The sequence below is a fragment of the Methylocella silvestris BL2 genome, assembly GCF_000021745.1.
In the GTDB taxonomy this organism is placed as follows: Bacteria; Pseudomonadota; Alphaproteobacteria; order Rhizobiales; family Beijerinckiaceae; genus Methylocapsa; species Methylocapsa silvestris.
Genome location: NC_011666.1, coordinates 2,674,274 through 2,788,462, shown reverse-complemented (window position 1 = coordinate 2,788,462; position 114,189 = coordinate 2,674,274). Strand labels below are relative to the sequence as shown.

Here is a 114,189-nt window from a genome sequence, read left to right as displayed (position 1 = left end):
TAGCAAGGAACACTGCCTATGGCCGTCTATTCGGTGCATCTGCCGGTTGGAGGCGCGAGCGCGGCCGCGGACGCGGCTTTCGTGCGGGAGGGATTTTCCGGCTCGGCCTTTCTGTTCGGCCCGCTGTTCCTGGTCTGGCGCGGTTTTTTCCTCGCGGCCGCCCTCTGGCTTGTCGCCGCGCTGGTTGTGATCGGCCTCTTTGCGGCCGCAACGCTCTCGGCCGGCGCTGTGCTGTTTATCTTCTTCCTGATGCATTTCTGGCTCGGGCTCGAAGCCAACCGCCTCATCGAGCGGCGCCTCTGGCGGCAAGGCTATGATCTTGCCGAGATCGTCGCAGCGCCGCGGCTCGAAGAAGCGGAGATGGCGTTTTATCGCGAGATCGGCCCGAGCGCTGAAGCCGCGACGGCCGCCGCCGCCGCGCCGGGGCCGGCAAGATCCGCCGCCGGGGTGATCGGCAGCATGCCGGAGCCCGACCGGCGAGGCGCCGGACGTTGAAAATCGCCATCGTCGATTACGGCTCGGGCAATCTCCATTCCGCCCATAAGGCGTTCGAGCGCGCCGCGCGCGAGGCGGGGATTACGGCGTCGATCCGCGTCACGCCGGATCCCGGCGAGATTTCGCGCGCCGACCAGATCGTGCTGCCGGGCGTCGGCGCCTTCGCCGATTGCCGGCGCGGCCTCGATGAGATCTCCGGCATGGTCGAGGCGCTGAACGAAGCCGTGCTGAAAAAAGGCCGGCCCTTCTTCGGCATCTGCGTCGGCATGCAGCTCCTGGCGACGCGCGGCCTCGAACATGGCGAAACGGCGGGCCTTGGCTGGATCGAGGGCGAGGTCGACGCGATGGCGCCGGGCGACGCGTCCTTGCGCATTCCGCACATGGGCTGGAACACGCTGCTTCCCGCCCGCGAGCATCCGGCGCTGCGGGACATCCCGACCGGAGAGAACGGGCTGCACGCCTATTTCGTGCATTCCTATGAATTCCGGCCGGCGCAGGCGGCAAGCGTCATCGCCTCGACCGACTATGGCGGAAAAGTCGCGGCGCTGATCGGGCGCGACAATATTTTGGGCTCGCAATTCCATCCGGAAAAAAGCCAGAGCCTCGGCCTTGCGCTGATCGCCAATTTCCTGAGGTGGCGGCCATGATCCTGTTTCCGGCGATCGACCTCAAGGGCGGCCGCTGCGTTCGTCTTGTGCAGGGCGACATGGCGCAGGCGACTGTTTTTGGCGACGACCCGGCGGCGCAGGCCGAGCGATTCGAGCGGCAGGGCTTTTCCTATCTGCATATGGTCGATCTCGACGGCGCCTTCGCCGGCAAGCCGCAGAACGCCGCCGCCGTCGAGGCCGTGCTCGCGCGCGTCAAAATTCCCGTGCAGCTCGGCGGCGGCGTGCGCAACCTTGCGACCGTCGAGGCCTGGCTCGAAAAGGGCGTTTCGCGCATCATCATCGGCACGGCGGCCCTGCGCGACCCCGAATTTACGCGCAAGGCTGCAAGGCTGCATCCGGGCAAGATTGCGGTCGGGATCGACGCGCGCGACGGGCGCGTCGCCGTCGAAGGCTGGGCGGAAACCTCCGACATTACCGCGGAAGAGCTCGGCCGGCGGTTCGAGGACGCCGGCGTCGCCGCCATCATCTATACCGATATTTCGCGCGACGGCCTTCTGACCGGCCTCAATATCGAGGGAACGCTGGCGCTTGCCGGGGCGCTGAAAATCCCCGTGATCGCCTCGGGCGGCCTCGCCTCGCTCGCGGATGTCGAGCGGCTGTTGCAGCCGGACTGCGCAAAACTCGAAGGCGCGATCACCGGCCGCGCGCTCTATGACGGTCGGCTTGATCCAGCCGCAGCGCTGGAGCTGATCGCGCGGGCCAAAACCGCGGCCTAAGCACGTGTCTTGCGGCCGATTCGCCGCGGCGCCGTCCCTTGCAAGCCTTTGATCTTTAGCTTGTCAGTCGCGCTAAGCGCAGCAATATTGCTCACAATCCTTTAGAAAAAAGCGATCAGGGGGGACATATGGATTTTGCCGCTTTTCAACGGCCAAAGCCGCGTGGCTGGGGAACGCGCATTTTTTTTACGGTGATGCTGACCCCGTTCCTGTGTTTATGTTGGTGGGCCATCGTATCGCCGCGCTTCGGCGGCGCGGCAATCGCCGCCGAGGTCCAGTCACCGCAGGCGCGGTCTGCCGTTGATCGCTGCCTCGCGCAGCTTCCATCGCCGACGCCGTTTGCGCCCTCGCATCGTGTGGTGCAACTCGTCAACTGCTCCAATCAGACCCTCCTCGGCGCGGCCAACGCGGCAGGCAAGCCGGGCGCTCCGCTCACGTCCGTGTTTCCCCGCGAAAAAACCTGGGTCATGAAGCCGTTCGGCGCCGCCAATAACCTCAACGTCCTGACAATCGACATTCCGCTTGAATGGGAGGCGACGATCGGAGCGGGCGCAACCGGCCCAAGGCTCTGGACGCGCACCGGGTGCCGCTACGATATCTCAAGCGACAGAGCCCAATGCGAAACCGGCGGCTGCGCCGGCGTCTACGATTGCAGCAAGGCCAAGCTCGGAGCCTCAGTCGGCACGACCGTGTCGGAATGGACCTTCTATCAACACGTCACAAGCCCGGACGGGACGATCAGCTATTTCAAGGATTCGCCCGACATCAGCGCGGTCGACGGCGTCAATCTGACCATGGACATTCAGCCGGTCGGCGGAACGAGCGTCGATCCCTTTGACGCGCAGGGCGGCCACGATATTCAGTGGCTCGCTGAAAACTATCCCCTGACCCAGCACGGCATGGATTTAAGGGCGGACAACCTTTGCATCCCGGCTTTCCGCCTGCTGCGGTCAGACCTGACGAGCGGAATTTATGGCTTTGTCATCATCAACAACAAGGGCAAGCCGGTCGGCGGCGACGCCACGGTCGCCTGTTTTTCGAACTGCGGACGCTACGCCTTCCCGACGACGCCGGACCAGTCTTGCGACGATTCTAACCATAATTCGACATGTTACCGCTGGAAGTCATTCTGCCTCGCCGACTCCACGAAATATGGCATGGCCTGCCAGAAGGATCAGGACTGTCCGGAAGGCGGCGGGTGCTGGAACAATCCGGGCTCGGCGCTTGATCACACCTGCCAGGGCCGCGCCTTCATCAAGCAACAGACCTGTCCGTCGAACATTTGCACCTTCCCCTATGGCTACGTCGATCCCAAGAACAATCAGAAATATTACTCGACGCAACCGCCATTCGGCCATTGCACCGACGTCGCGGCCGATCCCGCCGCCTGTATCGGCGACGACACGATCCACGGCGTGTTGAACAAGGCCTACACCTGGCCGAACGATCCGCAGACCTATGCCGGCAACGCATCTCTTTATCGCGTCGTCTTCGCGCCGGGCGGCACGAGCGTGCCGATCACGCCCGCCGGGCCAATTCCGGTCTGCAACACGCTTCCCGCGATTTATGGCTACTCGGCGCAATATGGCGGCCCGAACAGCGGCACGAAGCCCTGCGACATCTCGGTGAACAAAAATAAGGCGGTTTTCGCAGTCGCGCACCCGCAATCGCCGCCCCCGGCGCCGCCGGTTCCATGGGCCTGCAACCTTGCGCCGACTGGCGCGGGGAACGAAGGCGTCATATGTCGGTGGAGGCCGGGCGGCGTGACGCGCGTTCCCCGCTGAATCGCGGAACTGGCGGCAGGAGATCCAATCAAGACGTGACCCATGCTTAAATCCCGCATCATCCCCTGCCTCGACGTCAAGGACGGCCGCGTCGTCAAGGGCGTCAATTTCGTCGATCTCACCGACGCCGGCGATCCGGTCGAAGCCGCTATTCGCTATGACGCCGCCGGCGCCGACGAGCTCTGCTTCCTCGACATTACCGCGAGTTCGGACGATCGCCCGATCCTGCTCGACGTCGTGCGCCGCACGGCGGAGGCCTGCTTCATGCCGCTGACCGTCGGCGGCGGCGTTCGCACGCTGGACGACATCCGCGCGCTGCTGCTCGCCGGCGCGGACAAAGCCTCGATCATGACGGCGGCGGTGGCGAACCGCGATTTTGTCCGCGAGGCGGCGGAAAAATTCGGCAGCCAATGCGTCGTCGTGGCGATCGACGCCAAACAGGTCAGGCCGGGCCGCTGGGAGATTTTTACCCATGGCGGACGCAAGCCGACAGGCCTTGACGCCGTGGACTATGCGCGGGAAGTCGTCGCGCTCGGCGCCGGCGAGATCCTGCTGACTTCGATGGACCGCGACGGCGCCAAAACCGGTTTCGACATCCCCTTGACCAAGGCGGTGACGGACGCCGTCAACGTGCCGGTCATCGCCTCGGGCGGCGTCGGGACCTTGGATCATCTTGTCGAGGGCGTGCGCGACGGCGGCGCGAGCGCGGTGCTGGCGGCGTCGATCTTCCATTTCGGTGAATTCACCATCGCCGAAGCCAAGCTCCATATGGCCAATTGCGGATTGCGGATGCGGCTGGATGGAATAGTGTAACGCTTTCCGGCGCCGGAACAGATGGATGCATTCGTTCAGCCTTGATGACCTTGCCGCGATCATCTCCGCCCGGGCGCAATCCACGGCGTCTTCGTCCTACACCAAATCGCTGCTTGAGGCCGGCCCCGGCCGCGCCGCGAAGAAATTCGGCGAGGAGGCGGTCGAGCTCGTCATCGCCGCGGTCGAAGGCAAGCGCCCGGAGATCGTCTCCGAGGCGGCCGACGTGCTCTATCATCTGCTTGTCCTGCTCGCCTCACGCGGCGTGACCCTCGACGAGGCGCTGGCCGAGCTCGAGCGCCGGACCAGCCAGTCGGGGCATGAGGAGAAGGCGGCGCGCCCCGGCGCAAAGAGCGCGGCGCGATGACGGCGCCCGCCGGATTGACCAGCCGGCCCGCCGCGGCCTTGTCGGGCAAACCGCTGGATTTGCTCGACGATGCGCCGCCGCTTTCCTTGAATCGACCGGAGGGCCACGCCATGGACCAGCGCGCCACGGACTCCGCCGGCGTTCTTTCCCCCTATCATCGCTTCAGCCGCGAGGAATGGGCGGCTCTGCGCGCCGATACGCCGCTGACTCTGACGCGCGAGGATCTGTCGCGGCTGAAAAGCCTCAACGATCCGATTTCGCTCGACGAGGTCGTCGCCATCTATCTCCCGCTGTCCCGCCTGCTCGCCCTCTACGTCGCCGCGACGCAGGGGCTTTATAAGGCGACGCAGCGCTTTCTCGGCGCAGAAGGCGGCAAGACGCCCTATATCATCGGCGTCGCGGGCTCCGTTTCCGCGGGAAAATCGACGCTCTCGCGCGTCATGCAGGCCCTGCTGTCGCGCTGGCCGAACACGCCAAAGGTCGATCTCGTCACGACGGACGGCTTCCTGCATCCAAACGCCGTTTTGGTCAGCGAAGGGCTGATGACGAAGAAGGGCTTTCCGGAAAGCTACGACGGAACCGCTCTGTTGCGCTTCCTCTCCGACGTCAAGGCGGGGCGGCGGCACGTCAGCGCGCCGGTCTATTCGCATCTGACCTATGACGTCTTGCCGGGCGAAAGCATTGTCGTCGACCGGCCGGACATTCTGATCGTCGAGGGGCTGAACGTGCTGTTGCCCAATCGCGCCGCCAAGGATGGGCGCGGACTGCCTTTCGTCTCGGATTTCTTCGATTTCTCGATCTATCTCCATGCCGAGGAAACCGATCTCGAACTCTGGTTCGTCGAGCGCTTCATGCGGCTGCGGCAGACCTCGTTCCGCGATCCGCAGTCCTACTTTCGCAAATACGCCGATCTTTCCAATGAAGACGCGGAGGCGACGGCGCGAACCATCTGGCGCGAGATCAATCTGCGCAACCTGCGCGAAAATCTGCTGCCGACCCGCGCCCGCGCCAATCTGGTGCTGACCAAGGGGCCGAACCACAGCATCGAGGAAGTCGAGCTGCGGAAGCTTTAGAGAATAGCCTCAATTCCCTTTTTAGCGGCAAGGGCAAGCAGCTTGAGCGAAGGCCCGCTCGGCCGCACCTCGCCGCGTTCCCACTTACTGATGAGAATCGTACTCACATTGAGCGCCAAAGCGAAGGTCGCCTGACTCATATGCGAATTCTCACGAATTTTCTTGATCGCTTCAGGAGCGAGAGGCTCCGCCGGCGTCAGGCAGCTCAGATCGAAGCTCCGCATCGTCGCTTTATCGATCACGCCAACGTCGTGAAGATCTTCTGCCGCTTCATGAAGCGACCGGAACGCATCGCTGCGATAGCGCTTCGTTTGGGTCATATTTGTAACTCTCTCCATCCTTTTTTGGCGACAAGCTCCTCGAATTTTTCGGCGGTCAGCTTTTCCAACTCCTGAGCGAACGCCCGATAGGCTTCCAACTCCGATCTCGTCAGATTGGCTTTGCCGCTTTTGGGAAAGATATGCAGGTACACCGCGATCTCTTCCCGTTTATAAAAGATTATTGCGCTAGAGCCCTTCGCCGCGCCACGATTCCCCCTTGGAATTCTTTGCTTGATCAAACAGCCGCCGAGATCGGCATCGATGAGGCCTCTTTCGGCTCTGCGTAACGCCTCAGCACAATCCTCGTCCGATACTCCGTCATTTTTTGCTTCGCGCTGAAATGATCTCGTTCTGTAAGCTTTCATTTTCGTCTCTGCCGCGTCGCGCTCGAAGCCGATTGTATAGCTGAACCACGACTTCTCGCCCTTTTCGGCAGAAACAAGCGCGCCCGATTGCGACGGGCCCACCTATTCAATATATAATAGCCACTATTATAGTTCAAGAGATTTCGTCGGCCACGCCTTCGCATCGGCTTCGTGGTGTTGGACGGGCCGCCGCCCCGATATGAGCGCTCTCCCTTTTATGACTTGACCGCGGTCGAGCTCTGGTCACATTTCCGCTCGGGTTCAACCGGCCCGCAACGTGGCCGGAACCGGAGGAAACGCAAAATGGTCAAGACGCTCATTCTCGCCGCCGCGCTCACGGCGGCTGGCGCTATTCCCGCGCTCGCCGTCGACGTGTCGCGGTCCGCCGAAATCAACGTGCCCGCCGCGACAGTCTGGTCGGCGATCGGTGATTTCTGCGGCATCGCGGATTGGCATCCCGCAATCGAGAAATGCGAGATTTCGACGAAGGACGGCGCTCAATTCCGCACCCTCACCCTCAAGGGCGGCGGAACGATTTTTGAGCAGCTGCAAGATCGCGACGACGACGATCTGAACTATCGCTACATCATCATCGAGAGCCCGCTTCCCGTCGAGGACTATGTCTCGACGATCGAAGTCGAGCCGACAGAGTCCGGCTCCAAGGTGACCTGGGCGGGCACGTTCAAAGCCAAGGGCGTCGACGACGACAAGGCGGCAGAGGTGATTGGCGGCATTTATGAAGCCGGGCTGAAAGGGATTGCGGACAAAACAAAATAGCGCCGCTCGCCCGCGCGAACCCTTGATCTTTTAAGCGGCAGCGTCACAGTCGCTTCGGTTCAAGCGGCTCGCTGCGAGGCCGCGTCCCGAGGAGCCCCTATGCCGAAAGCCCTGCTTTACGCCGCCGGTTTCGCGACGGCCGCCGCCGCGCCTGCTCTGGCGCTCACGGTCACGAAATCGACGGAGATCCCCGCCGCCCCGGCAAAAGTGTGGGCGGCGGTCGGCGATTTCTGCGGCATCGCCGACTGGCATCCGGCGATCGCGAAATGCGAGCTTTCGAGCAAGAATGGGCGGCCGATCCGGACGCTGACCCTGAAGGACGGCGGCGTCCTCGTCGAGGAGTTGATCAAGCGCGACGATAAGGCGATGGCCTACAGCTATGCGATCCTCGAAAGCCCGTTGCCGGTCGCGGCCTATCGGTCGACGATCGAAGTCAAACCGAAGGGCTCCGGCTCTCTGTTGACCTGGACGGGAACTTTTAAGAAAGCCAGGGGCTCGGACAACGCCAAAGCGCAAGATTCGATCGCCGGAATCTATGACGCGGGGCTGAAGGGCGTCGCCGACAAGGCGAAATAGAGAACGGCGAAGGGCGCCGCTGGTTGGAGGAGCGTTTACCTTCCTGCTTCAGGGCGACAAGCGCATCCGAGGCTTCTCCCGGATGCGCTTTTTTACGTTACTTCTTCAGAAGGCCCTTCTTCAACGCGCCATAGCTTTGGTGCGTGCTGCCGTTCTTCAACAAGATCTGAGCCTGATCCGGCAAAGCGGCGAAGTCCGTCGGATCGACCGTGAAGACGACGGTCTTGAGATCGCCATGCGGGCCATAGCCGCCTTCGACAAAGGTCTTGCCGCCGATGTCGAGGGTCAGAAGCGAGTCCTTGACTTCGACGGGCACAGGGCTCGTCAGCGTCAGCTGGACTTTCTTCGCGGGCGGCGGCGTCTGAGTCTTGGGCGCGAACGCGCTCGTGACCGTCGGCGTATAGCTTACCGAGGATACCGAGCCGGCGGGCAGGATGACGGCCGGCGGCTCTGTGATCACAGCGCCATTGTTCATGACGGGCGTTAGCGGAGCTGGTTCCTCCATCGATTCGCTCTCCATGGCGACCAGCGCGGATCCCCTCGCCTTCGTCGCAACGAGGTCGGTCAGGGTAATGCCGGTCAGATAAATCGCCCCCGTACGCGCGGTGGGCGCGTTGAAAGTGAGTCTTATCGCCTTCAGAAGCGGCCCGGTCGAGTCCTTCTTGACCGTGGCGTCCGCCGGCAGGCCGAGATCGGCCAGCGGCACCCGCACCGTCTGCAGGATCGGATGGAACAGATTGGTCCTCGGGCCGCCAACCGGTCCGCGAACGCTGACATATTTCGAAAGGGGCACGGATTGCGAAAGCGTTCCGTCGCTCAGAACGGCGGCGATGTTGAAGTCTGTCGTCCCGTTCGCATTCGCGGCGTTGGGGCCTATCGAACAGCCGCTGGCGGTGATCACCGTTCCGTCGGCGCATTGCAGCGAGACGCGCATTTCCACCGTCTTGTACTGCTTCGTGATGAACTGTCCGGTCGGGCTCCAGGAAGCCTGGAAATAGCTCGTCGCCGGGTTCGCCGGGTCAGCCGGCCAGTTCACGAGGCCGGCCACCACGGTCGGGTCATGGTTCGGCAACAACTGCGAGATGAGGGAGGTATAAGTCGCCGTGGCGTTGCTCAACGTGCCGGTGCTCGAAAGCGGATAGGCCTGTTGTGCGACAGCGTAGTTGCTGAAGCCGCGCGTGATGGTGGTGATGCGCGAAAGCTGGAAAGGCAGCGTGTAGTCCGGATTGAAAAGCTGGGCGAAGCTCGCGTCCGGCTTCTTGCCGAGATGGCCGCGGAACATCGCCATCATGGCGTAAAGGCCGGCGGTCCGCTGATTGGCCGATCCCGCCTGGGCGGGGTCGAATAGCGCTACGTTGCCGTCGCCGTTGCAGCCTGTTGAATCCGATGTCTGCCATTCCGTGTTGTAGTAATTATGGTTGGTGCCCCACACCGTGTAGCTCGCCTTCGGATAGGGCACGGTCTCGCCGAGGCTTCGCAGCGTGCGGTCGAATACCTTGACGCCGGCGAGATTGGAGACGTCCCCGTCGCACATCGGCAGCAGCACGCTCCAGGGGACATTATAGGCGTAGAAACTGCGATTGGTCTGCCCGTCGACCGGAGCGAGCTCGAACATGGCGTCGAAATGCGCCTTCGGACCGATCAGCTTCGGCCACGGGCTGTCCGGATCGTTGTAGAGATTATAGGCGGCGAGCACGCCTTCGCCGCCGCGCGAGTGGCCCATGAGGCCAATATGGGCGAAGTCGAGCTTGCCCATCATGTTGAAGCCGAGGGTCTTGGGCGCTCCACCTCTGTTGTTCCATTTCGCCAGCTGCTGGAGATGGCGCAGCACCATTCGGCCGCGACGCATGTTGAGGCCAGAATCCGCGGATGTGCCCGAGGCGGCGTTGATGCCGCGATTGACGTTCAGGCTGATGACGATATAGCCCCAGGAGGCGAGCCGTTCGGCGACATAGGCGTAGCCAAGATGGCTTGGGGCCACAACATAGCCTGCGGGGCACGTGCCGTCGATGGTGTATTGCGAGCTGTCGTCGACGCGACCCGCTCTGCCGTCAACCATGTGGCCGCACGTGGAGTGATTGCCGTGCAGCATGATGATGAAATTATGCTTTCCGCTGATTTTCACCGGGCGGTAGACACGCGCCCACAGTTCGGTCGCCACGGTGTCGTCGACCAGCGGGTCGACTACTGCTGGAAGTTTATAATCGCCATAGGTGACGGCGAGCGGGCCGATGGCGGTCGGGTCGACCGCCTCGGCCGCGAAGGCCGGCGCGGTGACAGCGAGCGGGACTGTCGCACAAAGAAGCGCAAGCCCCGCTGTTGTCGTCAAAAGCGAACGCGATAGAAACGAACGCAACACTGTTGGCGCCGCGCCTGTGCTGGCGCGTCGTTTGGGAGTAGAGGAAATCATCAAGGATTCCTTGCGAGAATTAGTCGAGAAAGTGCGCTTTCTCCCCGGCCTGATCGTCTACTGATCAGCTACAAGTTTCAGCGCAACTTGCATGGTGCAAGCGTTATGCCAATGGTCGTAGGGGGCCCCTGGCGCACGATAATTTGTTCAAATCCGCTCTATCAATGCGGCCCTGGCGCGAGTTTTAGAATTTCTAAAAACAACGATCCGTCCCATCTAATCTGATTAAATAACGGGCGGGCGCCCAGCGCCCAGATTAAACTTTGCCCAGCTCAGCTTGGGCCAGTCGAAAGATTGTTTTGCGCAAGCGGGGCGCACGACGCGCCGCGAGGGCGCTTCCCTAGACAGCGATCGCGCTCTAAAACGGGACGTCCCGCAGCGCTCGCTTATCGGCGCGGCGAAGGACTCGGGTCAAAGAGAACAGGAAACGCCGCCTCGATGAGCATCCTCACGCCGACAACGCCCGAGGAAGCCGCCGCGAGCGTGCGCGAAGCGGCCGAGGCGCGCGCGCCGCTGTCCATTGTCGGCCTCGGCTCGAAATCGGCGCTTGGCGCGCCCTGGAACGCTGCGCGGCGGCTCGACCTTTCAAAGCTCGCCGGCATCACATTCTATGAGCCCGAAGAACTCGTTCTCTGCGCGCAGGCCGCGACCCCGATCGAGACGATCGAGACGCTGCTCGCCGCCAACGGCCAGGAGCTCGCCTTCGAGCCAATATCCTTTTCCGCGCTGTTCGGCGCGGGGGCCGGCTCGATCGGCGGCTGCCTGATGGCCAATCTCTCCGGGCCGCGCCGCGTCAAGGCGGGCGCCGCGCGCGACCATGTGCTGGGCGTCAAGGCGATCAACGGCCGCGGCGAGGCTTTCAAGGCGGGCGGCACGGTCGTCAAGAATGTGACCGGTTATGACCTCTCGCGCGGGCTTGCCGGCTCCTTCGGCACGCTCGCCGTCGTCACCGAAGTGAATTTCAAAGTCCTGCCGCGCGCCGAAACAGCGGCGACGCTGGTCCTCAACGGACTTGCTCCGAAGCCTGCCGTCGCCGCGCTCTGCGCCGCCATGGGTTCGCCCGCGGATGTCTCCGGCGCGGCGCATTTGCCGCCTTTCGCCGCGCAAAGCCTCGGTTTTGCCGCTTCCGCGACGCTGCTGCGGCTCGAAGGCTTCGCCCCCTCGGTCAACGAGCGGTTCGACCGGCTCAAGGCGACCCTCAGCGAATTTGGCGCGGCCGAGCGGCTCGGCGCAGAGGCGACGCAGACGATCTGGCGGGCGATCCGCGACGTCGTCCCGCTCGCCGCGCCGCGCGAGAAAATCATCTGGAAGATTTCGGTCGCCCCTACCGCCGGACCCGGCGTCGCCGCGACCATCAGCCGGGCGTTCCCCTGCGAGGCGATGTTCGACTGGTCCGGCGGCCTCGTCTGGGTCGCGCTCGACCCCGACGTCGCGCCCGACGCCGGCGCCGAACTGATCCGCGGCGCGGTCATGGTACATGGCGGCGGACATGCGACCCTCATCCGGGCGCCCAGCGAGCTGCGCGCTGCGACCCCTGTATTCCAGCCGCAGCCGCCCGCGCTGAAAGCCCTCTCCGAGCGGCTGAAGGCGCAATTTGACCCTTACGGCATTCTGGAGCGCGGCCGGATGCAGGCGCAGGTTTGACATGCAGACGCATTTTTCACTGGAACAGCTCGCCGACCCTCGCCTTGCCGTCTCGGAAGCGATCCTGCGCAAATGCGTGCATTGCGGATTTTGCACGGCGACCTGTCCGACCTTCACCTTGCTCGGCGACGAGCTCGATAGTCCGCGCGGCCGCATCTATCTCATCAAGGAAATGCTTGAGAATGGCCGCCCTGCCGACAGCGAGACGGTCAAGCATATCGACCGCTGCCTGTCGTGCCTCTCCTGCATGACGACCTGCCCGTCGGGCGTGAATTACATGCATCTCGTCGACGAGGCGCGCGTGCGCATCGAAGAAACCTATAAAAGGCCGCTCGCCGACCGCGCGTTGCGCGCGCTGCTCGGCTTTGTCCTGCCCTATCCCGAGCGTTTTCGCCTGGCGCTGCGCGGAGCCGCGCTCGCCGCTCCGTTAGCGCCGCTGCTGGCGAAATTCGGGCAGACGGGGGATCGGCTCAACGCCATGCTCCGGCTCGCGCCGCGATTCCTGCCAAAGCGTACGGATTTCCCGCAAGCCAGCGTCAGCCCCGCGCAAAAACCCATCGCCCGCGTCGCCATCCTGGCAGGCTGCGCGCAAAAAGTGCTGCGGCCAGCGATCAATGACGCCGCGATCCGGCTCCTGACGCGGCTCGGCGTCGAAATCGTGCAGCCGCCCGAGGAAGGCTGCTGCGGCGCGCTGGTGCATCATCTCGGCCAGGAGCATGAGGCGCTGGCGCAGGCCAGGCACAATATCGACGTCTGGACTGCCGAGATCGACAAAGGCGGCCTCGACGCCATTTTGATCACGGCGTCAGGCTGCGGCACGGTCATCAAGGATTACGGCTTCATGCTGCGCCTTGATGAAGCCTACGCCGCCAAGGCCGCCAAAATCTCCGCCCTCGCCAAGGACGTCACCGAATTTCTCGGCGGCCTCAAATTGCCGGCGCCCCTCGCCGCGCAAAAACCCGCGCTCGCCTATCATTCGGCCTGCTCGATGCAGCATGGGCAAAAAATCACGAGCCTGCCCAAAGAGCTTTTGAAGGCCGCCGGCTTCGAGGTGCGCGACGTTCCCGAAGGGCATTTGTGCTGCGGCTCGGCCGGCACCTACAACATCCTGCAGCCCAAAATCGCCGAGCAATTGCGCGCGCGAAAAATCGAAAACATCCTGAAAACGGCGCCGGACGGCATAGCCACCGGAAATATCGGCTGCATGACGCAGATCGGCGCCGGCGCGGGCGTGCCCGTGCTGCACACGGTCGAATGGCTCGACTACGCCTATGGCGGCCCCAAGCCGGCGGAGATTTAGGCGATCCGGCGAAACGCCATTCTCATCCTGAGCAGCGCCCGAGAGGCGTCTCGAACGATGGGCGCCCGGACCCGTTGTTGCCACCCTCGCGGTCGGAAAAAGCCTATTCCGCCGCAGCGGCGGGAGGCGACAGATAGGCCTGCCAGATCGCCTTCTCGCCGAGGGTGGCGACAAAGGCGGCATGGGCGGCGACTTCTTGCGGGCTGAGCTGCGGCGCCAAAGGCTCGGGGCGCTCGCGCATCAGCGCGGCCTCTGTGGCGGCGTCGGAGCCGAGGCCGCCGCCGAAGACAAGCGCCGCCTGCCGGCCGCCGCACAATTCGGCATAGACCTCGGCCAGAATCTCGGCGTCGAGCAAAGCGCCATGTTTGACGCGGCGCGAGGTATCGACGCCAAAGCGCGCGCAAAGCGCGTCGAGGCTGTTCGAGGCCCCCGGAAACCTGCGCCGCGCCAAAGCCAGCGTGTCGACCACCCGCTCCCAGGCCAGCGGCTCGGCCTCCGCGCGCAAAAACTCGGCGTTGAGAAAGCGGAAATCGAATTCGGCGTTATGGGCGATGATCTTCGCCTCGCCCAAAAAATCGATGAGCGCGGGGACGATCTCGGCGAACAGCGGCTTGCCGGTCAGAAATTCGAGCGAGATGCCGTGCACCCGGAACGCCTCGTCGGGCATGTCCCGCTCGGGGTGGATATAGACGTGGAAGGACTGCCCCGTCGGAATGGAGTTCAAAAGCTCGACGGCGCCGATCTCGACGATCCTGTGGCCCTGCTTTGGATCGAGGCCGGTCGTTTCCGTATCGAGGACGATTTCGCGCAAGATGGGCCTTTAACGATTTAATTTCGGCCAGCGCCCGCCGCCGTGGCGGCGACGGCGCGCAGCACGCCGCGCACCTGATTTTCAGCCTCGACGAGGCCGCGGCCGGTATCGATGATGAATTGCGCCCGCCGGCGCTTTTCGGCGTCCGGCATTTGACGCTCCATTATGACCTGAAGCCATTCCGCCGTCATGCCCGGCCGGCCGATCACGCGCGCCTTTTGCACAGCTTCAGGCGCCGACACGACCACAGCGGCGTCGACCTCCTTGTCTGCGCCCGTTTCGAACAGAAGCGGCACGTCGAGCACGGCGACCTTATGGCCGGCGGACGCCGCCTCACGCAAGAACGCCTCGCGCTTGCGCCGCACCATCGGATGCACCAGCGCCTCGAGGCGCCTCATCGCGACCGGATCGTCGCGCACCCTGGCCCCAAGCAAAGTCCGGTCGATGCGCCCCTCGCGCGTCACGCCGGGAAATTCGGCCTCGACGGCGGCGACCGCTTCGCCCTCATAAAGCGCATGGACGGCGGCATCCGAATCATGCACGGGAACGCCGAGCTTGCGGAAAATGCCCGCCGTCGTCGTCTTGCCCATGCCGATCGAGCCTGTCAGGCCAAGCACATACATCAAAGCGCTTTTTCAATATCGGCCTCGACGAGGCGACGCAGCTCCGGCGTCACTTTTGGGCGCGTCGCGAACCAGCGCGCGAAGGCCGGAGCCGCCTGATGCAGCAGCATGCCGAGCCCTGGCGCCACTCTGAGGCCCCGGGCGCGCGCCGCGCGCAAAAGCGCCGTCTCCAGCGGAAAATAGACGATGTCATGGACGACGGCGTCTTGCGGCAGCAGCGCGACGTCAAGATCGAGCGGCGGCTGGCCTTTCATCCCGAGCGACGTCGTATTGACCAGAAGCCCCGCCGTTTTGAGCGCGGCCGGCAGATCGCGCCAGTCGATCACCTTCGGCGCATCGCCAAAATGGGCGGCGATCGCCTCCGCTCTTGCGCGCGTTCGATTGGCGAGGACGACGCTGCGCCCGCGGTCGATCAGCGCCGCGACGATCGCGCGCGCCGCGCCGCCGGCGCCGAGCACCACGGCCTCGCCGGGGATCGCCTCCCAGCCCGGGGCAGCTTCATCGAGAGCGCAGAGGAATCCTTCCGAGTCGGTGTTGTCGCCGTAGAGCCTGCCATCCTCGATCCACAGCGTGTTGACGGCCTCGAGCCGTCGCGCCGAATGGGTCGCCTCGGCGACGAGCCCGAACGCATTCTGCTTGTGCGGCAGCGTGACATTGCCCCCGACAAAGCCGCGCGCGGCGAGATTTTGCGCAAAATCGGCGAAATCGGGGGGCGCCACGGCCACCGCCTCATAACGCCCGGCAAGACCGAGCTGATGCAGCCAGTAATTATGAATGATCGGCGAACGCGAATGCGCGATCGGCCAGCCGACGACGAAAGCGCGAGGCGCGGCCGCATTCATGACGCGGCAAGGCCCGCTTCGCGCAAGAAGGCCAGAAGCGGCAGCAGCGGCAGGCCCATAATGACCGAGAAATCCCCCTCGATCCGTTCGAACAAATGCATCCCCAGCCCCTCGACCTGATAGGCGCCGACGCTGCCCAGCGCGCCCTCGCCTGTCGCGTCAAGATAGGCCGCGATGAAGCCGGGCGATAGCGCCCGCATCGTCATCCGCGCGATGCGCGACGCCTCGAACAGGATTTTTTGATCGCGGGCGAGGCATAGCGCCGAATGCAGCTCGTGGGTTTGTCCGGACAGCGCGTTGAGCGCCGCAGCCGCGCCCGCGAGGTCTTCCGCTTTCGTGAACAGCCGGCCGTTGCAGGCGAGGGTCTGGTCGGCGCCGAGCGTCAGCCGTCCAGGCTCGCGCGCTGCGACAGCGAGGGCTTTTTCACGCGCGAGCGTCTGCGCGATCTCGCCGGCCCCGGCCCCGCCTTGAAGCAGCGGGGTCTCGACAGCGCGCTCGTCGAGCGCGGAGTCCCTCGCCTCAAATGGAATCCCGACGGCCCGCAGCAACGCGGCGCGCGAAGCGCTTTTCGAGGCGAGCAGCAGCGGCGCGTCGCCAAGCCAGAGTCCGCTCATGCAGCCGAGATGAATTTCATCTTGTGCAGCTTGTGCAGACTGATGATCGCCGCCGCGGTCTCCTCGATCGAGCGCCGCGTTACGTCAATGGTCGGCCAGCCGCGTGCATCGAACAGTTTTTTCGACTGCGCCACTTCTTCCGCAACGAGCCTGCGGTCGACATAGGGCGATTCGGGGTCGGCGTTCATGGTGAGAAGGCGATTCGCCCGGATCTGCACGATCCGCTCCGGCGAGGCCAGCAGGCCGACGATGAGCGGATTGCGCAAGTTCTCGACCGATTTCGGCAGGGGCAAATCCGGCACGAACGGCAGATTGGCGGTTTTGACGCCGCGATTGGCGAGATAGATGCTCGTCGGCGTTTTCGAGGTGCGGCTGACTCCCATCAGCACGACGTCGGCCGCCTCATAGCTGTCCGATTGCAGTCCGTCATCATGCGTTAGCGTGTAATTCAGCGCGTCCATGCGGCGGAAATAATCGGCGTTGAGGGAATGTTGGGCGCCCGGACGCGGCGTCACGGCCGTCCCGATATAGGATTCGAACAGGCTCATGATCGGCGCGAGGATGGAAAGGCTCGGCGCGCCAATGGCAGCGCAAGCCTCCATCAGCCGGCGCGCGAGATCCTGCTCGACCAAAGTGAAAAGGACGATCCCCGGCTCGGCTTCGATTTCGACGATGGCCTTTTCGAGCTCGGCATGGCTGCGCACCATCGGATAGACATGTTCGATGGCGCAGACGCCATGATATTGGGCCGCAACGGCGCGGCTCGCCGCGATCAGGGTCTCGCCCGTCGCATCGGAAATGAGATGCAGATTGACGTGATGGCGCCCCATGGCCTGCCTCCCGACGACATTTTCGCCCTCTTATCGGCGGGGCTCATAAGTGAGGATAAGAGTGGATAACCATATCGCAAGCCCGAATATCAGCCAAACGCCGTAAGGCTCCGGCCAAGAGATCACAGAAAGACGCACAGGCCCGGGGCTGGTGACGCCATCGTCACAAGCCTGTGAACAACGCCGCGCGCTGTTCGCATCCTTGGTGGCCGCAAAGTGTTAAAGAAGCGTTAATCCGGCCCAATCGTTAATGAAATCTTAACGGCAGGGCAGCGTATCCAGTCAGGTGATTTCAGGGGATAAGTTTGCCGCCGCAAAAGCGATTGTGGAAAGCGCTGCGGCAGACTAATCGACCCCCCAATATGAATAAGAATAAGCCAGTCTCTAAGATTCTCTCTTTTATGAAAGACCGCCTCTTGTCAGCTCCGCCCGCGGCAAAGAAATTCCTGCGCGTCCTCGACGGAGAGGCGCTATTTCCGCCGCCGATCTGGCTGATGCGGCAGGCTGGACGCTATTTGCCCGAATACCGTGAGCTGCGCGCGAAGACGCCGAGCTTTCTCGATTTCTGCTATTCCCCGAAAATCGCCGCCGAGGCGACCTTGCAGCCGATCCGGCGCTTTGGTTTCGACGCGGCGATTCTGTTCAGCGATATTCTCGTCGTGCCGGACGCCCTCGGCCAGAAAGTGAGTTTTGAGACCAATGAAGGGCCAAGGCTGGAGCCAATTCAATCGGAGGAGGCTTTCGAAAAACTGAACAGCGAGATCGATTTAGGCCGTCTCGAACCCGTGTTCGAGACGATTATCCGCATCCGCGAGGCGTTGCCGCCCGAGACAGCGCTGATCGGCTTTTGCGGCGCGCCCTGGACCGTCGCGAGCTATATGGTCGCCGGGCGCGGCACGCCGGATCAGGGGCCTGCCCGTCTTCTCGCCTATCGCCAGCCGGAGCTGTTCCAGCAATTGACCGATCGTCTGGTCGAAGCTTCGATTCGCTATCTCTGTCGGCAGATCGACGCGGGCGTCGAAGCGGTCCAAATCTTCGACACCTGGGCCGGCGTTCTTCCCGCCGGCGAATTCGAGTGCTGGTGCCTTGCGCCGACCAAAGCAATCGTCGCCGGCGTCAAGAGCCGGCATCCCGACGTCAAAATCATTGGCTTTCCGAAGGGCGTCGGGTCGCGGCTCGTCAATTTCGCTGATCTGACTGGCGTCGACGCCGTCGGATTGGACAGCGCCGTCGATCCGGCCTGGGCGGCGAGCGCTCTGTCCCCCGGGCGCGCCGCCCAGGGCAACCTCGATCCGCTGGCGCTGATCGCCGGCGGCGCGGCGCTGCAGACGGCGACCCGGCGCATTCTCGAGGCGTTCCGGGGCCGCCCGCATGTTTTCAACCTCGGCCATGGCGTAACGCCGCAGACCCCGGTCGAAAATGTCGCAGCCTTGGTCGATCTGGTGCGCCGAGGAGGGCGCGCGTGACGTTTTACCTCGCGATCAAGGCCGTCCACATCCTCGCGGTGATCTCCTGGATGGCCGGAATGCTCTATCTGCCGCGGCTTTTCGTCTATCACGCCGGAGCGGCGCAGGGCTCCGAACTCGCCAAGACCTTTGAAATCATGGAGCGGCGTCTCATTCGCGCGATCATGACGCCGGCGATGATCGTCGTCTGGGCGACCGGGCTGACGCTGGCCGTCAAAGGCGAATTCCTGGCCGCGGGGTGGTTGCATGGAAAGCTTGCGCTGGTTATCTTGATGAGCGCGCTGCATTTCTATTTCGACGCCGCGCGCCGGTCCTTCGTCGCCGGAACGAACCGGCGCACGGCTCGTTTTTATCGCGTAATCAACGAAGTCCCCACGCTGTTGATGATCGGCGTCGTGATCTTCGTCGTCCTGAAGCCCTGACGAAGGGCGCAATCGGCGGCGGGCTTGCTTGTCAAAGCGGGCAAAGTGTTTTATCGAATGGGTTCCCCCCTGCAGGTCAAATGGCTGTCGGTAGCGACGCTGACGCGTCCCGCCTGATCGGGTCCTCAAGCCCCAGTTGGCTCCAGAATTTCAGGGACCGGCCGGTTTGGGGATCAGGCTCCAGTCACTAGCCTTCCTGCCTTTGCGCGAGATCGATCGCGCTTTCTTCCAAGGACGTCATCCCGATGCGGGAAATTAAGCTGCAAGACTTGAAGCTCAAGTCGCCTACCGAATTGCTTGGGTTCGCTGAAGAGCACGAAGTCGAAAACGCCTCCATCATGCGCAAGCAGGAGTTGATGTTTGCGATTTTGAAGCAATTGGCCAGCCGCGAGATCGAGATCATCGGCGAGGGCGTCATCGAGGTCTTGCAGGATGGCTTCGGATTTTTGCGCTCGCCGGAAGCCAATTACCTTGCCGGTCCCGACGACATCTATGTGTCGCCCTCGCAGATTCGCCGTTTTGGTCTTCGCACCGGCGACACCGTCGAGGGGCTGATCCGCAGTCCGAAAGAGGGCGAGCGCTATTTCGCGCTGCTCAAGGTCAACACGATCAATTTCGAGGATCCGGAAAAGGTCCGGCACAAGGTCCATTTCGACAATCTGACGCCGCTTTATCCCGATCAGCGCCTGAAGCTCGAGGTGGAGGATCCGACCCGTAAGGATCTTTCCGCTCGCGTCATCGATATCGTCGCGCCGATCGGCAAGGGCCAGCGCGCGCTGATTGTTGCGCCTCCCCGCACCGGCAAGACCGTGCTGCTGCAGAATATCGCCCAGTCGGTCACCGCCAATCATCCCGAATGCTATCTGATCGTGCTGCTGATCGACGAGCGGCCGGAGGAAGTCACCGACATGCAGCGCTCGGTGCATGGCGAGGTGGTCTCCTCGACCTTCGACGAGCCGGCGGTGCGCCATGTTCAGGTCGCCGAAATGGTGATCGAAAAGGCCAAGCGCCTGGTCGAGCACGGCCGCGACGTGGTGATTTTGCTCGATTCGATCACGCGGCTCGGGCGCGCCTACAACACTGTCGTGCCGTCCTCGGGCAAGGTGCTGACCGGCGGCGTCGACGCCAATGCGCTGCAGCGGCCGAAGCGCTTTTTCGGCGCCGCGCGCAATATCGAGGAAGGCGGCTCGCTGACGATCATCGCCACTGCTTTGATCGACACCGGCTCGCGCATGGACGAAGTGATTTTCGAAGAGTTCAAGGGCACCGGCAATTCGGAAATCATTCTCGACCGCAAGGTGGCCGACAAGCGCGTCTTCCCCTCGATCGACATCACCCGGTCCGGCACCCGCAAGGAAGAGTTGCTTGTGCCGCCCGACATCCTCAAGAAGATGTATGTGCTGCGCCGCATCCTCAATCCGATGGGCACCATCGACGCCATCGAATTCTTGCTCGGAAAACTACGCGAAACGCCGAAGGGCAATTCGACCTTCTTCGAGGCGATGAACACCTAAAACTCGCGCGAACGCCTAGATATCCTTGAATGGGAACGGCGACACGTTGCGCGTCGATTCATCGACGACAAGCTGGCGGCGCGCTGGCGGCGCGGCGCGTTGCGGGCAGTTCTGGCGCTCGCACTGGCGGCAGCCGAGGCCGATCGGCGTCGGCTCGGGAGCGTCGAGGTCGAGGCTCTTGGCATAGATGAGCTGGCGCGCATATTTCAGCTCGCAGCCAAGCACGATGGCAAAGCGCGGCTGTGTGGCTCCCCAGGCCGCGACAGGGCGTTGCGTCGCGCGGGCAATCGAGAACCATTGCGAGCCGTCGGTGAGTTCGACAACCTGCGTCAGAATGCGGTTTGGCTCGATGAAACTCGCGTGAATATTCCACAGCGGGCAGGCGCCGCCCGACTGGGCCAAGGGAAAGCGCCGCGGCGACAGACGCTTCGACACATTGCCGGCAATGTCGATGCGCAGCATGAAGAAGGGAACGCCGCGGGCGGTCTCGCGCGACAACGTCGTCAACCGGTGGGCGATCTGCTCGAAGCTCGCGCCAAAGCGCGCGGCCAGCACCTCGACGTCATAGCCGGTAAGCTCCGCCGCCTCATAAAATCGGTCGTAGGGCATCATCACCGCGGCGGCGAAATAATTGGCCAGCGTCACCCGCAGCAATTTGCGCGTCGCCGCTTCATCCCCGGGCGCGAGCCGCGCCGCGGCCGTGTCCAGAAGCTCGCTGTATTCGGTTAGCGCGAGCTGATAGGCCGCCTGAAAGGTGCGGCCCGGCTGGTCCAGGATCTCGGAAATCATCAGCTGCTTGCGGTGGTGATCGTACCAGCGCAGCCTGTCGCCCATGGCTTCGAGCGGAAGCGGGCGCACCCGGACGCCGTGGCGGGCGCGCAAATAATCGGCGAGCGAAGCATAGAGGCCGCGCGCCTCAACCGGGAGGCTGGCCGCGAGCGATTCCGCCGCGGCGTCGATTTCAAAGAAATGGTTGCGCGCCTCCTGCAGGATCGCGCCGACCCTTGCGATCGTGTCTTCGCCTGGCGGCGGCTCTCCGCGGTTGACGTCGAGGCTGACCGCCGTTTCGCTCGCCTCGCGCGCGGTGGCGTAAGCGCGGTAAAGCTTGAGCATAGCGGCGACTAGCGCGGCCGCATTTTCGGCCGCCTCGCGCATTTGCGTCCGCGGCACGGTGGCGTCGCGGAACAGAGGATCGGCGAGGATTTGCTCGATGTCGTCGGCGGAATGCTCGCCATCGATTTCCGCGAAATCGCGCGGGTCGAGGCCATAGACCTCCGTCAGGCGCGTCAGCACCGGGGCGGTGATCGGCCGCTGATTGCTCTCCATCAGATTCAGATAGCTCGGCGAGACGTCGAGCTCGTCGGCCATGCGGGCCTGCGTGAGGCGCCGCTCGCGACGCAGGCGTTTCAATCGGGGTCCGGCGAAAATCTTTCTCGGTGCTGATTCGGCGCCCATTTTGTAAATCTCTTTACATCTGACGATTAAAAAAATGCATTTAAGTCGCCGTTAGGACGGAGGTTTCGCCGCTCGGGCAACAACAACGCCTAGCTGCGCAATTCGATCCTCGGCGGCAGGCGGATCGTGTCAATTAATGTGAATGTCGGAACTATATATATAACTGAGCGAATTCGTCAGTTCTTATAATATGCCAAAATCGGCGATTTGGTGTTCGCGCGCCGGGCTGAAAGAATCGGTTTACACTGGCGCCCGCGCTGCCGCCGCTCAAGTCGAGCGCAGACTATAAATTGGTAAGCTTCCGCCCATACACTCGCCGCGCCGCGCGCCGGCCGCGCGACCTTGAACGACACAGGCTCTTATGACGCAAATCGCACTCGATCCTCTCGATCTCGCCGCGCTTCTTTGTTCCCGCGTCTGCCATGACGTCATCAGCCCCGTCGGGGCGATCGTCAACGGCCTCGAGATCCTGGAAGATGAAAAAGACGCCGACATGCGCGCCGAGGCTTTGCAGCTCATTCGCGCCAGCGCTGAAAACGCCTCGGCGCGGCTGCAATTCTGCCGGCTCGCTTTCGGCGCGGCCGGCTCCGCGGGCGCCTCGATCGATACGGGCGACGCCGAAAAAGTCGCGCGGGGCCTGTTTTCCGATGCAAAGATCAAGCTCGACTGGCGCGCGCCCCGCGTTCTCCTCCCGAAAAACAAGGTCAAGCTGATTCTCAATCTCTGCCTGATCGCCTCGGCCGCCATTCCGCGCGGCGGCGTGATCACGGTCGAAACAATTACGGCGGACGCCAAAGAGGGTGCGCTTGAGCCGACGATCGCGCTGCGGGTCATAGCGCAAGGCACAAATGCAAAGCTGGCCCCTTTGACCGCGGCGATCCTTGCCGGCGCGCCAGCCGAGGCGATCGACGCCCATGCAATCCAGCCCTATTACGCCGCCCTCGTCGCACAAGCCGCGGGTATGAGCCTCAAGGCGGAAACGGGAGCGGATTTCGTCGCGATCGAAGCGACGCCCGCGGCTCCGGCGCAGAGCGAAGCCGCGTGAGCGAAGCCGGCGAAAACGCAGGCGCCCTATCGCTCCGGTTTCGCCGTCTCACTACGATGATTTTTGTTGATCCAACTTGAACGTGGGTGATCCCAAGCGATTGAAGGATGCTCGCCCGCATCCTCGAAGCATCAAGCGGGCGTTCGGGAAACAGGCGCCTTGGCATTTGTTCGCCAGCGATCCGTCGCAAAGCCTGCGCCGCAGCCAGACGGCTCATACGGCGTAAGCGCGTCGCCTCTTCAGGCCGTGATTCGCTCTTCGTCGTCGAGCGGCTCGCGCAGCACATAGCCGCGGCCCCACACCGTTTCGATGTAATTGCGGCCCCGGCTGGCGTTGGCGAGCTTTTTGCGCAATTTGCAGATGAACACGTCGATGATCTTCAGCTCGGGCTCGTCCATGCCGCCATAAAGATGATTGAGGAACATCTCCTTGGTCAGCGTCGTCCCCTTGCGCAGGGAGAGGAGCTCAAGCATCTGATATTCCTTGCCGGTCAGATGCACGCGGGCGCCGTCGACCTCGACGGTCTTCTGGTCGAGATTGACGATGAGATCGCTCGTCGCGATGACCGATTGCGCGTGGCCTTTCGAGCGCCGTACGATGGCGTGAATGCGGGCGACGAGCTCGTCCTTGTGGAAGGGCTTCGTGAGATAATCGTCGGCGCCGAAGCCGAGGCCCTTCACCTTGTCTTCGATGGCGGCAAAACCCGACAGAATCAGAATCGGCGTTTTGACCTTGCCGACCCGCAGCCGCCGCAGGACTTCATAGCCGGACATGTCGGGAAGGTTCAGATCAAGCAAAATGATATCATAATCATAAAGCTTGCCGAGGTCGGCTCCCTCTTCGCCGAGGTCCGTCGCGTAGACGTTGAAATTCTCGGATTTCAACATCAACTCAATGCTCTGCGCGGTGGCGCTATCGTCTTCAATCAATAAAACGCGCATCTGAGGTCCCCACTTGCCCTGTCGGTCGCCTGCCGGCGCGAGATCGTTCAGAGGCCGCCCGCCGGACCTGCCTGCCCGGACCTGCCAGCCGCTGGCGTTAATCCTTCGGTACGAGTTTCGTAACCTTAACGGGCATTCGTTAATAAAAACATTCCTTCACCATTCGGATTTGGCGGCAGTGTGATTTCGCTGCATCGACGGCAAATTGTCCGGCCAGGAATCCGAATCGAAAACGAATCGCGCCGTGCGAATTCTTCATTTTACCCTACAGCGCGCCTCGGCAAGCTTGCGCCAGGACGAACGCTGTCCCCCGCGAAATTTCGCAGCTTCAACCCCGTGCGCTTCTTTGGCGGCGAGTAACGAATGGGCAACTTTGCTGCTGCACACTCCGGGCAATGGACAGCCGTCCACCGGGCCCGTGCGGGATCGGCGCCGTCGGCCAATTGCCGACTGCCAGTCAGCTGCGCAGCGGGCGCGCCAGGGCGTAGAGCGCATTCAGGGGTTGGGACCAAACATGAAGCTGCAAGACTCACTCCTTCGCCTCAAGACATTTCAGGTCGAGGAAAAGCGCCGCCGCGTCGCCCAGATCGACTCGATGGTCGCTGAATTCTCGAAGATCGCGCGTGAGCTCGAACAGGAAATCGACATCGAGGAGCAGCGGGCCGGCATTTTCGACACCGCGCATTTCGCCTATCCGACCTATGCGCGCGCCGCCCGTGCGCGCCGCGACAATCTGAACCGCTCGGCGCAGGAGCTGGTGACCCAGCTTGAGGATGCGCGCGCCCGGCTCGAGGAGGCCGTCGCCGAGCTCGAAAAGGCGCAAGGGTTCGACGCCCGCGACCGGGCCGTCGCCGCTGTCGCGGAGCTAATCGCCGCGCCCGAGGAAAATTCTCTCGGCTTGCGCGCGGCGCACGCCTGACGCCGAAGCGAGCTAAGCGCGCTTGCGGCCTTAGCCCTACGCCCAAAGGCAATTAACAAGGGTTGCGGACGAAGCGAGGTTTCCACTTTTCGCCGTCATGCTCTAAGACTGACCGGGAGCCGCGGTCGCGTCGGGAGCGTCATGAAGCGAATCCTGGATTTCGTCTGGCCCGCGATCGGGCTGATCGCGGTCGCCGTCTCGATATGGCTGCTCTATCGGGAATTTCGCGGCCAGCACATCGGGCCGGAAGTCTGGCGCACCCTCAAGGCCATCCCGCCCTCGCATTATTTGCTGGCGATCGGCTCGACCCTTCTCGCCTATGCCGCGCTCGCCTGGTACGACCGCATCGCGCTGCGCCATCTGGGCGTCACGCATATTTCGTGGCTGTTCATCGCGCTCTGCTCCTTCACCACCTATGCGCTGGCGCATAATATTGGCGCGACAGTGTTTTCCGGCGCGATGGTGCGCTATCGGGCCTATCATTCCAAGGGGCTCAGCGGCGCGCAGGTGGCGGTTCTCGTCGCGCTCTGCTCCTTCACCTTCGCGCTCGGAACGATGCTGATGGGCGGGCTCGTCCTCGTGCTCGACCCGCATCTTTTGGCGCGCTTCAGCGGTTTCCTGCCTGGCGTGCTGACCAATCCCAGTACGGCCTTTGTCGTCGGACTCATTCTTCTCGGCTGCGTCGCAACCTATCTCGCCGGCTCGATTTTCGGGCTGAAGCCCCTCGTCATTCGGGGTTTTCGGATTGAATATCCGCGGCCCGACATCGCCGTCCGTCAGATGATCGCGGCGCCGCTCGAACTGATCGGCGCGGCGGGCATCATTTATTTCGCGCTTCCCGAGCAAGGTAACCCCGGTTTCCTCGTGGTGCTCGCCGTGTTCCTGGCCTCTTTCTCGGTCGCCCTCGCCTCGAATGCGCCGGGCGGCCTTGGCGTGTTCGAGATTCTCTTCATCAAGGCGATGCCGGCGACGCCGCAAATCGAGGTTTTGGCCGCGCTTCTCATCTTCCGGCTGTTTTATCTCATCATTCCCCTGCTGTTTTCGCTGGTGATCGTCGTCCTGTTCGAGCGCTCCAAACTGAAAGAGGTTTTGCACGCCGAGCCCAATGCGGCGGCGCCGGCGGCGGCCGGCCGGCGTCTCGACCGCCAGGCCGACGTGTCCTGAACGAAGCGCAAAACAAAACCCCGGAAGCGGCGCTCCGGGGCTTAAGGCCCGCTTTGGCGGGCAAATGATGCAATCAAATCTTTAGTCGCAAATGCGAACGCGGCGGTAGCCGACGATATTGCCATAGGCGTTGACCACGGGCTGGCGCTCGAAGTAGCAGGCCGGAGCGTAGCCATAGGGCGACGAAGAGGCGGCGGCCGCAGCGGCGACGCCGATGGCGAGGCCCGCGGCGGCGGCTCCAACGCCCCAGCCCCAGGGATGATAATAGCCCCAGGCGGCGGCGGGCGTCGCGGACGCGGCGAGGCCGAGGCTCAAGGTAGCGGCGGCGAGGCCGGCGGCGAGTGTTTTGCGGGCTACGGTCATGTTCGTCTCTCCTTTGGGGCGGCGCGCTTCCTGCCGCCGATGAGGAGAGACTATTTTCGCCCTGCCCTGCTCGCTGTGCGTCGGCGCACGCGATCGTTACCGGTTGGTAACCTTGTGCGCCGCGACGGCGCCGGCCGTCAGGTCAAGGCGCCATGGCAGTGCTTGTATTTCTTGCCGGAGCCGCAGGGGCAGGGCTGGTTGCGCCCGACCTTGGCGTAGCCGCCGGCCGGCTCGTCGCGACTGGCCGATTGCGCCGGACGCGCCAGCGTCGCCGTCGAGCCCGACTCATCGGAAAATTCGAGCGGCGCGAGCGGCGGCGGGGCGAAGGCTGCGGCCGACAAAGCCTCCTGAAAGATAGGTCCGCCGGACGATCCGCCCTGAGGCCCGCTGATCTCCTGCATCCCGCCGGAGAAGCCGTTCTCGCCCGGCGGCGGCTCGAAGGCGACCTCGACGCGCGACAGCTGCGCGGTGGTCGCTTCCCGCAGCTGCGCGATCAGCTCGTCGAACAGCTGGAAGGCTTCCGACTTATATTCGTTCAGCGGGTCGCGCTGCGCCATGCCGCGCCAGCCGACCACCTGCCGCAGATGATCGAGCGTCAGCAGATGCTCGCGCCACAGATGGTCGAGCGCCTGCAGCACGATCTGCTTTTCGACATATCGGGTCACGTCGACGCCATTGCGTTCGACGCGGGCGGCATAGGCCTCGTCCGCCGCCTTCTGCAGCCGCTCGCGCATGTCGTCTTCGGTGATCCCTTCCTCCTTCGCCCATTCGACGATCGGAAGGTCGATATTCAGCGACGTCTTGACGCCCTCCCGCAGCCCTTCGGAATCCCAGGCCTCGGGATAAGCGTCGCGCGGGATGTGCCGCGCGATCAGATCGTCGACGACGCCCTGGCGCATGTCGTCGATCATCTCTTCGAGCGACGGCTTGGCCATCATCTCGCGACGCTGCTCGAACACGACCTTGCGCTGGTCGTTCATGACGTTGTCGTATTTGAGGATATTCTTGCGCATGTCGAAGTTGCGCGCTTCGACCTTCTGCTGCGCCTTTTCGAGCGCCTTGTTGATCCAGGAATGGACGATCGCCTCGTCCTCCTTGAGGCCGAGCTTCACTAGCATCGACTCCATGCGATCGGAGCCGAAAATGCGCATCAGATCGTCCTTCAGCGACAGGAAGAATTTCGAGCGACCCGGATCGCCCTGGCGGCCGGCGCGGCCGCGCAGCTGATTGTCGATGCGGCGGCTTTCGTGCCGCTCGGTGCCGATAATATAGAGACCGCCGGCGGCGATCGCCTTGGCCTTGAAGTCATCGACCTCGGCGCGGATCTGCGCATCCTTGGCGTCGCGCGCCTCGCCCGGTTCGAGATCGGCGCATTCCTGCGCGACGCGCATGTCGACGTTGCCGCCAAGTTTGATGTCGGTGCCGCGGCCCGCCATGTTGGTGGCGATCGTGATCGCGCCGGGAACGCCAGCCTCGGCGACGATATAGGCTTCCTGCTCGTGGAAGCGCGCGTTCAGCACCGCAAACAGCTTTGACGGCTTTTCGGCGCGGGCGGCCGCATAGAGCTTGTCCAGCGCGCGCGGCTCGGCGAAGTCGATCTGCTTGTAGCCATGGCTTTTCATCGCCTCGGCGAGCTGCTCGGATTTTTCGATCGAGGTGGTGCCGACCAGCATCGGCTGCATCTTGGCGTTGGCCGCCTCGATCTCGCGGACGATGGCGCGCAGCTTTTCTTCCGCCGAGCGATAGACCTCGTCATCCTCGTCGAGCCGGCAGACCGGCAGATTGGTCGGAATATCGACGACGTCGAGCTTGTAGATTTCGGCGAATTCATCGGCCTCGGTCGAAGCCGTGCCGGTCATGCCGGCGAGCTTTGAATAAAGCCGGAAGTAATTCTGGAAGGTGATGGAGGCGAGCGTCACATTTTCCGGCTGAACCTGGACATGCTCTTTCGCTTCGAGCGCCTGATGCAGCCCTTCCGAATAGCGCCGTCCCGGCATCATGCGGCCGGTGAATTCATCGATGATGACGACTTCGCCGTTGCGGACGATATAGTCCTTGTCGCGCTGGAACAGCTTGTGCGCGCGCAGCGCCTGGTTGACGTGATGGACGATCGTGACATTGGCCGCCTCATAGAGGGAGCCTTCGATCTCGACGCCCGCCGCGCGCAGAAGATCCTCGATATGTTCGTTGCCGCGCTCGGTCAGATTGGTCGAGCGCTGCTTCTCGTCGACCTCGAAATCCTCCGGCTGGAGCCGGGGCATGACCTTGTCGATCGTATTATAGAGTTCGGATTTGTCGTCGGAGGGGCCGGAAATGATCAAGGGCGTGCGCGCCTCGTCAATCAAAATCGAATCCACCTCATCGACAATCGCGAAGGAATGGCCGCGCTGAACCATCTGCGACAGCTCATACTTCATGTTGTCGCGGAGATAGTCGAAGCCGAATTCATTGTTGGTGCCGTAAGTGATGTCGGCGGCGTAGGAGCGCGCGCGCTCGCCATCATCGACGCCATGCACGATGATGCCCGTGGTCAGCCCCAGGAATTGATAGACGCGCCCCATCCATTCCGCGTCGCGGCGGGCGAGATAGTCGTTCACCGTGATGACATGGACGCCCTTGCCGGCGAGCGCATTGAGATAGGTCGCGAGCGTCGCGACAAGGGTCTTGCCCTCGCCGGTGCGCATCTCGGCGATGGCCCCTTCATGCAGCACCATGCCGCCGATCAGCTGCACGTCGAAATGGCGCTGGCCGAGCACGCGACGGGCCGCCTCGCGCACGGTGGCGAAGGCCGGAACCAGCAGGTCGTCGAGGCTTTTGCCTTGGGCGAGCTCCTCGCGGAAGGCGACGGTCTTGGCGGCGAGCTCCTCATTGCTGAGCTTCAACCATTCGGGCTCGAGCGCGTTGATCGCCGCGACTTTTGGCCGGTAGCTCTTCAGCCGGCGTTCATTCGCCGATCCGAAAATCTTCTTTGCGAAGGAGCCCAGCATATTCAAACAACCTTTCCTGGCGGACGGGAGAAGCGGCCTTCAGCCTGATTCTCGCTCCGCCGCGCGTTCAATTCGATTTCGACCGCGGCGAATGCAGTCGCCTCGCGCCGCGCTTTTACCATGTCTCGCCTCGACGGGGCGCCTCGGGCAGCGAGCCTTGCGGGAAATTCGCTTGCGCGGCCCCTCCGGCGGGCCCCGGGAGGCGCTTGATCGCCATGACGGCCCGCGGCGGCGACGGATTCGCAGACCGGCCGCGCCGGCGACGGGCAAGCCGCAGCGCATCCTTCGGGCCGCTCCGGAGAGATAAGATTACGGTTGGACCTTGTCAAACCCGCGCCGCCATGCATCTTTCCCCTCCGCGCGCACTCAAGGCCCTCCGCGCGACGCGACGCCAACCCTTCGCCTGCAACCCGAAAGTTCCGGCCGCAAAGTCGAACTCGATTTCAAATCAACAAGATAGAGCAGCCATGCTGTCCGTGAGACGCATCCTGCTCGACCCTCCGGGAGCTATCTCAATGTTTGCCAAAACACATTTGCGCGCCACAGCCGCGGGCCTTGCATGCGCGCTGGCTCTTGCGACGCCCGCGCTTGTTTCCGCCGAGACCGCCAAGTCTGAAGCCGGGAAGTCCGAAGCCGCCAAGACCGCCGCTTCCGCTGCGGCGAGCAGCGCGAAGCCAAAGGTTCTCGCCACCGTCAACGGGCAGGAGATCACCGAAAATGATCTTGCGATCGCCAAGGACGATCTGGCCGGCAGCCTGCCGCAGCAGCTCCAGGGCAAGGCGCGCGACACCTATGTCGTCGATTTTCTGATCGACGGCGCCCTGGTGTCGCAGAAGGCGAAGGCCGACAAGCTCGACGCAACGCCGGAGTTCGCCAAGAAACTCGCCTATTATCACGAAAAGCTGCTGATGGAGACGCTGCTCGGCCAGGTCGCCAAGGCGGCGCTGACCGACGAGGCGATCAAGAAGACCTATGACGACGCGCTGAAGGCGCAAAAGCCCGAGACCGAGGTTCACGCCCGCCATATTCTGGTTGCAACCGACGCCGATGCGGAGGCGGTGCTGAAGCGCCTCAAGGCGGGCGAGGAATTCGCCAAGGTCGCCAAGGAGGTCTCGAAGGACACCAGCGCCGACGGCGGCGATCTCGGCTGGTTCACCAAGGACAAGATGGTGCCGGAATTCGCCGAGGCCGCGTTCAAGCTTGAGCCCGGCCAATTGTCCGCGCCGGTCAAGAGCCCGTTTGGCTGGCACATCATCCTTGTTGAAGGCAAGCGCGAAAAGCCCTTCCCGGCGCTGGATGAGGTCAAGGATCAGGTCAGCCGCTATGTCGTGCAGAAGGCGCAGGGCGAGCTCGTCGCGGGCCTCCGCAAGGACGCCAAGATCGAGCGCGCCGAGCCCGAAGTCGATCCCGACGCCAAGGGCGCCGAGTCGCCGGCCGATGCGGCGGCTCCCGCCCCGGCCCCGGCGGAAGGGAAGAAGAAATAAGGCTTAGGACCAAAGGACTTGCCGGAGCGATGCTCGCTCCGGCAAGACGGATAAAAGACTAAAGGGAGCGTCGCGATGGCGGACGCATCGTCGCGCCGCGACAATCCGATAGATTGATCGCGACCCCGCTATTTCGCCTCGCAGCCGAGCGATCGTCGCGCGCATCGTCGATTTTGGCCTGTCGCCGCAAGTGGCGATCAACGCCCCGCACTGGCCGCAGGGCCTCTCCTAGGGGCGCCCTCCAACGATCTGAAACCTGAAGGCCGCATCCGGTCGAGGCAACCGACGCGTTGAGCGGCGCGGCCATCCGGTCGCGCGCGTCGCCGACTATACCGATACGATGGGACATGCCCGGCGCCGTTCTGATCGATCTGGCATGCGCACAGGCGCAAGCAACCCATCGGCGCGGCTGGAAAGGCGCGCGACGCCAAGCTTAAGATTGAAAATTAAGGCAACTTTCAGTTGACAATCACTTTGGCGTGAATGAAACTTCAGCCGCCCTCATCTGACAATAAAAATGCCCATTCGATTGGGTTGCAAACATTGAGGAGACGCCATGTCCAAGCTTAGCAAGCTCGGAACGCTGCGCCCCTAGGGGCTATCCAAGTAAAACCTTCAAGATAACGAACGCTGATGCAGCGGTAACTGTGAATCACGGGCGCGTTCTTACGCGAATGGAGATTTGCACTTGCCTTGCGTCGATCTGATCGACGGACCCGTTGCGGCGTCCGGCGCGCGATGACGCGACTCTTCGCGTCTTCGCGCCGGCGAACTCGCGCCCGGCACGTCGTCAAAGAAAAAAAACCAGGAGGGATATATGCGACATCATCGTGTGATCGCGACATCAAGCTTTGTTCTGTCGGCAGCTGTGCTGGCGGCCTCGGTCACGGGCGCGGCGGCCTGGCAAAATCCGCTGAAAAACCCCTATGTGAAGGGCAAGCTGAACATCTGTGATCAGGGGAGCTTCTTTGTCGGCGGCGTGCCCAAGGTCACGAATTTCGCGACGTCTTCGACGCCCAGCGCGCCGCAGCAGATCACGATCGGCCAGATGTATGTGCAGTTCCAGATCCCCGACAAGCGCCGGCAATGGCCGCTTATCATCATGCATGGATCATCGCATACGGGGGCGTGCCTCGAGGCGACTCCGGACGGGCGCGAGGGCTGGCTGCCCTACGCCCTGCGCAAATACAATCTTTCCATGTTCATCGTCGACCAGCCCGGACGCGGACGCTCCGGCTTTGACCAGAGCGTCATCCAGGAAGGACTCGGCACAAACAATCTGTCGTTGATCCCGACCAATTGGGGCCGCATCACCGACAATGGCGCCTGGACCTCCTGGTTCGGCCACCTTCTTCCGGCCGGCTCGGATATCGTCACGGGCAAGTTGATCCGGCATGGCGATCCGGGAGACCCGGACCCGCCAGAGGATTTCTCCAATCCGTCGGAAGCGCATGGCAAATATCCGCCAGCGTTCCCGATCCCGCCGCGTCCGAACTCCGTCGACCTGAAAGTGGTGTCGCGCGTCGGAGCGATCGGACCCGCCCCCAACCCGGCGAACAATACTTATCTTGGTCTTGAATATTACAAGCAGCTGGTTCCCAACGCGGAAGTGACGCTGCCGACCTCGCAATGCGCGGCCTGCACGCCGACCACAGTATCGGGGCTCAATACGTTCGGGCCGCGCGCTCTGGCCGATCTGATCGAAGGTCTGGGGGGAGCCGTCCTCTCGGGGCATTCACAAGCGGCGAACCCGCTTCTGCATACGATCCGCTATCTCAAAGAAGATGACGCGTGGGGGAAATGCGGGCCTAAGGGCGCGTGTCTCGCCATGCTGAAGGGCATGATCATTCCCGAAGGCGCGGGCTTCAATCCGGACGGACTCACACAGGCTGGGCTCGTCGGCAAGGATTTCGACAAGATTCCCTTCCTGCTCGTCAATGGCGACTATCGTCCTCTGGCGACCCGGATCGGCAACCGCCAGGCGCGCGACATCATCAATGCGAGCAAGACCCGCTCGGTCGGCCCGGCGCTGGTGCTGGACACCGAACTCATCAGCCCGAAGTTCAACGGCCAGACCCATATGAATATGATCGGCTTCACCAATCTCGAGCTGTTCGACTTCATCATGAGTTGGGCGGACAAGAACATTAAGAATCCGATCGTTCGCAACCACTGCGATAATGACGACGACGATGATCACGATCATGGTCACGACCACGGTCATCACTGATCGTTAAAGCGCGATCCCGTCGCCAGACGGGATCGCCCCCCACGGAACTCGCTTAACGCTGCTTGAGGCTCTGAACAGGCTTTCGCTTGACTGCGCGGCTTCGCGTCTGCAAACCGGGCGCGATTCTGCTCGTTCGAGGAAACCGCATCAGATGGCAGCCCTTTCGCCGCTCGCCCCGCAAACCTATCCGGACCTGCCCTCGATCGAGGGCGTCCGCTTCGCGGCGGGCGCCGCCGGCATCCGCTACAAGGGCCGCACCGACGTCATGCTCGTCCTGATGGACAAGGGCACCGAGGTCGCCGGTGTCTTCACCAAGTCGAAATGCCCTTCGGCGCCGGTCGACTGGTGCCGCGCCCGTCTGCCGGGCGGCAAGGCGCGCGCGCTTATCGTCAATTCGGGCAACGCCAACGCCTTTACCGGCAAGGCCGGGGCCGACGCGGTCAAACTGACCGCGACGATCGCCGCCAAGGCGCTGGGCGCGCCGAAATCGGAGATCTTCTTGGCCTCGACCGGCGTCATCGGCGAGCCGCTCGACGCCTCGAAGTTCGATCCCGCGCTGGAAAAGCTCGCCGCCAAGGCGAAGCCCGATCTCATGTTCGAGGCGGCGAAGGCGATCATGACCACCGACACCTATCCGAAGGTCTCGACCGCCACGGCCGATCTCGGCGGCGTCGAGGTGACGATCTGCGGCATGGCCAAAGGCGCGGGCATGATCGCGCCGGACATGGCGACGATGCTGAGCTTCATCTTCACCGACGCGCCAATCGCGGCGGCGGCGCTGCAGTCCATGCTGTCGAAAGGCGTCGAGGGCTCGTTCAACGCCATTACGGTCGACAGCGACACCTCGACCTCCGACACTTTGATGCTGTTCGCCACGGGCGCGGCGGCAAAAAGAGGCGCGCCGCGCATTGAGCTGGCGGCCGACCGGCGTCTCGCCTCCTTCAAGGCGGCGCTCGACAAGGTTCTGCTGGATCTCGCTCATCAGGTCGTCAGGGACGGCGAGGGCGCCCGCCATTTCGTCGAGATCACGGTGACCGGCGCGGCCTCGACGGCCGCCGCCAAACGCATCGCTCTTTCGATCGCCAATTCGCCGCTGGTCAAGACGGCGATCGCCGGCGAGGACGCCAATTGGGGCCGGATCGTCGCCGCCGTCGGCAAGGCCGGCGAGAAAGCCGAACGCGACCTGCTCGCCATCTGGTTTGGCGAGATCAGGGTCGCCCATCGCGGCCGCCGCGACCCGTCCTATGACGAGGCCGAGGTCTCCAAGCTCATGAAGGAGAAGGAGATCAAGATCTATGTCGAGATCGGCATCGGCACGGGGCAGGCGACGGTCTGGACCTGCGATCTCACCAAGGAATATGTCGAGATCAACGGCGATTATCGCTCGTGAGGCTTTTGCTCGTCGTCGCCTGCGCCCTGATCGACGCCGACGGGCGGGTGCTGATCGCGCAGCGCCCCGAGGGCAAGGAACTGGCGGGGCTATGGGAGTTTCCCGGCGGCAAGCTCGACGCGAACGAGCGGCCGGAGCAGGCGCTGATCCGCGAGCTTTTCGAAGAGCTCGGCATAACGGTCAAGGAGCCCTGCCTCGCGCCGCTGACCTTCGCCAGCCACGCCTATGAGGCGTTTCATCTGCTGATGCCGCTTTTCGTTTGCCGGCGCTGGGAGGGCTTTGTCGCCGCTCAAGAGGGGCAGGCGCTGAAATGGGTGTTTCCCAAGACTCTACGCGACTATCCGATGCCGCCGGCCGACGCCCCGCTGATTCCGGCGCTGATCGATCTGTTGGGGTAGGGCTGCGGCGAAGCCGGCGCGCCGAAATCCGACGCCGGTACATTATTCGTTAATGTTTCGCCTATGATGTGTAGGCGGCGTAACCCGTCTGGGCCAATGGACGCGCGCAGCCGCCCTTGCGGGAAGCCGTCCGCCTGGCTGGCGTCGATCGCAAGAGCCGCCTCGCCGCGAGGGGCCGGGCGCCTGGAAGAGGCGGCTAAACCGAAGGGCTCTGCGCTTGGTGCGTTTCGAGAATGTCGGCCTGCGCTACGGCATGGGCGCCGAAATTTTGAAGGACATCAGCTTCACGATCGAGCGGCAGTCCTTCCAGTTCCTGACCGGCCCTTCGGGCGCCGGCAAGACGACGCTGCTGCGCCTGATCCTGCTCTCGCTGCGCCCGACGCGCGGCCTTATCAGCCTGTTCGGCCATGACGCGCTCACCATCGACAAGGCCGGCGTCACCGATCTGCGCCGGCGCATCGGCGTCGTGTTTCAGGATTTCCGCCTGCTGGACCATCTCACCACTTACGAGAATGTGGCGCTGCCGCTGCGCGTGCGCGGCATGGACGAGGCGAGCTATCGCGGCGAGGTGACCGAGCTCTTGCACTGGGTCGGCCTCGGCGACCGCATGAATGTCCCGCCGGCTGTGCTCTCCGGCGGCGAGAAGCAGCGCGCCGTCATCGCGCGGGCGCTGATCGTGCGCCCGGAGCTCCTGCTTGCCGACGAGCCGACCGGCAATGTCGATCCGAGCCTTGCCCGCCGGCTGCTGCGCCTCTTCACCGAATTGCATAAATCCGGAACATCCGTGGTGATCGCAACCCATGACCTTGCGCTGATGGATCAGTTCGACGGCGCGCGCCGGCTCGTCTTGGGCGACGGCCGGCTGCATATTTTTGACTAGAAGAGATTTGGAGCGTCGCATGATTAGACTTGAACGTCCGATGCTCTTCTGCCGGAACGGGCGCTGGCATGGATCAGCTTGACGAAGAGCGGCATGATCTCGACGGCCGCGACGCCGCGGATCGTCGCAGACCGGCCGGGACCGTTTCGGCCGGGCTCTTGCGCCGCGCCCGGCTCGCCGCGATCAGCCTCAATGCGCGGCGCGCGCGCGCCCGCGATTCGCGGCGCGAGAAGGCGCTGGTGCCGGCCTCCTCGATCGCCGGCCGCGCGCTCGTCACCGTCATCGCCATCATGACCTTTCTGGCCGCTTTGACGGCGGGCGCGGCGATCCTGATCGCCGACGCCTCATCGTCCTGGCAGAACGAGGTCGCCCGCGAAATGACGATCCAGATTCGCCCCGCAGTCGGCCGCGACGTCGAAGCGGATCTGCGCAAGGCGGCTGACATGGCGCGCAAGGCGCCGGGCGTCGCCTCCGTGCGCCCTTTTTCCAAGGATGAATCCGAAGCCCTGCTCGAACCCTGGCTCGGCTCCAATCTTGATCTCTCCGAATTGCCGGTGCCGCGGCTGATCGTCGTCAATCTGAAGCCCGGCGCGACGCCCGACGTCACCGCGCTCGGCCGGGCGCTGGCGGAAGCCGTTCCCGGCTCGAGCCTCGACGATCATCACCACTGGATGCGCCGGCTCGCGGTTATGGCGAAGACCGTTGTCGTCGTCGCCGCGGTGATTTTCGCCTTGGTGCTGATCGCCATGATCCTGGCGGTCGCCTTCGCCACGCGCGGCGCCATGGCGGGAAACCGCGAGATCATCGAGGTGCTGCACTTCGTCGGCGCGGCGGATGATTACATTTCGCGTCAGTTCCAGCGCCATTTCTTCCAGCTGGGTCTGCGCGGCGGGATGATCGGCGGAGGCGCGGCGATTCTGATCTTCTATATGTCCTCGACGCTCGCGGTGTTCTGGCGCGCGACGCCGGGCGGCGATCAGGTCGAGGCGATGTTTGGCGGCTTCTCGCTCGGCGGGAATGTCTATATTGCGATCCTGCTGATTGCGGGGGGAATCGCCGTTGTCACCGGCATCGTGTCGCGGGTCATCGTGCTGCGCCATTTGCGCGATTTGAGCTGATGATCCTTAGCGGACGGCCGGGGTGACGATGAAGGCCTAACGCAAACGCTTGTCGGCGATGGAATAGAGCGTTCCCGTCTCGTTTCCGTCCTGCGGAAAAAGCGCGACGCCGACATTTGCGTGCAATGGAAAACCGACGCCGATAATCGCTTCGCGCATCGCAGCCTCGATACGGGAGATGATCGGCACGATCCGGGTCGCCACGGTTCCAGCCCGGAACAGGATTGCGAATTGATCGCCTTCGAGCCTTGCGATCAAGTCGCGCTCCCTGACGCAGGCGCCAAGTCTTTTCGCAAGAGTGAGGGCGACGTGTTCCCCGATGCCCCGGCCCTGCGTCCGATTAACCTCGTCGAGCCCATGCAGTTGGATGAGCATCAGCGCGGTTTCGAGACAGGCGCCCTTCGCTTCGTCGAGCGCATGTTCGGCCCGGCTCTCAAATTGCGCGCGGCTCGAAATAGAGGCGAGCGCATCGTTCTGAAGCGGCGTGATGTCGGTATGGAAGACAGCCGCGCCCGTGCGGCTCATGAAATGCTCGCCGATCGCGGTGATCTGAAAGACTTTTTGTTGGCGGCCCAACGAGCGGGAAAAGCTGTCGGTAAAGGCGGGAAGATGGCCCGAGAGAACTTTTGCGACGCCCTCTCGGATCGGGCGATCCTGCGAGAAACCGCGGGCGAGGGCCGTCTCGCAATTGGTCAAATAATTTTCGTGCTTGCCCGCGAGACTTCCACTGGAGGCCATAGCGTCCCAAGCGTTGTTGGTGCGGATGATAAGGCCGTTGGGAGCAAGAATCGCAATCTGCGCTGAGAGCGAATCCAGATCCAACAAGTTCAGCTCGTCGGAGGGTGCGTCCATCGTCAGCGGAATTTGCTCGTTATCAATAGTGAAATGCCCGTTATCCATAGTGAGCGAGCGCGAATCGCTGTAATTCCAAGGCATTTCGATCTCCTTTTACCGGAAAGAAACTGACGATAAAAAATGCAATTCTTTTTATCTGTGTGTTTAACTCGCCGGATATCTACAAGTTCCAATAAATTAGACTCTGGCGATTCTATACAAAAGCAGGGGAAATCAAGTTCTATAGACTTCTGATCTTTGATGTGTAGTAAATGTTGTATACAGCGCTGTAACGTCCGAAAAGTTGTGGCATTGTCGGCTGGCAGCTCGAATCCGGGCCTGCCAAGACTCACCAAGACTCCGGCTATAGTAGGCCAGCGCTTCCATCCGCTGCAATTTGTGCGGGTATGCAAAAATTGTCGCATTTTTAGTTGCATACGCAGTCGAAGACCGAGCGCCACGATTTCAGTCAACCCAGCAGCTCGACAGCAACCGCAGTTCAGCGATCTTGCCGGGGAATTAGGCCGAAATCGAATAGAGTTAGCTCTACGCCGGGCGGTGACGATAACAGTACCGCGCATCGTATAGCCGAGCGTATTGACCTTGGCGCGCCGAAGAATCCGTCTGGAAAAGCCTCGATTTCTCCCGTCAATATGGCCCTGAACGCATCCTAAGAGACGCCATTTCTTGCGAAATGGCTCTTCAGGATGAGGAGAACGGATTTTCCAAACGGTCTCTAAGGCACGGCAAATAGAGTTTGCTGAGCTTTTGGCGTTCTGCTTGGACGTCCAACGCCCTAACGCAAACGTTGATCTGCAGCGGAGTAGAGTTCCCGCGTTTCCTCGCCGTCCTGGGGAAAAAGCGCCACGCCGATGGTTGCGTGCAAGGGAACGCCAACGCCGATAACTCCTTCGCGCACCGCAGCCTCGATTCGGCATATGATCGGCACGATCCGGGTCGCCATGGTTCCGGCCCGGAAGAGGATTGCGAATTGACCGCCATCGAGCCTGGCGATCAAATCATGCTCCCTGATGCAGGCGCGGAGCCGCTTGGCCAGGATGCGGGCGACATGCTCGCCGATTCCCCGGCCCTGCGTTCGATTGACCTCGTCGATCCCATGCAGTTCGACGAGCATCAGCGCGGTTTCGAGACAGGCGCCCTTTGCGTCGTCGAGCACATGTTCGGCCCGGCGGAGAAATTGGGCGCGGCTCGAAACAGAGGCCAGCGGATCGCGCTGCAGTGGCGTGACGTCGGTATGAAAGATGGCCGCGCCCTTGCCGCTCGAAAAATGTTGGCCGATCGCCGTGACCTGAAAGATTTTTTGCCGGCGGCCCCAGGCGCGGGAAAAGCTGTCGGTAAAGGCGGGAAGACGCCCCGAGAGAACCTTCGCGACCCCCTCCTTGATCGGCCGGTCGTGGGAAAGACCGCGGGCGAGGGCCGTCTCGCAATCGCTCAAATAATTCGTATGTTTGCTCGCAAGGTTCCCGCTGGAGGCCATCGCGTCCCAGGACATGTTGGTGCTGACGATCCGCCCGTCGGGAGCAAGAATCGCAATTTGCGCGAAAAGAGAATCTAGATCCAACAAGTTTAGGTTGTGGGCGCGCGAGTCCATCATTGCCTGCGACTGCGCGTGATCAATAGTGACCGAAACCGGCTCGATGTAAGTCCAAGGCATTGCAATGTACCTCCGCCCGTAAACACTGACGAAAAAAAATTGCTCTGTATCTGCTGTATTTAACTCATTAACGAATTGCGAGTTCCAATCATTTAGACTCAGATAGCAAGCTGTAATCACCGCTATAAGAGTCTATGCCCAGGCGCACCAGAGCATTGTTGCGTAACAAGCGTGTATATCTTGCAATAGAATCCAAAAGGTTGTGGAGACCATCCAGGGAGGCCCGATCGAGACTTCCGAAACCAAGTCTACAGCGAGGTTGCGCCCTTTATCCGCTGCGAGGGGATGGCTATCTGAAGATCATCGCCGATTTCGGCGGCGCGCGCCGTTGAAGACGGAGGGCTGGGGAAAGATCACAAACCACGTCGCCGCGCGAAGCCGCCAGCAGGCCTATTTCTTCTTTTTCATCGCCGCCGTGACGTATGGTTTCTTGCCGGCCTGCGCCATCCAAGAAAGCACCTGGCCTTCGTCGAGTTCGTCTACGGCGGCCAACTCGACGCCGCGGGTGGCCTTGCCCATTCTGATCGGTCTCACTGGCGGTTCTGGTTGCAGTTCGTTACCTCGGATGAACATCAGCTTCAGGTGACCGACGAAGGCGCCGGAAGAGAAGCACCACCCATCGGGAACGCCATAGTAAGCCATTCCCCATTTCACCGCGCGTTTAAGGTCCGGCAGCGCCTTGGCGGCCAAGGCATCGACCTGTCTGGCGATGCTCTTCTGCGGTTCAGGAAGGCTCTCGATATAGGCAAATACCGGCTTGTCGCCTTCGGCCGCTTTCGCAGGACTCGCCTTGCCGGTCATCGCTACCAGAAGCTCGGCGCCTTTTGCCTGCGGCGTTCCCGCGTCCTTTTTTACTGTCATGGTCCCACCGATCTAATTCGTGATGTGACATCCGCGGTTCGGCTTGCCTCGACCCTCAACTGAATACAAGGGTGCGGCGCGACGATCGCGCCCACAGCGAGCTCCCTCGAATCAAGATCGAACGATCGCCCACTGAGCCTTGACAGGGAATTCCCCATACAAGGCTTTCCCCCTGTGCGATCGCGAAGATCCTCGAAATGGCGAAGATCTCATCCCAGCATTTGCGCGATCTGAGCTGAAGCGGCTCGGCCGCCGCCCTTCCCGTATAGACTTGGATATAGTATAGACAACGTCCTGAGGCGTTTGGCGGAAGGGATCGATGATGGGCGCGACGGACAGCAAAGCCGCAAGCGGCAGGCCGCGGGCGCTGTCGAAAAGCATTGGCGACGATGGCTGCCGGCACGATTTGGCTCCGGTCTCGGACGAGGAAGCAAAGCGCGTCGAACAGGCGATCTCCGCCTGCGTTGCGGATTTTTATGGCCAGGCGCGCAACGACGCATTGCTTGGGCCGGTCTTCAACGGGGCGGTCGCGGATTGGGACGTTCATTTGAAAATCGTCGCCGACTTTTGGTCGCATGCCCTGCTGAAGACCGAGCGCTACAAGGGTTTTCCCTTCCCCGTCCACACGCAGCTGCCGCTAAAGCCCGAGCATTTTCCGCGCTGGCTCGAACTGTTCGAGGTCAGCGCCAGAAAAATCCTTCCCCCCGAGTTCGCAGAGGCCGCGCTCGCGCGGGCGCAGCATATGGCGCGCAGCTTCATGGCCGGCGTTTTTCCCTTCACGGATAAGGACGGCAAGCCCGCACGGCGGCCGGGGTAAACTTTCGTTTGAAGGCGCGCCTGCGAGACGCGACGCGGCTGCTTACAACGGCACCCGCACCGTGGCGCGCAAGCCCCCCATAGGACTGTCTGAAAGCTGGATGTCGCCGCCGTGCGAGCGCGCAATGTCGAGCGCAATGGCAAGACCAAGGCCGGTGCCGGCGACATCCTGATTGCGCGCCTCATCGATGCGGAAGAACGGACGAAACACATCTTCGCGCGCGGCGGGCGGGATTCCCGGCCCGTCGTCGTCGACATGAATGATCAGGAAACGCCTGTCGCGCACGGCCTCGACTGCGACATGCTTTGCGTAATTCTGGGCGTTGCCGATAAGATTGGAAAGGCAGCGTTTGAAGGCGTCGGGCCGCAGGGTCACGATCGGCTCGCCGCTATAGGCGATGGCGACGTCGCGCCCCTCGCGCTCGGCGTCGAAGCGCAATTCCTCCAAAAATTCGATCATGTCTATTTTGACGGCGCGTTCGCCGGCCGCGCCCCGCGCGAAGGCGAGGTAGGCCTCTAACATGCGCTGCATCTCGGCGACGTCTTTTTGCAGCTCCTGCGTCTCTTCGCTGTCGGGCATCAGCGCCAGCGAGAGCTTGAATCGCGTCAGCACGGTGCGCAGATCGTGGCTGACCCCATTCAGCATGGTGGTGCGCTGTTCGATGGCGCGCTCGATGCGCCGCTTCATCTCGATGAAGGCGAAGCCGGCCCGGCGCACTTCTCTTGCCCCGCGCGGCCGGAATTCCGGATCGCGGCCCTTGCCGAACTCCTCGGCCGCGCCGGCGAGCGACAGAATCGGCTTGATCTGGTTGCGCAGGAAAAACCCGGCGACAACGATCAGCACGAAAGAGGTGCCGACCATCCAGAGCAGGAAGATGTAGGAGTTCGACGCATAGGCGGCGCTGCGGAAGGCGACGACGCGCAAAATGGCGTCGTCGAGCAGGATGCGGATCTCGATCAGATTGGAGCGCCCGACAGTGTCAAGCCAGAACGGGCGGCTGATCTGCTTGCGGATTTCGTTCGAAAGCGCGGCGTCGACAATGGAGAAGAAGGGTTTGGGCAGCGTCGGCGGCAGCGGACCCTTGGGCAGAAGCTCGGCGTCGATATTCAGCCGGTCCTGCGCGATGCGCATGAGCTTTTCATCGTCGCCCGGAAAGGTCTGATGCAGGTCGATCAGCGCGGCGATGTCCTGCGTCAGAGCCGTCGAGAGACGGTTGGTGACGAGCTGCCAATGGCGCTCCATGAAGACATAGGTCAGGACGCATTGCAGGATGATCATCGGCAGGATGACGATCAGCGCCGCGCGGGCGTAGAGGCCCTGCGGCAGCAGCTTCGTCACCCCGCGCCAAAATCCTCGCCACCATATACGCGGGCGCTCGAGCGAAGGGCTGAGTGAAAGGCTCAAAGCGCGTAGTCCTGGCTGTTGCCCGCGCCGCGTCGGCGTCAGCCGCGGCGAGGCGGAGATTCCCCCCGCCTCAATATAGCGATTGCGGCCGTCTCGCCAGCCGGCGGGTCAGCGGTCGACCAGCAGGCGGTATCCGGCCCCCCGCGCGGTCTGCAGATGCAGCGGATTGGCCGGATCGCGCTCGATTTTGCGGCGCAGGCGATTGACCTGGACATCGACCGTGCGCTCATTGCCCGCGGCGCCCGAGCCGGCCAGCGCCTCGCGCGGCACCGTCTCTCCGGCGTGCTCGGCAAGCAGCCGCAGCATCTCGCGTTCGCGGTCGGTCAGCCGCACGACCTCGTCGCGCTGGCGCAATTCGCCGCGATCGAGATCGAAGCAGAAATCGCTGAAGCGCACCTGCGTCACCGGCCCCGGCGCGGTCTTCGGCTGCGCGCGGCGCAGGATCGAGGCGATCCGCAGCGCCAGTTCGCGCGGCTCATAGGGTTTGCCGAGATAATCGTCGACGCCGGTCTCGAAGCCGCGAACCCGGTCGTCGGTCTCGGTGCGGGCGGTCAGCATGAGGATCGGCACATGGCCGAGGTCGCTGGCGTCCTGACGCAGCCTCGTGGCGAAATCGAAGCCGTTTTCGCCGGGCATCATCACGTCGAGGACGATGAGGTCGAAGGTCAGGCTCTTCAGGCAGGCCATCGCCTCCGCCGCGGTGCCGGCGGTGGTAATGCGATAGCCCTGGTCGGTCAGAAAGCGCGACAGCAGGGCCCGGATGCGACGATCGTCGTCGACGACAAGAAGATGCGCCGCGTCGTCGGCCGGGGCCGCGCTGCCTGCCGGCTCCTCTGCATTCATGATGCTCTCTCGCGGGTTGGGGCGCCGACGAGCGCCTCGACTTTGCAGCGCTCGCCAGGATCGATCATCGCCCGCAGCAGGGCGCGCGCCCCGTCCCGTGCGCCGTCCGGCAAACCGGCGAACACGCGGGCAAAACGCTTTGACTGCAGCCGCGCCACGTCGAGCGCAAGCGCCTCGCCGCGCGGGCTTGGGAACAAGCGGCGCTGGCGGCGGTCGCTTTCGCCCGGCACGGCGACGACATAATTCTGATCGAGCAGAAGCTTCAACACGCGATTGAGGCTCTGCTTGGTGATCTTCAGAATGTCGAGCAGTTCGGCGATGGCGAGCCCGGGGCGACGGGTCACGAAATGCAAAACACGGTGATGCGCCCGGCCAAGGCCGAAATTTTCCAGCAGATGGTCGGCGTCGCCGATGAAGTCGCGATAGGCGAAAAACATGAGTTCGATCAGCTCGAAGTCAGCTTCGCCACGCGGCTTTTGTTCTAAGGGGGCGATAAGCGCGCTTTCGCCCCAATTGTCCCGCAGCGCAGAGTCCACGCCGACTCCCTGGGTTCGAACGCGATCGAATCCTGACCGGACCGATCATGCTCTCTTTGAAATCTCTCGCAGGTTAGGCATGCCGCTTTTTTGGAAAGTCCGCAACTCTCCGCCCACGTCTCTCAAGGCGGGCGCAATGTTTCGCAGACATTCGGCAGGGCCAGCAAACGAATGGCGGCGAAAAAGCCGATCGATCACGTTACATTTCACGAAATTGCATTTTCCGATAATGTGCTCTTTACTTTTGCCGCGATGGTGGAAGAAAGCTTTTCGGCGCTGGCCGCAAGGCTCACGGTTTTGAGCGCGCGGGCGCATCGCGGCGGATCTGCGCGGAAGATTTGAGGAATAGCGATCAATGTCGGTTTTGCCCTTCGATCAGCGCGACGGATTCATCTGGCTTGACGGCGATTTCATTCCGTCCGCGGACGCCAAGCTGCATGTGCTGTCGCATGGTCTGCATTACGCGTCCTGCGTGTTCGAAGGCGAGCGCGCCTATGGCGGCCGCATTTTCAAATCGTCCGAACATTCCGAGCGATTTCGCGCCTCGGCCGAGCTGCTCGATTTCAAAATTCCCTATTCCGTCGCCGAGCTCGACGACATCAAGCAGCAGATCGTCTCGCGCAATAATTTCACCAATTGCTACGTGCGCCCGGTCGCCTGGCGCGGCAGCGAGATGATGGCGGTCGCCGCGCAGCAGGCGACGATCCATGTCGCGATCGCGGCCTGGGACTGGCCGAGCATGTTCGACATCGCGACCAAGATGAAGGGGATCAGGCTCGATATCGCCGAATATCGCCGGCCCGATCCCCTGACCGCGCCGTGCCGCTCGAAGGCGGCCGGCCTCTACATGATCTGCACCATCTCGAAGCATCGCGCCGAACGGCGCGGCTACGCCGACGCGATGATGCTCGACTGGCAGGGCCGGGTCGCCGAATGTACCGGCGCGAATATCTTCTTTGCGACGAACGGCGTGCTGCACACGCCGATCGCCGATTGCTTCCTTGACGGCATCACGCGGCGCACCGTGATCGACCTCGCCCGCCGGCGCGGGGTCGAAGTCGTCGAACGTCGCATCATGCCCGAGGAGTTGACGGGATTCGAGGAGTGCTTCATCTGCGGCACCGGCGCGGAAGTCACGCCCGTCTCCGAGATCGGTCCTTACAAATTCACCCCCGGCGCGATCGCCCGCGCCTTGATCGACGATTATTCCGCCGAGGTGCAGCCAAAGCAGAAGGCGGCCTAGCTATAGACCGTGGGGGGCCTGATTCTTGGCCCTGCCATTTTCGCCGCGGTCTTCGCCAGCGCGATAACCAGCCGCGAAACCGTTCGTGGCTCTTTGCGTCTGGCGTGTTTCGTGGACGGCCGTTTGGGCTTCGTCGCGGCTCGCGTTGGAATCTCTGATGCGTTGTTGGTAGTCGTTATGTGTTACGCTCGGTGTAACCGTCGCGAAACGAAGCTCGCAGATTTGGCGCAGGGAGACGGTATGACGACGCCAGCTAAAGTTAAAATAGCAATTGGAATTGCGACAGCCGGCCGCCGCGGCCTCATGGGGGAAACCCTAGCTGAAATTGCGCTCCAGAAGCGGCTGCCGGATTGCGTTTTCGTTTGTCCGGCCGGCGAGGATGATTTCGAACCGCCGGCCGATGGCCAAATGCCTTTTCCCCTTGTCGTGCTGAGAGGACCTCGTGGGGCTGCAGCCCAGCGAAACACCATTCTCGATGCAGCGCATGATTTCACAGTGCTGGTCTTCTTCGACGACGATTTTTTTCCGTCCACTTCCTATTTGAACGAGGTTGAGCTCTATCTCGTCCCGAAGTCTAGCGTCGTAGCTGTCACGGGGTGCGTTATCTCCGATGGAGCTACTGGAGCCGGGATCAGCGTGGAAGAAGCTCGCAAGACACTGGCTGAATTTGAACTCGGCTCAAAAATAAATGTCCAGGCGTTGGATGATCAAAGTGAGCACGTATACAGCCTCTATGGTTGCAACATGGCTTTACGTCTTGCGCCGATCTATCAACATAGCTTGCGCTTCGACGAAGCTCTTCCGTTGTACAGCTGGCTTGAGGATATGGATTTTTCAAACCAGTTGAAGCCATATGGCGATATCGTACGCACCGCGCGTCTGAGCGGAGTTCATCTTGGCCTCAAATCAGGCCGTACATCTGGGGTGCGCTACGGCTATTCTCAAATCGCCAATTCCTTCTATCTTTGGCGCAAAGGGACGTGCCGCCTGGACGTATTTCTAGGACTGGTCTCTCGAAATGTGATCGCTAACGTCATAAAATCGGCGCGGCCAGAGTCTTGGATTGATCGCTATGGCCGGGTTCGGGGGAATGCGCTCGCACTAGCCGATCTTCTGCGAGGACGCTTGCACCCGCAGCGGATTTTCGAAATTACGTGAGACTTGGCACATCGCTTCATCGGAACAACGCACTCAATGTGCAGGCGAGGCGGGCGGCCGAACAAACACATGTTTTCTAAATGGGGAGGTTGACAGGCCGCTCCCCAGTCTCTGTCGGCTTACGAGTCAAAGCCCGCTCGACTGCTGCCCGCTGCTTGGCGGCCGCGGCGCGGCTGGATTGGAGCATTTCTGTCGACATAGTCGGCCAGTTGCGACGGAGCGCTCGCTCTAATCGGCGCGGCGTTGAGCCGTTCTGATTCAAGGCCTGCCGTCGCGGATAGTTTTCGAAAACACTCGCGCCGACGCAAATGCATTACAAACGGGCTGGTGGCGCCAGATCGACGCCATCGCGCGGCGCTATTGATAGAAGCCGTTCGGCAGCCGGCCGTGAAAGGGCGTATTGCGGCAATGGCCCCAAGGTCCGCGCCACCAGCCGGGCGGGCAGCCATTGCCGTAATAGGCGTAGCCGCCGCCGGGAAGCGGACCGTAATAGGGCGTGTTCCGGCAATGGCCCCATGGCCCGCGCCAGGCGCCCGGGCCGCAGCCCTGCGCGACAGGAAGCAGGCGGGCCGATCCGCCGTCACCCAGAATTTGTCCGATCGGAGCGATCGGCGCAGCTCCAGCCGGCAGAAAGGCTGCGAGCGCAAGAAGGCTGGACGACGCCAGGGCGATAGAAGCATTCCGCATGGATCATCCCCGAAGAGCTTGCGCCAGGATTAGCCGCCCGGCCATGCGCGAGGCTTGCCGCGCCGAGAAAATTGGCTGGCTTCGCCGGCGCGGACAAGACGCGTTTTGCGCGAAAAGACCGCCTGATCAGGAGTGAATCTGGCGCTTCTCGACGGCGAGGGCGGCTTCGCGCACGGCTTCCGAGAGCGTCGGATGCGCGTGGCAGGTGCGCGCCAGATCTTCCGACGACCCGCCGAATTCCATCAGCACGCAGGCTTCGGCGATCAGTTCGCCGGCCCCCGCCCCGACGATATGGACGCCGAGAACGCGATCCGTTGTGGCGTCGGCCAAAAATTTAACGAAGCCGTCGGTCTGGCGCATCGCCCGCGCCCGTCCGTTGGCGGTAAAATTGAATTTGCCGACCTTATAGGCGATCCCTTTGGCGTTGAGGTCTTCCTCGGTCGCGCCGACCGCCGCGATTTCCGGCGAGGTGTAAACCACCGAGGGAATCACCTCATAATTCACATGGCCGTGCTGCCCGGCGATGATTTCGGCGGCGGCGATGCCTTCATCCTCGGCCTTATGGGCCAGCATCGGCCCGCGCACGACGTCGCCGATGGCGTAGACGCCGGGAACATTGGTCGCGAAGCGCTCGTCGATGATGATTCGGCCGCGCTCCAGCGCGACGCCGACCTTGTCGAGGCCGAGCCCCTCGGTCACGGGGCGCCGGCCAATCGCGACCAATACAACATCGGCCTCAAGGGTCAGGGAATCGCCGCCGGCGGCCGGCTCGATCGTGATTTTCAGGCGTTCGCCTTTCTCGACCTTCGTCACCTTATGGCCGAGCTGGAAGGTAAAGCCCTGTTTCTGCAGGATGCGCTGGAACTGCTTGGCGACTTCCGCGTCGATCCCCGGCAGAATCCGGTCCAGAAATTCGACGACGGTCACATTGGAGCCAAGCCTCCCCCACACCGAGCCGAGCTCGAGGCCAATGACGCCGGCGCCGACGACGAGCAGATCCTTCGGCGGCTGCTTCAGGCTGAGTGCGCCGGTCGAGGACACAATGGTCTCTTCGTCAATCTCGACGCCCGGGAGCGGCGCGACGTCGGAGCCCGTCGCGATCACGACGTTTTTCGCCGTAAGCGTCTGCTGGCCGCCGTCCTCAGCGGTGACCTCGACCGCGATCGCCCCTTCGGCGACGCTCTTGATCGCGCCGACGCCGAAGAAGGATTCGATTTTGTGCTTCTTGAACAGGAAGGCGATGCCGTTGACGTTGGCCGCAACGGTGTCGTCCTTGTGCTTCAGCATCGCCTTGAGATCGAGGGTGGGCTTGTCGACGACGACGCCGAGCGCTGCAAGGTGGTGGGCGGCCTCCTCGAATTTCTCGGAGGCGTAAAGCAGCGCCTTCGATGGGATGCAGCCAATGTTGAGGCAGGTGCCGCCAAAGGTCTTGGTCTTGCGCTTCTCGACGACGGCGACCTTCTGCCCAAGCTGGGCGGCGCGGATGGCGCAGACATAGCCGCCGGGGCCGGTTCCGATGACGATGAGATCGTAAGACATAGAGCCTCGCTAGAGCATGATCCCGGAAAACGGGTCGGCTTTTTGGACTGGATGGCAAATAAGAATTGGAGCGGGATTGGGGAAAGAGCGAAAGCCAAGCGCGGCGCACGCCCGGGAGGGCGTCCTTGTTCCTATGCCGCGCCGGCGACCGCCGTCATAGGAGCGTCTAAATTTCGAGCACCAGCCGGGCCGGATCCTCCAGCGCTTCCTTGACGCGCACGAGGAAGGTCACGGCTTCCTTGCCGTCGACGACGCGGTGATCATAGGAGAGCGCGAGATACATCATCGGCCGGATCTCGATCTTGCCGCCGACGGCCATCGGACGCTCCTGGATCTTGTGCATGCCAAGAATGCCCGATTGCGGCGCGTTGAGGATCGGCGTCGACATCAGCGAGCCATAGATGCCGCCATTGGTGATGGTGAAGGTGCCGCCCTGCATCTCCTCGATCTTGAGCTGGCCGTCGCGCGCCTTCTTGCCATAGGCGGCGATCGATTTTTCGATCTCGGCGAGGCCGAGCCCGTCGGCGTCGCGCACCACTGGCACGACGAGGCCCTTCTCCGAGCCGACGGCGATGCCGATGTGGTAGTAATTCTTGAAGACGAGGTCGTCGCCATCGATCTCGGCGTTGATCGAGGGGATTTCCTTCAGCGCGCCGACGCAGGCCTTCACGAAGAATCCCATGAAGCCGAGCTTCGAGCCGTGCTTCTTCTCGAACACATCCTTATATTTCGAGCGCAGCGCCATGACCTCGGTCATGTCGACCTCATTGAAGGTCGTCAGCATCGCCGCGGTGTTCTGGGCGTCCTTGAGGCGGCGCGCGATGGTCTGGCGCAGGCGCGTCATGCGCACGCGCTGTTCGCGATCGGCGTCGGCGGCGGGCGATGGGGCTCGCGCCTGTGCGGGCGCGGGGGGCGTGGCCGCCGCGGGGGCAGCGACGGGCGCTGGCGCGGGGCTCGCGCTTTTGGCCAGCACGTCGCCCTTCAGGACCTGGCCGCGCACGCCGGAGCCCTCGATAGCGCCGACATCGAGGCCCTTGTCGGCCGCGATTTTCGCCGCGGCCGGCGAAGGCGGCATGATCGGCAGGCTGCCGTCCGGACCTGGCTTGACCGCGGGCGCCTTTGCGTCGGCCTTGGCCGCTTCAGGTTTGGCCTCGGCTTTGGGCGCTTCGGCCTTTGCGTCAGCCTTGGGCGCCTCCGCCTTGGCCGGCGCGGCGCCAGAGTCGGCGATCTGCCCGAGCAAAGCGCCGACGGAGACCGTGTCGCCGTCCTTGACGATGATTTCGGCAAGCACGCCTGCGGAGGGGGCGTTGACCTCGAGCGTCACCTTGTCGGTTTCGAGTTCGAGCAGCGGCTCATCGGCCTTGACCGCGTCGCCCGCCTTCTTGAACCAGCGCCCGATGGTCGCCTCGCTGACGGATTCTCCCAAGGTCGGAACTCGGATTTCGATCGTCATTTGCCTACGCCCATGCCTTGCTGTCGTCCGGCGGCGCGCGTCGCGCGAGCGGAAGATATGTTGAGGAAAAGGCGCGGACCGCTCGATGGCGAGCGGCCGCGCCGGGAAAGTCGCGCGAGAGCGTTTTCCGACCAAATGAGCCCATTTGGCCAAAAAGAAATCGCTCCTGATCGATCAGGGCCCATAGACGTCGTCCATAAAGGCCTTCAGCTGGGCCAGGTGCTTTGACATCAGACCGGTCGCCGTCGCCGCCGACGCCGGGCGCCCGGCGTAGCGCGGCCGCGATGATTTGCCCCCGACCTGTCCCAGCACCCATTCGAGATAGGGATCGACGTGGTTCCAGGCGCCCATGTTCTTCGGCTCTTCCTGGCACCACAGCACCTCGGCCTGCTTGAAGCGCGACAGCAGATTGACCAGCGCCTTCAGCGGGAAGGGGTAGAGCTGCTCGACGCGCAGCAGATAGACGTCCTCGATCCCGCGCTTCTCGCGCTCTTCGAGCAGATCGTAATAGACCTTGCCGGTGCAGAGCACCACGCGGCGGATCTCGGCGTCCGGCTTGATCTTGTATTCGCTCGGGAATTTCTCGCCGTGGTCGCGCAGCACGCGATGGAACGAGGAGCCGATGATCATTTCGTCGAAACTGGAGACGGCGCGCTTGTGGCGCAGCAGCGACTTCGGCGTCATGAGGATCAGCGGCTTGCGGAAATCGCGCTTCAGCTGCCGGCGCAGGATATGGAAATAATTCGCCGGCGTCGTGACATTGGCGACCTGCATATTGTCTTCGGCGGTCATCTGCAGGAAGCGCTCGAGCCGCGCCGAGGAATGTTCTGGCCCCTGCCCCTCATAGCCATGCGGCAGCAGGCAGACGAGGCCCGACATGCGCAGCCATTTGCGCTCGCCGGCGGACAGGAACTGATCGAACAGCACCTGCGCGCCATTGGCGAAATCGCCGAACTGCGCCTCCCACAGCACCAGAGCGCTGGGCTCGGCGAGAGAAAACCCATATTCGAAGCCGAGCACGGCCTCTTCGGAGAGCATCGAATTGATGACCTCGTAATGGGCCTGTTCGTCGCGAATATGGTTCAGCGGAACATAACGCGCCTCCGTCTCCTGATCGTTCAGGACGGAATGACGCTGCGAGAAGGTGCCGCGCTCGCTGTCCTGGCCGGAGAGCCGGACCGGATGGCCTTCATCGACCAGCGTGCCGAAAGCGAGCGCCTCGGCCATCGCCCAATCGACGCCCTTGCCCGTCTCGACCATCTTGCGCCGGTTGTCGAGCAGGCGAGCGACGGTCTTATGCGCGGTGAAGCTGGCCGGGATGGCGCAGAGCCGCTCGCCGATCTCCTTGAGCCGCACGGGATCGACGCCGGTGCGGCCGCGCCGGTCGTCTTCGCCGGCGTTGGCGGGCTTCAGGCCCGACCAGCGGCCGTCGAGCCAGTCCGCCTTGTTCGGCTGATAGGCGTTGCCGGATTCGAATTCGGCTTCGAGGTGACTGCGCCAGTCCGCCTGCAGCTGGCTGATCTCGCCCGGCGCGACGACGCCTTCGGCCAGAAGCTTTTCGGCGTAAATGTCGAGCGTCGTGCGATGCGCGCGGATCTTCTTGTACATGATCGGCTGCGTAAAGCTCGGCTCGTCGCCTTCATTGTGGCCGAACCGGCGATAGCAGAACATGTCGACGACGACCGGCTTGTGAAATTTCTGCCGGAACTCGATGGCGATCTTGGCGGCGTAGACCACGGCTTCGGGATCGTCGCCGTTCACATGGATGATCGGCGCTTCGATCATCTTCGCCGTATCCGACGGATAGGGCGAGGAGCGCGAATAGCGCGGCGATGTGGTGAAGCCGATCTGATTGTTGACGATGAAATGGATCGAACCGCCGGTGCGGTAGCCCTTGAGGCCGGAGAGGCCGAAACATTCGGCGATGACGCCCTGGCCGGCGAAGGACGCGTCGCCATGCAGCAGAAGCGGCAGCACCTTGGTGCGGTCGACGACGTCATGCAGCTGGTCCTGCTTGGCGCGCACTTTGCCCAACACGACCGGATCGACGATTTCGAGATGGGACGGGTTGGCGGTCAGCGAAAGATGGACCGAATTATGATCGAACTCGCGGTCCGAGGAGGCGCCAAGATGATATTTGACGTCGCCCGAGCCCTCGACTTCGTCGGGCGTATAGGAACCGCCCTTGAATTCATGGAAAATGGCGCGATGCGGCTTGCCCATGACCTGGGAGAGCACGTTGAGGCGGCCGCGATGCGGCATGCCGAGCACGATTTCGCGGACGCCGAGCGCGCCGCCGCGCTTGATGATCTGTTCCAGCGCGGGAACCAGGGATTCGCCGCCGTCGAGGCCGAAGCGCTTGGTGCCGGTATATTTGACGTCGATGAATTTCTCGAAGCCCTCGGCCTCGATGAGCTTGTTGAGGATCGCCCGCTTGCCCTCGCGGGTGAAGGTGATTTCCTTGCCGGGCCCCTCGATGCGCTCCTGCATCCAGGCTTTCTCGGCCGGATCCGAAATATGCATGAATTCGAAGCCGATGGTGTCGCAATAGGTGCGGCGCAAGATCGGCAGCATCTCGCGGATCGTCGCAAATTCCAGCCCGAGCACATGATCGAGGAAGATCTTGCGGTCGTAATCGGCCTCGGTGAAGCCATAGGTCGCCGGATGCAGCTCCTCGGTGACGTTCGGGCGCTGCAGCTCGAGCGGGTCGAGATTGGCGTGCAGATGGCCGCGCATGCGATAGGCGCGGATCATCATCAGGGCCCGCACCGAATCGCGCGTCGCGCGCTGGACGTCTGCGCCGGATGTCGGAACGGAGCCCGGCGCCGGCTCCGCCGCGGGGGCGGGTTTGGCGCCAGGGGCGGCTTTGCCGTCGCGCGGCGCGGGCTTTTGCTCTTTGCCCCAGTCGCCGTCGAGCGCCGAGATCAGCTCGCCATTGGCCGCGATCGGCCAGTTCTTCGACCGCCAGCTCGGCCCGTTGGCGCTGGTCTCGACCGCGGCGCGGTCGTCGTTCAGCTGCGCGAAAAAGGCGCGCCACTCCGGATCGACCGAGCTGGGGTCGGCGTCATAAGCCGCCTGAAGCTGTTCGACATAGGCGGCGTTGCCGCCATAGAGGAAGGAAGATTGCAGGAATTCGGCGTTGGACGCGGAGCGGGCGGCGCCGGCGCCTCCCGAACCCCCCGCAGAACCTCCCGCCGATCCATTCGATTCTGTGCCGTTCTGGCGCGCCATTCGCGTCGTCCTCGAAATGCGCTCCGCCTCTTGCCGCCAGGCCCCGCGACAGCGCGTGAGCCGAGGCGGCGGGCGAATGCGTGCGTCTGATCAACAAGTCCTGCGGCCTATGCGACCGCCGGCCGCTTCAGGTCGAAATCAATTCAACGTCCGGCGCCGGAAGGCCGCCAAAGCGTCTCGTGAGAGCTGCGAGCCGCAAGGGCGCGCTCGCCTGAGCTGTTGTGAATATTTCTGGATTGGTCCGAAACCATCAACGCGATCGATTTCAAGAGTTTAGAGCCAAATGCGGGCAGAAAACCGGTTCTTGGCTTTTCCGCGGCGTCCTAGTCTTACCAAAGCCTTGAGGGCGGCGCCATACCGCGTTTTCGGAGCAATCCCGGCGCCAGAGCGCCACAATCAGCCGCGCAGCACCTCAGCAAGCGTCGCGCCGAGCCGCGCCGGCGACGGGGAAACGCGGATTCCGGCCGATTCCATCGCCGCAATCTTGTCCTCTGCGCCGCCCTTGCCGCCGGAGATGATCGCTCCGGCATGGCCCATGCGCCGTCCAGGCGGCGCGGTGCGGCCGGCGATGAATCCAACCGTCGGCTTCATGCGGCCGCGCTTGGCGGCGTCCTTCAGGAACTGGGCGGCGTCTTCCTCGGCGCCGCCGCCGATCTCGCCGATCATGATGATGGATTTGGTGTCGTCGTCGGCGAGGAACAGGTCCAGGATGTCGATAAATTCGGCGCCCTTGACCGGGTCGCCGCCGATTCCAACGGCCGTCGTCTGGCCGAGGTTTTCGCGCGTCGTCTGGAACACCGCCTCATAGGTCAGCGTGCCGGAGCGCGAGACGATGCCGACCGAGCCCTTCTGGAAGATATTGCCGGGCATGATGCCGATCTTGCTTTCGCCGGCGGTCATCACGCCGGGGCAGTTCGGCCCGATCAGCGTCGACTTGGAGCCGCACAGCGCGCGCTTGACCCGGACCATATCCTCGACGGGAATGCCCTCGGTGATGCAGACGATCAGCGGGATCTCGGCGTCGATCGCCTCGCAGATGGCGTCGGCGGCGCCCGGCGGGGGCACATAGATGACGCTGGCTTCGGCTCCAGTCGCGTCCCGCGCCTCATCGACGGTGTCGAACACCGGCAGGCCGAGATGGGTCGAGCCGCCCTTGCCGGGCGAAGTGCCGCCGACCATCAGCGAGCCATAGGCGATCGCCTGCTCGGAATGGAACGTGCCGTTCTTGCCGGTAAAGCCCTGGCAAATGATCTTGGTGTCTTTTTTCAGCAGGATCGACATGGGTCAGGCCTTCTTGACGGCGGCGACGATTTTCTGGGCGGCGTCGTCGAGATCGTCGGCCGGGATCACATTCAGCCCCGATGAGGAGATGATCTTCTTGCCGAGTTCGACATTGGTGCCCTCGAGGCGCACCACCAGCGGCACGGTGAGGCCGACGTCCTTCACCGCGGCGATGACGCCCTCGGCGATGACGTCGCATTTCATGATGCCGCCGAAGATATTGACGAGGATGCCTTTGACCTGCGGGTCGGCGGTGATGATCTTGAACGCCGCCGTCACCTTCTCCTTGGTGGCGCCGCCGCCGACGTCGAGGAAGTTCGCCGGCTCCGAGCCATAGAGCTTGATGATGTCCATGGTCGCCATGGCGAGGCCGGCGCCGTTGACCATGCAGCCGATTTCGCCCGACAGCGAAATATAGTTGAGATCGTGCTTCGACGCTTCGATCTCCTTGGGGTCTTCTTCCGTCTCGTCGCGCAGCGCGAACATATCAGGATGGCGATAGAGCGCATTGGAATCGAACGATACCTTGGCGTCGAGACAGACGATGCGGCCGTCCTTGGAGATGATCAGGGGATTGATCTCGAGCATCGCCATGTCCTTGGCGATGAAGGCGTTATAGAGGCTTGTGGTCAGGGCGCCCGCTTGCTTGGCGAGATCGCCCGAGAGGCCAAGGGCGGCGGCCAGCCTGCGGCCGTGATGGGGCAGGACGCCAGTCGCCGGATCGACCGAAAAGGTGACGATCTTTTCCGGCGTATCATGGGCGACGTCCTCGATATTCATGCCGCCTTCGGTCGAAACGACGAAGGAGGGGCGGCTCGAGGCGCGGTCGACGAGGAGCGAGACGTAGAACTCCCGCTCGATCTCGGCTCCCTCTTCGAGGTAGAGCCGATTGACCTGCTTGCCAGGGGCGCCGGTCTGAACCGTGACGAGCGTCCGGCCGAGCATCTGATCGACGTTAGTTTTGACGTCCTCGGGCGATTTGGCGACGCGCACGCCGCCTTTTTCGCCGGCTTCAGGCTCCTTGAAATGGCCCTTGCCGCGTCCGCCCGCGTGGATCTGCGATTTGACGACGAAGACCGGGCCGCCGAGCTCCGCGATCGCGGCGTCGACGTCGTCCGGCTTCCAGGATCGCGACGCCGCGCGAGACTGGAACGCCGAACTCTTTCAGGACTGCCTTGGCCTGATATTCATGGATATTCATATGGGACCGTCTCCCGAGGCGCTTCCTCTTTTTTTGGGAACTTACGCTGCGGCGCCAGCGAAGCAAATAGTGCTAATAGCGCAGGCTAAGCCGATGCGCCGACTTCCCTTAGCCCGCCAGCGCGGGATTGATCACCTTGCAGGCCTCGACGAGACCGCGCACGGATTCGACCGATTTGGCGAACATCGCCTTTTCCGATTCGTCCAGCGTGACCTCGACGATCTTCTCGACGCCATTGGCGCCGATCACGACCGGGACGCCGACATAGAGATTATCGACGCCATATTGGCCGGAGAGCTGCGCGGCGCAGGGCAGCACGCGGCGCTTGTCCTTCAAATAGGCTTCGGCCATCGCGATCGCCGAAGCGGCGGGCGCATAGAAGGCGGAGCCGGTCTTCAACAGGTTGACGATCTCGCCGCCGCCCTTGCGGGTGCGTTCGACGATGGCGTCGAGCCGCTCCTGCGTCGTCCAGCCGAGTTTGACGAGATCGGTCAAGGGAATGCCGGCGACGGTCGAATAGCGCAGCGAGGGCACCATGTCGTCGCCATGGCCGCCGAGCACGAAGGCGGTGACGTCCTCGACCGAGACCTTGAACTCTTCCGACAGGAAATAGCGGAAGCGGGCCGAATCGAGCACGCCGGCCATGCCGACGATCTTGGCGGGGGCGAGGCCCGATGATTTCTGGAGGGCCCAGACCATGGCGTCGAGCGGGTTGGTGATGCAGATCACGAAAGCGTCCGGCGCATATTGCTTGATGCCGCCGCCGACCGCGTCCATGACCTTGAGATTGATTCCGAGCAGATCGTCGCGGCTCATGCCCGGTTTGCGCGGCACGCCGGCGGTGACGATGATGACGTCGGCGCCTGCGATGTCGGCATAGGAATTGGCGCCCTTGAGCGACGCGTTGAATCCCTCGACCGGACCGGATTCGGCAAGATCGAGCGCCTTGCCCTGCGGCGTGCCTTCGGCGATGTCGAAGAGCACGATGTCGCCGAGCTCCTTCAGGGCCGCGAGATGGGCGAGCGTGCCGCCGATCTGTCCCGCTCCAATCAATGCGATCTTGCTACGCGCCATTTTTTATCCCCTCGGGTCGCCCGCCTCGGAAGGCGCAAGGTTTGAAGTTGAAGAAATAGCCGCGCCGCCGAGGCGGCGGATGGTCGCGGCCGATCAACAAAACATGTCAGGATGCTTTCTTGATCATGGTCCTGGAAGAAAGGGTCTTCGGCGGAGGATCAGAGCCGGATGATTTTGAGACGGACACGCGCCGCGGCTCCATCTGAAATCTCAAATCCTTTTCTTAATTCAAAGTGCAGCGCCTTCGACCTTTGTCGCGCCCGCCGCGGCGAAGCGAGGCGGCGCGGGCCGAACCATAATTGAAATCATTTGCCGCCGCCAGCGCTGACCAAGCGCGACCTATGGCGTAATATCGCGCATCCGGCCACATGCTGCGGCGATCGCCGCGCGCGGCGCCTCGTTTTGCGGCGCTGCGTTTCAGGCCCGCATTTATGTCTCGACGAGGCCGCTGGCGTCGCCGCTGCCGACCGAGGCGATCGAACCATGCGGCAGGTCCATATAGCCCGCCGACCGCATCTCGATCAGCCGCGAGACGGTGCGGCCGAATTCGAATTGCTCGCGCCCATTGCCGCCGACATAAAGATGCGCCGGCTCCGCCGCGGCCGAGGCGATCAGCTTCACATGCTCGTCGTAGAGCGTATCGATCAAAGTGATGAATCGCTTGGCCACGTCGCGGCGCTGCGCCCCGATGATGGGGATGTCGTCGATGATCACGGTATGGAAATAGCGCGCGATGTAGAGAAAGTCGCTTGGGCCGAGCGGCGCTTCGCAAAGATCGGCGAAGGAAAAGCGGCCGACATGGGCCAGCGCCTCGGGCACGGCCAGCGCGCGGCCGAGAACGCGCAGCAGCATCGGCTTGCCGTGCGGGGCGCCCGTCAGCGCCTCGAAAGCGCCGGTGAGCGCCGCCTGCGCCTGCTCATTCGCCGGCGTGTGCCAGGTCCGCCGCCCTTCCAGCTTTTCGCGCCGGAAATCGGTGCGCGCGGCAAGCTCGATGATCTCCATCCGCGCCTGGATCAGGCCGATGAAGGGCAAGAACAGCGCCCGGTTCAATCCTTCCTTATAGAGATTGATCGGCTCGACATTGGAGGTCGCAACGATCACGACGCCGCGCTGGAACAGAGCCGTGAACAGGCGGCCCAGAATCATCGCGTCGGTGATGTCGGTGACGTGGAATTCGTCGAAGCACAGGAGCCACGCCTTTTCGGCGATCTGATCGGCGACGGCGGCGATCGGGTCGTCGCCCTTCGCCTTTTTATGCTTGTCGTCCTGGCGCCAGGCGTAGATCGCCGCATGCACATCGGCCATGAAGGCGTGAAAATGGCTCCGGCGCTTGCGCTGTGGCGGCGCCTCCTCGAAGAAGAGGTCCATCAGCATCGTCTTGCCGCGTCCGACGGAGCCCCAGATGTAGAGGCCGGGAACGAAAGGCTCGGGTTTGCGGCCGCCGAAAAAGCGCGACAGGCCGGAGGGTTTCGGCGAGGGCTCATAGCCCTCGAGCGCGCCTCTCAGCTTGTCGAGCTTGGCGAGAACGATGCGCTGCGCCTCGTCGCTCTCGATCAGTCCTTCGTCGATCTTGGCCTTGTAACGCGTAAGAAGGGAGACCGACACATTCATTCCCATTGAGATGGCCGCCCGTCGAAAAGGCCGCAGACTGAGCCTTTGCAAAGGCGGGGCGCCGATTATCGCGACGCGCGTCAAAAGCGCAACAGAGGCATGACACCGCGGCGTCACGCTCGCGCAAGCTTGTCGATTTACCTCTGCGGGCGCGTCGCGGAGGGGTTTTGGGCGGGGGCGATTCTCGGGCGAATCGCGCCGTTTTGGGGGTTCAACGAATATTAAGGACTGTCATCCCATTTTACCCAAACGTCAGCTTGCCTTTTTCTGTTCGCAATCCGCCCCTACAACTTTCAAGGGCTAGCTTGACGTTAGCGGCGCCGCGTGAGGCGGACGCGTCAGACGATAAGGATCAGGGCATGACTCCGAAAGGCCGAAAACAGGTTGCCGCCTTCTCCCTTGTTCTGATTGGCGCTTCATGTTCCGCTTCGGCCGCTCCTTTTCTCGCGCATGACGTGTCGGGCGAGGAGCGCTCCTTCGCGGGCGCTGAAATCGAGAAAGTCGTGGTGTTTGGCCGCGACAGCCGGCGCACCGTCGAGGCGTTTGCGGCCGAAGAGAAGCTCAGCGCCGCCCATTTGCGCCAGAAATTTGCCGCATCCGGCCTCATCGAATGTGGCGCCGCGCATGGCGCCGGCCAATTGACCCTGACGGACGATCTCGTCACCACGGCGGCGCATGTCTTCTTCGACGAGCAGGGGGTCCCCCGCGCGAAAACCTGCACCTTCGTCAACGAGGTGGACGGCAAGGAGATTCGGACGCCGATCGATTCGGCCTCCATCGTCGCCGGCAGCAAGGACCCTTATGCGGTCGCCGCGGTGCATGATTGGGCGGTGGCGCGGCTGACGCGTCCTGTCGCCGGGGCGACGCCCTACGGCCTCGCCGGCGCGCAAAGCCCGAACACGCCGACCGAATTCGTCGCCCGCGGCCATATGGACTGGGGCGACGGCCGCAAGCTGTCGATGGAGAAATGCGGCTTCCACGACCAGCTCTCGACCGGCGACGAGGGAACCCGCGAATTCTCCTTCGATTGCGAGACGGGCGACGGCGCCTCGGGCGGCGCGCTGATTTTTGGCGACAAGGGCGATCCGATGGTCGGCGCCATTCTGGTCGGCTGGCGCTCCAACAAGCCGTTCCATTCCGCCCCTTTCTCGCCGACCCATTATAATTTCGCCGTGACGATCGAAGGCGCCTTCAAGAAGGCGGTGATCGCCTCCGCCGCCAAGGCTTACGTCGCGCGGTAATTTGGCCGGCGACAGTCTTCGCGCTGCGATCCGCCCGCGCCACGTGCGGCGGCCGGCGTCCATCACAGCGGCGCATAGCGCGCCAGACCGGCTCCCGCCCCGGACGAATCGCAAGGCCGCGGCCTGGCTTTGCTCCCCTGACCTTCCACTCGCCAAGCGCGACATTGATCCCATCTCGGCGGCTGGCCTCTCAGCGGCTTCCTGGCGGCGATGTCGCTCGCCGACGCGACGCCGTTTCCAGCGGTTCGAAGCATTTGAAGAGGCTCGCCCCATCAAATAGCGACGCGCTGGATAGGCGGCCCTTGCCGATAAAATCGGCCGGTTGACCTGGAGGCCAAGTCGATGGCGCCGCCGCGGGCCGCGAATTGGTCGATCCCTTCGCTGCTGCGGGCGTCGCGGATGTCAGGCTGCGCGAAAATTCGGCGACATATCCATGCCCGACGTCACGCCGCAATTTAATTGACTAGGAAATTATCTTGATATAGTTTCCTAGTCAATCAAAGAGGCTGCAATGTCGTCGATCCCGCCCGTCTCGGACCTCACTGCGCATATTGGCTTCTGGCTGCGCATGGTCTCGAACCACGTGTCCCATGCCTTCGCGGCCAAGCTGGCCGACAAGCAGGTGACGGTGGCCGAATGGTGCCTGATGCGCGCGCTCTACAGCAAAGAGCCGACGCCGCCCAGCCAGATCGCGGACGAGATGGGCATGACGCGGGGGGCGATCACCAAGCTCGCCGATCGACTGATTGCGAAGTCCCTGATCATGCGCGAGGCCAGCGCGAACGACCGCCGCGCGCAGACGCTCGCGCTGACGGATCGCGGTCGTGACCTCGTGCCGGATCTGGCCGCGCTCGCCGACCGTAACGATGCCGAATTCTTTGAGCATCTCACCGCGGATGAGCGGGAGACGCTGGAGCGTCTCCTGAAGAGGTTGGCCGAACGTGGCCACATGACTGCAATCCCGATCGAATGAACGCGATCGAACCGGACCACGGAGCGCCTATGAACGATAAGCAGAAAGCAACCGCACGGTCCTGTCTCGAAGGAGCCGAGGGCGAGGCCATGACCTTCCCGCAGATCATCGGAACCTTGATGGAAGCCGGATTCGAAAGCTACGCGATCGACTTCCGGCGGGCGACCGCGGTCTACTATTTGGCTGACGGCGAGAGCATCGAGCTGCCGACCCACCGCGTCCATGCCGCTGTCGCGCCGATTTTCGATGTCGCGCTTATGCAGGCCGCCATCAGGGAAGCGCAGCAACTGGCGTCTGGATACAGCTACAAGGCGTTCTGCGAGAAGGCCGTTTCGGCTGGGTGCGCCGGCTATATCGTGTCGTTCTCTGGCCGCCGCGCGCTCTATATCGGCCGCACCGCCGAAACCCACGTCGAGCGCTTCCCAAATCAATAGGCGGCGATTCCCCTTCAGGCCGACGCGTGAGAAGGGCGGCTTCCGGCCGGCGTCAGGACCCTTTTTCTGCGGGCGCCGCGTCTTGTCCATATTCGGACAAAGGTTGGAACCGTTCCAGACCTTCGCAAAGCCCCGGAGCCCGCCAGGAACGCGCGGTCAATCAACGAAACGGGCGGCGAACAGCGTCTTTTTCTCGGGCGTGTCGAGGCCTTGCGCGAGCGGCCAGCGATTTTCCGCAAAGAAAGCCTTCACTTCGCGCGTGACCTCCTTGCCGCGGAGATACCAGCGCTCGACGCCGTCCGGCGAGAGCATGGCCGGGCCGTCTGCGCGATGCGGCGCGTTGTCCTCGAGCCAGAACTGCGTATCGCAATAGAGATAGCAGCCGGCCTTTCGCGACATATCGTCCTGATTGACCTCATCGACGACGATCATCTGCGCCATGGCTTGCTCCTGTCTTTGCATTCATGGCGGTTAAGCCCTCGGATGAAACTTTGCAAGAACCGCGCAAACCGTTGACGCGGAGCTTTTCTCAGACGGCCAAGCGCGGCGGCATGTTTCGTGCTGACTTGGTCAAACCAGGCAATTACGCAACGCCCGCGGTTTCGCGTGTTCGTTTGTCGACACGGAGCCGAAGAACGCGGCGGCGGGCGCGAAACGAGAGGTCAGGCAGATGCAGATGATGCAGCAAGATATCGATGTCTTCGTCATCGCCGATGAGGAGGCTTTTGCGCCCGGCGCGGCGGCGAGCTTCAAATTTACCCATATCGATGAAAATGGCGCTGAGAAGCCGGTGTCGATCATCGTCGTGCGGACGATGGCGAACGAATATGTGGGCTATGTGAATGAATGCCCGCACAAGGGCGTCGCGCTCGACGGCGGCAATGGGCGGTTGCTGAGCCAGGACCGCAAGGCCCTCGAATGTGGGCAGCATGGCGCCTTGTTCGATATCGCGACCGGCGTTTGCACCGACGGTCCCTGCCTCAACAAGAGCCTTGAGCCGGTGGCGGTCGCGGTGATCGACCATGAAGTCTGCCTGATCGGCGTGAAACTTCTCGAAGACGACGGCAAGCGCGATCCGTTCGGCGAACAGGAGGAGGACGGCCCGGTCGTTCTCATCACCGATTGAGCGGTCTCGCGCGCTCGTCTATGGATGAAGGACGCCTCAAGGAGACCGCATGACGGAGACCAAAACATTTCGCCGCATCGGCGTCGCGGAGGCTGAAGCGCTGCTGGCGCAAGGCGGCGCAATCGTCTATGACGTCCGCGATCTGAACAGCTACCGCGCCGGCCATATCGATGACGCGCGTCATCTCAGCGGCGAAACGCTCGGCGATGTGATCGCGGCGACGCCAAAGTCGGCGCCGATCCTGATCTGCTGCTATCACGGCAATTCCAGTCAGGAATATGCGCGCATCCTGACCGATTTCGGTTTTTCGGACGTCTATAGTCTCGACGGCGGCTTCGAGGCCTGGGCCAACCGGCGGCCGCGGTGACGGAAGCCGGCCTCGACGATGGGCTGCGGGCCTTTCTTGCCTCGCATGGCTTTGCCGACGTCAATGGGGATGCCGGCGCCGGCCTGACGCCCTTGATGCAGGCGAGCCTTGCCGGCGAATGCGAGGTCGCGCGCGCCCTGATCGCCGCCGGCGCAAAACTCGACGCGCGCAATGGCGACGGCAACACCGCTTTATGGCTCGCCTGCGTCGGCGACCATGCCGCGATGGTCGACGCGCTGGCTGCGGCCGGGATCGACCTCGACAGCCAGAACGAGAATGGCTTCACCGCCCTGATGTACGCCGCCTCGGCCGGCAAGCCGGCCGCGCTCGCGCGCCTCATTGCGGCGGGCGCCAATCTGGCGCTGGAATCGCAGGACGGCCTGACCGCCCTCGATCTTGCAGCGAGCCTCGAATGCCTCAATCTGCTGCGCGGCCGGCGCGGGGCGCGGGCGAACGGCTAAGCGAAGCGCGTCGTCGCAGTTCAAATTTCGCTCGTCGGCTCAATCGCAAAGCATTGCGATGAGCTGAGGCCGCTTTTTTGTCGAAGCCCGCGCGATGTGTGACTGCGAGACCACATGGACGGACTATCGCACATGGCAAGCCCTGCTCCGTAAAGCCTTGAAATTGCCAATTGAGCCATGTAGCGGCAATCTCCAGCTTAACAAAGACGGTCCGCGGGCATTTGCCGGAGCATTCTCTGGCCGGGCGACGGATATGGGAACTCCAAAACCATGATCATGGACGGCAAGAACGCCAATGCCGGCGAGAGGGACGACGCAGCTCCGCCTGGGCTTTCGCCGGAACTTCTAAACCGCCGGTCGTTTCTGTTCGGCTCCGCCGCCGTCAGTCTGGGCGCGCTTGGGTTAGCGGGTTGCGCGACAACCGACGACTTGCTCCGGGCCGAGGCGGCGAAGCTCTACGGGCCCGTGCCGGACAAGAAATTCCCGATCCCCGCGGTCGACGTCAGCAAGGTCGACCCGAAATATTATCGCCGGACGGTGCGCTACGACACCAAGGAAGCGCCCGGCACGATCATCATCGATCCGGCCAGTTACTATGTTTACCGCGTCGAAGACGAGGGAAACGCCACCCGCTATGGCGCGAATGTCCCCCGCAAGGGATTCCTGTGGACCGGCGACGCTTACGTCGGGCGCAAGGCGGAATGGGCGACCTGGACCCCGCCCAAGGAGATGATCGCCCGCCAGCCGGAAGCGCGCAAATACGCCGGAGGCATGCCCGGAGGGCTCGACAATCCGCTCGGCGCCCGCACGCTGTATCTTTATCGGAACGGCGTGTACACAGTCTGCACGATCTACGCCACCAGCGACCCCGAGTCGATCGGGACCGGCGTCACAAGCGGCTGCACCGGCCTGCTCACTCAGGACATGATCGATCTCTATTCACGAACGCCGGTCAAGACGAAGGTGATCATCCTGCCGGCATAGGCGACGGCGTCGATCCAAGCGCGCGGGCGGCGCCGGGCGAAGCCGTCGCTTGTATCCGCGCTCCTGGCGGGCTAGGCCGGGCGACTCAACACGCGGCCTCTTATGTCCCTGACCATCTTCGCCCTGCTCGTCGCCACGGGTTTCGCGGCCGGCTTTGTCGACGCCATCGCCGGCGGCGGCGGGCTTTTGACGCTGCCCGTCCTGACGCTCGCGGGGCTCGATCCGGTCAGCGCCATCGCGACCAATAAATTGCAGGGCTCGTTCGGCTCGGGCTCGGCGATGCGGACCTATGCCCGCGCCGGTCATATCCGCTGGAGCGAGGTCGGCTTGCTCGCCGCGCTTGCCGCGGCCGGCGCCGTCGCGGGCGCGGCGCTGGTCGCCCATCTTCCGGTCGATTGGCTCAAAGCTGTGCTGCCGGTCGCGCTTGTCTTGATCGCGGTCTATTTCGCCTTTTCGCCGAAAATCAGCGATCTCGAAACTCATGCGCGGATGAGCGTCAAAGCGTTCACGCTAACGATCATTCCGCTGATCGGCTGCTATGACGGCATGTTCGGACCGGGCGCCGGCTCTTTCTATGTGCTGGGCTTCGTCGAGCTGCTCGGCTATGGCGTCGTCAAAGCGACGGCGCATACCAAGGTCGCCAATTTTTCCTCAAATCTCGCCGCGCTGGCGACGCTCGCCATGACCGGACATGTCTGGTGGATACTCGGCCTCGCCATGGGCGTCGCGCAATTTTTCGGCGCGCGGCTTGGCGCGCATACGGCGATCCGCAATGGCGCGGCGCTGATCCGCCCGCTGCTGGTGACGATCTGCCTGCTGATCGCCGCGCGGCTTGCCTGGGCCCGGATGTAGGCCGGACCGCGGCCGCCTTACCAGCGCATCAGCGCGCTGCCCCAGGCCATGCCGGCGCCGATCGCCATCATGGCGATGAGGTCGCCCGGCTTCAGCCGGCCGGCGCGATTGGCCTCGTCCAGCGAGATCGGCAGCGAAGCGCTCGACGTATTGCCGTAGCGGTCGAGATTGAGCCAGCATTTCTCGATCGGCACGCCGACCCGCTCCAGCACCGATTCGACGATGCGCGCATTGGCCTGATGCGAGACGACATGATCGATCGCGGAAACGTCGAGGCCATTGGCGTCGAGCGCCTCCTGAATTGCGGCGGGAAGCACGCGCACCGCATATTTATAGATTTCGCGCCCGTTCATATGCACCTTATGCATATTGGCCGCGAGCACCTCCGCGGATTGCGGATGCCGGCTGCCGCCGCCGGGAATATTCAAAATATCGGCCGCGGTCCCGTCAGTGTGGAGGTGAAACGAGAGCAGCCCGCGCGCAGGATCGGAGGTCGGGCCGAGCACCATGGCGCCCGCCGCATCCCCGAACAGCACGCAGGTGTTGCGGTCGCTCCAGTCGACGAGCCGGCTCAAAAGCTCCGCCCCGATGACGAGCACGCGCCGCGCCGCGCCGGTCTCGATGAAGCGGTCGGCGATCGAAAGGGCAAACAGCGAGCCGGAGCAGGCCGCCGAGATGTCGAAGGCAAACGCGCGAGTCGCGCCGAGCTTGGCCTGCACCAGCACGGCGCAGGAGGGCAGCGGCATGTCGGCCGAGATGGTGCCGACGATGATCATGTCGAGATCCTCGGCGCGGCACCCCGCCATGGCGAGGGCGTGGCGCGCGGCGACAACCGCCATATCCGAGGTGTCTTCCCCCTCTGCGGCGATGCGGCGCTCCTTGATCCCGGTGCGCGAGGCGATCCATTCGTCGGTCGTTGCGACCATCTCTTCGAGGTCGCGATTGGTCAGGACGCGCTTTGGAGCATAGGCGCCGGTCCCCAGAATCTGGCTGTGTGTCAACCGTTCCCTTCCAACGCAATTGGCCGCTGGAGCCGTCTGTCGAACCGGCTGCAGCCTCAAAAAAACCCGGCGCGCTCTGCTCATTTCCCAGATCGGTCGATCCGGACGGGCAGCGCGTGGGCGCGGCTTAAGCTGAAAGGGATAGGCCTAAAACCCCCGCTTGCACAGGGACAGGGCCCCGATCCTCCGCAAGAACGGACGCGGCGGCTTCAAATCTGCTTCACAAATTGAAACATTATTGGCGGGGGCGGGGAGAAGCGCCTTCAAAAACAAAGAGCAAGAGGGCGCGAGGCCATCTTGCTCTTTTGCAATTCAAACGCTTGGGCGTTGAGGGTCAGTTCCGCCCGGCGCGCCGGCGGGTCGCCGCTTTCGCTTCGGCCTCATCGAGCGCATAGCTCCTTTGCAATCGATCGATTGTTTCGCGCGCGGCGCGCAACGAATTATTGTCGACGCGCGGGCGGACCGCCGCAAGCGTCCAATTGGCGGCCTCGCCGGCGGTTTCGCGTGGCTGCACGACCACCTCATTGACAAGTTCGAAGCCGTCGCACTGCTTCAGCGTTTCAAGGCAAACGGATTGCAGCTCCGCGAAGGAGCAGACCGCGCGATTCATGAGTTTCTCCACCAAGGTCGGGTTTGCCGTTGTTCGAGTGGAATTAGCTGCGTGCGTGGGCGAGATAGCCGATGAGGCAACCGACCATCGCGGCGATCAGGATCGGGCCGACCGGCTGCCGCGTTACGCCGTCGCGCGCCAGATGAAGGACGCCGGATTCGCCTGCGGCTGGGGCGGGATCGCCGGATAGCGCCTGCTCGGCCGGATACGACTCGTCATCGCTGTCAGAAATCAAATCCTTTTCTTCAGCGGTGTAAGTCGAGCTCAAGTCTTCCCGCGAGTCTCCAAAGTCGTAAGGAGCCATTGGGTTCAGTCCTCTTCAGTGATTTCGTGCAATGAAGCGCTGAATGAACAGCAGAGCTGCCGACGGCAGCTTCCGTGTTGACGTACTTTAAACGTGTGAACGCGAGAACTGTTCCCACGCGGCGTGATTTTGCTTGCAAACGGCGATGGCCGCGAATTCAGCCCCGCAGCCGGTTGACCCGATTTGAAACAGCTGCCTAGGGTTGGCCAAAGCCCGGAGCCTGCTCCGGACAGGTTTGGGGAGAAACCAAAATGCGCTTTTTGCTTGGACTCGTCGTCGGAGTCCTATTGACCGTCGGCGCCGCCTATATGTTCGATTCGACGCGCAAAGCGGAGGGAGCGGACGCGGCGACGCCGCGCCAGATGGTCAATTGGGACGTCGTGCAGGCCGAACTCAAGACTCTATCGGCCCAGATCGGCGATGGCTGGAGCCGCCTCACCGGCCGCAAGGACGGATGACCCGCGCTACTCGATCTTCTCATTGGGGTAGACGCCCCAGAGATCGCCCTGTTCGATATAGCCTTTGAATCCGTCGCCCCAGACGCGGCACCAGGATCCGTCGCAGCTGCGGACATTGGCGATCACATTCGATTGCAGATTGGCGGCGACGGCGGCCTTGGCGTCCGGCTTGTCGTAGACCGGCGAATCGGCGCCCTTCTTCCAGGGCGTCACGAGCGCGGTTCGCCGCCCCGACAGCAGCGAGTGCAGCACCCAGCCCTCCGAGCCTTCCGAGTCGCGCACCCGGCGCCAGATTTCGAATTCGGCGGTGATCTCGACGGGAAGTCCCGCGCGCAGGAACACCCAGGTCGTGCGGTGGTCCTTCGAGGGGCCTTCGCGCAAATTCACCCGGTCCGATTTAAGGCTGACATAGCGTGGGATCGGCAGCCCGCTGGCCGAGCCGAGCTGATCGGCGCGGGCGGGAAGCGGAAGAGCGCCAGCCGTCAGCAGCGCCGCAAGGAAAGCCAGAACCGGCAAAGCGTATTTGAAGGGCAGGGCCATGCGTCCTTCTCGTTCATGGCGACAAAACATCGTCTTTGCGCTCTCTTTACACGGGCCGGCCGGGTTCTGCCGCAGCGGCGATGCGCCGCGGCGGCGCAGACCGCGAAAGCGTCGTGAATGGCGTCCTTGCAAGCACTTGAGCCATCATCTTGGCAAGCATCCTTGTCTTTGAACCGCCATCTGATACGAAGACCGTGGCTCCGGCCCGGGGCTCGAAGGCAAGACTTCAGCTCCGGAACAAAGCGCCGCGTTGACGTTTCTGTCTTGCCCCGGTCATGGTTAAGGCCGCGTGAAGAGGCTCGCGGCGGTCGACGGCCCTCTGCCGGCGCGCCGCCGGGGAGACAGGTCAAGAGGCGGGAGGACAGGAAAGAGAATGGTCCGCAAGAAACCGCTTGTTATCGTCACGCGCAAGCTGCCCGACGTCGTCGAAACGCGAATGTGCGAGCTGTTCGACGCCAAGCTCAACATTGACGACAAGCCCATGTCGCGCAGCGAACTCGCGGCGGCAATGGCCGCGGCCGACGTTCTCGTTCCGACCGTCACCGACCGCATCGACGCCGAGCTGATCCGGGTCGCCGGCGAGCAGATGAAGCTCATCGCCAATTTCGGCAATGGCGTCGACAATATCGACGTCGGGATCGCGGCCGAGCGCGGCATCACGGTGACCAACACGCCGGGCGTGCTGACGGAGGATACCGCCGATATGACGATGGCGCTCATCCTCGCGGTGGCGCGGCGGATCGTCGAGGGGGCGAAGTCAATTCCCGACGGCGCCTGGTCCGGCTGGTCGCCGACCTGGATGCTCGGGCGCCGCATCACCGGCAAGCGGCTCGGCATTGTCGGCATGGGCCGCATCGGCCAGGCGCTGGCGCGCCGCGCCAAGGCGTTCGGCTTGCAGATCCATTATCACAACCGGCGTCATGTGGCGGCCGCGATCGAGGAGCAGCTCGAGGCGACCTATTGGGAGTCGCTCGACCAGATGCTGGCGCGCATGGACGTCGTCTCGGTGAATTGCCCGCACACGCCGGCGACCTATCATCTTCTGTCGGCGCGCCGGCTGAAATATCTGCGGCCGCACGCCATCCTCGTCAATACGGCGCGCGGTGAGATTATCGACGAGGCCGCGCTGACCCGCATGCTTGAATTGGGCGAACTCGGCGGCGCCGGGCTCGACGTCTTCGAGCATGAGCCCGCCGTCTCGAAGAAGCTGCTGCGGCTCGCCGAGGCCGGAAAGGTGACGCTGCTGCCGCATATGGGCTCGGCGACGACGGAAGGCCGCATCGACATGGGCGAAAAGGTCATCGTCAATGTAAAAACCTTCCTCGACGGCCATCGTCCGCCCGACCGCGTTCTCCCCTCGATGCTTTAAGTTTTCTGCATCGTTACGCCTTCGCGAGTTTTGGCGGCTCTCTTTCGTGCGGCGGCTAGGCCGCTATCAGCTCCGGTCGCAAAGACCGTCGCACTCGCCAGCGCACCGCTTCGTGGCGCCATTAGAAAACTGCTATGCGATGGCGACGGCGCATTCTCTCAGTTCCGGGCGCCAAATCCGCCGCCTGTATTAGGCAATGGTAAGCTTCCCGCGTGCGGCGCCGTCATCATCGAGGCCGTCCGTAAAGCTTGCGAACTTTGCCTTTAAGCTTGACGCCATCACCTCAATTGGCAGGTGAGATTGGGACTCATAGGTAAAACGTGAAAGCCTTTGGGAAAAGTCTTTCAACGTCAGACGGGATGGCTCTTGGGAGGTGGAACTACGTGTCCATCCTTCGCCCAATTCATAGAGATTAAAAGAAAAAATCCGCAGACCGTGGTTGCGATGGCGAGAGCGCCCATCATGCCCGCGGCGCCAAACTTCATGGAGAGAAGCGTGCCGCTCGCAGCTCCCGCCAGAGTGAAGCCGAGATTTGCGATGCCGTAAAAGGGCGCTCGGCGCGCGCCTATGTAAAGCGGGGCAAGCAGCGCGACGAGCGCATACGAGAATGCGAAATAAGAGCAAAAGACAATGAAATGAAAGGAGACGTCGCGTACCTCCTTCGGAAAGGCGAAAGTAAGGATCTCCTTATTGATGCAAAAGGGCAGGACGGCCGCAATAGCGGCGCCCACCAGCGCGGAGCCGAAAAGGGCCTTCCTCAGGCCGTCGAGCCACCTTCTGTCGTCACGGAGCAGCGCGTCGATGAAGGCCGGCATCATCGGTCTGGTCACAAGCGTGACTGGATTGACCAACCGCGCCATCAGCAAAATGCTCGTTGAGAAAACAATATAGTCGTATGAAGTCGTGGCGATCAGAACCAACATCGCAGAGGCGTAAACCTTCACGTAATCTGCAACCGGCGATAGGTAAAGTGGGATGCTTTCTGGCATGCGAGCCTTGAACGCGGCAACGGCGCTTCCGTCGATTGCGATGCGAAGCTTCCGAGTAACGAGCAGCTGAGCAAATATAACGATTTCCGCCGCTGCAGGGATGCCGAAGTAGGCGACGCACACCGTAAGGGCAGACAGTCGATTAGTGTAAGATAGAGCTAGCAAGCATATTACCATCAGAACGTTGGTAGCCGTTTGAATTATGCTCGTTACATGGTCTGTTCTTTCAGCAATGCGGTATAGTTGACCCCAACTTGCCGCGACCTGGACAAGATTTAGAATTATCCCGACGATCATGGCTGTGCTCAGCGAAATTTTCATATTGGCAATAATCGACGCGAGGGCGAGAACGCAGCAGACCACAAAAAGTAAAAAAACGTGGCTGCCAAATGTGTCGCGGATTGCCGCTCTAATCCGGCCGCGATCCTCGGTCGCAAAAGCGTGAGCAAGCTCTCTGATGTATAAAATTGCGTAGGGCAGGAAAATGAGGCCGACGACGGCCGTTACGTTCATCGTCGTCAGGAACGTGGCGTAATCGGCGGACGAGACGCCATGGGAGATGACCGGGAGGGCGACGAACACAGTCGCGCCGCCACTCAGCTTGGTGACAAAAGCGAAAGCCACCGAGCGAATCATCAAGAATGTGCGAGTCATCGTCTTCCGTTGTCGCGACTGAGATGTTCGTTAGCGCACATCTCATCGTTTGGCGACATGCCAGTGAGGCGCTGAACGACAGCTCAGCGACCATCGGGGCGTAGCGTCGCCCTTATCTGCGTTAGGCCCCGCGCAATGCTGGATTAAAGATCTTTTCGCAGGACACTTTTCCACCGCATTAAATATAAGCATTTATTGATTGTGAAAAATCGATTTTTGTCAGCGGCAAAATTGTGGAATCTGAAAAATATTTAATAGTGTTGTAATTCAAAACTCATCATTGCTCCCCATATTCGCAATTAAGTGATCTGAAAACGCCTTAATACACAAAAGCAGATGCAAATTCCGTAGACATGGCGGTTGCTGAAGTGTTAAACACCTCTCGTGATATTTCACGGACCTTTATATAGACACTCAACACAACCTCAGATAGCTTAACACACGCATCGCGTGCTGCAATATGTATTGCTCGGAGTCTATAGTGATGAATAAGCTGCCATGGTCGTGGGACGAAGCCGCAGTCAAGCCTGTGGCGCAGCCGGACGACCTCGAGTTGTTGGAGCCAGTGACGGGCTCCGTGTTCTTCGCCGTTTGCCTGCCTCCGCCCGTCCATGGCCAATCCCTAGTGAACGCTTCGGTGATGCGCGCGGCAGAGGAATTTGCCGGCGCGGACAAGGTGCAAGTCTTTGACATAGGTCCGGGCAAGCATAAGTCTGGCCTGAAGTATCATTTGACGCGCATTGGCAAGGTCGCCCGCGCAGGACTTGCCCTGAGCGCGCGCGGCGTGAGGCCGGGTCAGCAATTCTATACTGTGTTTGAGTCCGGCTTTGGCATTGTTTATAATTTTTTCATCATCGCGCTCGCGCGCTTTTTCGGCTACAATATAATTCTTCATCATCACACGTCGCAGCATACGCTAGTCCGTCAGGCGCGGTTTGCAGCATTGCAGCGCGTCGCCGGTGGCTCATGCCTGAATGTCGTGCTTTCCGACGAGATGGCCGAGAATCTGCATTTCCTTTATCCAAAGCTGCGCAATATCCTGGTGAGTCATAACGCCTGCCACATTGCGGAAGCCGACGGGGCCGGGCGGGCGGTTGTACGGCCGAACAAGCTGCGCATCGGATTCCTGAGCAATCTTTGCCGTGAGAAGGGACTCGACATCGTGCTTGATGTGGCGACGAAGTGCCGTGAACGCGGCCTTGAGCTGACGTTTGTCCTCGCGGGACCTGCGGCAGGCGAGGAGGCGAACGCTCTGCTTGTCGATGGTCGCCAACGTCTCGGCGATTATATTGAGATAATCGGCCCGGTCAGAGATAAAGCAAAAACCAATTTTTTCGAATCGATCGACGTATTCCTGTTTCCAACCCGTTACCGCTACGAGGCGCAGCCGTTGGTCCTTTTGGAGGCGATGAGCTATGGCTTGCCGGCAGTGACGACGAATTGTGGCTATATCGCTGAATTAGTCGGCCGGCAGGGCGCGATCCTCGAGCCGGACGGCAATCTGGTCGAATCCATTGTCGATCAGCTCGACCGGATGGTCAGCAATCGGCATGCGCGCTTCAATTCGGAGGAGATCAAGACGCAATTTCGCCGCCTGCGCAAGGCGGCGAGCGGCGAGTTGCGCGATCTTATGAATGCGCTGTTTGGGGTCGCCGAACGGCCCAGGCGAGATTTTGTTGTGTGACCTTGCGATCACGCAACAGAGCGCGTGCTTCAACAGAAGATCTGTATTAGAAAGGGCCGCCGCGATTTGCGGCGATGCGGCGATTTTTACAAAATGACGATTGCCTTACCCTCGTTGCTCAAGATTGAATTGGATCGTCTGCAATTCGATAAGACAGATAAATTTATCTGGATTGAACAGATACCAATCGGTTTTGGGGGCCAGATTTCCCGCCGCTTGCTGGGGCTAAAACTGGCTCTTGCATTGGACAGGAAGGCCGTTTTTTCGGACGTCGCGGACGCGCCCTATTTGCAAACCCTGGAGGCGCAGGATGTCGGCGCGCCCGACATCGACTGGTCGCTCTACGAGCTTTTCGATCCGCTTGCGCCGCAAGCAGATGCTTATTTGCGTTTCGAGTATGAGGGCGCGTCACGCAGGCTGAAGGATCACGGATATATTGAAAGCTGGGCGCGTGACAAGATCATCGCGCGTTTTGAGCTTCCGGCGGATTATAACGTAGACGGCGAGATTCTTAAATGGATGCGCCTCATTCCATCCGTAGCCGCGGAGATCGAATCTGCGCGCATCAGGCTTGGGATATCGTCAACGACGCTCGGAGTGCATTTCAGGCGCGGAGACAAGACGGTTGAATCCGCTTACGTTCCGGCCGCTCATTTCAATGACGCCATCTTGAGGGTTTTTGAAACTTGGCGGTTTGAGTCGCTTTTTCTCGCTAGCGATAGTCCAAAGGCAATTGAGGAAATCAAGACGCCGCCCGGCGTGCGAGTAATTTTCGACTTTGAAGAGATACGATACAACAACGCTAACCATAAGATGCTGTTTCGCAATCCGGCTCTAGCGCAACAGGAGACTTATACGGCGGCGAAGAACCTCGCCCTTCTATCTGCATGCGGCGGCGTGGTCGGCCAGGACAACGCACATTTTGCGACTCTCTCCGCTGCGGTCGTCGCAGCAAATTTTTCGGATAAGCGACGCATTCTCCTCCTGCACGGACAGGTTGCCGAACTCGAATCGCCGAGCCTTCGGCGCTATTTCGAGGTCAAGCGGACAATCCGTAAATTCGCTCGCGCCTGTGTGCCTGACGAAGTACGCGTCAAACTTCTCCGATTTAAGCTTTTCTAATAGTACACTAACTCGTCTCGCGCGCGCGCCGTTGAGCTTTGCACAATCCTACTTTGTAAGACCTTGGGCCGTATTTCGCGTGCCTTCTGATCCGTTTCCCGAGTCGCATCGCGCCGTGAAATTGTTTGGCGAACTGGCCGGTGGGGTTTCTCCCCGAGGTTCACGAATCTGTACAGTCCTTTGATTCTATGATAGGATTTAAGGCGCGGGGCGAATGTTTTGGCGAAGGGCACAAGGAAACCCCCGCGCTCGGCGTCGAGGCGGGGGTTAGCTGTCGAAGCTGCCAGATCACGATCGTTGGGCCTTGAGGGCGCATCGGGGGCGCCAACAAAGGGGGTGGCGAAACGGCCGGCTCCCGCGGGCGGATGCCTGCTCGGCCGGGGTATGGCCGGCCTGCCCGATTTACGCGCTCATTCCTCAGGAAGTTTCAGAGCGGACGGCGCTCTTACGCGTCCACCGCGGTGGCGCGCTCCTGCGCTTCGGCAGCCGCGGGGGAGGGCGCCTCCGCGGCGTAGAAAGGCGAGTGAATGGCGCGGCTCGCCGCCGCCGTCACGTCGCCGTCGAATAGTTTGACCGAGAGCTGACCGCCAAGCCGCCGCGCGGCGTCGGCGAGATAGCCCCGGGCATAGGCCTCGGCGTTCTCGACCGAGTCGAATTCGTAGAAACCACCAATGGTGTTGGTGTTGAGGCCAGCAAGCCAGGTCTTGCTCTTGAGGCCGGGGTTCTTCTTCATTTCGGTGTCGATCGGTCGCCAGTCGAGGCCGCCGAAGGGCAGCGAAACCTGGATTTCGGCGTAGAGAAATACTTTGCTGAGGCTCATCTGGTCTTCCTTTCCTGTTTTTTCGTCAATACTCCGGGCTTAGAACGGCTCGGAGAATGGACGCAGATCAAGTTCATGCGTAAAGGCGCTGCGCGGCTGCCGATAAAGCGACCAATAGGCCTCGGCAATCTCGTCGGCCTTCAGCAGCCCGTCTTCGCCCTTCGCCGCGACAAATTGCGGGAACCGCGCGCGGGCGTAGTCGCCATCGATAACGCCGTCGATGACGATATGGGCCACGTGGAGGCCGCGCGGTCCGAATTCGCGGGCGAGCCCCTGCGCCACGGCGCGGAGCGCGGCTTTCGCCGCGGCGAAGGCGGTGAAGGGCGGGCGCGCCCGCAGCGAGGCCGTCGCTCCGGTGAACAGGATGACGCCGCGCCCATTCGGCGCCATCCGCCTTGTGGCTTCGCGCCCGACAAGGAACCCGCCGAAAGCGTTCTGGCGCCACAAGTCCTCGAATTGATGCGCCGAGACGTCAAGCAACGGCGCCGCGACATTCGCCCCCGCATTGAAGACGACGAGATCGAGCGCGCCCCCTTGCGCGGCTTCGTCGAGCAGGGCAATCACCTCGCCTTCCCGCGTCGCGTCGAGCGCGCGCGCGTGAGCCTCTCCGCCAGCGGCGCGGATTTCGGCCGCACGGGTTTCGAGCCGCTCTCGCGTCCGACCGGCGAGAAAGACGACAAGTCCTTCCCGCGCGAAGCGGCGCGCCAGCGCCGCGCCAAGGCCGCTGGCGGCGCCGACCCCAAACACCACCGCAATCCGCCGCGCGCTCGTCTCGCTCATGTTCAGCCGCTTTCTGTTGTTGGCGACCGCTTTATGGCCTGCCGAACAGCAGAATGAAATTATTCGCCGGCATATCGATCCGGCTTTTTAGCGCAAGCCCATGCGCTTTTGCTGATTTTTCGAGGTCGCGCACGTCTTTAAGGCCCCATTCGGCGACGCCGGCGGCGAGGATCTCGCCGTCGAAAGCCTGATTCGAGGGGGTCGTATAGGCGCCGTCGACCTTGAACGGACCATAGATGGCGATCTCGCCGGAGGGTTTCAAAAGCTCTTCTCCGAGAGCGAAGATGCCATCGGCGATCGACAGGGGCGCCACCTGGAAGATGTTGATGACGAAGATCACGTCATAGAGCCGAGCCGCGGCGTCCGGCCATGAGTCCTTATCGGTGAGATCGATCCGGATCGGGTCGGCGACGGTAGTCAGCTTCTTGTCGTCGCGCTTTTCGCGAATGCTGTCGAAAACCGTGACGTCATAATCGGACGGCTGGAATCGCACGGTGGGGAAATGCGGCGCGAAATAAGTGACGTGCAGCCCCGAGCCGCTCGCGAGCTCCAGCGCGTCGCCTTCCTTGGGGAAGATCTCCTTGAACACGGCGAGGATCGGATCCTTGTTGCGGTTGCCGGCCCAGGCCACATAGGGGCAAAGGGGGGAGGGATCGATCGGCGGGCGCGGTTGGTCATTCATGGCGGAACTCCTCATTGCTTTCAAAAAAAGAGCAGGGCCGGGCGAGATCCACCCGGCGCCGTCAAGCGGCCAGAAGCTCGCGAAGATGCGTATCGATCGCCCGATTGTAGCCGGGGTCGAGGCCGAACAGAGCAAGATGGCCCCAGATCGAGGAGACGCGCCTGAGTTCGCTGCCCGGGATGAGCTTTTGCTCGGCGGCAAGGTCCTTCAGCGGGAAGAAGCCGTCCTCTTCAATCGCGATGACGAAGGTTTTCGCTTTGATCGAGGCGAGCGCGGCGACAATGTCGCCGCCAAAACGTCGCGCGGCGTCGTTCTCGCGCCATTTAGTCGCGAGCAGGATCAAATTATTCGGGTCCTGCGGCAGGAAATGCGCCTCGACGAAGCCGGTCAGAAAATCCTCGCTGCTGGTGAATCCCAGCGAGCGCCAGGCGGCGCGGTTGTAAAGATCCGGCGTGAATCCCGCCGCCGCGAAGAGCCGCGCGTGACGGCGAAGGCCGCGATGGGCCGCGCCGTCGGCATACCAGCCGCCGTCGAAAGCCGGATCGCTCTCGATCGCCTCAATGAATGTCGAGACCAGCAGCCTGTTATGAGCGGTCCCGCGCGCCGTTCCGGCGATCGGAGCCGCGCGCTCCACTGCCTCCGGAAAGCGCACGGCCCATTCGAAGGTCATTTGCGCGCCCATCGAGCCGCCGAGCACAAGTGCGAGCTTTTCGAGGCCAAATTTCTCGGCGATCAGCCGGCGCTGCGCCCTGACGTCGTCGGCGATGGAGATTTTTGGAAAGCGCGCGGCGTTGAAGGGCGCCGGCGTATTGCTCGGCGAGGTCGAAAGGCCGTTGCCGATCTGATTGACGAGAATGATGAAATATTTGCTGGCGTCGAGAGCGCGGCCTTCGCCGAGATAGGCGCTCTCGAGGATGTTCGTCGTGCCCGAGTACCAGGTCGGAAACAGGATGGCGTTGGATTTATCGGGCGCGAGCTCGCCGAATGTGGCGTAGGCGAGTTTCAGGCCGCGGATCTTGTCGCCGCTTTCGAGGTCGAAATCGCCGAGATCGAATGTCTCGAACGGCCCGTGGATGTCCTGCGCGTAATAGGCGGTCATGGGATTCTGAAGCTGGCGGGGAGCGCGCTGCTCCGGTCACGCTTCAGATAAACATATAATCTATAGAAACAGTCAACTAAAAAGCGAATGAAGGCGCGAGACCCGCCGCCTCGACCTTCACACCCGCCGCGCCAGAAGCTTGTCGATCCGCCGGCCGTCGAGGTCGACGATCTCGATCACCCAGCTCTCATAGGAGAATTTCTCGCCGACCTCGGGCAAATGACCGAGCTGCACGAGGACGAAGCCGGCGACCGTATGAAACTGCCGATCCTTGGGGCGCTTCACGCCGAGCCGGTCGAACGCCTCATCGGCGGGGGTCATTCCGTCGATCAGCAGCGAGCCGTCGTCGCGTTCGACGATATAGGGGTCGTCGCCGCTGGCGTCGGGCAGATCGCCGGCGATCGCCTGCAGGAGATCGGTCTGCGTCACAATGCCTTCGAGCAGGCCATATTCGTCGAGAATGATGGCGAGACGCACCGGCGCCGCCTTGAACTGATCGAGCACCTTGAAAATCGACATCGTCTCATAGACGACGAGCGGCTGGCGGATCGCCGTCATCGGGTCGAGCTCCCCGCCGTCAAGCACCTGATGCAGCAGATCCTTTTTCAAGACCATGCCAAGCGGCTCGTCGATCGCGCCGCGCCCGACGAGGAGCTGCTCATGCGGGCATTCGCGGATCGTGCGCAGAATGTCCTCGCGAGCATCCTCCGTGTCGATCCAGTCGACGTCGGTGCGCGGCGTCATGATGTCGCCGATGCGCCGTTCGCCGATGTTGAGAACGCGGACGACGACTTCTTCCTGGCTTTCCTGCAGGATGCCGGCTTCCTGGCTGGCCTGGATCAGCAGCTTCAGCTCCTCGGCCGAATGCATCGAGCCTTCGCCGGCGCCGGGCGACAGGCCGAAGCCTTTCAAGACGAGATTGCCGAGGCCGTTGAGGGCGCTGATCGCCGGGCGCAGCAGCATGAGAAAGAGGCCGAGCGGCCGCACCACGGCGAGTGCGGTCGCCTCGCTCCGCTGCAGCGCGAGGCTTTTTGGCGCGAGTTCGCCGAGAACGATGTGAAGCGCGGTGATGATCAGGAAGGAGATCGCGACCGCCGCCGCGTGCGAGCTGGCGGTCGCAAGCGAGCCCGGCAGCCAGCTGACCAGCGGCTCGATCAGATGGGCGAGGGCCGGCTCGCCGATCCAGCCGAGGGCGAGCGAGGAAATGGTGATGCCAAGCTGGGTCGCTGCGAGATTGGAATCGAGATGGTCGACCGCGCGTTGTAGCGCGACCGCGTGAGGGCGCCGGTTCGCGACGAGTTCGGCGACGCGGCTGCGCCGGATCGCGACAAGAGAGAATTCCGAGGCGACAAAGAAGCCATTGGCGGCGACAAGAGCAAAGACGGCCAATATTCCTGTAAGGTCGGACATGGAAATACTGGCGGCGGAACCGGGCATAGTCTCCTCTCCTGCGCGAATAACGCCCGCAGCAGGCGTCGGCCGGCGCTTATAACATGGCTAAGCTGATTGTGGCAGGGTTCGCCCTCCGCAAGCATTAAAGGAATTCCGCCCGGCCATGAAAACCCTCGCCATCGATCTCGACGATACGCTTGTCGACACCATCTCCGTTCTGCTCGACTGGATCGAGGAAAGCCGGGGGTTTCGCGTCGACGCCGCGCGGCTTGCGACCTATCAGCTCGGAGCGGACGAGAAGCAGACGATGGAGATCGTCAATGGCTTCTATGACGCCAAGGCGCATCACAACCTCAGCGCGAATCCGGGCGCAGTTGCGGGCTGCGCCGCCCTCGCCAATGCAGGGTTTCGGCTCGTCGTCGTCACCGCGCGCAAACCGGAGACGGCGGCGCTGACCGAGGCGCTTGTCGAGCGGCTGTTTCCGGGCGCTTTTTCGGAGGTCCACGCCGTCGGCCATCATCCAGACAAGGTGCGGGCGCTGCGCCGGGTCGGCGCCCGGCTGCTCATCGACGACAATGCGCGTCAGATCCGCCGCGCCGCGGACGCCGGCGTTCCAACCGTGCTGTTCGGCGATCTGCCCTGGAACCGCGATTTTGCCTGGCCGCGGCGGGCCGCCGGATGGACAGACGTCGTCGCGATGGCGCATTCGTTCTGATCTGCGCTTTTTCGAGGCGAATGGCGCGCCTCCCAGGCGTTGACAGGGCCGCTCCTTGTCGGCTTCTAGAGCATGACGCCGAACATCTGCCGACGTCATCCTCCCGCGCGGCCTTTCGATCCTCCTCCCGGACATCGGACGAAATGAACGCCATCCCGATCGACCTCGCAAAACCCTGGCGCTGGCTCAAGACCTGGATCGAGACGCATCGCACGGAGCTGCGCCTCGCCGTCCGCGTCACTATCGCCGCGCTCCTCACTTATGTTTTGTCGCTGCTGCTGCATGTGCCGCAAATCCTGTGGACGGTGCTGACGGCCGTCGTCATGTCGCAGCTGAGCCTTGGCAAATCGGTCAAGACGACGGCCGATTATTTTCTCGGCACGGTCGGAGGCGCAGCCTATAGCGGGCTCGTCGCCGTGCTGGTTCCGCATAATGACGAGATTCAGTTCATTGCGGTGCTCGTCATTTCGATCGCGCCTCTGGCGCTTCTTGGGGCGGTGAAGCCGCGCTTCAGCGCCGGGCCTTTCACGGCTGTCATGGTTCTATTCGCGCCGACCATCATCCATGCGTCGCCGCTGGAATCGGCGTTCTACCGCGTGGCGGAAGTGTTGCTCGGCGGGCTGACGGCGCTGGCCGTCTCCTTTTTTGTGCTGCCGTCGCGGGCGCATAATCTTGGACTTGAAGCCGCCGACACCATGCTGCGCCGCATGGCTCAGGCGCTGCGCCAGCTTCTCGCGGGGCTGCGCCTCTCCCCTCGACATCGCCCGGGTTTCCGAAATTCAGGCCGGGCTTGGCCCCGCGCTGAACAGGCTGGAAGTCATCGTCGACGAGGCGCGCCGCGAGCGCGTGCCTTATCTTGCCGCCGAACCGCCGCTGCAGCCTTTGCTGACGATGCTGCGGCGGCTGCGCCACGATCTCGTCATCATCGGCCGCGCCGCGATCGCGCCGCTTCCGGGCGGTCTGCGCGAGCGCCTTGCCGCCTCGCTCTCCCGCGCGACCGAAAGCGCGGCCCTGTTTCTCGAGGCCAGCGGCCATGCGCTCGTCTCGGGCGATGCGCCCTCGCTCGCCGACTTTGAATCCGCGCTCGAGGCTTATGACGCGGAAATCGCCGCCTACCGCCAGGAAGGGCTGACGCGAAGCCTTTCCGTCGAAGAGCTGGAGCGATTGTTTGCGCTTGGCTTTGCGCTGGAGCAGCTGCATCAGGATCTGAAGGAGCTGAACGGTTGGACCGCGGAGTTTTCGGCGATCCGCGCCGGCCGGTAACGCCCTTCCGCGCGCCGGCGGCGCGCCAAAAGCTCAGCGGCCGGAGGCCTCGGCCATCGCCGCCAGCAACTCATCCTGCCGGAAGGGTTTGGCGAGGCGCGGCAGCGGCTTCTCGTCGAGGCCAAGATGCGGCAGTTCGGCATAGCCGCTCGCGAGCACGATGGGCAGCGCCGGATAGCTGGCCCGGATGGCGCGGGCGAGCTCAAGCCCGGTCATGCCCGGCATGGCGTAGTCGGTGATGACGAGATCGGGCGCGCTGCCGTTCTGCAGAAGCCGCAGAGCCTCGGCCCCGGAATGAGCCTCGATGACGCTGTGGCCCAGATCTTCGAGGATCGAGGAGGCGCCCGCGCTGACCAGGAGATCGTCGTCGACGAGGAGAACCGTGCAGGGCGCGAGATCGGCGCGCCAGCTTTTGCGCGCGTCCGGCGCGGCGCGTTTGCGCGGCTCGTCGAATTCCGCCTGCGGCAGCCAGAGTTCTACGGTGGTGCCGGCGCCGACGCGGCTCGATATTTCGATCGCCCCGCCGGATTGAACCGCAAGACCCTGCACCATCGAAAGTCCGAGGCCCGTGCCCTTGCTTGGCCCTTTGGTCGTGAAAAAAGGATCGGCCGCCTTGGCGAGCGTCGCCGCGTCCATGCCCTGCCCTTCATCGATAACGCTGATGCGCACATAGGCGCCGGGGCTGATCGCCTTGCCGGGGCTTTGCGCGGCGACGATTTCGTTTGCGGCGGCGATGGTGATGGCGCCGCCCGAGGGCATCGCGTCGCGCGCATTGACGGCAAGGTTGATGAGGGCGAGTTCGAGCTGATTGCCGTCGACGCGCGCGAACCGAAGATCATCCGGCAAGCGCTTTTCGATGCTGACGCCGGGGCCGAGCGCGCGCCTGAGCAGCTCTTCCATGCCGTTGACAAGCTGCGCGACGTCGACTGCTTCGGGCTTTAGCTCCTGACGACGCGAGAACGCGAGCAAACGCTGCGTCAGCGCCGCGCCGCGCTCGGCGCCCTGCATGGCGGTGTCGACAAGGCGGCTGATGCGCGGCTCGTCGGGCAGACGCTTTTTCAAAAGCTCGAGGCTTCCCATGATGGCCGTCAGGAGATTGTTGAAATCATGCGCGACGCCGCCGGTCAGCTGTCCGATGGCGTCCACTTTCTGCGCCTCGAACAACTGCGCCAGCGCCTGCTCGCGCTCGCGCGTGCGGGCGTCGATGCGCGTCTCGAGATCCTGATTGAGCCGCTTCAGCTCCGCGCTCGATTGTTCGAGCGCCGCCGTACGCTCGGCGACGCGCTCCTCGAGTTCTTCATTGAGGCGTTCAAGCTGGCGCGTCTTGCGGTGCAGTTCGGCGAACACCTTGACTTGGGCGCGCAACACTTCGGGAACCACAGGAACCTGCACATAGTCGACGGCGCCGGCCTCATAGCCGCGCAGCCGGTCGGGATCGGTGATCTGGATCGCCGACACGAAAATGATCGCGACCGTCTCGAACCGCGGATGTTCGCGGATCATCCCCGCAAGCTCGTAGCCGTCGAGCTCCGGCATGCAGACGTCGATCAATATAACCGCGACCTCGGTCTTGAGAAGATGCGCGAAGGCCTCGCGCGCCGAGGCCGCCTTGATGAGATTTTCCTGAAGCTCGTCGAGAATCGCTTCATAGCTCAGCAGTTTGCCGGGCTGATCGTCGACGAGCAGGATGTTGACTTTATCGTTCGCGGCCATTGCCTGTTCCTACCGGTGCAGCCACATGCGCAGGACGGCGAGCAATTGTTCGCGGTCGACCGGCTTTGCGAGATAATCCGACGCGCCGGCGTCGATGCATTTTTCGCGGTCTCCCTTCATCGCTCTTGCGGTGAGGGCGACAATCGGCAGGCGCCGGAACGCCGGCTCCGTGCGCACCCGCTGCATCGTCTCATAGCCATCCATGTCGGGCATCATCACATCCATCAAGACGATTTCGATCTCGGGGCGCGCGCGTAGCGATTCGATCGCCTCGCCTCCATTGGAGGCGGTCAGAACGCTCATGCCGCGCCGCTCCAGGACGCCGCTTAGCGCGAAAATATTGCGCGCGTCATCATCGACGAGAAGAACGGTCCGGCCAACGAGATCGTCATTCGAATCATACAGGCGCTCGATCAGCGCCCGCTTGTCGGCGGAAAGCTCAGGCACGGAGCGATGCAGCGCAAGCGCCGTCTCGTCAAGCAGCCGTTCCGGCGACAGCGCCTTCTTCAGAACGAGCGACCGGGAGAGCGCGTCGATTCGTCCCTCCTCGTCGGGCGACAGACCCTCTTCCGCGAACAAAACGATCGGGGTGCGGCAGAGCGCGTCGTCATCGCGCATTTGCGCGATGAGATCGAAGCCGGGCTCGCGCGCGGACTTAAAGTCCTGCGCAACGGCGTCGATCGCGCGTTCGCGCAGCGCGGCAAGCGCGTCGGCGGCGGTCGCCGCGGCGATGATCTCGACGTCATCGCCTCCGAGGAGCTCGTCCCATTGAGCCTTCCCGGGTTCGCTCGTCGTCAGCAGCAGCGTTTTCTGCTGCCTTGCCGCAAAAGTCTTGAGCCGCATCAGCGCGGCCTTCAGATCGCCAGGCCGAACCGGGGCTTCCAGAAAATCGAAAGCGCCGCGCGACAGAGCATAGTGTCGATCCTCTATAGCGCCCGTCGCCGCAACCGGAATGTGCCGGGTCGCGATCGACTGCTTCAGCTGCGCCAGCACATTCCAGCCCGGCGGATCGGCGAGGCCAAGGTTGAGCAGGATCGCGGCGGGCCTGTAGAGATCCGCCAGCCCCGGCGCGTCCGCCCCGCGCGCGGCGGCGATCGCCTTGAAGCCGATTTCTCGGCCGATCGCGGCGGCGGCGCGGGCGCCGCGTTCATCCGCCTCGACGATCAGGAGCGTCAGATCGCCGGGCTCGATCGCTGCGCGGTCGTCGGTCCAGGCGTCGGCCTGATCGCTCTGTTGCGCGGCGAAGGTGCGCCCCTCGTCATGGGCGGCGCGCGGCGCGACCTCGACATTCGTGTAGGCGAGCGGCAGATAAAGCGTGAAGACGCTGCCTTCGCCCGGGACGCTTCGCAACTGGATCTCGCCGCCGAGCAGCTGCGCGAGGTCGCGGCTGATCGCCAGCCCGAGGCCGGTGCCGCCATATTTGCGGCTCGTGCCCGCGTCCGCCTGCTGAAATGCTTCAAAAATGATCTTCTGCTTTTCGGCCGAGATGCCGATGCCGGTGTCTGCGACTTTGAAAGCGACGACGCCCTTGGCGCGCGCCAACGACAGATTATCCGCGCTCCATCCGGACGCGGCCGGCGCAACTTTCAGGCTGACGCCGCCGGCGGCGGTGAATTTGAAGGCGTTGGACAGGAGATTTTTCAAGATCTGCTGGAGGCGCTTGACGTCGGTGACGATATGGCCGGAAAGCCCCTCGGTCGCCTCGACATCGAAGGAGAGCCCGCGGCTCTCGGCCTCGTGCCGGAACGGGCGCGCGATCATTTGCAAAAGATGCGCGAAGGAAATCTCCTCGGCGTCGATCGAGACGGTGCCGGACTCGATCTTCGACAGATCCAATATGTCGCTGATCAGATTGAGTAGATCGCTGCCCGCCGCATGGATGGTGCGGGCGCATTCGACCTGCCGGTCGGACAGATTGTGTTCGACATTGTCGCTGAGCTGTTGACCGAGAATTAGGATGCTGTTCAAGGGCGTGCGCAGCTCATGGCTCATATTGGCCAGGAATTCCGATTTATATTTTGAGGTCAGAGCAAGCTCGCCGGCCTTTTCTTCAAGGGCGCGACGGGCCTGTTCGATCTGCTGATTCTTGGCCTCCACCTCATTGTTACGCTCCTCGAGCTGTTGCGCCTTGAGCTCGATCTGTTCGTTGGTCTGTTGCAACTCCGTCTGCCGCGCCAGCAGTTCGGTCGCGAGCTGCTGCGATTGTCCGAGCAATCCTTCCGTCTGCATACTGACGGCGATGCTGTTCAAGACGATGCCGATGCTGGCGGTGAGCTGCTCCAGAAAGGAGATCTGCAACTCCGTCAGCGGATTCAGCGAAGCGAGTTCGATGACCGCGCGCGCCTCGCCTTCGAACAGGATCGGCAGCACGATCGCGGTGCGCGGCGCGGCCTTGAACAGGCCGGAGCGGATCGGCAGCACGTTGGGCGGCAAGTCGGAGATGAGGATGCGCCGTCCGTCGCGCGCGCATTGTCCGACGAGCCCCTCGCCGAAAGCGATCCGCCGCGGATGATCGCCATCATCGGCATAGGCCGAAAGCAGCGTCAGCTCGTCGCCCTCGACCTGATAGATGACGCCATTCTGCGCGCCGATCAATTCCGCGAGCTCCGACAAAAGCATGCGCCCGACGGTGACGAGATCGCGCTGGCCCTGCAGCAGATTGGTGAAGCGCGCGAGATTTGTCTTCAGCCAGTCCTGTTCGGCGCCGCGCTCCGTGGTCAGCCGCAGATTGCGGATCATGGTGTTGATGTTGTCTTTGAGTTCGGACACTTCGCCGCGCGCCTCAACCTGAATGGCGCGCGTGAGATCGCCCTTTGTGACGGCGGTCGCGACCTCGGCGATCGCGCGCACCTGCGTGGTCAGATTGGCCGCGAGCAGATTGACGTTGCCGGTCAGATCCTTCCAGGTGCCGGCGGCGCCCGGCACATTGGCCTGTCCGCCGAGCCGGCCCTCGACGCCGACCTCGCGCGCGACGCTCGTCACCTGATCGGCGAAGGTCGCCAGCGTATGCGTCATATTGTTGATCGTCTCGGCGAGCGCAGCGACCTCGCCCTTGGACGCGACGGTCAAATTCTGCTTCAGATCGCCATTGGCGACGGCGGTGACCACCTTGACGATGCCGCGCACCTGCTCGGTCAGATTGGCGGCCATGACGTTGACCGTGTCGGTCAGATCCTTCCACGTTCCGGCGACGCCCGGCACCTTGGCCTGTCCGCCGAGTCGTCCCTCCGTGCCGACCTCGCGCGCGACGCGCGTCACCTCGCCGGCGAAGGCGTTGAGCTGATCGACCATGGTGTTGATTGTGTTCTTCAGCTCCAGAATTTCGCCCTTGACGTCGACAGTGATCTTTCGCGAGAGATTGCCGCGCGCCACAGCTGTGGTCACCTCGGCGATGTTGCGCACTTGCGTCGTCAGATTGGCCGCGAGCAGATTGACGTTGTCGGTCAAATCCTTCCACGTGCCGGCGACGCCGGGCACGACGGCCTGACCGCCGAGGCGCCCGTCGGTGCCGACCTCGCGCGCGACGCGCGACACTTCGCCGGCGAAGGAGCGCAGCTGATCGACCATGGTGTTCAACGTGTCTTTCAACAGCAGGATTTCGCCGCGCACGTCGACGGTGATCTTGCGCGAGAGGTCGCCATTGGCGATCGCGGTGGCGACGCCGGCGATGTTGCGCACCTGATCGGTGAGGTTGCCGGCCATTGAATTGACGTTGTCGGTCAAATCTTTCCACGTGCCGGCGACGCCGGGCACCTGCGCCTGTCCGCCGAGCTTGCCCTCCGTGCCGACCTCGCGCGCGACGCGGGTGACTTCTCCGGCGAAGGCGTTGAGCTGGTCCACCATGGTGTTGACAGTGTTCTTCAGCTCCAGCATCTCGCCTTTGACGTCGACGGTGATTTTCCGCGAAAGATCGCCGCGCGCCACGGCCGTCGTCACCTCGGCAATGTTGCGCACCTGCGCGGTCAGGTTCGACGCCATCGAGTTGACGTTCTCGGTCAGATCCTTCCACGTGCCGGCGACGCCGGGCACCTGCGCCTGTCCGCCGAGCTTGCCCTCCGTGCCGACCTCGCGGGCGACGCGGGTCACCTCGGAGGCGAAACGGCTCAGCTGATCGACAGTCGTATTGATGGTTTCCTTAAGCTCCAGAATCTCGCCCGACACATTGACGGTGATTTTCTTCGACAAATCGCCGCTGGCGATGGCGGCCGAGACGGCGGCGATGTTGCGCACCTGCGAGGTCAGGTTCGAGGCCATCGAATTGACATTGTCGGTGAGGTCTTTCCATGTGCCGGCGACGCCCGGCGCCTGCGCCTGTCCGCCAAGCCGTCCCTCGGTGCCGACCTCGCGCGCGACGCGCGTGACTTCGCCGGCGAAGCCGTTCAGCTGATCCACCATGGTGTTGATGGTTTCTTTTAGCGCCAGGATCTCGCCCGAGACGTCGACGGTGATTTTGCGCGAGAGATCGCCGCGGGCCACCGCCGTCGTCACCTCGGCGATGTTGCGCACCTGCGCCGTGAGATTGCCGCACATGGCGTTGACGGAGTCGGTGAGGTCCTTCCAGGTTCCGGCGACGCCGGGCACGAGCGCCTGTCCGCCGAGCTTGCCTTCGGTGCCGACCTCGCGCGCGACGCGCGTCACCTCCGAGGCGAAGGAGCGCAGCTGGTCGACCATCGTGTTGATGGCTTCTTTCAGCTGCAAAATCTCGCCGCGCACGTCGACCGTGATTTTCTTCGACAGATCGCCATGGGCGACGGCGATCGTGACCTCGGAAATATTGCGCACCTGCGCCGTCAAATTCGACGCCATGGAGTTGACGCTTTCGGTCAAATCCTTCCAGACGCCGGTCACCTCGCGCACTTCGGCCTGGCCGCCGAGCTTGCCGCCGGCGCCGACCTCGCGCGCGACGCGGGTCACCTCGGAAGTGAACACGTCGAGCTGGGCGATCATCGCATTGACGGTGGTGGCGGCGCGCAGAAACTCGCCCTTCAGCGGGCGCCCCTTGAATTCCAGCGGCATCGGCTGGAGCAGGTCGCCCTTGGCGATCGCGGTGATGGTCGAGGTCGCCGCCGTCGTCGGCCAGACCAGATCGTCAATCAGCGCGTTGACGGAGGCTTCCATGTCGCCCCAGGCGCCGCCGGACAGGCCGAAGCGCACGCGGGTTCCCGTCTGGCCCTCGCGTCCGACCGCCTCAAGGACGCGTTCGAGCTGGCCGGCGATGGATTGATTGGCTGCGGCGATCTCGTTGAAGGCCTCGGCGATTTGGCCTTCGACGCCACGGCCGTTGCGCGGCAGGCGCACGGTGAAGTCGCCCCGGCGCAGCGATTCGAGGGCGCCGAGCAGTTGGTCCAGACTAGGGGTGGGATCGGATCTTACCGCCATCGCGTCCACTTGCCGCTCCTTTTGCGAATTCCACGGACGGCCCGGCTTTGGACCTCTGTCGCGCCTTCGCTCTTAACGCGCAACGAACCGCGCCGCTTCAATCGCCAACAAATTGTTTTGATGGATTTTGAGCTTGTCTGACGAATTTCGGCGTATCAAGGCCTTTGAGGCCCTGCCGCGCAAGAGGGCGCACTCCCGCAAGGAGACGGTTGACCCGGGGTCGATCTATCTCGATCATGAATTTTTCTATAATCGAATGAAAGACGCCGCGCAAAAGACGGGCGGATCGGGAGGATCTGGTTTGGTCAGTAATTCGGCGGAGCTTTCGCTTGAGGCGCGCAATGAGCGTCAGGCCGGGATCAGGGCGCGGTTTTGCGAGCTGAAGGACTTCCTCGAGGCGGGATTGATCGGCGGCGAAACGCTTGTCGAACGCTTATTGATCGGGCTCCTGGCCGACGGCCATCTGTTGATCGAGGGCGCCCCCGGCCTCGCCAAGACGCGGGCGGTCAAGCTTCTGGCGGAAGGCCTGTCGGTGCCGCTCGCGCGCATCCAATGCACGCCCGATCTGATGCCGGCCGATCTCACCGGCACCGCCGTCTGGCGCCAGGATCGCGGCGTCTTCGAATTCGTCGCCGGGCCGATCTTCCATTCCCTCATCCTTGTCGATGAGATCAACCGCGCTCCGCCCAAGGTTCAGTCTGCCTTGCTTGAAGCGATGGCCGAGCGGCAGGTGACGGCGGCGGGCGTGACGCGTCCATTGCCAGACCCGTTCATGGTGGTCGCGACGCAAAATCCGATCGAGCATGAAGGCACTTTTCCGCTGCCCGAAGCGCAGCTCGACCGCTTCATGATCCATGCCGAGGTCAAGCTGCCGGATGCGGCGACCGAGCGCAAAATTCTCGATCTCGTCGAGCATGAGGCGACCGAGGGCACGCCGACGGCCGCCCATCACCTTGGCGCCGCCGAGATCGCCGCGGCGCGGGCGGCGGCGACGGGCGTCTATCTGTCGCCGGCCGTGAAGGATTACATCGTGCGTCTCGTGACGGCGCTGCGCAGCGAGGAAGTCGCGCCGCGGATCAGGCGCAAGGTTGAGCATCCGCCGTCCCCGCGCGGCACCATTGCGCTCGCCAAAGGCGCCAAGGCGCGGGCCTTTCTCGCCGGGCGCGATCATGTGACGCCGCAGGACGTCGCCGAACTCGCGGTCGATACGCTGGCGCATCGCACGATCCTCACCTGGCGCGCGCTCGCCGACGGCGACACGACGCGTAGCGTAATTCTGGAGCTTCTCGACGAGATCACGCCGGTCTGAATCCGCACATGAGCCTGTTCGCGCGCTTGCAATCGCAATTCTCACGCAAAAATGATGCGCCAGCCTTTGCTGGCCGCGAGTCTGGCGAGAGCATTCCCGGCGTCGATCTCGACGTCGATGACCTCTTGCGCATCCGTCATCTCGCCGAGCGCATGGATCTGCCGAAATCTGCGCCGCGCTCGACCTTGCCCGGCAATGTGGCGCATCGCCGGCGCGGCCGCGGCCTTGAGGTGCATGACATCCGGAGCTGGTCGGATGGCGACGACGTCCGCCATCTCGACCGCAATGTGATGGCGCGCACGGGAATTCCGCATGTGCGAACCTTTCGCGAAGAACGCGAACGCGCCGTTCTTCTCGTCGCGGACTTCCGGCCCTCCATGCTGTTTGGCACGCGGCGCGCGCTGCGCTCCGTCGCGGCGGCGGAGGCGCTGACCCTCCTCGGCTGGCGCGCCGCCCGCGACGGGCGCGTCGGCCTGATGGTCATTCAGCATGACGGCGGTCATCTGATCCGCTACGGCCGCGGCGCGCGGGCGATGATCGCCATGGTCTCCGAGCTCGCGCGGGCGCATCGCAACGCGCTGGCGAGCCGCTCAAGGCTCGATCCGCCGCTGACCGAGAGCCTTGAGGAAGCCGACCGGCTCGCCGGCAAGAACGCCGCAATCGTCGTCGCCACTGCGCTGGACGAGCCGGGACCGCAGTTCGACGAGATCGTGGCGCGGATCGCGCTACGGCGCGATCTTTCCTTCGCGCTCATCGCCGACCGGTTCGAGACCGCGCCGCCGCAAGGCTCCTATCCTTATGCAACAATGGCCGGCGCTGCGGGTTGGCTGAGCATCGGCGCGAATGAGCCGCAAAAGCCGGACGAGCGCGTCGCCCGGCTGCAGCGGCTTGGCGCGCGCGCCTTGAGCCTCGATTCCCGCCTCGATGTCGAGGCGATGGCGCCGCTGCTGGAGCGTCTCGATGGCTGACCCAGTGGAGGCGCTGGCCGGGCTGCGCCCGATCCATCTGCCGGCTGATTCGGGCGAGGTCGCGCTGATCGCGGCCGCCGCACTCGCCGGCGTCTGTCTCGCTCTCGCCGCAACGGCGTTGATCCGCCTCCTTGCCGGCCGTCGAGGCGCCGAGCGGCGCGCCGCGCTGGACGAACTCGCTCTGTCTCGCGGCCTTCCGCCGGATGAACGGCTGGCGGCGCAGGCCAGGCTCCTGCGTCGTCTCATGCGGACGATCGACGGCGAGGCGCCCCGCGGCCTGAACGGAGCGGCGTGGCTCGCCCGGCTCGACCGGATATTGGGCACGACCTTCTTCACCGCAGGAGCCGGCCAGGCGTTCGGCGAGCCGCTCTATCGCCGTTCGCAAGCCGCGACGGCCGAGACGCTGGATTTGGAGCTTTCGCGGCTCATCGCCAAGCTCCCGGCCAAGCTGCCGTCCAAGCTCCCGGTAAGGATTTCGCATTGAGCCTGAACGGATTTGATCTTGCCGCGCCGCTTGTTTTGGCGCTGCTGCCCCTGCCTCTCCTTGCGCTCAAATGGCGCCGCGACCGCGCCGCGACCGCCGGCGGCCTGACCATTCCGCGCGCCATCGCCGAGCGCCTCAAGGCGGGCGGGCGCGCCGCCGCGCGGCCGAGCGGCTCAAGGCTTGGCGTATTGCTCGCCTGGATCGCCTGGATTTTGCTCGTCGTCGCGCTGGCCGGACCCCGCACGATCGCCGCGAGCCCAGCGCAGCCCGCCTCCGGCCGCGACATTGTCTTTGCGCTCGATCTTTCCGGCAGCATGGCGGCCGAGGATTTCGTGCTCGACGGCCACGCCGCGAGCCGGATCGACGCCTTGAAGCGGGTCGGCGCCGCTTTGATCAAGCGCCGGACCGGCGATCGAATCGGCCTCGTGATTTTCGCTGAGCGCGCCTATGCCGCCGCGCCCCTGAGCTTTGACGTCGACGCGGTCAGCCGCACGCTCGCCGAGATTCCCTTGGGCCTTGTCGGCCATTCCACCGCCATCGGCGAAGGACTTGGCCTTGCGCTGAAGCGATTGACGGAATCGAAGGCGCCCTCGCGCGTCATCGTCCTGCTGTCGGATGGGGCCAATGACGCCGGCACCACAGACCCGACCGGCGTCGCCGAACTCGCCAATAATCTTGGCGTGAAAATCTATACAATTGGGCTTGGCGTGGTCGACACCCAGACTTTTAACGGCCTTGGCGATCCGGTCGATTTCCTCGCCTTGCAAAGGCTCGCCGAAATCGGCGGCGGCGAGGCTTTCCGGGTGCGCACGACCGAAGATCTGGCCTACGCCTCGGCGGCGATAGAGCGCCTCGTCGCCGGCGAGGCGGCGGCGAGCGTCTCGGTGCAGCAGCGCGAGCTCTGGCCCTATGCCGCCGGCCTTTCCTTTCTGGCTTGCGCCGGCCTCGGCTTTCTGCGCAGGCCGCAGCTATGATCGCTTTCGGCTCTTTCGCGCTGCTGCGGCCGTGGTGGCTGCTCGCCTTACCTCTCGCGGCGATGGCTTTTTACGCGATCAAGACGCGCGGCGGCGGGCTTGGCCAATGGGAGCGGGCCGTGGATCCGCCGCTTCTTTCCGCCATGGCGCGACGGGGGCTGCTTGCGCCCGGCGGCAAGTCCGATCTTGCTCCCGCTCTGTGGGCGCTCGTCGTTCTGGCGCTCGCGCTCAGCGGGCCGGCACTAAAACGCCGCGACGCCGACAGGTTCCGCAATCTCGACGCCAATCTGATCCTCGTCGATCTCTCGAGCGAGGCGACCGATCGCGCACAGCTGCGGCAGGCGACGACGGCGGCCCATCTTGCGCTGGAGGCCGGCGCCGCGCGACAGACCGGACTGATCGTCTATGCGGGCGACGCCTATCTCGCCGCGCCCATGACCGACGATTCCGCCGCGACCGGCTCGCTGATCTTCGCGCTTGACGGCGAGACCGTGCCCGATCCCGGCGTGCGGCCGGACCGCGCTCTGGCGCTGGCGCGCCGGCTCGCGGCGAACGCCAAGATCGTCGCCGGCGATGTGACGGTGATCTCCTCCGGCGCCGGCGTCAACGAGGCCGCCTTGAGCGAGGCGCGGGCGCTCGCCGCCGCCGGGCTCAAGGTGCATACGCTGTTTGCCTCGCAGGACAGCCGCGGCGAAAGCGGGCAAGGCGCGGGCCGCGCGGCGCTGGCGAAACTGGCCGCCGCGGGCGCCGGCGTCGCCGCCGACGCCGGGGGGCCGTCTCCGGTCACCGCCGCCATTGCCGGCCGCGCCATCCGCCGGCTCGGCGGCTCCAGCGTCGCCTCGCTCTACTGGCGCGACTATGGGCGCTATTTGGCTTTCGCCGCCTGCCTTCCTCTTCTCCTCGCGTTCCGCAGGATCGCGCGATGAGAAAGCTCATTCTCGCTCTGCTGATCGGGGCGCCTCTCGCTGGGCTCTATGTCTGGGGCCGGCCCGCTGCCGGACATCTCCTGTTCTCGCTCGGCTTTCCCTCCGCCGCGGCGGAATTCTTTCAAAATCCCGGCTGGAAAGGGGCGGCGCTGTATTCCGCCGGGCGCTGGAGCGAGGCGGCGCAGGCTTTCGGCGAGGCGCCCGAGAACGCCTATAATCGCGGCAACGCTTTCGCGCGCGAGGGCAATTACAAAGAGGCGGTCAAGGCCTATGAGGCGGCGATCTCCTTTGACCCGGATGACGAGGACGCGGCCGCCAACAGGGAGTTGATCGCCTCCCTGCTTTCGGCTGCGGGCGCGGACGGCGGCAAGAAGGAAGGCGGCGTCGCCAACGCCGACGCGACGCGGCAGATTCACACGCCGCGGGCGACGCCGGAATTGAGCGAGGCGACGAGTTCGGGCAGCGGCCTTGTCGGCACGGTTCAATCGAAATCGACCGGGCCGGACGGCGCCGGCTCTGCGCCGAAATCCGGCGTCGGCGATCCCGGCGCCGCGCGCGAGGGCGCCGGAAAGGCGACCGGCTCAGCCGGCAACGCCGAGGGGGAGGGCCGCGCCGGCGGCGTGCTGGTCGACATCACCAAACTGATGGCCGCGCGGGATCTCCGCTCCCGCCGCCGCCTCGAATCCCACGCCGTGCTGCCGACGCGCGACTGGCTCGACGCTTTGCCGGACGATCCCGGATCGTTCCTGAAACTGCATATTCTGTCGGAACAGGCGCGGCGCAAGGCTGGCGCGCCGGAGGCGAATGAGGATGATTGACGCGCAGATTTTTCGCCGGCGCAGGCTTGCAGCGGCGGTCGCAGCGATGTTCTGCACGCTGATTGTCACTATTCCCTACGCCAAAGCCGAACCGCTCAATCGGACCGAGGCCGTCATCGACGGGCCGAAGGAGGCGCCCTATGTCGGCGAAATGCTGCTGCTGCGTCTGCGCTCCTTTATCGGCGCGCCCGTCGCCGCCCATGAAATCTCGCAGCCGGACCTCATCAATTTCGACTGGCAACAGTTTGGCCGCGATTCGCCGGTCTCGACGACGATCAATGGCGTGACTGTGGCCGGCATTGAGCGGGTGATCGCGATCTATCCGCGCAGCGCCGGGCGGCTCACGATCGAGCCCTTCACGCGCAAGGTCGAACTCATCGCCCCGGACAACAGCCGCACCGAGACCGCCTTTACGTCCGCCCCGGTGACGCTCGACGTGCGCGCGCATGACGGCCTCGGCAAGCCGGGCGACTGGTGGTTGCCGGCGAAATCCGTCACCATCGCCGATCATTGGGATCCGCGCCCCGACCGGCTCGGCCTCAATGAGACGTCGCGGCGCACGATCACGATCGAGGCCTTAGGCCTGACCGCCGACCGCCTGCCGCCGCCGCCGAACATGCGCGCGCCGGGCGTGATCGTTTTCGCCGCTCCCGCCGAGCGCGCGACGATCACGACCGACGCCGGCCCCGTCGCGCGGGCGGTCTATCGCTACGACGTCCGTCCGATCTCAAGCGATCCCGCAAAAATGCCGGCCGTTCATATCCCCTGGTTCGATGTCGGCGAACGCAAGATGCGCGACGCCGCGATCCCGGCGCAGACCGTCGCCTTCATCGATCCGACCGCGCCGATGCGGGCCGCGGCGCCGGAAAAGGGCTCGATGTTGTCGTCCTGGCCGATCGCCGTGGGCGCGGCGAGCTTTGTCTGGACGGCCGCCCTCGCCTTTTTCATCCTCACGTCTCCCTCCTGGCGCGAATTTCTGTCGTCGCGATTTGGGCCGGCAGGGCGGCTGATGCGCGACATGCGCCGCGCCGCGCGCGCCGGCGATTTTTCGGCGTTCCGCGCGGCCACTCTGGCTTTGGCGCGCCTCGACGGCGCGCGCTGGCGCCGCGCCGCGTCCGCGCCGGAGATCGCGGACGCGATTGCGGCGATCGACGCGCGCCTTTTCGGGCGGGAAAGCGTTGCGGCCGCGCCGGATTTGTCGCGCCTCGCAAAGCAGATCGGCGTCGCCTGGCGGCAGGCGGCGATCCCGACGCCGCGCCAAACTGCGCTCGCGCCGTTGGACGGTTAGCTCCGCCAAAGGCAAAAAAGAGCGGCGAAAATCCGCCGCTCTTTTTTGTTGGTCTAATGAAAATTATTCGGCCGCGAGCAGCACGCCATGTTCGGCGAGCGCCGCGCGCACGCCCGCGCCATAGGCCCTGTCCGCCTTGTCGAAATGAGAGAGCTGGCGGTCGATGATGAACAGCGGCACCCCCGTCATCGCCTCGGCGATATTGTGGAACAGCTGCTGCTTTTGCGACTCCGACATCAGCCGGAACAGATTGCCGGGCTGCGTATAATCATCATTGCCGTCGCGATGATTGTAGCGGGCGGCGTCGCCGGCGATCGGCAGCGGCGGCTCTTCCGGCTGATTGGTCTGCGCCGGTCCGTTGAAGGAGTTCGGCTCATAATAGGCGTCCGGATTGCTCGACCAGTCAGGGCGCATCGGGCCGTCGAGATGATAGGTGTTGACGGCGTTCTTGGGCCGATTGACGGGCAGCGATTCATAATGCGTGCCGACGCGGTAGCGATGCGCGTCGGCATAGGAGAAGATCCGCGCCTGCAGCATCTTGTCGGGCGAGAAGCTGATGCCCGGCACGACATTGGATGGCGAAAAGGAGGATTGCTCGATCTCTGCGAAATAATTTTCCGGGTTGCGGTTGAGCTCCAGAACGCCGACCTCGATCAGCGGGAACTCGGCGTGCGGCCACACTTTGGTGAGGTCGAACGGATTGAACCAAGTCTTGCCGGCCTGCTCTTCCGTCATGACCTGGATGAAGAAGCGCCACTTCGGATAGTCGCGGCGCTCGATCGCGTCGTAAAGATCGCGCTGCGCGCTCTCGCGGTCCGTGGCGACAACGGCCTCGGCTTCGCGATTGGTCCAGTTCTTGATGCCCTGCATGCATTTGAAGTGGAATTTCACCCAATGGCGCTGGTTCTGCGCATTGATGAAGGAGAATGTGTGCGAGCCGAAACCATGGATGTGGCGCATGCCCTGCGGCAGACCGCGATCCGACATCAAGATCGTCACCTGATGCAGGCTTTCGGGGCTAAGCGACCAGAAATCCCACATCGCCGTCGGCGAACGCAGATTTGTCTTCGGGTGACGCTTCTGAGTATGGATGAAATCCGGGAATTTCAGCGGGTCGCGAACGAAGAACACCGGCGTGTTATTGCCGACGAGATCCCAATTGCCTTCCTCGGTGTAGAATTTCAGCGCGAAGCCGCGCACGTCGCGTTCGGCGTCGGCGGCGCCGCGCTCGCCGGCCACGGTCGAAAAGCGCGCCAGCGCCTCTGTCTTCTTGCCGATTTCCGAAAACAGCTTGGCGCTGGTGTAGCGTGTGATGTCATGGGTGACGGTCAGCGCGCCGAAGGCGCCGACGCCTTTGGCGTGGACCGTGCGCTCCGGAATACGTTCGCGATTTTGATGCGCAAGCTTCTCAAGCAGCTTATAATCTTCCATCAGCACCGGCCCGCGCGGGCCGGCGGTGATCGAGTTCTGATTGTCGGAGACCGGCGCGCCGCCGGTCGTCGTCATGATCTTGTTGGTCACAGGCGTATCTCCTGATGGCTATGTGGCGGCGAAGGTACCGAGCGCGGCTGCTGCCGTCGAAACGACAGTTTCGATGGTTGTGATCGCCTGCGGCGATGACCTGGCGGAATGTCTTGGCTCTGGGGAGGATCAGGCGTCGCGCGATCGTCACCGGGTTGAGCGAACAAGCGGAGCCTTGACGGCGGGTTTCTGCGTCAAGCTCGCGGCTGGGGGATCTGGTGCGGCCCTTGGACGCATAGTCGCTGCTTGGTAGGGTTCCGGCAAGCCGGTTAGACAGGTGCGGAATGGCCAAGAGTGCCGCCGGGGATAGTCACTTGCATTTTGCAAGCAAGTTTGCGATTTGAAGGGCGGCAAGATTGCGTCCTTGCGGACGCCGGATCGTGCGCCGGCGATTGCGGGCGGCAAGGCTCACGCCGCCCGAACAAGGCTCATGGAGTTGAATTTGATGACACCAATTGCTCCGGCCAGGCCGCTCGCGCGGCTGATGCTCGTCATCGGCATAACTCTTGGCGCCTTTGGCGCGCAGGCGGCGGAGGGACCGCCGCCGCCTGAAGTCACCGTCGCAAATCCGTTGGCGAAGCTGGTGCCGCGCTGGGACGAATATACCGGACGGTTCGAACCGCTGCAGCAGGTCGAGGTGCGTCCGCGCGTGTCGGGGGCGGTCGACACCATCAATTTCGTCGACGGCCAGATCGTCAATACTGGCGATCTTCTGTTCGTGATCGATCCGCGCCCCTACCAGATCGCCGTCGACAGCGCCAAAGCCGATGTCGCCAAGGCGAAGGCTCAGGTCGAGGTCGCCGCCAATGACGTCGTCCGAGCGCAGCAGCTCGTCGAAAGCCGCGCGATCACCTCGCGCGACGTCGACCAGCGCAAATCCGCGCTCGACATCGCCAGGGCGCAGCAGCTCAGCGCCGAGGCCGCGCTGCGTAACGCCCAGCTCAATCTGGAATGGACGCAGGTGCGCGCGCCGATCCCGGGACGCGTCTCGGACCATAAGGTCGACGTCGGCAATCTGGTGCAGGGCGGCCAGACCGGGGCGACGACGCTGCTCACCACCATCGTCACGCTCGATCCGATCCATTTCGTGTTCGACGCCTCGGAGGCCGATTATATTCGCTATGCCCGTCTCGCCACGGCCAAGGAGCGGCCGTCCTCGCGCGAATTCAAGAACCCGGTCATGGTGCGCCTCGCCGACGAAACCGACTGGACCCACAGCCACGCCGGCGTCATGGATTTCGTCGACAATCAGCTGAATTCGCGCGCCGGCACCATCCGCGGCCGCGCCGTGTTCGAGAACAAGGATCTGTTTCTCCTGCCCGGCACCTTCGGCCGCCTGCGTCTTTTCGGCGGCAACATCAATGCGCTGCTCATTCCCGACGCGACCATCGTCTCGGACCAGGCGAGCAAGATCGTCATGACGGTCGGCCCCGACAACAAGGTGGTCCCCAAGGCGGTGACGCTCGGCGCCATGCATGAAGGGCTTCGCGTCGTGCTCGCCGGCCTCAAGCCTGACGATCGCGTCATCATCGCCGGCATCGCCAACCCATTCGTGCGTCCAGGCGCGGTGGTCGTCCCCAAGACCGGCGAGATCGCCTTTCCTGTCGCCTCGAATTGACGCGCTCAAGGCGCTGAGGAACGCATAACGTGATCAGCGGGCTTTCAACGGTCCGCTTGCAACGATGAAACACCGAGCGCCGCCGCGGGTCAGGACAGCCCGCGCCGGCGCTGCCGCGTCACCGGTTAAGGACGAGCATGCGTTTTTCTCATTTCTTCATCGACCGTCCGATCTTCGCCGCGGTTTTGTCGATCATTCTAACGATCGCCGGCGCCATCGCGCAAAGATCGCTGCCCGTCTCCGAATATCCGGAGATTGCGCCGCCGACGGTCAACATCACGACGACCTATCCGGGCGCCTCCGCCGAAGTCATCGCGGCGACCGTCGCGACGCCGATCGAGCAGCAGGTCAACGGCGTCGACGACATGCTCTACATCACCTCGCAGTCGACCGGCGACGGGCGGCTCTCGATCGACGTGACGTTCAAGCCCGGCACGAATGTCGATCAGGCGCAGGTGCTGGTGCAAAATCGCGTCGCCATTGCGACGCCGCGTCTGCCCGAGCCGGTGATCCGGCAGGGCGTCACCGTGCAGAAGGCCTCGCCCGACCTCATGATGGTCGTGCATCTGATCTCGCCCGACGGATCGCGCAGCCAGCAATATATCTCCAATTATGCGACGCTCTATCTCAAGGATTCGCTGGCGCGCGTTGACGGCGTCGGCCGCGTCGATATTTTCGGCGCGCGCGACTACGCCATGCGCATCTGGCTCGATCCGGCGAAAGTCGCCGCGCGCAGCCTGACCGTCGAGGAAGTCGTCGCCGCCTTGCAGGCCGCCAATCTTCAGGTCGCGGCGGGCGCCATCAACCAGCCGCCGGTCTCCTCGCCATCCGCCTTCCAGCTGTCGGTGCAGACGCTGGGACGCCTGACCGATCCGGCCCAGTTCGAGGACATCGTCATCAGGTCCGACGCCGACGGCTATGTCCGCGTGCGCGACATCGGCCGCGTCGAGCTTGGCGCGCAGGATTATACCGTCAACGCCTATCTCGACCGCGACGTCGCGACGGCGATGGTGATGTTCCAGCGGCCCGGCTCGAACGCGCTGGCGACCGCGGCTGCGGTGCTCGCCGCTATGGAGACGGCGAAGAAGGATTTTCCGCCCGGCATCGATTATACCGTCGTCTATAATCCGACCGAGTTCATTCAGCAGTCCGTCGACGAGGTCGTGCACACGCTTTATGAGGCGATCGGCCTCGTCGTGCTCGTCGTCATCGTCTTCCTGCAGACCTGGCGCGCGGCGATTATTCCCGTCATCGCCATCCCGGTGTCGCTGATCGGCTGCTTCCTGTTCATGAGCGGCGTCGGCCTCACCTTCAACACGCTATCCCTGTTCGGCCTCGTGCTGGCGATCGGCATCGTCGTCGACGACGCGATCGTCGTCGTGGAAAATGTCGAACGCTATCTCGAACATGGCGCTGCGCCGAAAGACGCCGCGCATAAGACGATGGACGAGGTGGGCGGCGCGCTGCTCGCGATCGCCCTCGTGCTTTGCGCGGTGTTCATCCCGACCGCCTTCATCACCGGTCTGCAAGGCGCCTTCTACAAGCAGTTCGCCATCACCATCGCCAGCGCAACGGTCATCTCGGCCTTTGTGTCGCTGACCCTGTCTCCGGCGCTCGCCGCCATTCTGCTCAAACAGCGCGACCAGAACCCGAAAAAATCCGGATTTCTCTATCGTCTCGCAACGCCGCTTCGCTGGTTCTTCGCCGGCTTCAACTGGGTCTTTGAAAAGCTTAGCGCCGGCTATGGGGCGCTGACGGCGCGCTTGATCCGGATCAGCGTCGTCGTCCTGATCGTCTATGCGGGGCTCATCTATTTCGCCTTCGATATTCTGAACAAGACGCCGACAGGGCTCATTCCGCAGCTCGATCGCGGCTATCTTATCGCCGCCTTCCAGCTTCCGCCCGGCTCCTCGCTCGACCGCACCGACAAGGTGCTGCGGCAGGCGACCGACATTATCTTGCAGCGCCCCGGCGTCGAACATGCGGTGGTTTTCGCCGGCTTCGATGGCGCGACTTTCACCAACGCCACCAACACCGGCGTCATCTTCGTCGCGCTGAAGCCATTCAAAGACCGCGTCCCGGCGGGGCTGACGGCCCCCAAAATTCTGGCCGACGTGCGCCAGCATATTGCGGTTCTGACCGACGCCTTCGCCTTCGTGCTGGAGCCGCCTTCGGTTCCGGGCATCGGCACCGGCGGCGGCCTCAAGGGTTATGTGCAGGACCGATCGGGCCGCGGCCTGCCCGCGCTGGAAGGCGCGACCTGGGGCCTCGTCGGGGCGATCCACCAAAATCCGGGGTTCGTCCAGGCCTTCACTTTGTTCAACACCAAGACGCCGCAGATCTACGCCGATATCGATCGCACCAAGGCTGAGCTACTTGGCGTGCCGATCTCGCGCGTGTTCGACACGCTCTCCGTCTATATGGGCTCCGCCTATATCAATGATTTCAATATTCTCGGGCGCACCTACCAGGTCACGGCGCAGGCCGACAATCCCTATCGGCTGACGACGCGCGACGTCGCCAACCTCAAGACGCGCAACGCCAATGGCGATATGGTGCCGATTGGTTCGGTCGCCTCGCTGAACGACACGACCGGGCCGTTCCGCGTCACGCGCTATAACCTCTATCCCGCGGCCGAGGTGCAGGTCGCTCTGGCGCGCGGATTCTCGTCGGGGCAGGGCATCGCCGCGATCGAGGCGCTCGCCAAACAAACCCTGCCGCAGGGCTTTGGCTTCGAATGGACCGAAATCGCGCTGCAGGAAAAGCTCGCGGGCAATACGGCGATCCTCGCCTTTGGCCTTGCCGTCGTCTTCGTCTTCCTGCTGCTCGCCGCGCTCTATGAAAGCTGGGCGTTGCCCTTCGCGGTCATTCTGATCGTGCCGATGTGTATTCTGGCGGCGATGATCGGCGTCACCTGGCGCGACTTCGACCGCAACATTCTGGTCGACATCGGCCTTGTGGTGCTGGTCGGCCTTGCCGCCAAAAACGCGATTTTGATCGTCGAATTCGCCAAGCAGGCGGAGGAGGAGGGGCACACCCGCTTCGAGGCCGCGGTGTCGGCGGCGCGGACAAGATTGCGGCCGATCCTGATGACCTCCTTCGCCTTCATCTTCGGCGTTCTGCCGCTCGCCCGGGCGGAGGGCGCCGGCGCCGAAATGCGCCAGTCGCTCGGCACGGCGGTGTTCGCCGGCATGCTCGGCGTGACGATGTTCGGCCTTCTGTTCACCCCGACCTTCTATGTCGTGGTGCGCGGGATCTCGCTGCGGCTCGAGCGTTTGCGCGGCAAGAAGACGCCCCCGCCGCCGGGAGGCGAACATGGCGGCCGCGGCGACGAACACAAGGCGATGGTGGTGAAAGAGCCGGCGGGGAGTTGACAGGCGTCGGGCAAGGCGGGGGCGATCTGCATTGACCCTGTCACAATCCGGAGGTAGCGCTTTCGCAGCCCCGCGGAGACATGGCATGCTGCGTCGATTGTCTTTGAGCCTTCTCTTTGTCGCCTCCGCCATCTCTCTCGCGGCGCGGGCCGAGGACGTAAACGCTCCCATCGTCTTCGTCCAATTCATGGGAACGCCGGGCGAGCCCGACGCCGTGCCAATGCCGCCGGGCGAGGACGATCCGCAGGATTGGGAAGAGGAGGCCGAGGCCTCTGCGCCGTCGCGAACCTGCGTCAAGATGTGCGCGGCCGATGACAGCCCCTGCGATCCAATTTACTTCAAGACCGAAGATGGCCGCTGCGACGGCGTTCATATCCGCTGAAAATGCGGCCCCCTCATCCGGAGAAGCCGTAGAAGCGGCGCCTCGAAGGATGCGTTCAAGGCGTCCCTTCGCCACCCCGCTGCTGCCGAAATTGTGAACCTCGCTGCGGCGAGGGTTAATTGCGCAGGCGCAAAAACTAGCTATCATAATGAAAGCTAACGAAAGCGGCGCCGATGATGCGTCCGCCTTCGCTTGGCTGAGTCGCTCCCCGGCATATGGCCGGGGGCGGCGCGCGTCATCTCGCCCTGCTCATGCGCCGATCGCCAAAGATCGCGATGAACTCCGCGATGCAATCACCGACATCTTGGGAGATGCCCATGGCCTATACAATCAAAGTCAATGGCAAGGAACGAACGGCCGACGTGGATGGCGACACGCCGCTGCTTTGGGTGCTGCGCGATATTTTCGCGCTGACGGGAACAAAATTCGGCTGTGGCGTCTCGCTCTGCGGCGCCTGCACGGTGCATCAGGACGGCAGTCCGATCCGCTCTTGCATCACGACGATCGACAGCATCGGCGCCTCTGCGATCACCACGATCGAGGCGATTGGCGAGACCGAAGCGGGAGCAAAAATCCAAAAGGCCTGGCTGGCGACGGAGACGCCGCAATGCGGCTACTGCCAGTCTGGCCAGATCATGTCGGCGACGGCGCTGCTCGCCGGCAATCCACATCCCTCCGACTCCGATATCGACGACGCGATGACGGGCAATATCTGCCGCTGCGGCACCTATGGCCGCATCCGCGAGGCTATCAAGCTCGCCGCCAATGACGCCGGCGCCGTCAAGCAGGGAGGCTGAACCATGTTCCTCGACATCGAATCATCAGGCGCGTCGTCCGCCTCCCCTGCGGCGCCGTCGCGGCGCCAGTTCATCAAGGTCAGCGCCGCCGCCGGCGGCGGCCTGCTGCTCGGCTTCCATTTGCCGGGCGCCGCGCTGGCCGATGCGGCAAAGACGGGCGCCTTCGCCGGTTTCGCCCCAAACGCCTTCGTCCGCATCGGTCGCGACGGCAAAGTCGGGATCATTGTCGCGCAGGTGGAAATGGGTCAGGGCACCTTCACCTCCATGCCGATGCTGGTCGCCGAAGAACTTGAGGTCGGGCTCGACCAGATCAGCGTTGAGCAGGCGCCGCCGGACGACAAGCTCTACGCCAATCCGCTGCTCGGCTTTCAGGTGACCGGCGGCTCAACCTCCGTGCGCGCGCTGTGGAAGCCGCTGCTGACCACCGGCGCCGTGGCGCGCACGCTGCTGATCAAGGCGGCCGCCGAAGAATGGAAGGTCGATCCGTCAACTTTGCATGCCGACAAAGGCGAAGTGATCGACAAGGCCTCCGGCCGCAAGCTCGCCTATGGCGCGCTCGCGGACAAGGCCGCGACCTATCCGGTCCCGGACCAGGTTCCGTTGAAGGATCCGAAGGATTTCAAACTCGTCGGCACGCCGGCGAAGCGGGTCGATACCCATCTGAAAATCAATGGCTCGGCCAAATATGGCATCGACGTCATCCTCCCGGGGATGAAATTCGCCGACGTCGCCGCCTGCCCGATTTTTGGCGGCAAATTGAAGAGCGTCAATGACGAGAAAGCAAAGGCCGTCAGGGGCGTGCGCCAGATCGTCAAGCTTGATAACGCCGTCGCCGTCGTCGCCGATCATTATGGCGCAGCCAAGAAAGGCCTCGCCGCGCTCGAGATCGAATGGGACGACGGTCCGAACGCGCAATTCTCGCAGGACGAGCTCATCGCGCAGATGAAGCAGGCCGCGACCGTTGACGGCGCCGTCGGCGAAAAAGCCGGCGATTCGGCCCGTGCGATCGCCGGAGCGGCGCGAAAATTTACCGCCGTTTACGAGCAGCCCTTCCTCGCCCATGCCGCGCTCGAGCCACAGAACTGCACGGTCGACGCGCGCAAGGATGGCTGCGACATCTGGACCGGCACCCAGGTGATCACGCGGGCGCAGGCGGTCAGCGCCAAGGTTCTCGGCCTGCCAATCGAGAAAGTTCAGGTGCATAACCATCTGATCGGCGGCGGCTTCGGCCGCAGACTCGACGTCGACGCGATTGCGCAGGCGGTGGCCATCGCCAAACAGGTCGAAGGCCCGGTCAAGGTGATCTGGTCGCGCGAGGAAGACATCCAGCACGATGTCTACCGGCCCTACTACTATGACGTCCTGTCGGCGGGCCTCGACGACAAAGGCGGCGTCGCAGGATTCAGCCACCGCGTCGTCGGCTCCTCGATCCTGGCGCGCTGGGCCCCGCCCTTGTTCAAGAACGGGCTCGATTCCGACGCCGTCGAAGGCGCCTCTGGTCCCTACAGCTTCGACAATCTGCTCGTCGACTATGTCCGGCATGAGCCGCCCGCCGGAATGACGACTGGCTGGTGGCGCGGCGTCGGCTCGACCCACAATTCCTTCATGGTCGAAGGTTTTGTCGACGAGCTTGCGGCGGCGGCGAAGAAAGATCCGGTCGAATTTCGTCGCGCTTTGCTCGGCAAGGCTCCGCGCGCGAAAGCCGTGCTCGATCTTGCGGCGGAAAAGGCGGGTTGGGGTTCTCCGCTGCCGGCGGGCTCCGGCCGCGGCGTCTCAGTGATCTTGGCCTTCGGCAGCTATCTCGCGCAAGTCGCCGAAGTTTCGGTGGCGAGAGATGGCACGGTGCAGGTGACGCGAATCGTCTCGGCATTTGATTGCGGGCGGCAGGTGAACCCGAATACGCTGAAAGCGCAGATCGAGGGCGGCCAGATCTTTGGCATTACGGCCGCGCTCTATGGCGGAATCACCATCAAGGACGGGCGCGTGGAGCAGACCAATTTTGACAGTTACCAGTTGCTCCGAATCAATGAAGCGCCCAAGATGGAGACGTATTTTATTGAAAGTACTGAACCGCCGGGGGGAGCAGGCGAGCCTGGCACCGCCGGGATAGCGCCCGCCGTCGTCAACGCGATTTTTGCCGCGACCGGAAAGCGGCTGCGGAAACTGCCGATAGACGCCAACGCGCTAAAATCGGCCTGACCGGAAATTTGCGTGCCCTTGTCACGCAAAAATGTTCGGCGGCTGGACTTGCGAAAAAGGCGCGATTTGCAGCATGACCTCGAAAGAAGCTGCTGGCTTTAATCCGGGCGTCCTGCGCCCTCACAAGATCGGAGCGTCCGAGCAGCTCGCGCTCTCGGACGCTCCGGCCGCTTTTGTAACTGCCATGCGTCGCAAGAGCTTCGAAGCCATGGAATGCCCGATCGCGCGCAGTCTCGAAAGAGTCGGCGAATGGTGGAGCATGCTGATTCTGCGCGACGCCATCAACGGCGTCACGCGCTTCGACGCCTTCGAGGCGAGCCTCAAGATCGCCCCCAACATGTTGACTCGGCGGCTGCGCACGCTGGTCGAGGATGGGCTGCTCGAACGCCGGCTCTATAAGGAGCGGCCGAAGCGCTATGAATATGTGCTGACCGATCGCGGCCGCGATTTTTTCCCCGTGATTCTCGCTTTGCTGGATTATGGCAATCGCCATTTCGCGCCGGAGGGCGAGGCGCTGCAGATCGTCGATCTCGACACCGGCCGCGCGCTCGATCCCGTTCTCGTCGATCGCGCGACCGGCGAGCCTTTGGCCGGAAAGCGGCTGAAGCTTGCCCCGGGGCCGGCGGCGAGCGCGGCGATGTGCGAGCGCTACGCCGAAAAGCATGAGGCGTCGGCGCCGGCGCCGCGCCGGGTGAAACGCTAAAATCCCAGGCCGCCTCCCGTTTGAAGAAAGTTTTGGCGGGATGTCGATCCCGCCGCCGCTCATTCGTCGTATGATCAGCAAGGCCGGCTCGGCCTTCGCGGATCAGAGGAGGCAGGCGATGCGCGTTATGGTTCTGGTGAAGGCGACGAAAGACAGCGAGGCGGGGATCATGCCCGAAACCGCGCTCCTTGAGGCCATGGGCAAGTTCAATGAAGAGCTCGTCGCCGCCGGCGTGATGCTGGCCGGCGAGGGTCTGAAGCCGTCGGCGAAGGGCAAGCGCGTCGCTTTCGACGGCGCGAGCCGTATCGTCACGGACGGTCCCTTTGCCGAGACGCGCGAGGTGATCGCCGGCTTCTGGCTCTGGCAGGTCAAGGACATCGCCGAGGCAGTCGAATGGGTGAAGCGCTGTCCCAATCCGATGCCTGGCCCGAGCGAGATCGAAATTCGCCCGCTGTTCGAGGCCGCCGACTTCGGCGAAGCGCTAACGCCCAAACTCGCGGAACAGGAAGACCGGCTCCGCGAGAAGCTGGCCGGCCGCTGAGGCGTCGTCCGTCGCCGTGTTCTTTACGGCGCGGCGGAGATCACCGCGCCCACGCCTTATCCGGTGGTGGCGCGGAGGCCTGCCGTCAGAACCTGCGGCATGTCGAGCGTGGAAGGGATTTTCACCATCGACTGCGCCGTGGTTCGCTCCTCGAACATCGGCAGGACCGCGCGCAGCGTCTCAGTGACCTTGAGTCCCATATTCATCGGGAAGGCCGGGTTGGTGCTGTGCCACGCATGCGGCGCGGTATAGTCAGCTTTAATGTCCGGCCGGGAGTTGAGAGCGCCGAACCAATCCCACTCCCCCATCACGTCGATTACATTGTGGAACGGCACAGGCATGCCGATCTTGGCGCTGATCGTGACGATGCGCGAGGTAGCGGCGAGTTCGAGTGCCTTAGCCGGATGCTCCGCAACGATCGCATACAAGGCTTCAGAGAGAACGAGATTTCCTTTGGAGTGACCGATCAGCAGCTTTCCAGCAAAGTGATCATGGGTCAGGAGCGTGATGACGGTTTCCGTATCCTTGCTGGTTCGCGTCCACGCGACGCCGTCGCTCGCTTCCAGCGACTGCTCTGTCTTGGAGAAGCTTTTTGAGGCGGCGTCGAGCGGCTCGAAAATGTGGCGGATGCTGTTGAGGCCGCCGAACCAGAAGAATCCGCCGAGCGCTTCGGTCAGGACGTCGGCAAGGCCGTAACCTGAAACCACGGCGGCGACCGGCTTGCCGAGTGCATCCGCGACATTGCGCGCGAAAGCCGCGGCGCCGAGGGCGGAGCTGCCGACGCCCGCGACCGCCAGCGCGGCGACATCTCCGCCATCCCTGAAAAATTCCTGCGGCGTCAGGAAAAGCTGGATCTTTCCCTGCCCCGATGGCGGGACGGCAAGAACCGCCCCCTCGCGCGCGAGCCAGAACGCGAGATCAGGCGTCTCCTCGGGCGTGACCACGTCTACATCGTAGAACAAGGCGTCGAGAACGGCGTTGCGCCGTTGGATCGCCCCGAGCACGACCGTTCGAAACGGGTTGTCCGCAAATTTCGCGGGAAAAGCGGCGGAGCGATCAAGCTGAATATTGCCGAGCGTCGAGAGCGTGCTCATGCTTAACGTCCTCATCTGGGCGTTGCAGCTGCAGAATGTCCTATTTTCGCACTGTAGGGAAGCCGGCAATTCGGGGCGCCAATACCACTCTCGTCGTAATGGCGAATTCTACACGCTTGGCGAGCAGGCCGCGCTACGCTGTCGTGTCCAGATCCCATTCGAGCGTGGCGTGGCTCCAGCCTTGTTGCGGCGTCTCGCGTCCCCAAAGCCTCTGGCGCCCGAAACCGTGGCGGATCAACAGATTCATGAAGATGCCAGGTCCGCTCGAATAGATCCGCCAGCCGCCTTCGAGGCCGATTTCGCCGCGCTTGAGACGATCCCAATCGGCGCTGGCCGAAGCGCGGTCGGCAAAAGCGGCGTCGCTGCTGGAGAAGAAGGCGTTGCGCTGGCGCGGCAGGGCGCTTTCAAGCCTGTCGCCGATCGAGATGGGATTTACCGCGCCAAGCGCGTCGGAAAGCCCGTCGAGATCCCCGCGGTGGGCCAGCGCCTCGCCGAAGCGTAGATGGGAATGTACATACATGAGCCCGATTTCGCGGCCAAAAAAACTCGCCGATTCGGCGCGGCGAAAAATGCTCTGCGGACCGCCGTGATAGGGAACGGGGCGGTCCATCAGCCGGGCTCCATCGGCAAACAGAAGATGGTCGTTGATAATGCGAACATGGTGTTCCGCCTGATCTGGCGTAAACAGATCGCCGATGATCGAGCGCGTCATCGGCAGCAGCGAATAATGCAGGCCGGTGCGCGCGTCGCGCGGATGCAGCAGCAATTCCGGCCCGGAAGCGCCGGGCTCGAAGACGCCATAGCCGGCCACGATTCCATCGCCGACCAACAAGGCGTTGAAGTCGGCCCGCATAGCGTCCGCGAGTTCGGTGAGCGAGGTCGCTTCGCCGGCGCGCGCGGTTTTTTCAAGGATGGCGGCGTAGCGGCCCAGTTGTTGATAGAGCAGGCTGACCGTCCAGCTCGACGCCATAATGTCGCGCATCGTCGGATCGACGGGTTGTAGCGAATCGTTCCAGTCGCCGTGGCCATAGGAGAGGAGATGCGTTCCCGGCACGAAGCGCGCGCGAATGGCCTCGATCAGTTTCTCGATATGGCGGAGAACGCTGTCCTTGCGCGGGGTGCGCTCGAGATCCTCCCTGCCGCGCCACACGATATGCTCGTCAAGAAATGCGAAATCGCCCGTCGCCTCGATGTAGTCGTTGACGGCTTTCAGCGGCCATATGATTACATCGCCATGGCTGACGCGATCCTGAATGATCGCATAGGGATCGAGCATGAACCATTGCGGCCAATCGCCTGTCTCTGCATATTGCTGGGCGAAGACGAGGCGCAAAATCTCCTTGACTGGCTCGTCGTGACGCAGCGCCAGCAACAGCTCGACAGGACCCTGGCAGACGTCGCGCACGCCCCAGGCCGCGCCGGTATATTGTTCGAGCCCGTGCGGAACGGTAAGGTGGATCATCGCGTCATGCGCAAGCCAGGGGATCAGCGTATCCAGCGCGCGATCGCCCTGGACGCGAGCGCCGCGGGTGATGCGTTTCCAGAATTCTTGCGCGGCCTCCAGAAGTTCTTCGCGCAAAATCCGGCGCGCATATTTTTCGGCGAGGATCTTGGCTTCGGCGCCGCTCGTCATTGAGCCGACGACAGCGAAGGAGAAGGCTGTGACCGGCCTCGTGCGGAGCGCGACGCAGGAACCGTCGGATTGATGAGCATCCTCATATAATAATTCGTCGCCGCCGATCGCCGCGATGTCAGCGGGCTCTGGGCTGACGATATGATAGGCGGCTTGAGGATAGCGCTGGCCCCACAGCCAGTCCGGATCGGGGCGCAGCGTCACGCGCATCGAAACAGGGTCGATTTCGACCCGGCTATGATGATCATATTCGCGCTCGCCTAAAGCGAGATGGCCAAAAACAAGGAAGCGGCAGGGCTCGCCTTCGAAATCGAGCGCAAACGCCATCGCCGAATCTGCGCCGGACACGATCGCAGATACGATGATCGTTCGCGCGCCGATCCTGTAGATCCAGCGGCAGTCATTGAGCCCGATCTCGAAAGCCGATGGCGTCGCGAGCAGGCGCCAACGTCCATCGATCTCGGCGAGCATGCGCAGGCCGCTTCCGCGCGTGACATTATAGGGATCGCGCGAGACCGAAAACAGCTTGTGGAATGAGGTGTTGCCGATTGTCAGCTGCGCCGCGAATACGCCATGCATCCAGGCCGTCGCGCAGAGCGTCGAATCATCTGGCAGCATGGCGGCGCCGGAGCGCATCAGCGCGCCATGGCGGCGCGTCACGATCCGCTCCTTGTCGCGCAACACGACATGCCGATTATGCGGCCCGTCCGGCGTGAAGAAAGACATCAGCCGGCCGTCAATCCACTCCTCCTCGAAGCGGTCTGGGTAGAGGCGCGCGATCTCGTCATCGTCGAGGGCGTCGGCGATCGCAACTGGCGCGGCTTCAACTATGCTGCGCGCCGGGCGCGCCATGAGCGGCGCCTCGGAAAAATCCGGCGCGCGCCAGTCGATCGCATCGATGCGCGCAAGATCCACGTCGCTTGAGGCCTGTGGCTGATCCGGCGCGAACAGCCCAAAAAACGTTCGGGATTCACGCGCGCCCGCGCCGAGCCGCAGCGGCGTCGACTGGATCGCGACGCAGGCCATCTCATGTTGCAGCCGCTGGTTCGGCAGGTCCGTTCCATAAGGAAAACGAAACAAGTCGGAGTCGCGGAAGGCGGGGCCAAACAGCTGCTTGCCGTCCGTCGCAAAGCCGGCGGCGCCGTCAAAACACCCATGCATGGCGAAGGGACAGAACCCGTCCTGCGCGAGATTCTGGCGGCTCATCACAACAGGGCCGAAACGCTCATGCGGGCTGATAAAATGATCGACATATTGCGAGACATAGGCCTCATTGTTCATGAGGAAACCGCGCGGCCCAAGGCCGATGTCCTGGATTAAAATCGCATCCATCGCGCGCGGCTCGCCGCCGCGGTTCTCGACATCGAGGCGCCAGATCCAGGCGCTGGCGCTCGGCTGCAAGAGCAGCGTGACGCGGCGAAAAATTCCATGCGATTGGCTGTCCCAGACAAAGCGGTCGGCGCCTTGCCCAAACATCGCCGCGCCCGGGCCGGTTATCTCGATCGGCTCTTCGCCCTCGATCCGCAGATAGATGCGGGAGATCGCGCCTGCGACGGGCGAGCCGAGCGTCTGATTGACGAGGACCGGCGCGCCGGCGCCTTGATGCTCGATCGCAAACAGCGCGCCATTCGGCAGCGCGGCGACGGACAGGCCGCAAGCGTTCGAAATTCGGCGAAGGCCAAGGTTCTCATCGCGCGGCGTTGTCCAGCGGCGCGCCTCAATGCCGGTCATTTAAATCTCGGTCTTGGCTGTTGCTTGGGGAATCAGGGAGCAGAGGCCGCAGAATGGCGGGGCGAGGCCGCGGCCCGCAACCGAAAAGATGGAACCTTCATCGCAAATCGACGTATGCTGCTTCAAGGCGCAAAGATCCTGCGAAGGGACAGGCGCTCCAAAAGGAGGCGGCGATGCCGGAGCAGGCGACCGTGGCGTCGGAACAGATCGCGGCTTTGCGTGGTCTTGAGCTGTTCCGAGATCTTTCGGATAAAAGCCTGAGCCTGATCGCCGGCCGGCTGCGCGTGCGGGAGCTTGCGCGCGGCGAGCTTCTTCTGAAAGAGGGCGACGACGCCTTCGCTTTCTATCTCGTCCTCTCGGGCCGGTTTGAGGCGCGCGTCGCCGAGCGAGACCAGATCGTCGCCGAGATCGGCCCCGGCCAGCCGATCGGCGAGATCGCCTTTTTCGCGGGCGGTCGCCGGCGCGCGAGCGTTATTGCGCTGCGCCCTTCGACCGTTATCGAGATCGACTATGTCGCCTTCGAGCGCATCAAGGCGCTGGCGCCGGGGGTCGAGCGCACGCTGATCGAATGGCTGGCGAAGCGGCTCGACGCCACGACGCGCAACATGCTGCACCTGCCTAAACTCGCCCCAGCAAGTGGGATCGCCATTGTCAGGGGCGGGAGCGGCGCGGTCCCGCCGCTGTTTTTTGAGCGGCTCGCGGCGGCGCTCTCCGGTTCTGAAAAGGCGCGCATCCTCTCCAGCGTCACGGATCTCGGAGCCGAGCCCGCGCCGCCGGTCGCGATTTTCCTGACCGACGAGACGCTGACCGAATGGACCCGCGCCCGCCTGCGGCTTGCCGACGAACTCGTGGTCGTCGTTGACGGCGACGAGCCGCAGCCGCCAAACGAGATCGAGGCCTTCGCCTTTGAGCTGATTCCGCCCGCGCGGCGCAGGCTCGTGCGCCTTCATCCGCGCCGGCGCGGCGCCGTGACCGGAACGCGGCGATGGCTGGAGGGCCGCGACATGGGCATGATCCACCATGTCTCGCTGGAGGACGGCCAGGATTTCGCCAGTCTCTCGCGCTTTCTAACGGGCCGTGCGACGGGCTTCGTCGCAGGCGGGGGCGGCGCATTCGGCGTGGCTCATATCGGCGTCTACAAGGCGCTGAGCGAGCGCGGGCTGTCATTCGACATGTTCGGCGGCTCCAGCGTCGGCTCAGGGATGGCGGCGGCCTTTGCGCTGCTGCGCGGCACGCAAGAGGTTCTTGCCGGCGTCCGCCATATTTTCATCGAAAGCCGCGCGCTGCGGAAAATGACCATTCCGCGCTATTCGCTGCTGGATCATCGCCCCTTCGACGAGGCGCTGAAGCGCCGTTATGGCGAGACCGATATCGAAGACGTCTGGAAGCCGTTTTTCGCCATCGCCACCGATCTGTCGATGAACCGGATGCAGCTTTTGCGCTCCGGCCCGGTCTGGCGTGCGGTGCGGGCGTCGAGCTCGATTCCGGGCGTGCTGCCGCCAGTCATCACCAAAGAGGGCGCCATGCTGGTCGATGGGGCGATCGCCGACAATGTGCCGCTGGAGCCCATGGCCTCGCTGAAATCGGGCCCCAATGTCGTCGTTTCCCTCGGCCTGCCCCCATCGCCCCCGCTCGATGTGGATTATGACAGGCTTCCCGGCCGGCTGGAGCTGGCGCTTGCCTATCTCAACCCGTTGCGGCGCAATCTGCCGCCCTGTCCGGGGCCGATCAGCGTCATCCAGAAATCGGTGTTCAGCAATGCGCGGCAGGATTGCTTCGCGCGCGGGCGCGAGGACCTAATCCTGTCGCCGCCCGCCTCCGCGGGATCGAGTTTCCTCGACTGGTCGCGATTCGAGGACGTATTTGAAACCTCCTATGAGTGGGCCCGGCGCGAATTGCAGCGGCTGGAGGAGGAGGGTGACCCGGCGCTCGCGGCGCTCGACGGGAGCCGAGAATGACGCCGAAACATTGCAGACTTGCAGACCGACAGGATGCTCCATAATCATGGGTCGAGAGCTTGAGCGCGGCGGGTTCGCCCGCGCGGTCTAATCAAAAACGAAAAGGGACCGGATATGTCAGATCATGTCTATAAGGTGGTTGAACTTGTTGGCTCCTCGCCCGTCTCGACCGACGAGGCGATCAGGAACGCGATCGTCCGCGCCAGCGGCACGCTGCGGAACCTGCGCTGGTTCGAGGTGGTGGAGACGCGGGGCCATATTGAGGACGGCAAGGTGCATCATTTTCAGGTGACGCTGAAGGTCGGCTTCACCCTCGACTGACGCCGCCACTCAGGCCAACGCCGCCTCGATGGCGGCGACGATTTCCGGCGCGTCGGGAACCGTTCGCGATCCGAACGAAGCCTTGAGCGCGCCGTCCCGCCCGATCAGATATTTGTGGAAATTCCATTTCGGCGCGGCGGCCTCGCCAAGTTCGCTGGCGATTGCGCGATAGAGCGGATGCGCCGCCGCGCCCGCCACCTTTTCCTTGGAGGCGAGCGGGAATTCGATGTTGAATTTCAGCGCGCAGAATTGCTTGATATCGGCTTCTGTCCCCGGCTCCTGGCCGCCGAAATCATTTGACGGCACGCCGAGCACGACGAGCCCGCGGTCCTGATATTTGCGGTAAAGTTCTTCCAGCGCCTCATATTGCGGCGTCAGTCCGCAGGCCGACGCCGTGTTGACGAGAAGCACGGCCTTGCCCTTGAAAGTTTCGAGCGGCAAGGCGTCGCCATCGATCGTCCGAAGCGAATAATCATAGGCGTTCATCTCTTCGTCCTTCCCCGATTGGCGCGTGGATCATAAAGGCATTTTCGGCGCGGGCTAGGCAAGAGGCTTCCCGGCCGATGAAAGGGGCGCAGCGCGCCCGCGCGCTCGCGGCGGATCGACGCGCATGCGCTCAAGCTGTATCTTGCAAGAAATAGCTTGAATGCTTCGCTCGCCCGGACGCCGAAAATGCTGGTTCGCCATTTGTCCTATTTTGTCACGCTCGCGCGGGAGCGGCATTTTGCGCGCGCCGCGCAGCTCTGCAACATTGCGCAGCCCACCCTGTCGGCGGCCATTCGCAAGCTGGAGGAGGCGCTCGGCGTCCAACTCGTCATACGAAGCCCGCGTTTCGTCGGCCTCACGGCCGAAGGCGAAAAAGTCCTGATGTGGGGACGCCAGATCGTCACGGACTACAACAGCCTGCGCGACGACATCAGCGGCGCGGGGCGGGCGCTCACGGGTACCCTGCGCCTCGGCGTCATTCCGGCGGCGATGCCGGCGATCTCCTTCGTGACCTCCCGCTTTGCGCGGACCCATCCGGCGGCGACGGTCGATGTGCGGTCGATGACCTCGCGCGAAATCGAGCGCATGCTGCACGCCTTCGAGATCGACGGCGGCGCGACCTATCTCGAAAATGAGCCGCTGGAAAATCTTCGCCAGATGCCGCTCTACCGCGAGCGCTACGTCTTCGTCGCCAGGCGCACGGCTGCTCTCGCCGCGCGCCAAGCAATCAGCTGGAAAGAGGCCGCCAGCAAGCCCTTGTGCCTGCTCAGCGACGACATGCAGAACCGGCGCATCATCGACAAGCTCGCCAAATCGATCGGCGTCACGGTCAGCCCGAAAATCGTGAGCAATTCCTTCCTCGGCGTCTGCTCGCATCTGCGCCACGGCGAATGGGCGAGCATCGTGCCGCATAGTTTCTTTTATGTGTTTGGCGCGGCGCCGGACCTCATCGCGCTCGATCTCGTCGAGCCCGTCCATAGCCAGATGATCGGCCTCGTCCTTCTCGATCGGCAGCCGCCGTCGCCCATGGCCGGCGCCCTGTTGCGATCCGTGCTGAACCTTGACGTCGAGGCCGGGCTGAAGGAGGCGAGGCCGTGACTTGATCGACGACGTCTATCAATTGTTCCATGTATTTCATTGGATTTTATCTTATAATGGCGCGAGCGTCCGTCCGTTCGATGCAGGAGAGGAAAGAACTCTCTGCAGAAAGTCGAATGAGGAAACGTTCCAGGAAAGACGTCAAGACTAAGCTTTCTGGCATAGTTGCGCGATAGACTGGCGTTGCGCTAGATCAGGCTTAGCCGACGCACAAGCGTTTCCTCTTTTTATTTAGAAAAAGGAGGGCTTGAGATGGCGAAGGTGCTTTGCGTTCTCTACGACGATCCGATCACGGGCTACCCGAAAACCTATGCGCGCGACGATCTGCCGAAGATCACCCACTACCCTGGCGGCCAGAGCCTGCCGACGCCGAAAGCGATCGATTTCACTCCGGGCGTGCTGCTGGGCTCGGTATCCGGCGAACTGGGCCTGCGCAAATATCTCGAAGCGAACGGCCATACGCTGGTCGTCACCTCCGACAAGGACGGACCGGATTCGGTCTTCGAGCGCGAACTTGTTGACGCCGACGTGGTCATCTCGCAGCCGTTCTGGCCGGCCTATCTGACGCCGGAGCGCTTCGCCAAGGCGAAGAACCTCAAAATGGCGCTGACCGCCGGCATCGGCTCCGACCATGTCGATCTTCAATCGGCGATCGACCGCAAGATCACGGTTGCGGAAGTCACCTACTGCAATTCGATCAGCGTC

General features: G+C 63.2%; 100 protein-coding genes and 2 pseudogenes (1 of these 102 running past the window's edge). 59 read left to right on the top strand and 43 right to left on the bottom strand.

What is annotated here, in order from left to right; genetic code table 11:
- The first annotated feature begins 18 nt into the window (after window positions 1–18).
- The 7 genes from MSIL_RS13015 to coaA all read left to right on the top strand — a co-directional run bounded on the left by MSIL_RS13015 (window position 19) and on the right by coaA (window position 5,913).
- Window positions 19–495 (top strand): DUF2628 domain-containing protein, encoded by a 477-nt coding sequence (locus MSIL_RS13015; RefSeq protein WP_012591546.1) that lies wholly within the window; start codon window positions 19–21, stop codon window positions 493–495.
- On the top strand, window positions 492–1,142 hold the full coding sequence (gene hisH, locus MSIL_RS13010) for an imidazole glycerol phosphate synthase subunit HisH (protein WP_012591545.1): 651 nt from the start codon (window positions 492–494) through the stop codon (window positions 1,140–1,142). The genes MSIL_RS13015 and hisH overlap by 4 nt, the downstream gene beginning before the upstream one ends.
- Entirely contained in the window at window positions 1,139–1,879 is a 741-nt protein-coding gene (gene hisA, locus MSIL_RS13005) for a 1-(5-phosphoribosyl)-5-[(5-phosphoribosylamino)methylideneamino]imidazole-4-carboxamide isomerase (protein ID WP_012591544.1), read from the top strand. The genes hisH and hisA overlap by 4 nt, the downstream gene beginning before the upstream one ends.
- 128 nt (window positions 1,880–2,007) lie before the next feature.
- Window positions 2,008–3,663, top strand: a complete 1,656-nt coding sequence (locus MSIL_RS13000; protein WP_012591543.1) for a glycoside hydrolase 64/thaumatin family protein — start codon at window positions 2,008–2,010, stop codon at window positions 3,661–3,663.
- 42 nt (window positions 3,664–3,705) lie between these two features.
- Complete coding sequence (gene hisF / locus MSIL_RS12995) at window positions 3,706–4,476, top strand: imidazole glycerol phosphate synthase subunit HisF (protein ID WP_012591542.1); 771 nt, start codon at window positions 3,706–3,708, stop codon at window positions 4,474–4,476.
- Window positions 4,477–4,501: 25 nt separating this feature from the next.
- Window positions 4,502–4,840 (top strand): phosphoribosyl-ATP diphosphatase, encoded by a 339-nt coding sequence (locus tag MSIL_RS12990; RefSeq protein WP_012591541.1) that lies wholly within the window; start codon window positions 4,502–4,504, stop codon window positions 4,838–4,840.
- A gap of 110 nt (window positions 4,841–4,950) precedes the next feature.
- Window positions 4,951–5,913, top strand: coding sequence for a type I pantothenate kinase (gene coaA / locus MSIL_RS12985; RefSeq protein ID WP_041369131.1), 963 nt, complete (start codon window positions 4,951–4,953; stop codon window positions 5,911–5,913).
- Here the strand turns inward: coaA and MSIL_RS12980 are convergent.
- Together MSIL_RS12980 and MSIL_RS12975 are read right to left on the bottom strand one after the other, a co-directional pair.
- Window positions 5,910–6,233 (bottom strand): helix-turn-helix domain-containing protein, encoded by a 324-nt coding sequence (locus MSIL_RS12980; protein WP_012591539.1) that lies wholly within the window; start codon window positions 6,231–6,233, stop codon window positions 5,910–5,912. The two genes, coaA and MSIL_RS12980, sit on opposite strands and share 4 nt — an antisense overlap.
- Entirely contained in the window at window positions 6,230–6,700 is a 471-nt protein-coding gene (locus MSIL_RS12975) for a type II toxin-antitoxin system RelE/ParE family toxin (protein WP_244406129.1), read from the bottom strand. The genes MSIL_RS12980 and MSIL_RS12975 overlap by 4 nt, the downstream gene beginning before the upstream one ends.
- Before the next feature lie 201 nt (window positions 6,701–6,901).
- Between MSIL_RS12975 and MSIL_RS12970 the strand changes: the two genes are divergently transcribed.
- Both MSIL_RS12970 and MSIL_RS12965 read left to right on the top strand, forming a co-directional pair.
- Window positions 6,902–7,375, top strand: a complete 474-nt coding sequence (locus MSIL_RS12970) for an SRPBCC family protein (protein WP_012591537.1) — start codon at window positions 6,902–6,904, stop codon at window positions 7,373–7,375.
- Window positions 7,376–7,474: 99 nt separating this feature from the next.
- Window positions 7,475–7,951, top strand: a complete 477-nt coding sequence (locus tag MSIL_RS12965) for an SRPBCC family protein (protein WP_012591536.1) — start codon at window positions 7,475–7,477, stop codon at window positions 7,949–7,951.
- Between the two features lie 97 nt (window positions 7,952–8,048).
- On the opposite strand, the gene MSIL_RS12960 is transcribed toward MSIL_RS12965, so the two are convergent.
- Entirely contained in the window at window positions 8,049–10,280 is a 2,232-nt protein-coding gene (locus MSIL_RS12960) for a hypothetical protein (RefSeq protein ID WP_148213089.1), read from the bottom strand.
- Window positions 10,281–10,799: 519 nt separating this feature from the next.
- Between MSIL_RS12960 and MSIL_RS12955 the strand changes: the two genes are divergently transcribed.
- Complete coding sequence (locus MSIL_RS12955; protein WP_012591534.1) at window positions 10,800–12,005, top strand: FAD-binding protein; 1,206 nt, start codon at window positions 10,800–10,802, stop codon at window positions 12,003–12,005.
- Window position 12,006: 1 nt separating this feature from the next.
- The gene (gene glcF, locus MSIL_RS12950) at window positions 12,007–13,305 is read left to right on the top strand and encodes a glycolate oxidase subunit GlcF (protein WP_012591533.1); all 1,299 of its coding nucleotides are present in this window, start codon (window positions 12,007–12,009) and stop codon (window positions 13,303–13,305) included.
- 103 nt (window positions 13,306–13,408) lie between these two features.
- On the opposite strand, the gene dnaQ is transcribed toward glcF, so the two are convergent.
- Genes dnaQ through MSIL_RS12925 form a run of 5 tightly spaced genes read right to left on the bottom strand, consistent with a single transcriptional unit; the run spans window position 13,409 to window position 17,025 of the window.
- Window positions 13,409–14,116 carry a DNA polymerase III subunit epsilon gene (gene dnaQ / locus MSIL_RS12945; RefSeq protein ID WP_012591532.1) on the bottom strand — a complete coding sequence of 236 codons (708 nt, stop codon included), beginning with the start codon at window positions 14,114–14,116 and terminating at the stop codon, window positions 13,409–13,411.
- A gap of 17 nt (window positions 14,117–14,133) precedes the next feature.
- Window positions 14,134–14,739 (bottom strand): dephospho-CoA kinase, encoded by a 606-nt coding sequence (gene coaE, locus MSIL_RS12940; RefSeq protein ID WP_012591531.1) that lies wholly within the window; start codon window positions 14,737–14,739, stop codon window positions 14,134–14,136.
- Window positions 14,739–15,581 carry a shikimate dehydrogenase gene (locus tag MSIL_RS12935; RefSeq protein WP_012591530.1) on the bottom strand — a complete coding sequence of 281 codons (843 nt, stop codon included), beginning with the start codon at window positions 15,579–15,581 and terminating at the stop codon, window positions 14,739–14,741. Before MSIL_RS12935 ends, coaE begins: the two co-directional genes overlap by 1 nt.
- Window positions 15,578–16,195 carry a Maf family protein gene (locus tag MSIL_RS12930; protein ID WP_012591529.1) on the bottom strand — a complete coding sequence of 206 codons (618 nt, stop codon included), beginning with the start codon at window positions 16,193–16,195 and terminating at the stop codon, window positions 15,578–15,580. Before MSIL_RS12930 ends, MSIL_RS12935 begins: the two co-directional genes overlap by 4 nt.
- On the bottom strand, window positions 16,192–17,025 hold the full coding sequence (locus MSIL_RS12925) for a pyruvate, water dikinase regulatory protein (protein ID WP_012591528.1): 834 nt from the start codon (window positions 17,023–17,025) through the stop codon (window positions 16,192–16,194). Before MSIL_RS12925 ends, MSIL_RS12930 begins: the two co-directional genes overlap by 4 nt.
- 416 nt (window positions 17,026–17,441) lie before the next feature.
- On the opposite strand from MSIL_RS12925, the gene hemE reads away from it, so the two are divergent.
- The 3 genes from hemE to rho all read left to right on the top strand — a co-directional run bounded on the left by hemE (window position 17,442) and on the right by rho (window position 20,427).
- Window positions 17,442–18,491: a uroporphyrinogen decarboxylase gene (gene hemE / locus MSIL_RS12920; protein ID WP_012591527.1), complete on the top strand. Its 1,050-nt coding sequence runs from the start codon at window positions 17,442–17,444 to the stop codon at window positions 18,489–18,491.
- On the top strand, window positions 18,488–18,913 hold the full coding sequence (hemJ, locus tag MSIL_RS12915) for a protoporphyrinogen oxidase HemJ (protein ID WP_012591526.1): 426 nt from the start codon (window positions 18,488–18,490) through the stop codon (window positions 18,911–18,913). The genes hemE and hemJ overlap by 4 nt, the downstream gene beginning before the upstream one ends.
- A gap of 245 nt (window positions 18,914–19,158) precedes the next feature.
- Window positions 19,159–20,427, top strand: coding sequence for a transcription termination factor Rho (rho, locus tag MSIL_RS12910; protein WP_012591525.1), 1,269 nt, complete (start codon window positions 19,159–19,161; stop codon window positions 20,425–20,427).
- A gap of 15 nt (window positions 20,428–20,442) precedes the next feature.
- Here rho and MSIL_RS12905 read toward each other — a convergent pair whose 3' ends face one another.
- A complete protein-coding gene (locus tag MSIL_RS12905; protein WP_244406128.1) occupies window positions 20,443–21,837 on the bottom strand; it encodes a helix-turn-helix domain-containing protein in 1,395 nt (464 codons plus the stop codon).
- Window positions 21,838–22,243: 406 nt separating this feature from the next.
- Here MSIL_RS12905 and chpT point away from each other — a divergent pair, with 406 nt between their 5' ends.
- Complete coding sequence (chpT, locus tag MSIL_RS12900) at window positions 22,244–22,927, top strand: histidine phosphotransferase ChpT (protein WP_012591523.1); 684 nt, start codon at window positions 22,244–22,246, stop codon at window positions 22,925–22,927.
- Window positions 22,928–23,166: 239 nt separating this feature from the next.
- Here chpT and ctrA read toward each other — a convergent pair whose 3' ends face one another.
- The gene (gene ctrA / locus MSIL_RS12895; RefSeq protein ID WP_012591522.1) at window positions 23,167–23,868 is read right to left on the bottom strand and encodes a response regulator transcription factor CtrA; all 702 of its coding nucleotides are present in this window, start codon (window positions 23,866–23,868) and stop codon (window positions 23,167–23,169) included.
- A 514-nt stretch (window positions 23,869–24,382) separates the two neighbouring features.
- Here ctrA and MSIL_RS12890 point away from each other — a divergent pair.
- A complete protein-coding gene (locus MSIL_RS12890; RefSeq protein WP_012591521.1) occupies window positions 24,383–24,787 on the top strand; it encodes a hypothetical protein in 405 nt (134 codons plus the stop codon).
- Window positions 24,788–24,928: 141 nt separating this feature from the next.
- Window positions 24,929–25,951 carry a putative bifunctional lysylphosphatidylglycerol flippase/synthetase gene (locus tag MSIL_RS12885; RefSeq protein ID WP_012591520.1) on the top strand — a complete coding sequence of 341 codons (1,023 nt, stop codon included), beginning with the start codon at window positions 24,929–24,931 and terminating at the stop codon, window positions 25,949–25,951.
- Window positions 25,952–26,032: 81 nt separating this feature from the next.
- Here MSIL_RS12885 and MSIL_RS12880 read toward each other — a convergent pair whose 3' ends face one another.
- Both MSIL_RS12880 and secA read right to left on the bottom strand, forming a co-directional pair.
- Window positions 26,033–26,314, bottom strand: coding sequence for a hypothetical protein (locus MSIL_RS12880; protein WP_012591519.1), 282 nt, complete (start codon window positions 26,312–26,314; stop codon window positions 26,033–26,035).
- A 137-nt stretch (window positions 26,315–26,451) separates the two neighbouring features.
- On the bottom strand, window positions 26,452–29,301 hold the full coding sequence (gene secA, locus MSIL_RS12875; protein ID WP_012591518.1) for a preprotein translocase subunit SecA: 2,850 nt from the start codon (window positions 29,299–29,301) through the stop codon (window positions 26,452–26,454).
- A 515-nt stretch (window positions 29,302–29,816) separates the two neighbouring features.
- On the opposite strand from secA, the gene MSIL_RS12870 reads away from it, so the two are divergent.
- The 6 genes from MSIL_RS12870 (at window position 29,817) to MSIL_RS12845 (ending at window position 36,801) form a co-directional block, all read left to right on the top strand.
- Window positions 29,817–30,785, top strand: coding sequence for a peptidylprolyl isomerase (locus MSIL_RS12870; protein ID WP_012591516.1), 969 nt, complete (start codon window positions 29,817–29,819; stop codon window positions 30,783–30,785).
- A gap of 817 nt (window positions 30,786–31,602) precedes the next feature.
- Window positions 31,603–33,015 carry an alpha/beta hydrolase family protein gene (locus tag MSIL_RS20230; protein ID WP_012591515.1) on the top strand — a complete coding sequence of 471 codons (1,413 nt, stop codon included), beginning with the start codon at window positions 31,603–31,605 and terminating at the stop codon, window positions 33,013–33,015.
- Between the two features lie 151 nt (window positions 33,016–33,166).
- A complete protein-coding gene (gene argJ, locus MSIL_RS12860; protein WP_012591514.1) occupies window positions 33,167–34,405 on the top strand; it encodes a bifunctional glutamate N-acetyltransferase/amino-acid acetyltransferase ArgJ in 1,239 nt (412 codons plus the stop codon).
- Window positions 34,402–34,803 carry a (deoxy)nucleoside triphosphate pyrophosphohydrolase gene (locus MSIL_RS12855; protein ID WP_012591513.1) on the top strand — a complete coding sequence of 134 codons (402 nt, stop codon included), beginning with the start codon at window positions 34,402–34,404 and terminating at the stop codon, window positions 34,801–34,803. The genes argJ and MSIL_RS12855 overlap by 4 nt, the downstream gene beginning before the upstream one ends.
- A 217-nt stretch (window positions 34,804–35,020) precedes the next feature.
- Entirely contained in the window at window positions 35,021–35,683 is a 663-nt protein-coding gene (ftsE, locus tag MSIL_RS12850) for a cell division ATP-binding protein FtsE (RefSeq protein ID WP_012591512.1), read from the top strand.
- Window positions 35,684–35,751: 68 nt separating this feature from the next.
- Complete coding sequence (locus tag MSIL_RS12845; protein ID WP_012591511.1) at window positions 35,752–36,801, top strand: cell division protein FtsX; 1,050 nt, start codon at window positions 35,752–35,754, stop codon at window positions 36,799–36,801.
- Window positions 36,802–36,837: 36 nt separating this feature from the next.
- Here MSIL_RS12845 and MSIL_RS12840 read toward each other — a convergent pair whose 3' ends face one another.
- From MSIL_RS12840 to MSIL_RS12830, 3 genes are all read right to left on the bottom strand, one after another.
- Window positions 36,838–37,626, bottom strand: coding sequence for a GGDEF domain-containing protein (locus MSIL_RS12840; protein ID WP_244406127.1), 789 nt, complete (start codon window positions 37,624–37,626; stop codon window positions 36,838–36,840).
- A gap of 805 nt (window positions 37,627–38,431) precedes the next feature.
- Window positions 38,432–39,430: a GGDEF domain-containing protein gene (locus tag MSIL_RS12835; protein ID WP_244406126.1), complete on the bottom strand. Its 999-nt coding sequence runs from the start codon at window positions 39,428–39,430 to the stop codon at window positions 38,432–38,434.
- Window positions 39,431–39,700: 270 nt separating this feature from the next.
- Window positions 39,701–40,171, bottom strand: a complete 471-nt coding sequence (locus MSIL_RS12830; protein ID WP_012591508.1) for a DUF1801 domain-containing protein — start codon at window positions 40,169–40,171, stop codon at window positions 39,701–39,703.
- A 319-nt stretch (window positions 40,172–40,490) separates the two neighbouring features.
- On the opposite strand from MSIL_RS12830, the gene MSIL_RS12825 reads away from it, so the two are divergent.
- Window positions 40,491–40,988, top strand: a complete 498-nt coding sequence (locus tag MSIL_RS12825) for a group III truncated hemoglobin (RefSeq protein ID WP_012591507.1) — start codon at window positions 40,491–40,493, stop codon at window positions 40,986–40,988.
- Between the two features lie 42 nt (window positions 40,989–41,030).
- Here the strand turns inward: MSIL_RS12825 and MSIL_RS12820 are convergent, their stop codons facing one another.
- From MSIL_RS12820 to MSIL_RS12810, 3 genes are all read right to left on the bottom strand, one after another.
- Window positions 41,031–42,353 (bottom strand): ATP-binding protein, encoded by a 1,323-nt coding sequence (locus MSIL_RS12820; RefSeq protein ID WP_244406282.1) that lies wholly within the window; start codon window positions 42,351–42,353, stop codon window positions 41,031–41,033.
- A 147-nt stretch (window positions 42,354–42,500) separates the two neighbouring features.
- A complete protein-coding gene (locus tag MSIL_RS12815; protein WP_012591505.1) occupies window positions 42,501–43,235 on the bottom strand; it encodes a response regulator transcription factor in 735 nt (244 codons plus the stop codon).
- A complete protein-coding gene (locus tag MSIL_RS12810; protein WP_012591504.1) occupies window positions 43,232–43,771 on the bottom strand; it encodes a MarR family winged helix-turn-helix transcriptional regulator in 540 nt (179 codons plus the stop codon). The genes MSIL_RS12815 and MSIL_RS12810 overlap by 4 nt, the downstream gene beginning before the upstream one ends.
- Window positions 43,772–44,126: 355 nt before the next feature.
- Between MSIL_RS12810 and MSIL_RS12805 the strand changes: the two genes are divergently transcribed.
- Both MSIL_RS12805 and MSIL_RS12800 read left to right on the top strand, forming a co-directional pair.
- Window positions 44,127–45,014, top strand: coding sequence for a branched-chain amino acid aminotransferase (locus MSIL_RS12805; protein ID WP_012591503.1), 888 nt, complete (start codon window positions 44,127–44,129; stop codon window positions 45,012–45,014).
- Window positions 45,015–45,254: 240 nt separating this feature from the next.
- On the top strand, window positions 45,255–46,172 hold the full coding sequence (locus MSIL_RS12800) for a hypothetical protein (protein WP_012591502.1): 918 nt from the start codon (window positions 45,255–45,257) through the stop codon (window positions 46,170–46,172).
- A 357-nt stretch (window positions 46,173–46,529) separates the two neighbouring features.
- Here MSIL_RS12800 and MSIL_RS12795 read toward each other — a convergent pair whose 3' ends face one another.
- The 8 genes and pseudogenes from MSIL_RS12795 to zapE all read right to left on the bottom strand — a co-directional run bounded on the left by MSIL_RS12795 (window position 46,530) and on the right by zapE (window position 58,249).
- Entirely contained in the window at window positions 46,530–46,859 is a 330-nt protein-coding gene (locus MSIL_RS12795; RefSeq protein ID WP_012591501.1) for a GCG_CRPN prefix-to-repeats domain-containing protein, read from the bottom strand.
- A gap of 126 nt (window positions 46,860–46,985) precedes the next feature.
- Entirely contained in the window at window positions 46,986–48,398 is a 1,413-nt protein-coding gene (lpdA, locus tag MSIL_RS12790; RefSeq protein ID WP_012591500.1) for a dihydrolipoyl dehydrogenase, read from the bottom strand.
- 166 nt (window positions 48,399–48,564) lie between these two features.
- A complete protein-coding gene (gene odhB, locus MSIL_RS12785) occupies window positions 48,565–49,851 on the bottom strand; it encodes a 2-oxoglutarate dehydrogenase complex dihydrolipoyllysine-residue succinyltransferase (RefSeq protein WP_012591499.1) in 1,287 nt (428 codons plus the stop codon).
- 174 nt (window positions 49,852–50,025) lie between these two features.
- Complete coding sequence (locus tag MSIL_RS12780) at window positions 50,026–53,082, bottom strand: 2-oxoglutarate dehydrogenase E1 component (RefSeq protein WP_012591498.1); 3,057 nt, start codon at window positions 53,080–53,082, stop codon at window positions 50,026–50,028.
- Between the two features lie 396 nt (window positions 53,083–53,478).
- Window positions 53,479–54,363: a succinate--CoA ligase subunit alpha gene (gene sucD / locus MSIL_RS12775; protein ID WP_012591497.1), complete on the bottom strand. Its 885-nt coding sequence runs from the start codon at window positions 54,361–54,363 to the stop codon at window positions 53,479–53,481.
- Window positions 54,364–54,366: 3 nt separating this feature from the next.
- Window positions 54,367–55,564 (bottom strand): annotated as a pseudogene (gene sucC, locus MSIL_RS12770) (ADP-forming succinate--CoA ligase subunit beta).
- 108 nt (window positions 55,565–55,672) lie between these two features.
- Window positions 55,673–56,638: a malate dehydrogenase gene (gene mdh, locus MSIL_RS12765; RefSeq protein WP_012591496.1), complete on the bottom strand. Its 966-nt coding sequence runs from the start codon at window positions 56,636–56,638 to the stop codon at window positions 55,673–55,675.
- A 429-nt stretch (window positions 56,639–57,067) separates the two neighbouring features.
- Entirely contained in the window at window positions 57,068–58,249 is a 1,182-nt protein-coding gene (gene zapE / locus MSIL_RS12760) for a cell division protein ZapE (protein WP_049768278.1), read from the bottom strand.
- 359 nt (window positions 58,250–58,608) lie between these two features.
- Between zapE and MSIL_RS12755 the strand changes: the two genes are divergently transcribed.
- The 3 genes from MSIL_RS12755 (at window position 58,609) to MSIL_RS12740 (ending at window position 60,897) form a co-directional block, all read left to right on the top strand.
- Window positions 58,609–59,490 (top strand): trypsin-like peptidase domain-containing protein, encoded by an 882-nt coding sequence (locus MSIL_RS12755; RefSeq protein ID WP_012591494.1) that lies wholly within the window; start codon window positions 58,609–58,611, stop codon window positions 59,488–59,490.
- 511 nt (window positions 59,491–60,001) lie between these two features.
- Window positions 60,002–60,463, top strand: coding sequence for a MarR family winged helix-turn-helix transcriptional regulator (locus MSIL_RS12745; RefSeq protein WP_012591493.1), 462 nt, complete (start codon window positions 60,002–60,004; stop codon window positions 60,461–60,463).
- A 29-nt stretch (window positions 60,464–60,492) separates the two neighbouring features.
- Entirely contained in the window at window positions 60,493–60,897 is a 405-nt protein-coding gene (locus tag MSIL_RS12740) for a DUF1398 domain-containing protein (protein WP_012591492.1), read from the top strand.
- A 156-nt stretch (window positions 60,898–61,053) separates the two neighbouring features.
- Here the strand turns inward: MSIL_RS12740 and MSIL_RS12735 are convergent, their stop codons facing one another.
- Complete coding sequence (locus MSIL_RS12735; RefSeq protein WP_012591491.1) at window positions 61,054–61,338, bottom strand: hypothetical protein; 285 nt, start codon at window positions 61,336–61,338, stop codon at window positions 61,054–61,056.
- Between the two features lie 235 nt (window positions 61,339–61,573).
- On the opposite strand from MSIL_RS12735, the gene MSIL_RS12730 reads away from it, so the two are divergent.
- The 5 genes from MSIL_RS12730 to MSIL_RS12710 all read left to right on the top strand — a co-directional run bounded on the left by MSIL_RS12730 (window position 61,574) and on the right by MSIL_RS12710 (window position 64,687).
- Complete coding sequence (locus MSIL_RS12730; RefSeq protein ID WP_041369113.1) at window positions 61,574–62,023, top strand: Rieske (2Fe-2S) protein; 450 nt, start codon at window positions 61,574–61,576, stop codon at window positions 62,021–62,023.
- Between the two features lie 49 nt (window positions 62,024–62,072).
- Window positions 62,073–62,390, top strand: a complete 318-nt coding sequence (gene glpE, locus MSIL_RS22255; protein WP_041368012.1) for a thiosulfate sulfurtransferase GlpE — start codon at window positions 62,073–62,075, stop codon at window positions 62,388–62,390.
- Entirely contained in the window at window positions 62,387–62,851 is a 465-nt protein-coding gene (locus MSIL_RS22250) for an ankyrin repeat domain-containing protein (protein ID WP_041368010.1), read from the top strand. The genes glpE and MSIL_RS22250 overlap by 4 nt, the downstream gene beginning before the upstream one ends.
- Before the next feature lie 270 nt (window positions 62,852–63,121).
- Window positions 63,122–63,835, top strand: coding sequence for a L,D-transpeptidase (locus MSIL_RS12715; protein WP_012591489.1), 714 nt, complete (start codon window positions 63,122–63,124; stop codon window positions 63,833–63,835).
- 102 nt (window positions 63,836–63,937) lie between these two features.
- Entirely contained in the window at window positions 63,938–64,687 is a 750-nt protein-coding gene (locus MSIL_RS12710) for a TSUP family transporter (RefSeq protein WP_012591488.1), read from the top strand.
- A gap of 17 nt (window positions 64,688–64,704) precedes the next feature.
- Here MSIL_RS12710 and MSIL_RS12705 read toward each other — a convergent pair whose 3' ends face one another.
- The 3 genes from MSIL_RS12705 to MSIL_RS12695 all read right to left on the bottom strand — a co-directional run bounded on the left by MSIL_RS12705 (window position 64,705) and on the right by MSIL_RS12695 (window position 66,533).
- The gene (locus MSIL_RS12705; RefSeq protein ID WP_012591487.1) at window positions 64,705–65,688 is read right to left on the bottom strand and encodes a beta-ketoacyl-ACP synthase III; all 984 of its coding nucleotides are present in this window, start codon (window positions 65,686–65,688) and stop codon (window positions 64,705–64,707) included.
- 334 nt (window positions 65,689–66,022) lie between these two features.
- The gene (locus MSIL_RS12700; protein WP_012591486.1) at window positions 66,023–66,298 is read right to left on the bottom strand and encodes a hypothetical protein; all 276 of its coding nucleotides are present in this window, start codon (window positions 66,296–66,298) and stop codon (window positions 66,023–66,025) included.
- Window positions 66,299–66,341: 43 nt separating this feature from the next.
- Complete coding sequence (locus MSIL_RS12695; protein ID WP_148213088.1) at window positions 66,342–66,533, bottom strand: hypothetical protein; 192 nt, start codon at window positions 66,531–66,533, stop codon at window positions 66,342–66,344.
- Between the two features lie 320 nt (window positions 66,534–66,853).
- Between MSIL_RS12695 and MSIL_RS12690 the strand changes: the two genes are divergently transcribed.
- Window positions 66,854–67,060: a hypothetical protein gene (locus MSIL_RS12690; RefSeq protein ID WP_012591484.1), complete on the top strand. Its 207-nt coding sequence runs from the start codon at window positions 66,854–66,856 to the stop codon at window positions 67,058–67,060.
- A 6-nt stretch (window positions 67,061–67,066) separates the two neighbouring features.
- On the opposite strand, the gene MSIL_RS12685 is transcribed toward MSIL_RS12690, so the two are convergent.
- Window positions 67,067–67,600 carry an SH3 domain-containing protein gene (locus tag MSIL_RS12685; protein ID WP_012591483.1) on the bottom strand — a complete coding sequence of 178 codons (534 nt, stop codon included), beginning with the start codon at window positions 67,598–67,600 and terminating at the stop codon, window positions 67,067–67,069.
- Between the two features lie 373 nt (window positions 67,601–67,973).
- On the opposite strand from MSIL_RS12685, the gene MSIL_RS12680 reads away from it, so the two are divergent.
- Entirely contained in the window at window positions 67,974–68,969 is a 996-nt protein-coding gene (locus MSIL_RS12680; protein WP_012591482.1) for a 2-hydroxyacid dehydrogenase, read from the top strand.
- A 350-nt stretch (window positions 68,970–69,319) separates the two neighbouring features.
- Here the strand turns inward: MSIL_RS12680 and MSIL_RS12675 are convergent, their stop codons facing one another.
- Window positions 69,320–70,612 (bottom strand): polysaccharide biosynthesis protein, encoded by a 1,293-nt coding sequence (locus MSIL_RS12675; RefSeq protein ID WP_012591481.1) that lies wholly within the window; start codon window positions 70,610–70,612, stop codon window positions 69,320–69,322.
- Window positions 70,613–71,096: 484 nt separating this feature from the next.
- Here MSIL_RS12675 and MSIL_RS12670 point away from each other — a divergent pair, with 484 nt between their 5' ends.
- Window positions 71,097–72,296, top strand: a complete 1,200-nt coding sequence (locus MSIL_RS12670; RefSeq protein ID WP_012591480.1) for a glycosyltransferase family 4 protein — start codon at window positions 71,097–71,099, stop codon at window positions 72,294–72,296.
- 93 nt (window positions 72,297–72,389) lie between these two features.
- A complete protein-coding gene (locus MSIL_RS12665; protein WP_012591479.1) occupies window positions 72,390–73,418 on the top strand; it encodes an O-fucosyltransferase family protein in 1,029 nt (342 codons plus the stop codon).
- A 445-nt stretch (window positions 73,419–73,863) separates the two neighbouring features.
- Here MSIL_RS12665 and MSIL_RS12660 read toward each other — a convergent pair whose 3' ends face one another.
- The 5 genes from MSIL_RS12660 to MSIL_RS12640 form a co-directional block, all read right to left on the bottom strand.
- Complete coding sequence (locus tag MSIL_RS12660; RefSeq protein ID WP_012591478.1) at window positions 73,864–74,238, bottom strand: YdhR family protein; 375 nt, start codon at window positions 74,236–74,238, stop codon at window positions 73,864–73,866.
- A gap of 39 nt (window positions 74,239–74,277) precedes the next feature.
- A complete protein-coding gene (locus tag MSIL_RS12655; RefSeq protein ID WP_012591477.1) occupies window positions 74,278–75,018 on the bottom strand; it encodes an SDR family NAD(P)-dependent oxidoreductase in 741 nt (246 codons plus the stop codon).
- Window positions 75,019–75,049: 31 nt separating this feature from the next.
- Window positions 75,050–75,700, bottom strand: a complete 651-nt coding sequence (locus MSIL_RS12650; protein ID WP_012591476.1) for a DUF938 domain-containing protein — start codon at window positions 75,698–75,700, stop codon at window positions 75,050–75,052.
- Between the two features lie 61 nt (window positions 75,701–75,761).
- Entirely contained in the window at window positions 75,762–76,799 is a 1,038-nt protein-coding gene (locus MSIL_RS12645; RefSeq protein WP_012591475.1) for an alpha/beta fold hydrolase, read from the bottom strand.
- Window positions 76,800–76,916: 117 nt separating this feature from the next.
- Window positions 76,917–78,236 (bottom strand): hemolysin family protein, encoded by a 1,320-nt coding sequence (locus MSIL_RS12640; protein WP_012591474.1) that lies wholly within the window; start codon window positions 78,234–78,236, stop codon window positions 76,917–76,919.
- 118 nt (window positions 78,237–78,354) lie between these two features.
- Between MSIL_RS12640 and MSIL_RS12635 the strand changes: the two genes are divergently transcribed.
- From MSIL_RS12635 to MSIL_RS21990, 3 genes and pseudogenes are all read left to right on the top strand, one after another.
- Window positions 78,355–78,906, top strand: a complete 552-nt coding sequence (locus MSIL_RS12635) for a haloacid dehalogenase (protein WP_012591473.1) — start codon at window positions 78,355–78,357, stop codon at window positions 78,904–78,906.
- Window positions 78,870–79,532 (top strand): annotated as a pseudogene (locus MSIL_RS22350) (FUSC family protein); the annotation flags it as partial. The gene MSIL_RS12635 and the pseudogene MSIL_RS22350, both read left to right, overlap by 37 nt.
- Before the next feature lie 46 nt (window positions 79,533–79,578).
- Window positions 79,579–80,169, top strand: coding sequence for a hypothetical protein (locus MSIL_RS21990; protein ID WP_244406125.1), 591 nt, complete (start codon window positions 79,579–79,581; stop codon window positions 80,167–80,169).
- 33 nt (window positions 80,170–80,202) lie between these two features.
- Here the strand turns inward: MSIL_RS21990 and MSIL_RS12625 are convergent, their stop codons facing one another.
- Together MSIL_RS12625 and MSIL_RS12620 are read right to left on the bottom strand one after the other, a co-directional pair.
- Window positions 80,203–81,882 (bottom strand): response regulator, encoded by a 1,680-nt coding sequence (locus MSIL_RS12625; RefSeq protein ID WP_012591472.1) that lies wholly within the window; start codon window positions 81,880–81,882, stop codon window positions 80,203–80,205.
- Window positions 81,883–81,891: 9 nt separating this feature from the next.
- Window positions 81,892–87,261 (bottom strand): HAMP domain-containing protein, encoded by a 5,370-nt coding sequence (locus tag MSIL_RS12620; protein WP_083772224.1) that lies wholly within the window; start codon window positions 87,259–87,261, stop codon window positions 81,892–81,894.
- A 301-nt stretch (window positions 87,262–87,562) separates the two neighbouring features.
- Here MSIL_RS12620 and MSIL_RS12615 point away from each other — a divergent pair, with 301 nt between their 5' ends.
- Genes MSIL_RS12615 through MSIL_RS12585 form a run of 7 tightly spaced genes read left to right on the top strand, consistent with a single transcriptional unit; the run spans window position 87,563 to window position 94,028 of the window.
- Entirely contained in the window at window positions 87,563–88,570 is a 1,008-nt protein-coding gene (locus MSIL_RS12615) for an AAA family ATPase (RefSeq protein WP_012591470.1), read from the top strand.
- An 8-nt stretch (window positions 88,571–88,578) separates the two neighbouring features.
- A complete protein-coding gene (locus MSIL_RS12610; RefSeq protein ID WP_012591469.1) occupies window positions 88,579–89,538 on the top strand; it encodes a DUF58 domain-containing protein in 960 nt (319 codons plus the stop codon).
- A complete protein-coding gene (locus tag MSIL_RS12605) occupies window positions 89,531–90,022 on the top strand; it encodes a DUF4381 domain-containing protein (RefSeq protein ID WP_012591468.1) in 492 nt (163 codons plus the stop codon). The genes MSIL_RS12610 and MSIL_RS12605 overlap by 8 nt, the downstream gene beginning before the upstream one ends.
- Window positions 90,019–90,996: a VWA domain-containing protein gene (locus MSIL_RS12600; RefSeq protein ID WP_012591467.1), complete on the top strand. Its 978-nt coding sequence runs from the start codon at window positions 90,019–90,021 to the stop codon at window positions 90,994–90,996. Before MSIL_RS12605 ends, MSIL_RS12600 begins: the two co-directional genes overlap by 4 nt.
- Window positions 90,993–91,922, top strand: coding sequence for a VWA domain-containing protein (locus MSIL_RS12595; RefSeq protein ID WP_012591466.1), 930 nt, complete (start codon window positions 90,993–90,995; stop codon window positions 91,920–91,922). Before MSIL_RS12600 ends, MSIL_RS12595 begins: the two co-directional genes overlap by 4 nt.
- Window positions 91,919–92,740 (top strand): tetratricopeptide repeat protein, encoded by an 822-nt coding sequence (locus MSIL_RS12590; protein WP_012591465.1) that lies wholly within the window; start codon window positions 91,919–91,921, stop codon window positions 92,738–92,740. Before MSIL_RS12595 ends, MSIL_RS12590 begins: the two co-directional genes overlap by 4 nt.
- Window positions 92,733–94,028 (top strand): BatD family protein, encoded by a 1,296-nt coding sequence (locus MSIL_RS12585; RefSeq protein ID WP_012591464.1) that lies wholly within the window; start codon window positions 92,733–92,735, stop codon window positions 94,026–94,028. The genes MSIL_RS12590 and MSIL_RS12585 overlap by 8 nt, the downstream gene beginning before the upstream one ends.
- Before the next feature lie 63 nt (window positions 94,029–94,091).
- On the opposite strand, the gene MSIL_RS12580 is transcribed toward MSIL_RS12585, so the two are convergent.
- On the bottom strand, window positions 94,092–95,534 hold the full coding sequence (locus tag MSIL_RS12580) for a catalase (protein WP_187148727.1): 1,443 nt from the start codon (window positions 95,532–95,534) through the stop codon (window positions 94,092–94,094).
- Between the two features lie 460 nt (window positions 95,535–95,994).
- Between MSIL_RS12580 and MSIL_RS12575 the strand changes: the two genes are divergently transcribed.
- From MSIL_RS12575 to MSIL_RS12550, 7 genes are all read left to right on the top strand, one after another.
- On the top strand, window positions 95,995–97,167 hold the full coding sequence (locus MSIL_RS12575) for an efflux RND transporter periplasmic adaptor subunit (protein WP_012591462.1): 1,173 nt from the start codon (window positions 95,995–95,997) through the stop codon (window positions 97,165–97,167).
- A 137-nt stretch (window positions 97,168–97,304) separates the two neighbouring features.
- The gene (locus MSIL_RS12570; protein ID WP_012591461.1) at window positions 97,305–100,541 is read left to right on the top strand and encodes an efflux RND transporter permease subunit; all 3,237 of its coding nucleotides are present in this window, start codon (window positions 97,305–97,307) and stop codon (window positions 100,539–100,541) included.
- A gap of 85 nt (window positions 100,542–100,626) precedes the next feature.
- Window positions 100,627–100,923: a hypothetical protein gene (locus MSIL_RS21705; protein WP_012591460.1), complete on the top strand. Its 297-nt coding sequence runs from the start codon at window positions 100,627–100,629 to the stop codon at window positions 100,921–100,923.
- Window positions 100,924–101,240: 317 nt separating this feature from the next.
- Complete coding sequence (locus tag MSIL_RS12565) at window positions 101,241–101,720, top strand: (2Fe-2S)-binding protein (protein ID WP_012591459.1); 480 nt, start codon at window positions 101,241–101,243, stop codon at window positions 101,718–101,720.
- Between the two features lie 3 nt (window positions 101,721–101,723).
- Complete coding sequence (locus MSIL_RS12560; RefSeq protein ID WP_012591458.1) at window positions 101,724–103,919, top strand: xanthine dehydrogenase family protein molybdopterin-binding subunit; 2,196 nt, start codon at window positions 101,724–101,726, stop codon at window positions 103,917–103,919.
- Window positions 103,920–104,103: 184 nt separating this feature from the next.
- Window positions 104,104–104,622: a winged helix-turn-helix transcriptional regulator gene (locus MSIL_RS12555; RefSeq protein WP_083772309.1), complete on the top strand. Its 519-nt coding sequence runs from the start codon at window positions 104,104–104,106 to the stop codon at window positions 104,620–104,622.
- Between the two features lie 118 nt (window positions 104,623–104,740).
- Window positions 104,741–105,163 (top strand): YciI family protein, encoded by a 423-nt coding sequence (locus MSIL_RS12550; RefSeq protein WP_012591456.1) that lies wholly within the window; start codon window positions 104,741–104,743, stop codon window positions 105,161–105,163.
- A gap of 56 nt (window positions 105,164–105,219) precedes the next feature.
- On the opposite strand, the gene MSIL_RS12545 is transcribed toward MSIL_RS12550, so the two are convergent.
- The gene (locus tag MSIL_RS12545; RefSeq protein ID WP_012591455.1) at window positions 105,220–106,257 is read right to left on the bottom strand and encodes a hypothetical protein; all 1,038 of its coding nucleotides are present in this window, start codon (window positions 106,255–106,257) and stop codon (window positions 105,220–105,222) included.
- A 133-nt stretch (window positions 106,258–106,390) separates the two neighbouring features.
- Window positions 106,391–109,621 (bottom strand): GH36-type glycosyl hydrolase domain-containing protein, encoded by a 3,231-nt coding sequence (locus tag MSIL_RS12540; RefSeq protein WP_012591454.1) that lies wholly within the window; start codon window positions 109,619–109,621, stop codon window positions 106,391–106,393.
- Between the two features lie 173 nt (window positions 109,622–109,794).
- On the opposite strand from MSIL_RS12540, the gene MSIL_RS12535 reads away from it, so the two are divergent.
- Both MSIL_RS12535 and MSIL_RS12530 read left to right on the top strand, forming a co-directional pair.
- Window positions 109,795–111,579, top strand: coding sequence for a patatin-like phospholipase family protein (locus MSIL_RS12535; protein ID WP_012591453.1), 1,785 nt, complete (start codon window positions 109,795–109,797; stop codon window positions 111,577–111,579).
- Window positions 111,580–111,693: 114 nt separating this feature from the next.
- The gene (locus MSIL_RS12530; RefSeq protein ID WP_012591452.1) at window positions 111,694–111,900 is read left to right on the top strand and encodes a dodecin; all 207 of its coding nucleotides are present in this window, start codon (window positions 111,694–111,696) and stop codon (window positions 111,898–111,900) included.
- 9 nt (window positions 111,901–111,909) lie between these two features.
- Here the strand turns inward: MSIL_RS12530 and MSIL_RS12525 are convergent, their stop codons facing one another.
- Window positions 111,910–112,386, bottom strand: a complete 477-nt coding sequence (locus MSIL_RS12525) for a glutathione peroxidase (protein ID WP_012591451.1) — start codon at window positions 112,384–112,386, stop codon at window positions 111,910–111,912.
- A gap of 186 nt (window positions 112,387–112,572) precedes the next feature.
- On the opposite strand from MSIL_RS12525, the gene MSIL_RS12520 reads away from it, so the two are divergent.
- Both MSIL_RS12520 and MSIL_RS12515 read left to right on the top strand, forming a co-directional pair.
- Window positions 112,573–113,484, top strand: a complete 912-nt coding sequence (locus MSIL_RS12520) for a LysR family transcriptional regulator (RefSeq protein WP_012591450.1) — start codon at window positions 112,573–112,575, stop codon at window positions 113,482–113,484.
- A gap of 252 nt (window positions 113,485–113,736) precedes the next feature.
- Window positions 113,737–114,189 carry the 5' portion of an NAD-dependent formate dehydrogenase gene (locus MSIL_RS12515; protein WP_012591449.1) on the top strand. The gene runs 753 nt beyond the window's last position, so the window shows 453 of its 1,206 coding nt (coding positions 1–453); the start codon lies at window positions 113,737–113,739; its stop codon lies off the right edge, out of view.

Excerpts from the sequence above, each read along its gene's own strand:
- MSIL_RS13015 (WP_012591546.1), top strand. The coding sequence starts at position 19 with ATGGCCGTCTATTCGGTGCATCTGCCGGTTGGAGGCGCGAGCGCGGCC.
- hisA (WP_012591544.1), top strand. The coding sequence starts at position 1,139 with ATGATCCTGTTTCCGGCGATCGACCTCAAGGGCGGCCGCTGCGTTCGT.
- MSIL_RS13000 (WP_012591543.1), top strand. The coding sequence starts at position 2,008 with ATGGATTTTGCCGCTTTTCAACGGCCAAAGCCGCGTGGCTGGGGAACG.
- hisF (WP_012591542.1), top strand. The coding sequence starts at position 3,706 with ATGCTTAAATCCCGCATCATCCCCTGCCTCGACGTCAAGGACGGCCGC.
- MSIL_RS12990 (WP_012591541.1), top strand. The coding sequence starts at position 4,502 with ATGCATTCGTTCAGCCTTGATGACCTTGCCGCGATCATCTCCGCCCGG.
- coaA (WP_041369131.1), top strand. The coding sequence starts at position 4,951 with ATGGACCAGCGCGCCACGGACTCCGCCGGCGTTCTTTCCCCCTATCAT.
- MSIL_RS12980 (WP_012591539.1), bottom strand. The coding sequence starts at position 6,233 with ATGACCCAAACGAAGCGCTATCGCAGCGATGCGTTCCGGTCGCTTCAT.
- MSIL_RS12970 (WP_012591537.1), top strand. The coding sequence starts at position 6,902 with ATGGTCAAGACGCTCATTCTCGCCGCCGCGCTCACGGCGGCTGGCGCT.
- MSIL_RS12965 (WP_012591536.1), top strand. The coding sequence starts at position 7,475 with ATGCCGAAAGCCCTGCTTTACGCCGCCGGTTTCGCGACGGCCGCCGCC.
- MSIL_RS12955 (WP_012591534.1), top strand. The coding sequence starts at position 10,800 with ATGAGCATCCTCACGCCGACAACGCCCGAGGAAGCCGCCGCGAGCGTG.
- glcF (WP_012591533.1), top strand. The coding sequence starts at position 12,007 with ATGCAGACGCATTTTTCACTGGAACAGCTCGCCGACCCTCGCCTTGCC.
- coaE (WP_012591531.1), bottom strand. The coding sequence starts at position 14,739 with ATGTATGTGCTTGGCCTGACAGGCTCGATCGGCATGGGCAAGACGACG.
- MSIL_RS12935 (WP_012591530.1), bottom strand. The coding sequence starts at position 15,581 with ATGAATGCGGCCGCGCCTCGCGCTTTCGTCGTCGGCTGGCCGATCGCG.
- MSIL_RS12930 (WP_012591529.1), bottom strand. The coding sequence starts at position 16,195 with ATGAGCGGACTCTGGCTTGGCGACGCGCCGCTGCTGCTCGCCTCGAAA.
- MSIL_RS12925 (WP_012591528.1), bottom strand. The coding sequence starts at position 17,025 with ATGGGGCGCCATCACGTCAATCTGCATCTCATTTCCGATGCGACGGGC.
- rho (WP_012591525.1), top strand. The coding sequence starts at position 19,159 with ATGCGGGAAATTAAGCTGCAAGACTTGAAGCTCAAGTCGCCTACCGAA.
- chpT (WP_012591523.1), top strand. The coding sequence starts at position 22,244 with ATGACGCAAATCGCACTCGATCCTCTCGATCTCGCCGCGCTTCTTTGT.
- ctrA (WP_012591522.1), bottom strand. The coding sequence starts at position 23,868 with ATGCGCGTTTTATTGATTGAAGACGATAGCGCCACCGCGCAGAGCATT.
- MSIL_RS12890 (WP_012591521.1), top strand. The coding sequence starts at position 24,383 with ATGAAGCTGCAAGACTCACTCCTTCGCCTCAAGACATTTCAGGTCGAG.
- MSIL_RS12885 (WP_012591520.1), top strand. The coding sequence starts at position 24,929 with ATGAAGCGAATCCTGGATTTCGTCTGGCCCGCGATCGGGCTGATCGCG.
- MSIL_RS12880 (WP_012591519.1), bottom strand. The coding sequence starts at position 26,314 with ATGACCGTAGCCCGCAAAACACTCGCCGCCGGCCTCGCCGCCGCTACC.
- secA (WP_012591518.1), bottom strand. The coding sequence starts at position 29,301 with ATGCTGGGCTCCTTCGCAAAGAAGATTTTCGGATCGGCGAATGAACGC.
- MSIL_RS12870 (WP_012591516.1), top strand. The coding sequence starts at position 29,817 with ATGTTTGCCAAAACACATTTGCGCGCCACAGCCGCGGGCCTTGCATGC.
- MSIL_RS20230 (WP_012591515.1), top strand. The coding sequence starts at position 31,603 with ATGCGACATCATCGTGTGATCGCGACATCAAGCTTTGTTCTGTCGGCA.
- argJ (WP_012591514.1), top strand. The coding sequence starts at position 33,167 with ATGGCAGCCCTTTCGCCGCTCGCCCCGCAAACCTATCCGGACCTGCCC.
- MSIL_RS12845 (WP_012591511.1), top strand. The coding sequence starts at position 35,752 with ATGGATCAGCTTGACGAAGAGCGGCATGATCTCGACGGCCGCGACGCC.
- MSIL_RS12830 (WP_012591508.1), bottom strand. The coding sequence starts at position 40,171 with ATGACAGTAAAAAAGGACGCGGGAACGCCGCAGGCAAAAGGCGCCGAG.
- MSIL_RS12825 (WP_012591507.1), top strand. The coding sequence starts at position 40,491 with ATGATGGGCGCGACGGACAGCAAAGCCGCAAGCGGCAGGCCGCGGGCG.
- MSIL_RS12815 (WP_012591505.1), bottom strand. The coding sequence starts at position 43,235 with ATGAATGCAGAGGAGCCGGCAGGCAGCGCGGCCCCGGCCGACGACGCG.
- MSIL_RS12805 (WP_012591503.1), top strand. The coding sequence starts at position 44,127 with ATGTCGGTTTTGCCCTTCGATCAGCGCGACGGATTCATCTGGCTTGAC.
- MSIL_RS12800 (WP_012591502.1), top strand. The coding sequence starts at position 45,255 with ATGACGACGCCAGCTAAAGTTAAAATAGCAATTGGAATTGCGACAGCC.
- MSIL_RS12795 (WP_012591501.1), bottom strand. The coding sequence starts at position 46,859 with ATGCGGAATGCTTCTATCGCCCTGGCGTCGTCCAGCCTTCTTGCGCTC.
- lpdA (WP_012591500.1), bottom strand. The coding sequence starts at position 48,398 with ATGTCTTACGATCTCATCGTCATCGGAACCGGCCCCGGCGGCTATGTC.
- odhB (WP_012591499.1), bottom strand. The coding sequence starts at position 49,851 with ATGACGATCGAAATCCGAGTTCCGACCTTGGGAGAATCCGTCAGCGAG.
- MSIL_RS12780 (WP_012591498.1), bottom strand. The coding sequence starts at position 53,082 with ATGGCGCGCCAGAACGGCACAGAATCGAATGGATCGGCGGGAGGTTCT.
- sucD (WP_012591497.1), bottom strand. The coding sequence starts at position 54,363 with ATGTCGATCCTGCTGAAAAAAGACACCAAGATCATTTGCCAGGGCTTT.
- mdh (WP_012591496.1), bottom strand. The coding sequence starts at position 56,638 with ATGGCGCGTAGCAAGATCGCATTGATTGGAGCGGGACAGATCGGCGGC.
- zapE (WP_049768278.1), bottom strand. The coding sequence starts at position 58,249 with ATGAATGTGTCGGTCTCCCTTCTTACGCGTTACAAGGCCAAGATCGAC.
- MSIL_RS12755 (WP_012591494.1), top strand. The coding sequence starts at position 58,609 with ATGACTCCGAAAGGCCGAAAACAGGTTGCCGCCTTCTCCCTTGTTCTG.
- MSIL_RS12745 (WP_012591493.1), top strand. The coding sequence starts at position 60,002 with ATGTCGTCGATCCCGCCCGTCTCGGACCTCACTGCGCATATTGGCTTC.
- MSIL_RS12740 (WP_012591492.1), top strand. The coding sequence starts at position 60,493 with ATGAACGATAAGCAGAAAGCAACCGCACGGTCCTGTCTCGAAGGAGCC.
- MSIL_RS12735 (WP_012591491.1), bottom strand. The coding sequence starts at position 61,338 with ATGGCGCAGATGATCGTCGTCGATGAGGTCAATCAGGACGATATGTCG.
- MSIL_RS12730 (WP_041369113.1), top strand. The coding sequence starts at position 61,574 with ATGATGCAGCAAGATATCGATGTCTTCGTCATCGCCGATGAGGAGGCT.
- glpE (WP_041368012.1), top strand. The coding sequence starts at position 62,073 with ATGACGGAGACCAAAACATTTCGCCGCATCGGCGTCGCGGAGGCTGAA.
- MSIL_RS12715 (WP_012591489.1), top strand. The coding sequence starts at position 63,122 with ATGATCATGGACGGCAAGAACGCCAATGCCGGCGAGAGGGACGACGCA.
- MSIL_RS12710 (WP_012591488.1), top strand. The coding sequence starts at position 63,938 with ATGTCCCTGACCATCTTCGCCCTGCTCGTCGCCACGGGTTTCGCGGCC.
- MSIL_RS12700 (WP_012591486.1), bottom strand. The coding sequence starts at position 66,298 with ATGAATCGCGCGGTCTGCTCCTTCGCGGAGCTGCAATCCGTTTGCCTT.
- MSIL_RS12690 (WP_012591484.1), top strand. The coding sequence starts at position 66,854 with ATGCGCTTTTTGCTTGGACTCGTCGTCGGAGTCCTATTGACCGTCGGC.
- MSIL_RS12685 (WP_012591483.1), bottom strand. The coding sequence starts at position 67,600 with ATGGCCCTGCCCTTCAAATACGCTTTGCCGGTTCTGGCTTTCCTTGCG.
- MSIL_RS12680 (WP_012591482.1), top strand. The coding sequence starts at position 67,974 with ATGGTCCGCAAGAAACCGCTTGTTATCGTCACGCGCAAGCTGCCCGAC.
- MSIL_RS12675 (WP_012591481.1), bottom strand. The coding sequence starts at position 70,612 with ATGACTCGCACATTCTTGATGATTCGCTCGGTGGCTTTCGCTTTTGTC.
- MSIL_RS12670 (WP_012591480.1), top strand. The coding sequence starts at position 71,097 with ATGAATAAGCTGCCATGGTCGTGGGACGAAGCCGCAGTCAAGCCTGTG.
- MSIL_RS12665 (WP_012591479.1), top strand. The coding sequence starts at position 72,390 with ATGACGATTGCCTTACCCTCGTTGCTCAAGATTGAATTGGATCGTCTG.
- MSIL_RS12660 (WP_012591478.1), bottom strand. The coding sequence starts at position 74,238 with ATGAGCCTCAGCAAAGTATTTCTCTACGCCGAAATCCAGGTTTCGCTG.
- MSIL_RS12655 (WP_012591477.1), bottom strand. The coding sequence starts at position 75,018 with ATGAGCGAGACGAGCGCGCGGCGGATTGCGGTGGTGTTTGGGGTCGGC.
- MSIL_RS12650 (WP_012591476.1), bottom strand. The coding sequence starts at position 75,700 with ATGAATGACCAACCGCGCCCGCCGATCGATCCCTCCCCCCTTTGCCCC.
- MSIL_RS12645 (WP_012591475.1), bottom strand. The coding sequence starts at position 76,799 with ATGACCGCCTATTACGCGCAGGACATCCACGGGCCGTTCGAGACATTC.
- MSIL_RS12640 (WP_012591474.1), bottom strand. The coding sequence starts at position 78,236 with ATGCCCGGTTCCGCCGCCAGTATTTCCATGTCCGACCTTACAGGAATA.
- MSIL_RS12635 (WP_012591473.1), top strand. The coding sequence starts at position 78,355 with ATGAAAACCCTCGCCATCGATCTCGACGATACGCTTGTCGACACCATC.
- MSIL_RS12625 (WP_012591472.1), bottom strand. The coding sequence starts at position 81,882 with ATGGCCGCGAACGATAAAGTCAACATCCTGCTCGTCGACGATCAGCCC.
- MSIL_RS12620 (WP_083772224.1), bottom strand. The coding sequence starts at position 87,261 with ATGGCGGTAAGATCCGATCCCACCCCTAGTCTGGACCAACTGCTCGGC.
- MSIL_RS12610 (WP_012591469.1), top strand. The coding sequence starts at position 88,579 with ATGAGCCTGTTCGCGCGCTTGCAATCGCAATTCTCACGCAAAAATGAT.
- MSIL_RS12605 (WP_012591468.1), top strand. The coding sequence starts at position 89,531 with ATGGCTGACCCAGTGGAGGCGCTGGCCGGGCTGCGCCCGATCCATCTG.
- MSIL_RS12595 (WP_012591466.1), top strand. The coding sequence starts at position 90,993 with ATGATCGCTTTCGGCTCTTTCGCGCTGCTGCGGCCGTGGTGGCTGCTC.
- MSIL_RS12590 (WP_012591465.1), top strand. The coding sequence starts at position 91,919 with ATGAGAAAGCTCATTCTCGCTCTGCTGATCGGGGCGCCTCTCGCTGGG.
- MSIL_RS12585 (WP_012591464.1), top strand. The coding sequence starts at position 92,733 with ATGATTGACGCGCAGATTTTTCGCCGGCGCAGGCTTGCAGCGGCGGTC.
- MSIL_RS12580 (WP_187148727.1), bottom strand. The coding sequence starts at position 95,534 with ATGACGACGACCGGCGGCGCGCCGGTCTCCGACAATCAGAACTCGATC.
- MSIL_RS12575 (WP_012591462.1), top strand. The coding sequence starts at position 95,995 with ATGACACCAATTGCTCCGGCCAGGCCGCTCGCGCGGCTGATGCTCGTC.
- MSIL_RS12570 (WP_012591461.1), top strand. The coding sequence starts at position 97,305 with ATGCGTTTTTCTCATTTCTTCATCGACCGTCCGATCTTCGCCGCGGTT.
- MSIL_RS21705 (WP_012591460.1), top strand. The coding sequence starts at position 100,627 with ATGCTGCGTCGATTGTCTTTGAGCCTTCTCTTTGTCGCCTCCGCCATC.
- MSIL_RS12565 (WP_012591459.1), top strand. The coding sequence starts at position 101,241 with ATGGCCTATACAATCAAAGTCAATGGCAAGGAACGAACGGCCGACGTG.
- MSIL_RS12560 (WP_012591458.1), top strand. The coding sequence starts at position 101,724 with ATGTTCCTCGACATCGAATCATCAGGCGCGTCGTCCGCCTCCCCTGCG.
- MSIL_RS12555 (WP_083772309.1), top strand. The coding sequence starts at position 104,104 with ATGCGTCGCAAGAGCTTCGAAGCCATGGAATGCCCGATCGCGCGCAGT.
- MSIL_RS12550 (WP_012591456.1), top strand. The coding sequence starts at position 104,741 with ATGCGCGTTATGGTTCTGGTGAAGGCGACGAAAGACAGCGAGGCGGGG.
- MSIL_RS12545 (WP_012591455.1), bottom strand. The coding sequence starts at position 106,257 with ATGAGCACGCTCTCGACGCTCGGCAATATTCAGCTTGATCGCTCCGCC.
- MSIL_RS12540 (WP_012591454.1), bottom strand. The coding sequence starts at position 109,621 with ATGACCGGCATTGAGGCGCGCCGCTGGACAACGCCGCGCGATGAGAAC.
- MSIL_RS12535 (WP_012591453.1), top strand. The coding sequence starts at position 109,795 with ATGCCGGAGCAGGCGACCGTGGCGTCGGAACAGATCGCGGCTTTGCGT.
- MSIL_RS12530 (WP_012591452.1), top strand. The coding sequence starts at position 111,694 with ATGTCAGATCATGTCTATAAGGTGGTTGAACTTGTTGGCTCCTCGCCC.
- MSIL_RS12525 (WP_012591451.1), bottom strand. The coding sequence starts at position 112,386 with ATGAACGCCTATGATTATTCGCTTCGGACGATCGATGGCGACGCCTTG.
- MSIL_RS12520 (WP_012591450.1), top strand. The coding sequence starts at position 112,573 with ATGCTGGTTCGCCATTTGTCCTATTTTGTCACGCTCGCGCGGGAGCGG.